This is a genomic window from Pseudomonas sp. LBUM1662, assembly GCF_059695915.1.
The window spans coordinates 1,664,544-1,779,886 of the sequence record NZ_CP166793.1 but is presented as its reverse complement, the minus strand read 5'-3'; the positions used below and the strand labels follow the sequence as shown (position 1 = coordinate 1,779,886).

The 115,343-nt window shown below is 59.7% G+C and carries 88 protein-coding genes (1 of these 88 only partly in view); 47 read left to right on the top strand and 41 right to left on the bottom strand.

Going from position 1 to position 115,343, the window contains the following annotated elements; translation table 11 throughout:
• Window positions 1-57: 57 nt before the first annotated feature.
• From scpB to ACA049_RS07910, 4 genes are read right to left on the bottom strand one after another with little or no spacing between them, the layout of a single operon-like run.
• Window positions 58-1,044, bottom strand: a complete 987-nt coding sequence (gene scpB / locus ACA049_RS07925) for an SMC-Scp complex subunit ScpB (RefSeq protein WP_497334476.1) — start codon at window positions 1,042-1,044, stop codon at window positions 58-60.
• 11 nt (window positions 1,045-1,055) lie between these two features.
• A complete protein-coding gene (locus ACA049_RS07920) occupies window positions 1,056-1,877 on the bottom strand; it encodes a segregation and condensation protein A (RefSeq protein WP_046032782.1) in 822 nt (273 codons plus the stop codon).
• Complete coding sequence (locus ACA049_RS07915; protein ID WP_497334474.1) at window positions 1,878-2,507, bottom strand: L-threonylcarbamoyladenylate synthase; 630 nt, start codon at window positions 2,505-2,507, stop codon at window positions 1,878-1,880.
• Window positions 2,508-2,520: 13 nt separating this feature from the next.
• Entirely contained in the window at window positions 2,521-3,384 is an 864-nt protein-coding gene (locus ACA049_RS07910) for a PHP domain-containing protein (RefSeq protein WP_033053481.1), read from the bottom strand.
• An 87-nt stretch (window positions 3,385-3,471) separates the two neighbouring features.
• On the opposite strand from ACA049_RS07910, the gene ACA049_RS07905 reads away from it, so the two are divergent.
• The 6 genes from ACA049_RS07905 to ACA049_RS07880 all read left to right on the top strand — a co-directional run bounded on the left by ACA049_RS07905 (window position 3,472) and on the right by ACA049_RS07880 (window position 7,924).
• A complete protein-coding gene (locus ACA049_RS07905; protein ID WP_497334472.1) occupies window positions 3,472-4,068 on the top strand; it encodes a septation protein A in 597 nt (198 codons plus the stop codon).
• Window position 4,069: 1 nt separating this feature from the next.
• Entirely contained in the window at window positions 4,070-4,369 is a 300-nt protein-coding gene (locus tag ACA049_RS07900) for a YciI family protein (RefSeq protein ID WP_008156126.1), read from the top strand.
• A 109-nt stretch (window positions 4,370-4,478) separates the two neighbouring features.
• Window positions 4,479-4,892: an SH3 domain-containing protein gene (locus tag ACA049_RS07895; RefSeq protein WP_497334470.1), complete on the top strand. Its 414-nt coding sequence runs from the start codon at window positions 4,479-4,481 to the stop codon at window positions 4,890-4,892.
• A gap of 7 nt (window positions 4,893-4,899) precedes the next feature.
• A complete protein-coding gene (locus ACA049_RS07890) occupies window positions 4,900-5,577 on the top strand; it encodes a response regulator transcription factor (protein ID WP_027922300.1) in 678 nt (225 codons plus the stop codon).
• A gap of 357 nt (window positions 5,578-5,934) precedes the next feature.
• Entirely contained in the window at window positions 5,935-6,384 is a 450-nt protein-coding gene (locus ACA049_RS07885; RefSeq protein ID WP_497334468.1) for a Spy/CpxP family protein refolding chaperone, read from the top strand.
• Between the two features lie 199 nt (window positions 6,385-6,583).
• Window positions 6,584-7,924, top strand: a complete 1,341-nt coding sequence (locus ACA049_RS07880) for a sensor histidine kinase (protein WP_497334466.1) — start codon at window positions 6,584-6,586, stop codon at window positions 7,922-7,924.
• A gap of 112 nt (window positions 7,925-8,036) precedes the next feature.
• Here ACA049_RS07880 and ACA049_RS07875 read toward each other — a convergent pair whose 3' ends face one another.
• Window positions 8,037-8,600 carry an NAD(P)H nitroreductase gene (locus ACA049_RS07875; protein WP_497334464.1) on the bottom strand — a complete coding sequence of 188 codons (564 nt, stop codon included), beginning with the start codon at window positions 8,598-8,600 and terminating at the stop codon, window positions 8,037-8,039.
• Window positions 8,601-8,722: 122 nt separating this feature from the next.
• Between ACA049_RS07875 and ACA049_RS07870 the strand changes: the two genes are divergently transcribed.
• Window positions 8,723-10,177, top strand: a complete 1,455-nt coding sequence (locus ACA049_RS07870) for a TrkH family potassium uptake protein (RefSeq protein WP_497334462.1) — start codon at window positions 8,723-8,725, stop codon at window positions 10,175-10,177.
• Here the strand turns inward: ACA049_RS07870 and ACA049_RS07865 are convergent.
• The gene (locus tag ACA049_RS07865) at window positions 10,134-11,195 is read right to left on the bottom strand and encodes an AraC family transcriptional regulator (protein WP_497334460.1); all 1,062 of its coding nucleotides are present in this window, start codon (window positions 11,193-11,195) and stop codon (window positions 10,134-10,136) included. The genes ACA049_RS07870 and ACA049_RS07865 overlap by 44 nt on opposite strands.
• 163 nt (window positions 11,196-11,358) lie before the next feature.
• Between ACA049_RS07865 and ACA049_RS07860 the strand changes: the two genes are divergently transcribed.
• Window positions 11,359-11,670 (top strand): Mpo1-like protein, encoded by a 312-nt coding sequence (locus ACA049_RS07860; RefSeq protein WP_497334458.1) that lies wholly within the window; start codon window positions 11,359-11,361, stop codon window positions 11,668-11,670.
• A 98-nt stretch (window positions 11,671-11,768) separates the two neighbouring features.
• Window positions 11,769-12,359: an HD domain-containing protein gene (locus ACA049_RS07855; protein ID WP_497334456.1), complete on the top strand. Its 591-nt coding sequence runs from the start codon at window positions 11,769-11,771 to the stop codon at window positions 12,357-12,359.
• A 109-nt stretch (window positions 12,360-12,468) separates the two neighbouring features.
• On the opposite strand, the gene ACA049_RS07850 is transcribed toward ACA049_RS07855, so the two are convergent.
• On the bottom strand, window positions 12,469-13,284 hold the full coding sequence (locus tag ACA049_RS07850; RefSeq protein ID WP_010461962.1) for a UDP-2,3-diacylglucosamine diphosphatase: 816 nt from the start codon (window positions 13,282-13,284) through the stop codon (window positions 12,469-12,471).
• A gap of 129 nt (window positions 13,285-13,413) precedes the next feature.
• Between ACA049_RS07850 and ACA049_RS07845 the strand changes: the two genes are divergently transcribed.
• Together ACA049_RS07845 and ACA049_RS07840 are read left to right on the top strand one after the other, a co-directional pair.
• Window positions 13,414-14,178: a helix-turn-helix transcriptional regulator gene (locus tag ACA049_RS07845; RefSeq protein WP_497334453.1), complete on the top strand. Its 765-nt coding sequence runs from the start codon at window positions 13,414-13,416 to the stop codon at window positions 14,176-14,178.
• A 269-nt stretch (window positions 14,179-14,447) separates the two neighbouring features.
• The gene (locus tag ACA049_RS07840) at window positions 14,448-15,341 is read left to right on the top strand and encodes a DMT family transporter (protein WP_497334451.1); all 894 of its coding nucleotides are present in this window, start codon (window positions 14,448-14,450) and stop codon (window positions 15,339-15,341) included.
• Here the strand turns inward: ACA049_RS07840 and ACA049_RS07835 are convergent.
• The 4 genes from ACA049_RS07835 to recQ form a co-directional block, all read right to left on the bottom strand.
• Complete coding sequence (locus tag ACA049_RS07835) at window positions 15,335-15,622, bottom strand: Rdx family protein (protein WP_497334449.1); 288 nt, start codon at window positions 15,620-15,622, stop codon at window positions 15,335-15,337. The two genes, ACA049_RS07840 and ACA049_RS07835, sit on opposite strands and share 7 nt — an antisense overlap.
• A gap of 45 nt (window positions 15,623-15,667) precedes the next feature.
• Window positions 15,668-17,428, bottom strand: a complete 1,761-nt coding sequence (locus tag ACA049_RS07830) for a motility hub landmark protein FimV (RefSeq protein ID WP_497334447.1) — start codon at window positions 17,426-17,428, stop codon at window positions 15,668-15,670.
• Window positions 17,429-17,556: 128 nt separating this feature from the next.
• The gene (locus tag ACA049_RS07825; protein ID WP_497334445.1) at window positions 17,557-17,991 is read right to left on the bottom strand and encodes a MarR family transcriptional regulator; all 435 of its coding nucleotides are present in this window, start codon (window positions 17,989-17,991) and stop codon (window positions 17,557-17,559) included.
• 119 nt (window positions 17,992-18,110) lie between these two features.
• Entirely contained in the window at window positions 18,111-20,237 is a 2,127-nt protein-coding gene (gene recQ, locus ACA049_RS07820) for a DNA helicase RecQ (protein WP_497334443.1), read from the bottom strand.
• Between the two features lie 883 nt (window positions 20,238-21,120).
• Between recQ and ACA049_RS07815 the strand changes: the two genes are divergently transcribed.
• The 9 genes from ACA049_RS07815 to ACA049_RS07775 all read left to right on the top strand — a co-directional run bounded on the left by ACA049_RS07815 (window position 21,121) and on the right by ACA049_RS07775 (window position 34,242).
• Window positions 21,121-21,708: a UPF0149 family protein gene (locus ACA049_RS07815; protein ID WP_010461974.1), complete on the top strand. Its 588-nt coding sequence runs from the start codon at window positions 21,121-21,123 to the stop codon at window positions 21,706-21,708.
• Between the two features lie 10 nt (window positions 21,709-21,718).
• A complete protein-coding gene (locus ACA049_RS07810; protein WP_497334441.1) occupies window positions 21,719-22,114 on the top strand; it encodes a YbaN family protein in 396 nt (131 codons plus the stop codon).
• Window positions 22,115-22,250: 136 nt separating this feature from the next.
• Window positions 22,251-22,958 carry a cysteine protease LapG gene (lapG, locus tag ACA049_RS07805; protein ID WP_497334439.1) on the top strand — a complete coding sequence of 236 codons (708 nt, stop codon included), beginning with the start codon at window positions 22,251-22,253 and terminating at the stop codon, window positions 22,956-22,958.
• A gap of 22 nt (window positions 22,959-22,980) precedes the next feature.
• Entirely contained in the window at window positions 22,981-24,921 is a 1,941-nt protein-coding gene (gene lapD / locus ACA049_RS07800; protein ID WP_497334437.1) for a cyclic di-GMP receptor LapD, read from the top strand.
• A gap of 675 nt (window positions 24,922-25,596) precedes the next feature.
• Complete coding sequence (locus tag ACA049_RS07795) at window positions 25,597-25,956, top strand: DUF6124 family protein (protein ID WP_497334435.1); 360 nt, start codon at window positions 25,597-25,599, stop codon at window positions 25,954-25,956.
• A 323-nt stretch (window positions 25,957-26,279) separates the two neighbouring features.
• On the top strand, window positions 26,280-28,142 hold the full coding sequence (locus tag ACA049_RS07790; protein WP_497334433.1) for a hypothetical protein: 1,863 nt from the start codon (window positions 26,280-26,282) through the stop codon (window positions 28,140-28,142).
• Between the two features lie 28 nt (window positions 28,143-28,170).
• Window positions 28,171-30,144 carry an Ig-like domain-containing protein gene (locus ACA049_RS07785; protein WP_497334431.1) on the top strand — a complete coding sequence of 658 codons (1,974 nt, stop codon included), beginning with the start codon at window positions 28,171-28,173 and terminating at the stop codon, window positions 30,142-30,144.
• A 196-nt stretch (window positions 30,145-30,340) separates the two neighbouring features.
• The gene (locus ACA049_RS07780; RefSeq protein WP_497334429.1) at window positions 30,341-33,382 is read left to right on the top strand and encodes a hypothetical protein; all 3,042 of its coding nucleotides are present in this window, start codon (window positions 30,341-30,343) and stop codon (window positions 33,380-33,382) included.
• A gap of 503 nt (window positions 33,383-33,885) precedes the next feature.
• Complete coding sequence (locus ACA049_RS07775; protein ID WP_497334427.1) at window positions 33,886-34,242, top strand: DUF6124 family protein; 357 nt, start codon at window positions 33,886-33,888, stop codon at window positions 34,240-34,242.
• A gap of 158 nt (window positions 34,243-34,400) precedes the next feature.
• Here the strand turns inward: ACA049_RS07775 and ACA049_RS07770 are convergent, their stop codons facing one another.
• Window positions 34,401-42,317: a retention module-containing protein gene (locus ACA049_RS07770; RefSeq protein WP_497334425.1), complete on the bottom strand. Its 7,917-nt coding sequence runs from the start codon at window positions 42,315-42,317 to the stop codon at window positions 34,401-34,403.
• Between the two features lie 590 nt (window positions 42,318-42,907).
• On the opposite strand from ACA049_RS07770, the gene ACA049_RS07765 reads away from it, so the two are divergent.
• Genes ACA049_RS07765 through ACA049_RS07755 form a run of 3 tightly spaced genes read left to right on the top strand, consistent with a single transcriptional unit; the run spans window position 42,908 to window position 47,821 of the window.
• Complete coding sequence (locus ACA049_RS07765; protein WP_497334423.1) at window positions 42,908-44,266, top strand: TolC family outer membrane protein; 1,359 nt, start codon at window positions 42,908-42,910, stop codon at window positions 44,264-44,266.
• Window positions 44,267-44,284: 18 nt separating this feature from the next.
• Window positions 44,285-46,444, top strand: coding sequence for a type I secretion system permease/ATPase (locus tag ACA049_RS07760; RefSeq protein WP_497334421.1), 2,160 nt, complete (start codon window positions 44,285-44,287; stop codon window positions 46,442-46,444).
• A gap of 9 nt (window positions 46,445-46,453) precedes the next feature.
• Complete coding sequence (locus ACA049_RS07755; protein WP_497334419.1) at window positions 46,454-47,821, top strand: HlyD family type I secretion periplasmic adaptor subunit; 1,368 nt, start codon at window positions 46,454-46,456, stop codon at window positions 47,819-47,821.
• A 140-nt stretch (window positions 47,822-47,961) separates the two neighbouring features.
• On the opposite strand, the gene ACA049_RS07750 is transcribed toward ACA049_RS07755, so the two are convergent.
• Together ACA049_RS07750 and ACA049_RS07745 are read right to left on the bottom strand one after the other, a co-directional pair.
• Complete coding sequence (locus ACA049_RS07750; protein WP_497334417.1) at window positions 47,962-48,558, bottom strand: tRNA-uridine aminocarboxypropyltransferase; 597 nt, start codon at window positions 48,556-48,558, stop codon at window positions 47,962-47,964.
• A gap of 4 nt (window positions 48,559-48,562) precedes the next feature.
• Window positions 48,563-49,456, bottom strand: coding sequence for a LysR family transcriptional regulator (locus ACA049_RS07745; RefSeq protein WP_007945995.1), 894 nt, complete (start codon window positions 49,454-49,456; stop codon window positions 48,563-48,565).
• A gap of 339 nt (window positions 49,457-49,795) precedes the next feature.
• On the opposite strand from ACA049_RS07745, the gene speB reads away from it, so the two are divergent.
• The 6 genes from speB (at window position 49,796) to ACA049_RS07715 (ending at window position 55,449) form a co-directional block, all read left to right on the top strand.
• A complete protein-coding gene (gene speB / locus ACA049_RS07740; protein ID WP_010462004.1) occupies window positions 49,796-50,746 on the top strand; it encodes an agmatinase in 951 nt (316 codons plus the stop codon).
• A gap of 9 nt (window positions 50,747-50,755) precedes the next feature.
• Window positions 50,756-51,163, top strand: a complete 408-nt coding sequence (locus tag ACA049_RS07735; protein ID WP_497334415.1) for a YybH family protein — start codon at window positions 50,756-50,758, stop codon at window positions 51,161-51,163.
• A 54-nt stretch (window positions 51,164-51,217) separates the two neighbouring features.
• Window positions 51,218-52,729, top strand: coding sequence for a purine-cytosine permease family protein (locus tag ACA049_RS07730; RefSeq protein WP_497334413.1), 1,512 nt, complete (start codon window positions 51,218-51,220; stop codon window positions 52,727-52,729).
• Between the two features lie 221 nt (window positions 52,730-52,950).
• Window positions 52,951-54,330, top strand: coding sequence for a sodium:solute symporter family protein (locus tag ACA049_RS07725; RefSeq protein ID WP_497334411.1), 1,380 nt, complete (start codon window positions 52,951-52,953; stop codon window positions 54,328-54,330).
• A gap of 86 nt (window positions 54,331-54,416) precedes the next feature.
• Complete coding sequence (locus ACA049_RS07720) at window positions 54,417-55,142, top strand: MBL fold metallo-hydrolase (RefSeq protein ID WP_497334409.1); 726 nt, start codon at window positions 54,417-54,419, stop codon at window positions 55,140-55,142.
• A 55-nt stretch (window positions 55,143-55,197) separates the two neighbouring features.
• Window positions 55,198-55,449: an acyl carrier protein gene (locus ACA049_RS07715; protein ID WP_497334407.1), complete on the top strand. Its 252-nt coding sequence runs from the start codon at window positions 55,198-55,200 to the stop codon at window positions 55,447-55,449.
• 200 nt (window positions 55,450-55,649) lie between these two features.
• On the opposite strand, the gene ACA049_RS07710 is transcribed toward ACA049_RS07715, so the two are convergent.
• Both ACA049_RS07710 and ptrR read right to left on the bottom strand, forming a co-directional pair.
• The gene (locus ACA049_RS07710; protein WP_007914492.1) at window positions 55,650-55,778 is read right to left on the bottom strand and encodes a PA1414 family protein; all 129 of its coding nucleotides are present in this window, start codon (window positions 55,776-55,778) and stop codon (window positions 55,650-55,652) included.
• 139 nt (window positions 55,779-55,917) lie between these two features.
• On the bottom strand, window positions 55,918-56,811 hold the full coding sequence (gene ptrR / locus ACA049_RS07705) for a putrescine utilization regulator PtrR (protein ID WP_497334405.1): 894 nt from the start codon (window positions 56,809-56,811) through the stop codon (window positions 55,918-55,920).
• Between the two features lie 103 nt (window positions 56,812-56,914).
• Here ptrR and ACA049_RS07700 point away from each other — a divergent pair, with 103 nt between their 5' ends.
• A complete protein-coding gene (locus ACA049_RS07700; RefSeq protein ID WP_497334403.1) occupies window positions 56,915-58,096 on the top strand; it encodes an MFS transporter in 1,182 nt (393 codons plus the stop codon).
• Here ACA049_RS07700 and ACA049_RS07695 read toward each other — a convergent pair.
• The 4 genes from ACA049_RS07695 to ACA049_RS07680 form a co-directional block, all read right to left on the bottom strand.
• On the bottom strand, window positions 58,041-58,973 hold the full coding sequence (locus ACA049_RS07695) for a DMT family transporter (protein WP_438657585.1): 933 nt from the start codon (window positions 58,971-58,973) through the stop codon (window positions 58,041-58,043). The genes ACA049_RS07700 and ACA049_RS07695 overlap by 56 nt on opposite strands.
• A gap of 162 nt (window positions 58,974-59,135) precedes the next feature.
• Window positions 59,136-60,581, bottom strand: coding sequence for an NCS1 family nucleobase:cation symporter-1 (locus ACA049_RS07690; protein WP_497334401.1), 1,446 nt, complete (start codon window positions 60,579-60,581; stop codon window positions 59,136-59,138).
• Window positions 60,582-60,865: 284 nt separating this feature from the next.
• On the bottom strand, window positions 60,866-61,258 hold the full coding sequence (locus ACA049_RS07685) for a DUF2177 family protein (RefSeq protein WP_497334399.1): 393 nt from the start codon (window positions 61,256-61,258) through the stop codon (window positions 60,866-60,868).
• Window positions 61,259-61,300: 42 nt separating this feature from the next.
• Window positions 61,301-62,137 (bottom strand): CvfB family protein, encoded by an 837-nt coding sequence (locus tag ACA049_RS07680; protein ID WP_497334397.1) that lies wholly within the window; start codon window positions 62,135-62,137, stop codon window positions 61,301-61,303.
• Window positions 62,138-62,489: 352 nt separating this feature from the next.
• Here ACA049_RS07680 and ACA049_RS07675 point away from each other — a divergent pair, with 352 nt between their 5' ends.
• The 3 genes from ACA049_RS07675 to ACA049_RS07665 all read left to right on the top strand — a co-directional run bounded on the left by ACA049_RS07675 (window position 62,490) and on the right by ACA049_RS07665 (window position 64,562).
• On the top strand, window positions 62,490-62,678 hold the full coding sequence (locus tag ACA049_RS07675) for a PFL_1563 family small protein (protein WP_017337097.1): 189 nt from the start codon (window positions 62,490-62,492) through the stop codon (window positions 62,676-62,678).
• A gap of 219 nt (window positions 62,679-62,897) precedes the next feature.
• Window positions 62,898-63,614: a TorF family putative porin gene (locus ACA049_RS07670; protein ID WP_497334395.1), complete on the top strand. Its 717-nt coding sequence runs from the start codon at window positions 62,898-62,900 to the stop codon at window positions 63,612-63,614.
• 78 nt (window positions 63,615-63,692) lie between these two features.
• Window positions 63,693-64,562 (top strand): DUF6279 family lipoprotein, encoded by an 870-nt coding sequence (locus ACA049_RS07665; protein ID WP_497334393.1) that lies wholly within the window; start codon window positions 63,693-63,695, stop codon window positions 64,560-64,562.
• 125 nt (window positions 64,563-64,687) lie between these two features.
• On the opposite strand, the gene ACA049_RS07660 is transcribed toward ACA049_RS07665, so the two are convergent.
• Window positions 64,688-65,077 (bottom strand): transcriptional regulator, encoded by a 390-nt coding sequence (locus ACA049_RS07660; RefSeq protein WP_497334391.1) that lies wholly within the window; start codon window positions 65,075-65,077, stop codon window positions 64,688-64,690.
• 178 nt (window positions 65,078-65,255) lie between these two features.
• Between ACA049_RS07660 and ACA049_RS07655 the strand changes: the two genes are divergently transcribed.
• Entirely contained in the window at window positions 65,256-65,990 is a 735-nt protein-coding gene (locus ACA049_RS07655; protein WP_497334389.1) for a DUF899 domain-containing protein, read from the top strand.
• Window positions 65,991-65,996: 6 nt separating this feature from the next.
• Here ACA049_RS07655 and ACA049_RS07650 read toward each other — a convergent pair whose 3' ends face one another.
• Window positions 65,997-66,188, bottom strand: coding sequence for a hypothetical protein (locus tag ACA049_RS07650; RefSeq protein ID WP_497334387.1), 192 nt, complete (start codon window positions 66,186-66,188; stop codon window positions 65,997-65,999).
• Between the two features lie 78 nt (window positions 66,189-66,266).
• On the opposite strand from ACA049_RS07650, the gene ACA049_RS07645 reads away from it, so the two are divergent.
• Window positions 66,267-67,280 carry an IS110 family RNA-guided transposase gene (locus ACA049_RS07645; RefSeq protein ID WP_497334385.1) on the top strand — a complete coding sequence of 338 codons (1,014 nt, stop codon included), beginning with the start codon at window positions 66,267-66,269 and terminating at the stop codon, window positions 67,278-67,280.
• Between the two features lie 549 nt (window positions 67,281-67,829).
• Here the strand turns inward: ACA049_RS07645 and cdiI are convergent.
• From cdiI to ACA049_RS07630, 3 genes are read right to left on the bottom strand one after another with little or no spacing between them, the layout of a single operon-like run.
• Window positions 67,830-68,189, bottom strand: a complete 360-nt coding sequence (gene cdiI, locus ACA049_RS07640; protein WP_497334383.1) for a ribonuclease toxin immunity protein CdiI — start codon at window positions 68,187-68,189, stop codon at window positions 67,830-67,832.
• Window positions 68,190-68,205: 16 nt separating this feature from the next.
• A complete protein-coding gene (locus tag ACA049_RS07635) occupies window positions 68,206-79,998 on the bottom strand; it encodes a two-partner secretion domain-containing protein (protein ID WP_497334381.1) in 11,793 nt (3,930 codons plus the stop codon).
• 24 nt (window positions 79,999-80,022) lie between these two features.
• Entirely contained in the window at window positions 80,023-81,729 is a 1,707-nt protein-coding gene (locus tag ACA049_RS07630; protein ID WP_497334379.1) for a ShlB/FhaC/HecB family hemolysin secretion/activation protein, read from the bottom strand.
• A gap of 201 nt (window positions 81,730-81,930) precedes the next feature.
• Here ACA049_RS07630 and ACA049_RS07625 point away from each other — a divergent pair, with 201 nt between their 5' ends.
• From ACA049_RS07625 to ACA049_RS07615, 3 genes are all read left to right on the top strand, one after another.
• A complete protein-coding gene (locus ACA049_RS07625) occupies window positions 81,931-82,206 on the top strand; it encodes a hypothetical protein (RefSeq protein ID WP_497334377.1) in 276 nt (91 codons plus the stop codon).
• Between the two features lie 247 nt (window positions 82,207-82,453).
• On the top strand, window positions 82,454-83,038 hold the full coding sequence (locus ACA049_RS07620) for a papain-like cysteine protease family protein (RefSeq protein WP_497334375.1): 585 nt from the start codon (window positions 82,454-82,456) through the stop codon (window positions 83,036-83,038).
• Window positions 83,039-83,050: 12 nt separating this feature from the next.
• A complete protein-coding gene (locus tag ACA049_RS07615) occupies window positions 83,051-83,650 on the top strand; it encodes a hypothetical protein (RefSeq protein ID WP_497334373.1) in 600 nt (199 codons plus the stop codon).
• A gap of 63 nt (window positions 83,651-83,713) precedes the next feature.
• On the opposite strand, the gene ACA049_RS07610 is transcribed toward ACA049_RS07615, so the two are convergent.
• Window positions 83,714-85,060: a DEAD/DEAH box helicase gene (locus ACA049_RS07610; RefSeq protein WP_008153197.1), complete on the bottom strand. Its 1,347-nt coding sequence runs from the start codon at window positions 85,058-85,060 to the stop codon at window positions 83,714-83,716.
• A gap of 193 nt (window positions 85,061-85,253) precedes the next feature.
• On the opposite strand from ACA049_RS07610, the gene ACA049_RS07605 reads away from it, so the two are divergent.
• The gene (locus ACA049_RS07605) at window positions 85,254-86,552 is read left to right on the top strand and encodes a mechanosensitive ion channel family protein (RefSeq protein ID WP_497334371.1); all 1,299 of its coding nucleotides are present in this window, start codon (window positions 85,254-85,256) and stop codon (window positions 86,550-86,552) included.
• A 109-nt stretch (window positions 86,553-86,661) separates the two neighbouring features.
• Here ACA049_RS07605 and ACA049_RS07600 read toward each other — a convergent pair whose 3' ends face one another.
• From ACA049_RS07600 to ACA049_RS07590, 3 genes are all read right to left on the bottom strand, one after another.
• Complete coding sequence (locus tag ACA049_RS07600) at window positions 86,662-87,528, bottom strand: carboxylate/amino acid/amine transporter (protein WP_497334369.1); 867 nt, start codon at window positions 87,526-87,528, stop codon at window positions 86,662-86,664.
• Between the two features lie 348 nt (window positions 87,529-87,876).
• Window positions 87,877-88,476, bottom strand: a complete 600-nt coding sequence (locus tag ACA049_RS07595; RefSeq protein WP_102594234.1) for an FMN-dependent NADH-azoreductase — start codon at window positions 88,474-88,476, stop codon at window positions 87,877-87,879.
• 236 nt (window positions 88,477-88,712) lie between these two features.
• On the bottom strand, window positions 88,713-89,027 hold the full coding sequence (locus tag ACA049_RS07590) for a 3-phosphoglycerate kinase (RefSeq protein WP_497334367.1): 315 nt from the start codon (window positions 89,025-89,027) through the stop codon (window positions 88,713-88,715).
• Window positions 89,028-89,076: 49 nt separating this feature from the next.
• Here ACA049_RS07590 and ACA049_RS07585 point away from each other — a divergent pair, with 49 nt between their 5' ends.
• From ACA049_RS07585 to aqpZ, 5 genes are all read left to right on the top strand, one after another.
• A complete protein-coding gene (locus ACA049_RS07585; protein ID WP_497334365.1) occupies window positions 89,077-90,000 on the top strand; it encodes a PA3225 family LysR-type transcriptional regulator in 924 nt (307 codons plus the stop codon).
• Between the two features lie 14 nt (window positions 90,001-90,014).
• A complete protein-coding gene (locus ACA049_RS07580; RefSeq protein ID WP_497334363.1) occupies window positions 90,015-90,830 on the top strand; it encodes an alpha/beta fold hydrolase in 816 nt (271 codons plus the stop codon).
• Entirely contained in the window at window positions 90,824-91,384 is a 561-nt protein-coding gene (locus ACA049_RS07575; RefSeq protein ID WP_497334361.1) for a peptidylprolyl isomerase, read from the top strand. Before ACA049_RS07580 ends, ACA049_RS07575 begins: the two co-directional genes overlap by 7 nt.
• A gap of 85 nt (window positions 91,385-91,469) precedes the next feature.
• A complete protein-coding gene (locus tag ACA049_RS07570; RefSeq protein ID WP_497334359.1) occupies window positions 91,470-93,302 on the top strand; it encodes an ABC transporter ATP-binding protein in 1,833 nt (610 codons plus the stop codon).
• A 302-nt stretch (window positions 93,303-93,604) separates the two neighbouring features.
• Window positions 93,605-94,300, top strand: a complete 696-nt coding sequence (aqpZ, locus tag ACA049_RS07565) for an aquaporin Z (RefSeq protein WP_497334357.1) — start codon at window positions 93,605-93,607, stop codon at window positions 94,298-94,300.
• A gap of 15 nt (window positions 94,301-94,315) precedes the next feature.
• On the opposite strand, the gene ACA049_RS07560 is transcribed toward aqpZ, so the two are convergent.
• Window positions 94,316-95,440 carry a GNAT family N-acetyltransferase gene (locus tag ACA049_RS07560; RefSeq protein WP_497334355.1) on the bottom strand — a complete coding sequence of 375 codons (1,125 nt, stop codon included), beginning with the start codon at window positions 95,438-95,440 and terminating at the stop codon, window positions 94,316-94,318.
• 283 nt (window positions 95,441-95,723) lie between these two features.
• Here ACA049_RS07560 and ACA049_RS07555 point away from each other — a divergent pair, with 283 nt between their 5' ends.
• Window positions 95,724-97,040, top strand: a complete 1,317-nt coding sequence (locus tag ACA049_RS07555) for a putative porin (RefSeq protein ID WP_497297918.1) — start codon at window positions 95,724-95,726, stop codon at window positions 97,038-97,040.
• Between the two features lie 126 nt (window positions 97,041-97,166).
• On the opposite strand, the gene ACA049_RS07550 is transcribed toward ACA049_RS07555, so the two are convergent.
• The 5 genes from ACA049_RS07550 to aceK form a co-directional block, all read right to left on the bottom strand.
• On the bottom strand, window positions 97,167-97,403 hold the full coding sequence (locus ACA049_RS07550; RefSeq protein WP_094468599.1) for an anti-sigma factor family protein: 237 nt from the start codon (window positions 97,401-97,403) through the stop codon (window positions 97,167-97,169).
• On the bottom strand, window positions 97,397-98,008 hold the full coding sequence (locus tag ACA049_RS07545) for an RNA polymerase sigma factor (protein ID WP_497334353.1): 612 nt from the start codon (window positions 98,006-98,008) through the stop codon (window positions 97,397-97,399). The genes ACA049_RS07550 and ACA049_RS07545 overlap by 7 nt, the downstream gene beginning before the upstream one ends.
• A 153-nt stretch (window positions 98,009-98,161) precedes the next feature.
• On the bottom strand, window positions 98,162-99,283 hold the full coding sequence (locus tag ACA049_RS07540; protein ID WP_497334351.1) for a beta-ketoacyl-ACP synthase III: 1,122 nt from the start codon (window positions 99,281-99,283) through the stop codon (window positions 98,162-98,164).
• 369 nt (window positions 99,284-99,652) lie between these two features.
• Window positions 99,653-103,564, bottom strand: a complete 3,912-nt coding sequence (gene hrpA, locus ACA049_RS07535; RefSeq protein WP_497334349.1) for an ATP-dependent RNA helicase HrpA — start codon at window positions 103,562-103,564, stop codon at window positions 99,653-99,655.
• A 215-nt stretch (window positions 103,565-103,779) separates the two neighbouring features.
• The gene (gene aceK, locus ACA049_RS07530; protein WP_497334347.1) at window positions 103,780-105,498 is read right to left on the bottom strand and encodes a bifunctional isocitrate dehydrogenase kinase/phosphatase; all 1,719 of its coding nucleotides are present in this window, start codon (window positions 105,496-105,498) and stop codon (window positions 103,780-103,782) included.
• A gap of 157 nt (window positions 105,499-105,655) precedes the next feature.
• Here aceK and ACA049_RS07525 point away from each other — a divergent pair, with 157 nt between their 5' ends.
• Window positions 105,656-106,564 (top strand): DMT family transporter, encoded by a 909-nt coding sequence (locus tag ACA049_RS07525; protein ID WP_497334345.1) that lies wholly within the window; start codon window positions 105,656-105,658, stop codon window positions 106,562-106,564.
• Window positions 106,565-106,680: 116 nt separating this feature from the next.
• On the opposite strand, the gene ACA049_RS07520 is transcribed toward ACA049_RS07525, so the two are convergent.
• The 6 genes from ACA049_RS07520 to ACA049_RS07495 form a co-directional block, all read right to left on the bottom strand.
• Window positions 106,681-108,261, bottom strand: a complete 1,581-nt coding sequence (locus ACA049_RS07520) for an aldehyde dehydrogenase (NADP(+)) (protein WP_497334343.1) — start codon at window positions 108,259-108,261, stop codon at window positions 106,681-106,683.
• A gap of 42 nt (window positions 108,262-108,303) precedes the next feature.
• A complete protein-coding gene (araD1, locus tag ACA049_RS07515) occupies window positions 108,304-109,299 on the bottom strand; it encodes an AraD1 family protein (RefSeq protein ID WP_497334341.1) in 996 nt (331 codons plus the stop codon).
• Between the two features lie 29 nt (window positions 109,300-109,328).
• Window positions 109,329-110,504, bottom strand: a complete 1,176-nt coding sequence (locus ACA049_RS07510) for an L-rhamnonate dehydratase (RefSeq protein WP_497334339.1) — start codon at window positions 110,502-110,504, stop codon at window positions 109,329-109,331.
• 986 nt (window positions 110,505-111,490) lie between these two features.
• Window positions 111,491-112,495 (bottom strand): 4-hydroxythreonine-4-phosphate dehydrogenase PdxA, encoded by a 1,005-nt coding sequence (locus ACA049_RS07505; protein ID WP_497334337.1) that lies wholly within the window; start codon window positions 112,493-112,495, stop codon window positions 111,491-111,493.
• Entirely contained in the window at window positions 112,492-113,463 is a 972-nt protein-coding gene (locus ACA049_RS07500; protein ID WP_497334335.1) for an amidohydrolase family protein, read from the bottom strand. Before ACA049_RS07500 ends, ACA049_RS07505 begins: the two co-directional genes overlap by 4 nt.
• On the bottom strand, window positions 113,456-114,790 hold the full coding sequence (locus ACA049_RS07495; protein WP_497334333.1) for an MFS transporter: 1,335 nt from the start codon (window positions 114,788-114,790) through the stop codon (window positions 113,456-113,458). Before ACA049_RS07495 ends, ACA049_RS07500 begins: the two co-directional genes overlap by 8 nt.
• Before the next feature lie 379 nt (window positions 114,791-115,169).
• Between ACA049_RS07495 and ACA049_RS07490 the strand changes: the two genes are divergently transcribed.
• Window positions 115,170-115,343, top strand: partial view of a Bug family tripartite tricarboxylate transporter substrate binding protein gene (locus tag ACA049_RS07490; RefSeq protein WP_497334331.1) — the 5' portion only. Its footprint extends 843 nt past the window's final position; the window shows 174 of its 1,017 coding nt (coding positions 1-174); the start codon lies at window positions 115,170-115,172; its stop codon lies beyond the right edge, outside the window.

Below are 115,343 nucleotides of genomic sequence, written 5' to 3'. Positions count from 1 at the left end.
CCGCATTCGCGAGCAAGCCCGCTCCCACAGGGATTTCTATTGTTCTCAGGGTTGGGGTCAGTCGTCGAATTCGCGGCGTTCGGCTTCGATGGCTTCGGCCAGTGCCCGGGCTTCGGCTTCTTCGTCGCTCAATTCGGGCTCGGGTTTCGATTGTTCGAGCGCGGCGACGGCAGCCAGGAGTTTTTCGCGCGCTTCGGCGACGCCAAGCACGTCATCCTCAAGCTCCTCTTCCGGCTCGTCTTCGACTGCGGGTTCGGGCTCGACCTGATGTTCAACTTCGATTTCCGGCTCCGGCAGCTCCAGCACCGTTTCGGACTCCGTCACCGCGCTATCGCGCAGAATGTCGTCAAAGTCGGTCTTGAGCCCTTCCTCCATGGTGTCCAGCTCCAACAGCAACGTATGGAAACTGGTTTCCTCCTTGGGCTCTTCCGGCTCGGCGCTGGCATCCGCCAGTTCCTGCAAGCTGGCCGGGACTGGCGCGTCGTCGAAATCGAGTACCGGATCAGGCTCCAGCTCCCGCAACTCGGCCAGCGGCGGCAAATCGTCGAGGTTCTTCAGGTTGAAGTGATCGAGAAACGCCTTGGTGGTAGCGAACATCGCCGGTTTGCCGGGCACGTCGCGGTAACCGACGATGCGGATCCACTCGCGTTCCAGCAGGGTCTTGACGATGTGACTGTTGACCGCCACGCCCCGCACGTCTTCGATCTCGCCCCGGGTGATCGGCTGTCGGTAAGCGATCAGAGCGATGGTTTCGAGCATGGCGCGCGAATAACGCTGCGGGCGTTCTTCCCACAGCCGTCCCACCCACGGCGAGAACTTTTCGCGGATCTGCAGGCGATACCCGGAAGCCACTTCCTTCAACTCGAAGGCGCGACCGTCGCAGGACTTGGCCAGAATCGTCAGGGCTTTCTTGAAGACCGGCGGCTCCGGCCGCTCGCCCTCTTCGAAGAGTTCGAAAAGGCGTTCAAGCGATTGCGGTTTTCCCGAGGCCAACAGAAAGGCTTCAAGCAGTGGCGCCAGCTCGCGGGGTTCAGTCAGGTTCATGATTCAACTCGTTATTCGGCTCGGGCTCGCACATGTATCGCCGCGAACGGCTCATTCTGCACCAGCTCGACCAAAGATTCCTTGACCAGTTCGAGGATCGCCATAAAGGTCACCACCACCCCCAGACGTCCTTCTTCAGCGGTGAACAGCTCGACAAAGGGCACGAAACCGCCGCCCTTGAGCCGGTCCAGCACATCGCTCATGCGTTCGCGGGTGGACAGCGCCTCGCGGCTGACCTGGTGGCTTTCGAACATGTCGCCACGGCGCAGGACCTCGGCCATGGACAGCAGCAGCTCTGACAAACGCACATCCGGCAACAGCTTGCGCGCCCGGGCTTCCGGGGCATCCAGCTTCGGCACCACCACGTCACGGCCAACACGGCTCAGGCCATCGATGCCTTCCGCCGCTGCCTTGAAGCGTTCGTACTCCTGCAAGCGACGGATCAGCTCGGCGCGCGGGTCGTCTTCTTCGTCTTCGATGGTTTCGGCACGCGGCAACAGCATCCGCGACTTGATTTCGGCCAGCATCGCGGCCATCACCAGGTACTCGGCGGCCAGTTCCAGGCGTACCGACTGCATCAACTCGACATACCCCATGTACTGGCGGGTGATTTCCGCCACGGGGATGTCGAGGATGTTGATGTTCTGTTTGCGGATCAGGTACAGCAGCAGGTCGAGGGGGCCTTCGAAGGCTTCAAGGAAAACCTCTAGCGCATCCGGCGGGATGTACAGGTCCAGCGGCATTTCCAGGACCGCCTGGCCATAGACCATGGCGAAGGGCAGCTCTTGCTGGGCGCCGGCCTGACTGTCGACAACGGGTTCTACTGCAGACATCTACGCCTCGGCCATGAACGGCGTCGGGTCGCCGCAACCGACACGGATCACTTCCGGCTCGCCGTCGGCGAGGTTGATCACGGTGGACGCTTTGATCCCGCCGAAACCGCCATCGATGATCAGGTCGACCTGATGCTCGAGTATCTGGCGCATTTCGTACGGATCGCTCATCGGATCGGTTTCGCCGGGCAGGATCAGGGTCACGCTCATCAATGGCTCGCCCAATTCTTCCAGCAGCGCCAGGGCTATCGGATGGCTTGGCACCCGCAGGCCGATGGTGCGTTTTTTCGGGTGCAGCAACAGCCGCGGGACTTCGCGGGTGGCGTTGAGAATGAAGGTGTAAGGCCCCGGCAGGTGCGCCTTGAGCAGGCGGAAGGTGCCGGTATCGATCTTCGCGAACAGCCCCAGCTGCGACAGGTCGCTGCAAATCAGCGCAAAATTGTGTTTGTCATCCAGCCCGCGCAAACGGCGTACGCGCTCCACGGCAACCTTGTCGCCGATCTGGCAACCAATGGCGTAGGACGAGTCTGTGGGATAAATCACCACCCCGCCGCTGCGGATGATCTCGACAGCCTGTTTGATCAGGCGCGCTTGCGGGTTTTCCGGATGAATCTGGAAAAATTGACTCACATTCTCTACCTGTTCAGACGGCGGCAATAATTGGGTCATGTTTGAATCGACACCACAGTGGTGGCAGATCCTCCGGAAGCGGGCGGTATTCGCCGATCTCGGACCAGCCTCCAGGGCCATGAAAATCACTGCCGGCGCTGACCAGCAGACCGAACTCGCGGGCCAGAATGGCCAGGCTGCCCACTTGCTCGGCGGGCTGATGGCCATTGACCACTTCAATTGCGTGGCCCCCGGCTTGAATATAGTCAGAAATCAGGCGGCGACGCTTGCTGCGAGTGAAATCGTAGTGCCACGGATGCGCCAGGCTGACCCAGGCCTTCGCGGCCCGCAGGGTTTCGACCGTGTCTTCCAAGGTCGGCCAGTGCTGCTTGACGTCGCCCAGTTTGCCGGCGCCCAGCCATTTGCGGAACGCTTCGGCGCGATCCTTTACAAAACCTTCACGCACCATCCAGTCGGCGAAGTGCGGGCGGGCGGGCGCATTGCCGCTGTCGCCCAGTTCCTGCTGGATGGCCCGTGCACCTTCCAGCGCGCCGGGCATGCCTTTCAACGCCAGCTTGCGGCTTATTTCTTCGGACCGCAGCCAGCGGCCATCGTGCAATTTGGCGATCGCCTCGACCAACGGTACGGCATTGACATCAAATCCGTAGCCGAGCACATGAATGGTCGCGCCGCCCCAGGTGCAGGACAATTCGACGCCGTTCACCAGTTGCATCCCCAGCGCTGTTGCCGCGCTGCGGGCCTCATCGAGGCCTTCAAGGGTGTCGTGATCGGTCAAGGCCAGGACTCGCACGCCTTTCTCGAACGCACGCGCCACCAGGACAGCAGGCGCGAGAGCGCCATCGGAGGCGGTGCTATGGCAGTGCAAATCGACATTCACGGGGATGTGTTACCTCAAATCAGCTGGCGCTATCGCGCGCCCATATGTTTGTTATTATGCCGCCACATCCTGCTTCTGGCTGCCACTGTGAAACAATTCATCGATTTCATCCCGCTCCTGCTGTTTTTCATCGTTTTCAAAATTGATCCACGGGTCGTCGACATCGGCGGTTATCAATTGACTGTAGGCGGTATTTACAGCGCCACCGCGATGCTGATCATCAGCTCCCTGGTGGTGTACGGCGCGCTGTTCATCAAGCAGCGCAAGCTGGAGAAGAGCCAGTGGCTGACCCTCATCGCCTGCCTGGTCTTCGGCAGCCTGACCCTGGCGTTCCACAGCGAAACCTTCCTGAAGTGGAAAGCGCCGGTGGTCAACTGGCTGTTCGCCCTCGCGTTCATTGGCAGCCACTTCATCGGCGACCAACTGCTGATCAAGCGCATCATGGGCCACGCACTGACCCTGCCGGACCCGGTCTGGACGCGCCTGAACATCGCCTGGATCGGCTTTTTCCTGTTTTGCGGTGCCGCCAACCTGTTCGTCGCGTTCACGTTCCAGAGCTACTGGGTCGACTTCAAAGTCTTCGGCAGCCTGGGCATGACGTTGCTGTTCCTGGTCGCCCAGGGCATTTACCTGTCCCGCCACCTGCACGACGCCGATACCACCACGCCAAAAACCGAGGACTGACATGCTTTACGCAATCATTGCCACAGACGTCGCCAACTCCCTGGAAGCCCGCCTGGCCGCACGGCCTGCCCACCTCGAGCGCCTGCAAGTGCTCAAGGGCGAAGGTCGTATCGTATTGGCCGGTCCGCATCCGGCGGTCGACAGCAATGATCCGGGCGCTGCGGGTTTCACCGGCAGCCTGATCGTCGCCGAATTCGATTCCCTGAGCGCCGCCCAGGCCTGGGCCGATGCCGATCCGTACATCGCCGCCGGCGTCTACGCCAACGTTTCGGTCAAGCCGTTCAAGCAAGTCCTGCCATAAAGTCCTGCCTCGCGGTGAACCTTGTCGGTTCATCGCGCTCTCAACGCTCATTATTCTCGTTTAACGGCCGACAACCTGCCCAATACTCGTATTGGAATCAGGAGTGGCGATGCGCAAAGGTCCGTTGTGTCTGATGTTGGTGACGTTGTCGATCGTGGCCCCTGCCCACGGTGAAGAAAACGCCGAGGGTCATAGCTCGACGCCGCTGTCGTTGAGTGCCGGCAGCCAGATCACTGAGTTGCAGCAGCGCTTGAAGGTCAGCGAACAGCAACGAGAAGAACTGAGCAAGCAATTGCAGAATACCGACGCGGAACGCGAAAGCGCTCAGCTGAGCCGTTTGCGCCAGGAGAATCAGCGCCTCAAGCTGCAACTCAAGGAAGCCCAGGCCAGCAATCCGCTGCCACGTCTGCTGACTGATCAGCAGCAATGGTTCGTAATCGGAGGTGGGGTTGCACTATTGGCCCTGCTCTGCGGTATCTTCGCCAGCGGTGCCACCAGAAAACGTCGGCAATGGCTAAATTGAGTGAGTGATGAGCGAGCTGTTATTAATTGATGATGACCAGGAGCTGTGCGAGCTCCTGAGCAGTTGGCTGAGCCAGGAAGGCTTTCAGGTCCGTGCCTGTCACGACGGCCAGAGTGCCCGCCGTGCGCTGGCTGAAACCTCCCCCGCCGCCGTGGTGCTGGACGTGATGCTGCCAGACGGCAGCGGTCTGGAACTGCTCAAGCAATTGCGCAGCGATCACCCGGACTTGCCGGTGCTGATGCTGTCTGCGCGTGGCGAGCCACTGGATCGTATCCTCGGCCTGGAACTCGGCGCCGACGATTACCTGGCCAAGCCGTGCGACCCACGGGAACTGACAGCCCGTTTGCGCGCGGTACTGCGCCGCAGTCATCCGGCGGCGGTGTCCAGCCAGCTCGAACTCGGCGACCTGTGCTTCAGCCCGGTGCGTGGCGTGGTCAGCATCGACGAACAGGAATTCACCCTCACCGTCTCCGAAAGTCGTCTGCTTGAAGCCCTGCTCAAGCAACCCGGCGAGCCGCTGGACAAACAGGAACTGGCGCAAATCGCCCTCGGCCGCAAGCTGACCCTGTATGACCGCAGCCTGGACATGCACGTCAGCAACCTGCGCAAAAAGATCGGCCCGCACCCCGACGGCCGCCCGCGCATCGTCGCCCTGCGTAGCCGCGGCTATTACTACAGCCTCTGAACCCGACTCGACCCCTGTAGGAGCTGTGTAGGAGCTGTGTAGGAGCTGTGTAGGAGCTGTGTAGGAGCTGTGTAGGAGCTGTGTAGGAGCTGTGTAGGAGCTGTGTAGGAGCTGTCGAGTGAAACGAGGCTGCGATCTTTTGATCTTGTTTTTAAAGAATCAAAGTCAAAAGATCGCAGCCTCGTTTCACTCGACAGCTCCTACAGGGGTTGGGTATGTCAGCAATGAGGTGGATTTGTCAGGAAGGTCGAAACCCGTCTTTACCCAAGCTTTACGCTCCGCTGACCGCCGCTGACCTTGATCTCCGTAATCTGAACTCATCCGGAACGTACCGGGAACGAGACAAGGAGATTCACCATGCGCAAGACTCTTATCGCTCTGATGTTCGCTGCCGCCCTGCCGACCGTAGCCATGGCCATGCCTGAAGGTGCCGGCCCGATGGGTGGCCCGCTGGACGGCCCGCGCCACGGCGGTCAGATGCACGGCATGCACGGTAAAGGCCCGTACAGCCAGCTGGACCTGAGCCGCGAACAGCGCGAGCAGATCCGCAAAATCATGGGCGAGCAGATGCACGAGCGTAAGCAAGTGGTCGACAAGTACCTGGAGAAACTCTCGCCAGCCGACCAGAAAGCCATGAAAGATGAAATGGCCGCCAACCACAAAAAAGCTGAAGCCGATGTCCGTGGCCTGCTGAAACCGGATCAACAGAAGAAATTCGACGAGATCCAGAAGAAAAAGGCTGAGCGCCGCGCCGAATGGGCCGAGTTCAAGGCGTGGAAGGCGCAACAACCGCAAAAAGCGCAATAATGCGTTAACCCGGACCCGACGGCTAACCCCGTCGGGTTTTTTGCCATTGTAGGAGCGAGCGGTGCGGCGATCCGACTTGCCCGCGAAAGCGATTTCATGATCAACAGCGGTGTTGAATGTTAAATCGCTTTCGCGGGCAAGCCTCGCTCCTACAGGTCGGCCCGCTCCCACATTGGTTTTCATTGTCTGAGGATTTTCTGTGCGCTCATTGTTCTGGCGTATCCTGGCCAGCTTCTGGCTGGCCATCGCTCTGGTTGCAGGGCTGTCCATTCTGCTGGGGCACATGCTTAACCAGGACGCGTGGATTCTCAGCCGCCACCCGGGCCTCAACACCCTCGCCGAACAATGGACACAAACCTACGAAGCCCAGGGCGAAGAAGCGGCCCAGGACATTCTGGAGCAGCGCAAACGCCAGTATCACATCGACGTTCAGGTGCTCAACGAGAGCGGCGACCCGGTGGTGCGCGGCACCTTCCCCCGCCGTGCAGCGGCTTTCGAAGCACGGCAGAACAACGACGATCGCCGCCTGCCGTGGCGACGTCTGACCGACGAATACACCAGCGCAAAAACCGGCGACACCTACCTGCTGATCTACCGTATTCCACACCCGGAACTGGACTCATGGCACCGCGAAAGCCTGCTCTGGCCGTTGAGCGCGCTGGGTATTGCGCTGGTGGTGCTGACCCTCTTCAGCCTGTTCGTGACCTTGTCCATCACCCGACCGCTCAACCGCTTGCGCGGCGCGGTGCATGACCTTGGGCAAACCACCTATCAGCAGAACAGCCTGGTGAAACTCGCCAACCGTCGCGACGAGTTTGGTGTGTTGGCCAACGACTTCAACCGCATGGGCGCGCGCCTGCAAAGCCTGATCGGCAGCCAGCGGCAATTGCTGCGCGATGTGTCCCATGAACTGCGTTCACCGCTGGCGCGACTGCGCATTGCCTTGGCGCTGGCCGAACGGGCCACTCCCGAAGAACGGGAAAAACTCGCGCCACGCTTGACCCGTGAGTGCGATCGACTCGAAGCGCTGATCAGCGAAATCCTCGTGCTGGCGCGGGTCGATGCCGACAACGCCAGTGCTGAAGACGTGGACCTGAATGCGTTGCTCAACACGCTGCAGAAGGACGCGCAATTGGGTTCGCCGGAGCAGACCGTGCGCCTCGACGCCGAACCGCAGCTGAACCTCAAAGGCTGGCCGACGATGATCGAGCGTGCCCTCGACAACTTGCTGCGCAACGCCCAGCGCTTCAATCCCGTGGGGCAGTCAATTGAAATGCAGGCGGTGCGTCAGGGTGAGCGGATTGTGGTCAGCGTCAGGGACCATGGGCCCGGTGTCGATGCCGAGCATTTGAATCTGCTGGGTGAGCCGTTCTATCGGGCACCGGGGCAGAGCGCGGCCGGGCATGGCTTGGGATTGGCCATTGCGCGTCGCGCGGCAGAGCGGCATGGCGGGAGCCTGGTGCTGGCCAATCATCCGCAAGGCGGATTCATTGCCAGCCTGGAATTGCCGTTGGTGCCAGGCGCAGTAATTCAACCGTAACGCAGTGGTGACTTGAAAGATCGCAGCCTCGTTTTACTCGACAGCTCCTACAAGGTTTACGCGTGCCCCTGTAGGAGCTGTCGAGTGAAACGAGGCTGCGATCTCTTGATCTTCAGCCCTTAGGCCAGGCGCTGACAAACTCAGTCAAATCCACCTTCTCCGCCACGCGCGGTTCTTTCTGCGGCGTGCCCAGGTAAAGAAACGCGATGACCTCTTCTCCCTCCGCCAACCCCAAACCCTTGGCCACATGCGCCGAATAGGCCAGATCCCCTGTGCGCCACACCGCACCAATACCTTGCGCATAAGCCGCCAGCAGAATCCCGTGAGCCGCACATCCCGCCGCCAGCAATTGCTCGGATTTCGGGTATTTGACGTGATCCTGTATCCGCGCAATCACCACGACCACCAGCGGCGCACGCAATGGGCCGTTACGTGCCTTGTCCAACGCCGCTTCGGACACGTCGCTGTCTTGCAGCTTCGCCGCTTCGGCCAGCAACTCGCCCATCTGCTCGCGCGCTGCACCTTCCACTGTCAAAAATCGCCAAGGCTGCAAATGGCCGTGGTCCGGCGCGCGCATTGCGGCGGCAAACAGCACTTCACGCTGTTCTGCAGTGGGGGCCGGTTCGAGCAGTCGTGGAACGGAAACACGGTTGAGCAAAGCGTCGAGAGCCTGCATCGGCCACCTCCTGAAAAATATGTGCGGCTATTCTAGCTGCAAGTGCGTTGGCGGTGCCGGTTTACATGCCCTGCCCCGCAGGTAGAATGGCGGCCTTCCCTTCTTCAGCCCGAGCGGACTTCATGGCGTTGCCGACCTTACGGACTATTGGTTTTATCATCGGCATCTTCCTGATCACGCTGGCCATCGCCATGGTCGTGCCCATGGCCACGCTGGTGATTTTCGAACGCACCGGCGATCTGCCGTCGTTCCTCTGGGCGAGCATGATCACCTTTGTCGCAGGCCTCGCGCTGGTCATCCCCGGTCGCCCGGAACACGTGCACCTGCGGCCGCGCGACATGTACCTGCTGACCGTCAGCAGCTGGCTTGTGGTGTGCATCTTCGCCGCGTTGCCGTTTCTGCTGACCCAGCACATCAGCTACACCGACTCGTTCTTTGAAAGCATGTCCGGCATCACCGCCACTGGTTCGACGGTGCTCACGGGCCTGGACAACATGTCCCCCGGCATCTTGATGTGGCGCTCGTTGCTGCACTGGATTGGCGGCATCGGCTTTATCGGCATGGCGGTAGCGATTCTGCCGCTGCTGCGCATCGGTGGCATGCGGCTGTTCCAGACAGAATCGTCCGACCGCTCCGAAAAGGTCATGCCCCGCTCGCACATGGTGGCGCGCTTGATCGTTGCCGCGTATGTGGGCATCACCATTCTCGGCAGCCTGGCGTTCTGGTGGGCCGGAATGAGCCCGTTCGATGCGATCAACCATGCGATGTCGGCGATCTCCACAGGCGGGTTCTCCACCTCGGACCAGTCCCTGGCCAAGTGGACGCAGCCTGCCGTGCATTGGGTGGCGATCGTCATCATGATTCTCGGCAGCCTGCCGTTCACCCTGTACGTGGCGACCTTGCGCGGCAACCGTCGGGCACTGATCAAGGATCAGCAGGTTCAAGGCTTGCTCGGCATGTTGCTGGTGACCTGGCTGGTGCTCGGCACCTGGTACTGGTGGACCACCAAACTGCATTGGCTGGAGGCGCTACGGCATGTGGCGCTGAACGTGACCTCGGTGGTCACGACGACAGGATTTGCACTGGGGGACTACAGCCTGTGGGGCAATTTCTCGCTGATGCTGTTCTTCTACCTGGGTTTTGTCGGCGGTTGCTCGGGCTCGACGGCGGGCGGGATCAAGATTTTCCGTTTCCAGGTCGCCTACATCCTGCTCAAGGCCAACCTTAACCAATTGATTCACCCGCGCGCGGTGATCAAGCAGAAGTACAACGGCCACCGTCTCGACGAAGAGATCGTGCGGTCGATCCTGACCTTTTCATTCTTCTTCGCCATCACCATCTGCGTGATTGCATTGCTGCTGTCGCTGCTCGGTGTCGACTGGATGACCGCCCTGACTGGTGCGGCCAGCACCGTGTCCGGCGTCGGTCCGGGACTGGGCGAGACCATCGGCCCGGCGGGTAACTTCGCCACCCTGCCGGACGCCGCCAAGTGGATTCTCTCGTTCGGCATGCTGCTGGGCCGACTGGAGATCATTACGGTGTTTGTTCTGTGTATTCCTGCGTTCTGGCGCCACTGACAACCGCCGGCGTGCCCGTCAGCCGCGCCCGGTACTCGCCGGGCGTTGCGTCGAACCAGCGCCTGAAGGCGCGGAAGAAGTTGCTCGGGTCGGCGAACCCCAACAGGTAGGCAATTTCCAGCAAGGTCATGCTGGGCTGCGCCAGGTATTGCTCGGCCAGTTCACGTCGAGTGTCGTCCAGCAACGTTTGAAAACTGGTGCCTTCTTCCTGCAAGCGGCGCTGCAACGTGCGCTGCGACAAGTGCAGCGTCTGTGCCACCGTATCGCGCTTGGGTTCGCCCTGGGGCAGCAAACGGCACAGCACCTGCCGCGCCTTGTGGGTGACGCGGCTCTCGGAAAACCGCGCCAGGTATTCGCCGGCAAACCGGTCATGCAACAACGCCATCGCCTCGTTCGCGGTCGGCAGTGGCGCCTCCATGTCGGCGCGTTCGAAGATCAAGGCGTCATAAGGCGCGTTGAACACCAGCGGCGCATGGAAAGCGAGTTTATAGGGTTCGAGATCGACGGGCTGATTGCCCTGGATCAGCACCTTGCGCGGTTGCAACGTGCGCCCGGTCAACCAGCCGCACAGCGCCAGCGCGCAGGCCAGCGACGCTTCGGCGCTCTGGCGGGTCGGTGGCAAGTGATCGCCGTGCACCGTCAGAATCAGCGCATACCCTTCATCCAGCAGGCGGAAACTCAGGTCAGCACTTTCGGCAATGATCCGCTGATAGCGCACCAGCCGCTGAAAGCCTTCGGCCAGGGTCTGGCTGGACATCAGCGCGTAGCCGGCCACATGAAAAGAGGCCGGTCGCACCACCTTGCCCATGTTCAGGCCAATCGCCGGGTTGCCCGACAGCTCGACCGCGCGCTGCCACAGCCGTGTCATGGAGTCTTGCGGGAAGCGCGCATCCGGATCATCCAGCGATGCGTAGTCAAGCCCCAGCTGCTTGAACAGTGCCCGGCAATCCAGGCCGTCCATTTCCAGTGCTTTGACAATCCCCATCGCCCAGCTTGCAGAAGTCGTTCGTTCGCTCATGGCGTTTACTTACTGTTTTGTGAGCCGTCTACCGCGGCAAATTTGCGAAGGATACTAAAGTGGCGCCCATTGTCACTGGCTGATGCCAATGATCACTCTAGACTCAAATAAGCTACCCGCAGAACAACTTGCAATCAGAACAATAACCACAGAGATCGCAGTCGTGGAAAACATCAGACGTTTCAACAGCTTCGCTGAGTTCTACCCGTATTACCTCAGCGAACATAGCAACAGCACCTGTCGACGATTGCATTTTGTCGGTACCAGCCTGGTCATCTTCATTCTGGCGCTGACCATCGGCAAAGGCGCCTGGTTGATGCTGCTGGCCTTGCCGCTGGCGGGTTACAGCTTCGCCTGGGTCGGGCATTTCTTCTTCGAGAAGAACCGCCCCGCCACGTTCCAGCATCCTCTTTATAGTCTGCTCGGCGACTTTGTCATGTACCGCGACATGCTTCTGGGTCGCGTGCCGTTCTAGGCTCCATTGGCCAGCAAAGCGTCCTGCGTAGCCAGTGCGATATTGGATCCAAGTCCTACACTCAAGACATCCCTTTCGATAGAACAAGAGGATAGCTGATGAACGCCAACGCCCGATTCACCCACATGCAGGACGGCACGCAGGAAGACTGGGCAATCATCGCCGCCGACTTCAGTGCCTACGCCAAGCAATTGCCGTCACGAATTGTGGCGCACCTGAAATTGCTGGAGGGTGATTTTGGCGGCTTCCCGGTGGATCGTCTGACCCACTCCTTGCAAACCGCCAGCCGTGCCTGGCGCGATGGCCGCGATGAAGAATATGTGGTCTGCGCGCTGCTTCACGACATCGGCGACACGCTGGGTTCCTACAACCATCCGGACATCGCTGCTGCAATCCTCAAGCCGTTCGTCAGTGCCGAGAACCTGTGGATGGTGGAGAAGCACGGAATATTCCAGGGGTATTACTTCTTTCATCACCTGGGGATGGATCGGCATTTACGCGAGCAATTCAACGGGCATCCGCAGTATCAGGCGACCATTGAATTTTGTGCCAAGTACGATGCGGCGGCGTTTGATCCGGCTTATGAGACATTACCGCTGAGCTTCTTTGAACCGATGATGGAGCGGTTGTTTGCGCAGCCGAAGAATTCGATTTACAAAGCGGCGATGGAGGAACATTCGCCGGCTTGAGATCAAAAGATCGCAGCCTCGTTTTACTCGACAGCTCCTACAGGTGTACGCATGGCCCTTGTAGGAGCTGTCGAGTGAAACGAGGCTGCGATCTTTTTGATATTGCTGTTCACGCCGGCTCTGCAATCTTCAAGGCTTTCAACTCCGCTTCCCGCGCCTGCGCATCCGCCAACCGATACAACTCGATCGACCCGTCCCAATGCTCGATCAACGCCGTGCACGACTCCACCCAGTCCCCGCAATTGAGGTAATCCACCCCGCCGACCTTGCGAATCTCGGCATGGTGAATGTGCCCGCACACCACCCCATGCAACTCGCGTTTCACGCACTCGTGGGCGATGGCTTCTTCGAAATCGCTGATGAAACTGACTGCGGTTTTCACCTTGTGCTTTAGGTACGCCGACAACGACCAGTAGCCGTAGCCATATCGGGCGCGCCAGTGATTGAGCCAGCGGTTGAGGGTCAGGGTGAACTCGTAGGCCGAATCGCCCAGAAACGCCAGCCAGCGGTGATAACGGGTGATCACGTCGAACTGGTCGCCATGGATCACCAACAGATGGCGACCATCGGCGGTCACGTGCACCGCTTCGTCCACCAGCTGGATATTGCCCAGAATCAGCTTCGAGTAGCGGCGCAGGAATTCGTCGTGGTTGCCGGTGACGTAGATCACCTCGGTGCCGCGCTTGCTCATGGTCAGCAAGCGGCGGATCACGTTGGTGTGCGCCTGAGGCCAGTACATGCCGCCGCGCAGTTTCCAGCCGTCGATGATGTCGCCGACCAGGTAGATCTTGTCCGCGTGATAGCCCTTGAGAAACTGCGACAGGTGTTCGGCCTGGCAGTCCCGGGTGCCCAAATGCACATCGGAAATCCACAAGGTCCGCACACGTTGCTTACGGCTGGGTTTGGCGAGCTCGGCGCTGGTCATGGGCAACCCTCTGGGCAAGTTTTGGCAAGCTTGCGCCGGTCCGGTTAATTGCCCATGACAACCGCGAGTCAATCCTGTGACAACGCCCGGCCGGTGTAGACTGGCCGCATCTAGACTTGGAGACCTGCGATGAGACCGATCCTCACGCTTCGCCAATACACCAAAGACCTGATCGTCCACAGCCACGACCACGCGCAACTGGTGTTCGGGCTGTCGGGTGCGCTGGATTTCGAGGTCGACGGGCATGGCAGTCAGGTGGTTCAGCAAAGTTTCGTGGTGGTGCCGTCGGGTTTCCATCATGCCTGCGGCAGCAGCAATGGCAGCCGCTGCCTGGTGCTGGATATACCGAGCGATCAATGGGTTTCGCAGTCCCTTGGCGATCACGCCGACGCCAGCCGCCGGTTGCTCGACAACGCCGGTCGCCTGCCGCTGGATGCCGGGCAAAGCCAATTGGTGAGTTGGTTGGCGGGCAGTCAGGTCAGTGACCCGCTGATTGCCCAGCAAGGTGCGGTGCTGCTGTTGGCCAGCCTCAACAACGCCAGGCCTGAAATCGTGGGCGGTCGACGCCTGCCGTATGCGGCGCTGAATGTGCACATCGATCAGTACGCGGCGTATCCGCTGCAAGTCGCCGATCTGGCAGGCATCGCCGGGTTGTCCAGTGCTCGGTTGCATGCGCGGTTTATCGCTGAATGCGGGCAGACGCCCATGGATTACATCCGCAGTCGGCGGCTGCATATTGCGGTGGGGCTGTTGCGGGATTCGCCATTGCCCATCGGCGAGATTGCCAGTCGGGTCGGTTACAGTTCTCAAAGTGCGTTTGCGGCGGCGGTGTTGCGCGAGTTTGGGGCGACCCCGGGCAAACTGCGGCGCGAGGCTGGCGACAAAAGTCGATAGTTTGCCGACAGACACAACCGGCGCCACACGGTTCAATGTAGGACCGTTGGACTGCTGAACTGTAGGACTGTAGGAGCTGTCGAGTGAAACGAGGCTGCGATCTTTTGATCTTGTTTTTTAAAATCAAAGTCAAAAGATCGCAGCCTCGTTTCACTCGACAGCTCCTACAGTCCCACGTAGTCCCACGTAGTCCCATGTAGTCCCATGTAGTCCCACGGCCATACTGGGTCGGCGGCGTTTGTTGGCCCGGTTCAATATCAAGGAATGCAATGACTCCCCGTACCGCCCTTGGCGCCCTGCATATCGGCGCATTGATGTTCGGCCTGACCGGTGTGTTCGGCAAACTCGCTACCGCCTCGCCCGCCGTCATCGTGTTTGGCCGTGCAGCATTTGCCGTGCTCGCCCTGGCGGTGTTCGCGCGGTTCGCCAGCAACACGCGCTGGTACAAACTCGAAGCGCAGGACTGGCGCCGTCTGCTGCTCAGCGGTTTGCTGCTGGCCGGGCATTGGGTGAGTTTCTTCATTGCGGTGAAAGTCGCCGGCGTGGCGATCGCGACCCTAGGTTTCGCCAGCTTCCCGGCGTTCACCGTGATCCTCGAAGGGCTGATATTCCGCGAGCGGATCCGCGCCAATGAAATTCTGCTAGTGGTGCTGGTGAGTATTGGTCTGGTGCTGGTCACGCCTGACTTCGATCTGGCGAGCGGCGCCACCACCGGTTTGCTCTGGGCCGTCGGTTCGGGCTTGCTGTTCGCCCTGCTGTCGCTGACCAACCGCGCCAGCTCCGGAAGAATCCCGCCGGTGCAGGCGGCGCTGTGTCAGAACGTGGTGGTCGCGCTGTGTTTGCTGCCGGTGGCGGCACCGCAGTTGAGCGAAGTCCGCGCCATCGACTGGCTCTGGATCGGTTTGCTCGGGGTGTTCTGCACCGGTGTCGCCCACAGCTTGTTCGTCGCCAGCCTGGCGGTGATCAAGGCGCGCACCGCCGCGGTGGTGTTCGCCCTGGAGCCGGTCTACGGGATCACCATGGCCTGGCTGTTGTTCAATGAAAACCCGACGCTGCGCATGCTGATCGGCGGCGCATTGATCATCGTCGCGATCGTGGTCTCCAGCAGACTGTCCGGCGGCTCAAGCAAAAAAACCGTGGCCGCCGAAGCCGCGTCTCACTGAGTGCGGTCGTTGTGGCCGAGGTCGCGGTCAGGGTCGATCTGATCGCGGACCCGCTGCTTGAGCACCTTGGCCTCCGGAAAACCACCGTCGGCCTTGCGCTCCCAGAGCTGCACATCGTCACAAAAAATATGGAATACGCCACCAGTGCCGGGCACCAGCGACACTTTGCCCAGGTCATCGCCGAAGGTGCTGAGCAGCTCCTGGGCCAGCCAGGCCGCACGCAACAGCCATTGGCATTGCGTGCAATAGGTGATGATGATTTCCGGTTTATGCGTGGTCATGATGGGCAGGACTCCTGAGCCAGAGGGCGCCGCTATAGTAGTGGCTCAGCGGATTCCGGCCAACAGGCTCCGGGCGGTCTGCTTGAGCGGCTCATCGCCTTCCTTCAGCAACTCGTTGAGCAATTCGATGGCGCTGTCCAGATCGCCGTCATCGATACAGGTCTGGGCTTGTTCCAGCTTGTCGGCGCTGGTCGGCTCGGCTGGCAGCAAATTTAACGGCTCAAGTTCCAGTGACGGGCCGGCATCGCTGAATTCGTCAAGAAAATCGTCGTCCAGCGCTTGTGAGTCCGTTTCGGCGTCCCACTCAAGCTCGGGCTCATCCAGCGTTGGTTCTTCAGGCATCTCGAACACATCGGGCAACACGTGCAAATTCGAATTGAATGCAGGTTCTGTTGCGAGAGACGGTGCATTCGAAGGTTTGGCGGTGGATGCATTGTCGAAAGGGCTGATCAGGTCCCAGCTGGAATCCATGGACAGGTCATCCAGGTTCAACTGGAACTCATCGGCAGGTGCCGCTGACGCGGGAGTGATAACTGCCGCTGCGGCCACCGGTGGCGCATTGCCGAGTTTCGGAGAGCGGGCGCGGATCGCTTGAAGCTTGTCTTCGTCAAACCCGTGGTCACGCAGGTTTTTTTCCTGTGCGTCATAGGCGGGAGCATCACCTTGTTTGCCGAGGACTTCCAGCAGTTGCACACCCAGGTCCGTGCGCTGTGGTTCCTTGACCAATGCTTCTCGCAACAAACCGACCGCTTCGGAAAAACGACCATAGGCCAGGTAGATACCAACGCCTTCCAACACATCGCCGGTTGGGGTTTCTTCACGATGTTCGGAAGCGGGTTTCAGCATCGGCTGCACCGCAGATTGCGCCGCACGCTCAAGCACAGGCTCAGGTTGCGAGGGTGAAACGGGCGAAGACTCGGGCAACGCCTGAAGCTGCTGGCGTCGACGTCGAACAAACAGCCCCAGCAACACCAGGGCGATCAGCACCAGCAAGCCGATAATCAGCGGCCAATGGCTAGCCTCGGGTTCTTCAACGACGACGGGCGCAGGCGCCACCGCTGCCGGCGTCACCGGCGGCGCCTGATTGACCTCAGCCAGGTGGGTTTGCAGTTCGCTCACCTGTTTTTTCTGACCCGCAATCTGCTCGTCCTGAGCTTGAAGCTTCGCATTCAGCTCATCGATGGTTTTTTGCAGCTGCTGGTTTTGCAGCACGCTGGCAGCCAGTTGTTCGGCAACAGGATCGGGCACGGGTGCGGAAGGTTGAATGACGGCCGGCGCCGGCGCAGGTTTCTTCGCCGCCGGAGCAGGCGCAGTGGCCGGTTTGACGCTTGGGAATGGAGAGTTTTGCGGGCTGGCAACGGGTTCGTCGTCGGCCGGCACGATCCCCGGCGAACCCGGTGGATCGATCAGCACCGTGTACTCGCGCAGCAAACGGCCGTTGGGCTGATTGAGCTGCACCAGAAAATTCAGGAAAGGTTCGTTGACCGGTTTGTTGGAGGTTACCCGGATCAGGCTGCGGTTGCCGCGCAGGATCGGCGTGAACTTCAGGTCGTTGAGGAAGAACACCCGATCGACGCCGGCACGGGTGAATTCCTCTGCTGTAGCCAGGCTGACCGAGAGCTCGCCCTCCTCCAGCCCACCCACATCCACCAGGCCGATGTCGGCGCGCAACGGCTGATTCAACGCGGAATGAAGGGTAATGTCGCCCAATCCCAGCGCAGGGGCCAATGCCGAGTAAGTGACAGCACCACCGACCAGAAGCAGCCTGGCGCAACACCGCAGTACAACGTGCCAACTCTCGAGCATGAGCATCCCTTAGATAACCAGAACCAACCTGTACGCGTTCGCACATCCGGTACGAACACGATATTGCCTAGTAGTTCTTTATAGTCTGCCCAACGGGGTATCTCAAAAAGCTGACGCGCGGTTATGCCTCAAGATTTTTCCAGGTTGGCCAGAATGTGACCATGGACCCGCATGCACACCTTCAGGTCCGCCTCATCGACGCCATCGAACAATTCGCGGCGCAGTTGCGTGGCAATGGTTTCAATTTGTTCGATCAGAGGACGGGCCGGAGCACAGAGAACGATTTTTTTCGCCCGACGGTCTTCCAGCACCGATTGACGCTGAACCAGGCCCTGGCTTTCCAGGCTGTCGAGCAACCGCGCCAGGGTCGGGCCTTCGACGCCGACGCTTTGCGCCAGTTCACGCTGGGTCGGTGCTTCGTCGAAACGCGCCAGGTGCAGCAGCACCAGCCAGCGCGCCTGGGACAGACCCAGGCCCGCCAGACGGCGATCCAGTTCGGCACGCCAGCCGCGAGACATCTGGGCCAGTTGCATGCCAAAACGGTGTTGATCGGTTAACGGCATAAAACACTCATGATTAGACTGAAATAGAGAAAAACTAATTATTAGTCAGCTAAGCATGACCGTTGGCTTGAGGCAAGGTCTGGTCTGTAGTGAATCGTTACATCACTGTAACAGGTCAGTTAAACCTCGAATTCCGATTGCAGTGCCGCCCGAACGCAGTACAAAACACCTTCCGGCACCCTCCCGGCGAACAGCGCGGCAATTTCCGACACCGGTGGCAACTCACCCTCGCCATCGAGGAAGGCATCCTGTACCTCGCCCATCAACTCTTCGGGCAGGTCCAGCGCTTGCTCGAGCGACAACTGCTGCTTGCCGATCGCTTCGGCGAGCATGGTGTAGACATTCTTTTCCGAACATTGCAGCTGACTGGCGATCTGCAGCGGCGTCATGCCGGCGCGAGCGAGGGTAATCAGTTCGTGGCGCACGTCGGCGACGACTTTCGGCGCCTCGACCTGGCCGCCCAGCACTTCGAGGAAGGCCTCGCCGTAGCGTTCGAGCTTGCGCGCGCCGACGCCGCTGACCGTGGCCATTTCCGCCAGCGAGGTCGGCTGGCTGCGGAGCATTTCCAGCAGTGTCGAGTCGGGGAAGATGACATACGGCGGCACCCCGTGTTCCTCGGCGAGTTTGCGACGCAAGGCGCGCAAGGCCTCCCACTGTTCGCGTTCTTCGCCGCGAACCAGCTGGCTCGCCTGGCTCTTGCTGCTTTTGGCGGTCGTTTGCGGCTTGAGGTCGCGGCGCAGTTCCAGGGTCACTTCGCCCTTGAGCAACGGCCGGCAGGTGTCACTCAGGCGCAGGCCGCCGTAGCCTTCAAGGTCAATGTCGGCCAGACCACGGGCCACCAGCTGGCGGAACAGGGAGCGCCATTCACTCTCGCCCATGGCCTTGCCTACGCCGTACACCGACAGATGTTGATGACCGAAGCTGCGGATCTTTTCGTTATCCTTGCCCAGCAATACATCCACCAGATGCCCGACGCCATAACGCTGACCGGTGCGGTAGATCGCCGAGAGCGCCTGACGGGCCGGCTCGGTGGCGTCCCAGGTTTGCACGCCATCGACGCAGTTGTCGCAATGGCCGCACGGCTCGGGCATGTCTTCGTCGAAGTAGGCCAGCAAGGTTTGGCGACGGCAGCGGGTTTCTTCGCAAAGCGAGAGCATGGCGTCGAGCTTGTGCTGCTCCAGACGCTTGTGGCGCTCGTCGCCTTCGGAGTTTTGCAGCATCTGCTTGAGCATCACCACGTCTTGCAGGCCGTAGGCCATCCAGGCATCCGCCGGCAGGCCATCACGACCGCCGCGACCGGTTTCCTGGTAGTACGCCTCAAGGGATTTCGGCAAATCGAGGTGAGCGACAAAGCGCACGTTCGGCTTGTCGATGCCCATGCCGAACGCCACGGTGGCGACCATGATCAGCCCTTCTTCGTTGAGGAAGCGCTTCTGGTGATGGGCCCGGGTGTCGTTGGGCAGACCGGCGTGGTACGGCAGCGCGGGGAAGCCCTGTTCGCTGAGGAACACCGCGACTTCGTCGACTTTCTTGCGCGACAGGCAATAGACGATGCCGGCGTCACTGCGGCGCTCGGCGAGGAACGCCAGCAACTGCTTGCGCGGCTGCTCCTTGGGCACGATGCGGTAGAAAATGTTCGGACGGTCAAAGCTCGAGAGAAAGCGCTCGGCGTTCTGCAGATGCAAACGGTCGACGATTTCTTCGCGGGTGCGCTTGTCGGCCGTGGCCGTCAGGGCAATACGCGGAACGTTGGGGAACAGCTCCGCCAACTGGCCCAATTGCAGGTATTCACGACGGAAGTCATGGCCCCACTGGGACACGCAGTGCGCTTCGTCAATGGCGAACAGGGCGATTTCAAGGCTTTGCAGGAAGGCCAGCATGCGTGGCTGGACCAGACGCTCGGGCGCCAGATAGAGCATCTTCACTTCGCCGCGCTTGATCCGCGCCGCCAGATCACGCTGCTGCTCGGCGCTCAGCGTGGAGTTCAATGCAGCGGCGGCGACGCCGAGCTCTTCGAGGGTCGCGACCTGATCGTCCATCAGTGCGATCAACGGCGATACCACCACCGCCAGGCCTTCGCGCAGCAGCGCCGGCACCTGGAAGCACAAGGATTTGCCGCCACCGGTAGGCATCAGCACCAGGGCGTCGCCGCCACTGGCCACGCGCTCAATGATTGCACCCTGGCGGCCACGGAAACTGTCGTAGCCGAAGATGTCCTTGAGGACGCGTTGAGCCTGTTCGAGCATAAAAACTCCAAAAATCACAAAAACATCCCTGCAAGGCTGGTTCAGAACCACCAAGGCTGCACCGACAAATCGTAAGTGCGCATTGCATGACGCTTCACATCACAGCCGCGACGCCAGCAGGGCATCACAAAACGCGCGAGTATACCCGACGCCTGCCCGGCAAAGGGTGCCGCTGAGAAGACACACGAATGCCGATGCAACACAAAACCTGTGGGAGCAGGCTCCCACATTTGATTTGTGTACATCTGAAAGAGATTGGTCGGCTGTCAGGCCGCCAAGGTCAAGGGCAAGATCAAAAGATCGCAGCCTCGTTGCACTCGACAGCTCCTACAGGGGCGGTGTACACCCGAAGCTTCTCACCACTCAACAGGCCGAGCGTTAGCTCGCCTGCAGCTCTTGATCTTGATCCACCCGCCCCTTCGGGAGGCTGAGTGCAGGTGTTCATCCGGGGAGTGGCGCGCAGCGCCGTTCGACGCAGTCGAACACGCTGCATGTAGGTGCAGCGAAGCCAACCGTAGGGCAGTGTCCCCGGATGGATACCGGAGCGAAGGAACGCCGAGCCTTAGCGAGGGGCCGGACGCTTGGGGCGAGACCTTTTGGTTCCTTTTGGGGCGTTTGCCAAAAGGGACTCGCCGTAAGGGCGAAACCGCCAGCCGCCGTTACCGCAGAAATGGATATGTACACCATCAACAAGAGCCTGGTCGGCTTTCAGGCCGCCAAGGTCAAGGGCGAGATCAAAAGAGCGCAGCCTCGTTGCACTCGACAGCTCCTACAGGGCGGTGTTTGCGGGGTACCCAGGGTGCAAATATCCCGCGCGGCTGGCCTGGGCGCTCAAGAAGGCCTAGAATTCCCGCATCTGTTAATTCCCCAAGGTAGCCCTTTAATGTCCTTCGCTGAGCAACTAACCCGTTTGCAAGTCTTCCTCGACGCCGACGAACTGCATGACGAGGCGCTGGACTACGTGGCCGCCCACGGCTACCTCACTGCGCTTTCGATCTGTTCCGAAGAGGTTCCGGATCGTGAATGGATCGACGCCCTCTTCGCTGAAGAACCGCATTACGCCGACGACACCGAGCGTGAAGCAATCGAATCCACCCTGCTGGCCCTCAAGGCTCACATCGCGCGCCAACTGGCGTCCGATGAAGAGTTCGAGCTGCCATGCGACCTGGACCTGGGCGAGGAGCCGGACGATTCCGACCTGCGCGGCTGGTGCATCGGTTTCATGGAAGGCGTGTTCCTGCGCGAAGCGGCCTGGTTCGAAACCGCCGAAGACGAAGTCAGCGAAATGCTGTTGCCGATCATGGTCGGTTCGGGCCTGTTCGACGAACAGCCTGAGTTCGAAGACATCGCCAAAGACGCCAACCTGATGGACGACATGATCGTGCAGATCCCGGAAGCCCTGACCGCGCTGTACCTCCTGTGCCAGGCGCCAGACGAAAAACCGGCGATCCTCAAGCCACGTCACCACTAAGGTTTTGCCTATGGACAACCCCATAGGCAACCGCTCCCTGATGTTGCGCTACGTGCTGCTGGCCATCGGCTGGCTGAGCGTAGCGCTGGGGGTGATCGGGATTTTCCTGCCGGTATTGCCCACTACACCTTTCCTGCTGCTGGCCGCTGCCTGCTTCGCCCGCAGTTCGCCACGGTTTTATCAGTGGCTGGTTCAGCATCCTCGGCTTGGCCCGTGGATTCGCGACTACCTCGACGGCAACGGCATCCCGCTCAAGGGCAAGGTCTACGCCATCGGCCTGATGTGGGTAAGCATCCTCTTCTCCTGCTACCTGGTGCCCCTGCCGTGGGCGCGCGGGTTCATGCTGACCAGCGCTGTGCTGGTGACGATCTACATCCTCAGACAGAAAACCCTGCGCAAACCCTGAAACCTCCACGGTCCCTGTAGCAGCCGAACGCAGGCTTCGCCAGCTGCTACAAATCCGTGTGCAAACCGACAATTTTTGTCCTTCCTCGCTGAAAACACCGCCTAGACTTCTCTCATCTGCACCCGAGCAGCCAGACATGTCCCGTCGCCGGCGTAGTCCAGGATGGCAAACGCTCCGACTTCGGCTCGGCGGATGGCTGCTGCTGGCCAGTTTTCTACTGACGGGGCTGGGCAGTGTCTGGGCCGACTGGGACTTTGCGCAGATCCTGCAAATCGCCGAAAAGCGCTACGGCCCGCTCGGCCCCGCCCAAGGACGAATCGAGGCCTGGAGTCGAATGCTCAAAAGCGAACTCAACCAACCCGAGCGCGAGCAACTGGACGCGGTCAATCGCTTCTTCAATCAACAGTTGAGCTTTCAGGACGACACGCGCATCTGGCGTCAGACCGATTACTGGGCGACGCCGGAAGAATCGCTGATCAAGGGCGCCGCCGACTGCGAAGACTACGCCCTGGCGAAATATTTCAGCCTGCGCCAACTCGGGATTCCCAGCGAGAAACTGCGCATCACCTACGTCAAGGCCCTGAACCAGAACCAGGCGCACATGGTGCTGACCTTCTACAGCAGCCCCACGGCCGAGCCGCTGGTGCTCGACAACCTGATCGGCGAGATCCGCCCCGCCTCCCAACGTAAAGACCTGTTGCCGGTGTACGCCTTCAACGCCGAAGGCCTGTATTTGCCGGGGGCCAATGGCGGCAAACGCAGCAGCGACTCGAAGAAATTGTCGCGCTGGCAGGACGTGCTGAAAAAAATGCAAGCCGAAGGGTTCGCCGTCGGCGAAGGCTAACCGCCATCGCAAGGAGCGTTTTATGTCATTGCGCAAACAGTTGTTTCTCGCCATTTGCCTGTTCCTGCTGGTGGCCTTCAGTGGCAGTTTTTTTGTCAGCCTGGAAAGCTCTCGCGAACAGATGCTCGGCCAGTTGCGCTCCCACGCACAGGACGCCGCCACCGCGCTGGGCCTGTCGCTGACCGCGCAGATCGACGATCCGGCAATGACTGAATTGATGGTCAGCTCGATTTTCGACAGCGGCTATTTCCGCAGCATCCGCGTCGTCACTATCGTTGATGAAAAGGTGTTGGTGGAGCGCATCGCACCGGCGCAGATCGAAGGCGTGCCAGGCTGGTTTGTGAGCCTGGTCAACCTGCGCCCGGAAGGTGGCGACGCGCTGATCATGCGCGGCTGGGAACAGGTGGCGCGGGTCGAAGTGCTGAGCAATCCGCAGTTCGCCCTGGCCAAACTCTGGGACAGCACACTCGGCAGCCTGATCTGGCTATTGATCTGCGGACTGCTCAGCGCCGTGTTCGGTGGGTGGTTGTTACGCCGGCAATTACGCCCGCTCGACAAAATGGTCAGGCAAGCCGAAGCAATCAGCAAACGCGAGTTTCTCAGCCTGCCAAAACTGCCGCGCACACCTGAACTGAGACGCGTGGTGCTGGCCATGAATCAGATGGTCGAAAAGCTCAAGGCGCTGTTCTCCGAAGAGGCCACGCGCAGCGAAAAACTGCGCGCCGAATCCTATCAGGACAGCCTCACGGGTCTGGCCAATCGACGCTTGCTGGATGAGCAACTGGCCGATCATTTACTGGTCTCGGAGCAAAGCAGCGACGGCCATTTGCTGATGCTGCGGATCAACGATTTGATCGGTCTCAACCAACGCCTGGGCGGTCTGCGCACCGATGGGCTGATCAGCGCCGTCGGCGAGTTGCTGAAGCGCCTGACTCATCTGCCGGAACGACGCACCTGGCTGGCGGCGCGCAACCGTGGCGGCGAATTCAGCTTGCTGACACCGGGCCTGGACAGCACCGAAGCGGCCCGCCTCGCCTCCGAAATCAGCGCCACCCTGGAAAATCTGCGGCTGACCGGCGCCAGCGATTGCATGCCCGTGGCGCACTTGGGCGTGGTTGCCTATCAGCCTGGCGAGCCGGCCAGCGACGTGCTGCTGCGCCTCGATCAAGCGCTGGCCCAGGCGCAGCAACATCCCGAACGGCCGTGGGTGCATCTGGCCCGATCCGATACCGCGACGAACCACACCCAACACGACTGGCGCACCTGGATCGACGACGCCCTCACCGAGGGCAAAATGCAGCTGTATTTCCAACCCGTGGTGCAATGCGCCGACACCAGCCAGGTGCTGCACCACAAAGTCCTCGCGCGCCTGCTCGACCCGCAGGGCGAGGCCATTGCCGCCGGGCATTTTTTGCCATGGATCGAGCGTCTCGGTTGGTCGGCACGCTTCGATCTGGCGATGCTCGAAGCCACGCTCGACTACCTCGTCGTCAATCGTTGGCCGCTGGCGTTAAGCCTGTCCGGCAGCACCTTGCGCGACCCGGCGCAACTGCGACAAATCATCGACATGCTCGAATCACTGCCCGAGCTGGCCCATCTGTTGATACTTGAAATCGACGAACGCCAACTGCCGCCTCCCGACGAATTACAACGCCTGAGCCACAGCCTGCTCGACACCGGTTACCGCATGGGCTTGCAGCACTTTGGCGGCAGCTTCAGTCAGATCGGCAACTTGACGCAGCTGGGGTTGGCTTACTTGAAAATCGATGGGGCGTACATCCGGCGCATTGATGAGCAGAGTGACAAGCGGCTGTTTATCGATGCGATTTACCGGGCGACGAACAGCATTGATTTGCCGTTGATTGCGGAGATGGTGGAGACCAAAGGGGAACTGGAGGTGATTCGGGAGTTGGGGTTGTTTGGAGTGATGGGGCGGTTGATCGGGCCGCCGGAGCCGATGTGAGGGGGATGAACGTGGTTGAAAGTTGGCATCCGCTGTCAGAGGTGCCAGGCAGGCGGTGAATCGGATGCTGGATCATTTCGCGAATCCTGCGACGAACACTTTCCTGCGGCGTTTCAGGCTGCGGGTTTTATGGGGGGCTTTTGGGCCTCTTCGCGGGCAAGCCCGCTCCCACAGTGATCTGGGTTGTTCGCCTGTTTTGTGTTCACTGAAGATCAAAATGTGGGAGTGAGCCTGCTCGCGATGGCGATTCCAGAGGGTAAAAGGGGCGGATCTGTTTATCCATTCGGTGCGTGGTCACCGGACCTTGAGCAAGTATTAAACGTCGATGTTTAACACACATCTCCAGACACTCTCTCAGGCTACACATCCTTGCGCCGTTGCCTACGACTGCGCCAGAATCCGCCGGCTTGTGCGCCTTGGGCCCGGCCTCTATCGTTTCCCGGTCGCTGAACATCAGCGATCGGGTTTAGCAGCTCGGTGAACATCAAGGCACGTCGGTGCCGCCTCGGATCAGTCGACCGTGTTTTCGTCAGATGATCTGCAATATGGCGGCTATGCGTGGGGCACTTCGGTGCGCCGGGTTCCTTGATGCCTGGTCTGCTAACCCGCGTACAGCCGCCACCCACTTCGTTTAGCAGCGACGGATGACGGCTCCCCTCATCAAGGAGTTTCACCATGTTCAAGATCACACCCAACCCACCCGAATCCGACGACGTTTCCCCCTACGAAACCCCCGATTCCAAAAAACTCAACGAAGCCGCCGACCGCGCCCTCGACTACTACCTCAAACCGGTCATCCCCGCAGACACTCCGCGTAAACCGAGCACGATTTATTCCATCGCTCCCGACACCAATGACGAAACCTTGCTGGTCAACGCCTGTGAAACCCTGGCGTCAGCGAGTGTGATGCTGAGTAATTTTGCGGGGTTGATGGAGGGGTCGCATCGCAACACGGTGCTGGGGATTCAGCAGGTGGTGATGCTGGGGGAATTGGCGGTGAACCGGATGCTGGATAATTTCGTTCCGCAGCAGTAACGGTAGATCAAAAAATCGCAGCCTCGTTTCACTCGACAGCTCCTACAGGTGTACGCCAAACCCTGTAGGAGCTGTCGAGTGAAACGAGGCTGCGATCTTTTGACGTTAAAAAACCCGCCATTCCTTCAACCGGAATGGCGGGTTTCGTCGTTTCAGCCCGGTTGGCCGCCCCCCCCCCAGAAACCAATGTGAACGACATGACCGTTCGTCTTAAACCTAGCTTCCCCTGTCAGATATGACAGTAGCCGCCAGGCGATTATCTGATCTAAAAGAGGAGCAGTCCGCAGCTGTTTTGCGAAACTTTTCTCCAGATGGAGCTGATCATGACCTCTTTCCGCCGGTTCCTGTTTACTCCCCGAGAAGAACTTGCCTCCCTCATATCGCCATTACAATCGTGGCCACTCTTCATCGCCGGCATGGTCCGTCCTCTGGAGGATGCTGACGGCGGTATCAACATTGCGGTGGTCGAAGAGCATGAGAAAGGCATGTTCTGCGTGATCGACCCTTACCCGGCCATGGCAACCAACGATGCGCTAAAGATCTTCTGGAACGAAAAATTAATCCATGAGCTGAAAGTAAAGCCTGAAGAAGTTGACGAACGATTGTTCTTTTTTCTGCCGACAAACGACGTCGTGTCAGGCTGGGCCGAGTGCTATTACCAATTGACCCGCGCAGGAGAATCCATTCCCGACGACCCTTCTGCCAAGTTAACGCTATTCATCAAACTGGATAGACCCGCCAAGGAAGATAAGGAACCCCATAAACCCTGGCATTCGGCGCTCGATATGGTTCTGTTACCTCTGGATGTCATCAACAACGGCGTCTCTAAAGAGTGGGCAGCCAAAGGGGTTCCGATGACCATCAAGGTTTACCCGGGTATCGCTCGGGGCGATGTCGTCCAGGTGCGGTGGGGCAGCGTGTTTCTCCTGCCATTTGAGTTATCACAGGCCCATGTGGATGGCACCGACGACATTGTCATCACCGCCCTGCCCGCCGACATCCTGAGCGCCGGTGATGCCGGCGCATTGAAAATACATTACGAGATCCATGATGGGCTGTGGAACTACAGCGAAAAATGGTCCAAAGAAACGACTGTTTTAGTCGAAGCCGGCGAGGCTCGTCTCGAAGCGGCTATTTTCAAGGAAGCGATCGACGGACAAATCCACCTTAAAGACCTGGATCATCAACCCGTCACACTGCTAATCAATATCAAGAGTGGCGATGAGTTTGTTGAGGGCGATACGCTCAAGATCAGAGTGATTGGCACACCGCTTCCGGGCAGCGCACCCCGAACGTTCACAGCAGAAGTCACTGTCGGCAAACCTCCTTACATTCTCGAAGAATTTATACCTTATGCGTTTGTAAGCCTCTTCGCCCAGGGAACCCTTGATGCTTCGTATGAGCTGCACAAGATGGACGGCAGCGAAACCCTCTCTTCCAAACGCGCCTTTACCGATGTGATAGGCAATCCCTCGCAGCTGCCGGCACCGACAATCAACGAGGTGATCGGGGCAACTCTGCCCGGCGATGTCATGATGGCAACCGTGGTAATCCGCTACCCGGCCATTGCCAATGGGGACTCAGTCCATCTGATTTGGGAAGGCTTGAAATCAGACAGCACCCCGTACGTTCACGAGGAAGATCACGATGTCAGCGACAACGAACAGAAAGAAGGCGTTGTCATTATTCATGTGACGCCCGAACACATTCAGGCGTTGATCAATGGCAGTCTCAAGCTGTATTACCGGGTATACAACGATTCGACGGACAACTACGGCGTCAGCGAATCCGACTTCCTGAGGGTGGAGGTGGGATCGCTGAAGGCCACGTTGCCGGCACCTGAAGTTGAGGAAGCCAAGGACGGGATTATCGACCCGTCTCAGGTTTACACCCAGGCCCATGTGCTGATCAAACCGGTCAATTGGGTCAAGGGCGACACGCTGGCTTATCACTGGATTGGCATCAATCCCATAGGGACCACTTCGGGCAGCGTACCTATCACCATGGTGACTGTCAGCCAACCGGTGCGCTTTCGGGTAGACGCCAAGTATGTCTCGGCGAATATCGGTTACAACGTCACCGTCTGGTACACCCTCCTTCATGGCGCAACCGGCAAATACAGCTACCGCGCCACTGGAAGTATTGGTCGGAGAACCGGTAGGCCGGTTGCTGCCGCCCACGGTTGACCAAGCCCCGACTGGCAAGCTGAATCCAATGGATGCGCTCAACGGTGTTGATATCAAGTGCAGCTACGCGTCAATGGACGAAATACTGGACACACTCGGACTGAAATGGCGGGGAACGCCCGGGGATGGCACTTCGGAAGATCTCGAAAAACCTGCCGACGCCTCTGGTACGGTCACGTTTCACCTGCCCGCCAAAGTGGTCGGTGCCAATATCCGTCGCGAGGTATCCGTTGCCTACGCAGTGAAGCGCTATAACTTGTGGACTCCGTCCGAAGAACTGCTGCTGAACATTTTGGGCTTCCAGAACCCTGACAAAGACCTACCTAAGCCTGAAGTTCCGCTCGCCAAAGACGGAGTGCTGGATCTGATGGAGTTTAAGATTGACGCCAGCGTTCTGGTGAACCCTTGGCCTTTTATCGCTGCCGGGCAACGTGTCTGGCTTAGCGTTGAAGGCCGCACTGCCGCTGGCGCCTACACCATCGATTTGCTCAAGGGGCATCCGCTCAACGACACGCAAGCCTCCAAGGGACTTGACGAAACACTGCTCAGAACGGAGCTGCTTAAACTGGTTCATCGTTCGGACGTCACGGTGAAGTGCAAGGTGATCTTCGATCGCAGTACGGAAGAAGCCAGCGCGATCGACTTTCCGAGCCTGCCACTGAACATCCGCACACGCTATGACTATCTGAAACCCGTTATCACCCTCGTGAAAAATGCGCAAAACATCGGCATTCCCGAAGGCGAGTTGACGTACGACAAGCGCCTGACGATCGAGGGCACTGCGACACGAGGTGAAAAAGTCGACGTCCAGATAAACGGAGTTTCAAAAGGCACGCCTCCCGTCAATGAGAGCGGAATATGGACAGTGCAGGTGACATTGGACGAGGGTTCGCAACGTGTCATAGCCATTGCCCAATACGACGCCGATGAGAAGAACAGTGAGCCGAGAACGTTCACCATCGGCGTCGCCACCCAACCAGCCATTACCGCACTCTCCGACTCCAAGGGTGCCGTCGCCCAGAATGGAACGACCTACGACGAAGAGGTCACGGTGACCGTCGAGGCGGATCCGAACCAGATTGTGCAGCTCTACGATGGCGGCACGGCCATCGGTGCGCTTATTCCCCTCGATGGCAAGGGTGAGGGAACCACGAAGCTGGCCAATTTGAGCCAGAAGACTTACTCCATCAAGGCCAGGGCGCTTTATGGGGAGCAGTTGGAGTCTCCCGCCCATGTCTTCACTGCAAAACTCCATGTAACAGCGACGTTAGATTCAGTCAGGCATTCAGGAGGGGAGCTGCTAAACGGAGGCCATACCGCCAGTGCCTCTGTCGCACTGGAGGGTCGGGTGACGCCCTTTTATAGCGTGCAGATCTATCACAACAACAGTGCCAAACATATCGTGCAAGGCAACGGAAGTGGTTTCTGGTCTACCACTCTGCCTACCATCCTGGGTTCGAACTCGGTATCCGCCAAGGCGGTGGCCACCGGGCAGGATTCCGAGACGCGCAACTTCACCAAAATAGTGCCTATAACTTCTGAAAAATTCGATCAATACTCAACGAGACACGTATCGCCGGGCCTGAATATCCCGCTAACCAGCATGACCATTTACCATTTAGTGGGCGGCACTGGCTTTATCGGGATATGTCCACTGTCTGAAACTTTCACTGGCCCCTATCCTCCGCTACCCGGTCGAAGTTCTGGACAGACTCTGGAGATGCATTGGAAAGGCCTCGGCACGTCGCAACATATGCGTATTCGATTCAATTGGGGCTATTCCAGCGTCAGTTTTTATCTCCGGTTCTCACAAACTCATAATCTATGGATTAGATTTTTGGACAAAAATGACCGTCCAATCCATCAATACACTCTGCCACTTAATTTCGACGCACAACTTGTTAGTTACAGCCACCAAAGTATCGATATTTGGGGTATAGAAGTCCAAACATCTGAGATGGATCTAGTTTCTTTGGATTGTTTCACCATGACTTACAGATAATGTGACAAGCAGAAAAATCGCACCAACAAAACGGCCTTTGCAGGCCGTTTTTTTTGGTAGTACTCAACCCGCCACCACACACTCGCCGACCGCTCGTCTGGAAACTTCACCTACCTGTTATTTCTGACAGTAGCCAACCCTCCCGCTTCCGGCCTTAAATCACTCCATCGCCCTACCCCGGCCGGAGTGCCCTCCCATGCTCGTTCAAGCCCTGAAAAACCTCAGTCCCCTGTTCTTGCTCCCCCCGGAAATCACCGGCGGCATTGCGTTAGCGTCCGGCAAGTGGGGCATCAACCTGGCGGCCGCCCGGCTCAACTTTCCCGACAAGGGCCTGAAAGTCCAGATTCCGGTCTGGTCGAACAAGAGCCTGGGCGACAAGGTCGAGCTGCTGCTCAATAACGGCAGGGTGGATCAACACACCGTCACCGACTCCGTCGAGCTGTCCGAACGCACGACCCTGTTTGTCCCGGCGGATCGCTTGCAGAGCGGTCCAGCACTGCTGGCCTACCGGGTGACGCGGCTGAATCAGCAGGCCGAACCGTTCACTCCGCCGCTTGAGCTCGACGTCAAACTCGAGATTCCCGCAGGTCAGGACACCGACCCGGAATATGGGCATTCCGGGTTGTACATGGCGTTCGACCCGAAGGAGATCGTCCAGGATGGCGTGGACAAGGACAGCGCCAAAAACGGTGTCGACATCCTCATCCAGGCCAAACCCGGCAGCGGCACTGACCGCCCCTATGAAAACATCGCCGTGGACGATGTGATCCCGGTGAGCTGGGGCGGTCAGTTGGTGCTGTCCGATCCCGTCACCCAGGCGCAGATCGATGACCCGCTGACCAACCCGATCAAGGTCCACATCGACGAAGCCACCATCCTCAAAGCCGGCGACTCCGGCCTCGAAGGCCTGGCCGTCAGCTTCATGGTCCGCGACCGGGTGCACAACCAGTCCGAAGACTGGTGCAAGGAAACGCGCATCGTCGTCGACACCGGCAACTCACGGCTGGAGGCGCCCATCCTCAAGCAGGCCGACGGCGACATCCTCGACCTCGAGAAGCTGGGTAGAGATGAACCGCTGCTTCTGCAGGTCTGGGCAGCATCGGCCGAGTTCAAAAAGGACGACGTCATCATCATGAACCTCACGGGCACCACCCTGGACGGTGACGCCATCGACCTCAAGGTGCGCCAATCCATCGATAAGAACCCGCCCACGTTGGTCGAAGTGCTCCTGTCCAACCCCGGTGCCCGTGCCCTGGCAAAAACCCAGGCAAGGTTTTCCTACGAACTGGAGCGCGACGGCGAGATCATCCAGAACTCCAAAGGCCGCTTCATCCACTTCATCGGTGAACTCCAACGCCTGGCGGTGCCCATTGCCGAGGATGCGCAGGACGGCGCGCTCGACCCTGACCTGCAGAGCGTGCGCATTCGCATTCCGTTTGATCCGCTTATCCAGGAAGGCATGGCGATCGAGCTGAAATGGTTCGGCAAACGACCGGATGGCACCATCTATGACCCGTTCCTGGACTGGCTCTTGCCAAGTAAAGAGGAAGCCGATGATCCCAAAGGCTTCGTCATCACCGTCGAGGGCAAACACCTCAAGACCCTCGAGGGTGGCACCCTGGAGCTGTGGTACAACCTGCTCTGGGACGATGACGGCGAAATCAGGGGGCGGGAGTCCCTGCACGCCGCCCTGCTGAACGTCGGCGAGCCACGGTTCGAACTGGTCGAAGCCATCGTTCTCGGCGAAGAAAACGGCGCGCTGGAGCCGAAAGAGCTGCCCGGCGGCGTCAGCAAGATCACCTGTCTCCACTCTGACGCCAACCCGACCAAGCCCAGGGATAAGGTCTTCTGGAAACTATGGGATGCCGACGGTGTACTGCTTGCCACAGACTTCAAGGAACTCAACTCAGTGAGCGCCGGCAGGAATGTGGACTTCCCCCTCAATGCTGCGTTTGTGCAGCAATATTTCGAAGCGAATCGCGAGAAGACACTAAGCGTGAGTTACGAGATCTGGCGGGTCGAGAGCAATACCACCAGTTATTCGAATCCGTTGGTGTTTGTGATTGGCGTCGCACCGGAACTGAAACTGGATCCGCCGACGCTGGATGCTCCAACCGAGAACCCCCTCGATGCTTTGAGTCACCCGCAAGGCGTCAGCGTGCGGGTCGACTTCGCGGCGGCGCAGCCCGGCGATAAAGCGCAACTGGTTCTGCTCAATCCACTGCCGGACTCACCTGCATTTAGCGATCAAGCGCTCGACCAGGCATTCGCCCTGTTCACCCTGGATGCGGTGTTTCTTGGTATGTGGCACGGCAAGGTGCCGCAGTTGCGTTGGGACCTGATTCGGGGTGGGCAAGTGATCGCCCAGTCGTTGCCGTTGGTGTTGACGGTGAATCGGATTGCCGATGAGGATCCGCGGTTGCCTACGCCGGTCATTGTCGATCAGACCGGGCAACACCTGGATGTCAACGAACTGGTGGCCGCCGACAAAGTAAACATCGGGCCATGGGCGCTGTACGCGTCGGGACAATTTATCTGGCTACGGTATGACGGGTTTGACAGCAGCGGGGCAGCGATTCATTTCGATGACTTGGAGGGTTTCCCGCATAGCGGAACGCCGGGGGTGACCCGGCCAGCATTGGTGGACTGGTTGAAAGCGCTCAAGGATGGGACGACGGTTACGATCACGTTCAGGGTCAACTTTGGCAAGGTGGATGACCTGGGTGCGGCGGTGACCTTCCCTACCAGGACCTATACCGTAAAGATCATCCCTAGGGATTCAGAGAATTTCGACTCCACTCCAGACCGTATAATAAATAAAGTTGGAGAATCGTTTCTTACTGAAAAACTAAAAGTAACGATAATCGAGCTAATACTCGCCATCGCATACATAAGGATTACTGCTGTTAGTCAAGCGGATAACCCCCTAAAGGGAAAATATCTGTACCCTTTCGGTGTCAGGTCTTATAGCATCGAGTTAATTTATGGAACTGCAAATCGAATAACATTCTGGCTCCAGCCTTTCAACGTCATCGGGGGGGGTGAGATCAGATATGATTTTTTGAACGGCACGGGAGCTATAATTGGGTCTAAAACAGTACGAGTCGAGCCATCTGGCCCCCCACAAGAGGTCGATTCGGGCATACTCAACGGTATAAAATCTATTGTCGTAACAAGCAAATCATTGAGCAGCGGCGCGCAAGTGCGCCTTGATGAATTTAAATTTTTTAGAACTTGATAATTACCGGAGTTACCCAGCTGGCGTCGTAAACTCGCCGCCAGCTGCCGCCCGGAAAGAATAAACAGGGAAAATAAAAGGGGACGCATTTATTTATCGGTCTTTATTTATCGATCCCATTTTTCGCCCTAAGTAACTGAGCGAGAAATTAAACGGCGATGTTTAAAAAAACATCTCCAGACACTCATTCAGGCTACACATTCTTGCGTCGATGCCTACAGCTGCGCCAGAATCCGCCGGCTTGTGTGCCTTGGGGCTGGGCTCTATCGTTTGCTCGTCGCTGAAAAACAGCGATCGGGTTTGGTAGCCTGGGATTTACGTAAGGTTCGCAGCATCACTATTTCGTGGCGTTTGTTCGTCTCGACTTTATGGTGGTCATGCACAGGGCGTCTTCAGGCGCGCCGGTCTCCTTGCGTCCCGGTCTACCAACCTGCGTATGGCCACCACCTCTTCGTTTGGTAGCGAAAGTGATGGCTCCTTATTCGACGCAAGGAGTTACATCTATGTTCAAGATCACACCCAACCCACCCGAACCCGACGACGTTTCCCCCTACGAAACCCCCGATTCCAAAAAACTCAACGAAGCCGCCGACCGCGCCCTCGATTACTACCTCAAACCGGTCATTCCCGCAGACACTCCGCGTAAACCGAGCACCATCTATTCCATCGCCCCGGACGCCGATGACGAAACGCTGCTGGTCAACGCCTGTGAATCCATGGCGTCGGCGAGTGTAATGTTGAGTAATTTTGCGGGGTTGATGGAGGGGGAACAGCGCAATACGTTGCTGGGGATTCAGCAGGTGGTGATGTTGGGGGAGTTGGCGGTGAATCGGATGCTGGACAGGGTTGATCCGCAGTAATCGCGGCCATTGAAAGATCAAAAGATCGCAGCCTCGTTGCACTCGACAGCTCCTACAGAGTTTTGCGTACACCTGTAGGAGCTTTGCGATCTTTTGACGTTAAAAAACCCGCCATCCCCTAAGCAGGAATGGCGGGTTTTGTCGTTTCAGCCTTCAGGTCACACGGTATCCACCTTCAGCGAATGGTCATTCAACATGCCGTTGATGATGGTCGCCGTGTCATGCCCACCTGCAACCACCCCGCCCGCCCCCGGTGTGACGCCGTAGTGGCTGGCCAGGTTGACGCCGGCGAGGTCGATGGTCTGGTTCGGTGCCGCGCCGGCCATGGCGCTGACGTCGATGCTGGTGAGGACCGAGGCGCCGCTGCCGATGACTTTGAAGTGCAGGTAGTCATCCAGCGAGGCTGCCGTGCCGTTTTCGCCTTGCAGCAGTTGCGACAAGTCGAGTTTGTCGGTGCCAGGGGTGAAGTCGGTGACCACGTCGTGGCCGCTGTTGCCTTTGAGCCACTGGAAGGTGTCGGCCCCTGCCCCGCCGGTGAGGGTGTTGTTGCCCAGGCCGCCAATCAGGAAGTCGTCGCCGCCGCCACCCTTGAGAATGTCGTCGCCCAAACCGCCAGTGATGACGTTACTCAGGTTGTCGCCGGTGAGCGAGTCGTTGAAGTTGGAGCCTGTGAGGTTTTCGATGGCGGTCAAGGTGTCGGTGCCGGCGCCGCCGGTGTTTTGCGCGGTGGCCACGCTCAGGTCGACCGTAACCCCGGCGGTGGCGTGGGCGTAACTCACGGTGTCGATGCCGGTGCCGCCGTCGAGCAGGTCGTTGCCGGTGCCGCTGAACAGCAAGTCATTGCCAGCGCCGCCATGCAGCTCGTTGTTGCCGGAGCCGGCGGTGAGCACGTCGTTGCCGTCGCCGGCATTGAGGACGTTGTTGCCGGTGCCCGCCACCAACACATCGTCGCCGGCCGTGCCGGTGAGGGTGTGGCCATCCTGATAGCTGATGGTCACTGCCGCGCCGTCGCTGCCACCGTGGTTGTCGTTGGCGGTGTAGGTGCCGTGGGCATCCGGGGCGATGTCGTGGCCCCCGGCGTAATCGAGGGTCATGGTCAGCTGGTAGTATTCCGCGTTGTTCACGCCGCTGCCGCTGGTGTTGGTGATGTTGGTGACGTGGATCTGATAGGTCCCGTCCGCCGCCGCGGTGAGGGTTTGCCCGTCCGCGAGAGCGATCCAGGCACCGCCGTTGAGCGAGTACTCCATGGCGATGTGACCACCCGCCAGGTTGTGGCCCAGGTTGAGGGTTTCGCCCTGTTTGAGGTTGACGGTAATCCGGTCCTCATCGTTGGCATTGCCGGTGGTCACCCCGCCCAGGTAACCACTGACCACCAGCACCGCCGTCATGGTCGCCGCGTTCGCCGTAAAGGCATTGCGCACATTCGCCAGGACCTGGTTAGAGGTGTTGTTGCCGGTCGAGGAGAAGCTGATCGCCCCGGTGCCGGTGAAGTCGGCGCCTTTTGAAATCCAGCCGGTGTTGAAGTTGGTGGGTGACGCCGTCAGCGGATCGCCATTGGCATCAGTGTCGTTGGCCAGCAGCAATTCACCCGGTACCACGATGTTGCCCGAGAGCACGTTGGTGATGATGTGGTCATCGACCGCCACCGGCGCCGCGTTCGGAATGACTTTGACCGTCAGCGTGGAGCTGGCCAGGTCGCCATCGTTGTCGCTGGCGGTGAAGCCGATGTTTTCGGTGATCACCACTGCCGTGGTTTTTTGCGAGGTGTAGGTGTATTCGCCGGTGTCGAGATTGACCACCAGCGTGCCGCCATTGTTGGTGGCGATACTGATGCTGTTGTTCACCGTGTTGAACGTGCCGTGGTTGACGCCGCCACTGAAGTTCAGCGAACCCTGGTTGCTGTTGGCTTTAGGGTCGTAGGTGTACGTGGTGCCGTCGACCACGAGGGTTTTGATGAAGCCGCCATCGGCGCCGAACGTACCGCCTTCCAGCAACGTGCCCGTAACCGGCGCGCCGACCACCGTGCCCGAGAGTACCGAGCTGAGTTGGTTGAGATCGGTCACCACCACCGCGTTGGTGTTGGTGTGCGTGCTGCCGTCATAGGCCAGCGGATCGAGGTTGGCGTTGCTCACGCCGCTGCCCAGGCCGATCGCGTAGTTCTTGATGCTGTTGGCATCGAGGAAGGCTTTGAGCGCGGTTTCGTCTGCGGTGCCAATGTTGCCTTCGTTGGGTTTGCCGTCGGAGAAGAAGTAACCGATATTCTGCGCCCCGGTCAGTTTGCCCGAGGTGTTGAACGCGGTTTGCATCGTCGCGACAGCCGCATCGTAGTTGGTGCCACCGCCGGCAGTCAGGCCGGAGATAATCGACTTGGCCGTCGCCACATCAACCCAGATCGAAGTCTTGTCGGTAGCATTGCTGCTGAAGGTGACGATCTGCACTTTCACATCGCCCAGGTCGTCGTATTTGTCGAGCAAGGCACTGATCGCCTGCTTGGCCAGCGCCAGTCGCGACAGGCCGGGTACACCGGATGCGTCGGCCATACTGCCGGAGACGTCGATCACCAACAGCAGGTTGGAATCGATCTCGACCGCGGCCACCGAACGATCGGCGGCAACCGCTTTGGGCACGTCATCGACGATGTTCACCACGATGGTGCTGGTGGTGCTGTTGCCAGACGCATCCGTGGCTTTGTAGGTGAAGCTTTCGCTCAGGGTGTTCGGCCCGTCGTTGGCATTTGGCGAGGTTTTCGGTGCCGAGGTCAGGGTGTAGGTGTACGTGCCGTTGGGGTTGAGCAGCATTTGCCCGTACGTCCCGGTGGCGCTGCCGACCAGGGTGTAGGTGATCGCGCCACTGCCGCCGGTGACCGAACCGACCAGCGTACCGGTGGACGTTTCGCCGGTGTTGCCCGGGTCGCTGCCGGTGACGGTGCCGGCCGCCAGGTCTTGACCATCCTGGTTCAGGTCGAGGGCTTTTTCGTAGACCGTGACGTCCTGATCGACCACCGCTTTGAGGCCGCTGTCGGTGACGTTGATGGTGATGGTGGTGGTGCTTTCATCGCCATCGGAATCACGGATGGTGTAGGTGAACGTATCGGTGGCGCCCGCGATGCCAACCGAGTTCGGGTTGCTGTGGTACACGGCGTTGCCCGCCGCATCCAGGGTCAGGTAACCGTAGGTGCCGTTGATGTTGGTGCCCAGTCCACCGACCGCCGAAGTGGCGGTGTTGCTGCCGGCCCGCACGCCGATCACTGCCCCGCCGGCCGCCGCTCCGTCGGCGCCGAGTACGTCGTTGCCAAGCACGCTGATGTTGACCGTGGCGCCTTCGATCGCGCTGGCGGTGTTCGGCGCAGCGGTGGGCAAATCATCGACGATGTTGACGTTGATCTGACCCGTCGCGGTGCTGCCGTCGGTGTCCGTCGCCACCACGTTGAAGTTTTCGGTGAGGCTGTTGGCGCCGTTGGCGGTTGGATGGGTTTCATTGTCCGCCAGGGTGTAGCTGTAGCTGACCACGCCGGTCGCCGGGTTGTAACCCGTGATGGTCAACGTGCTGCCGAGCGGTGTCACCACCGATTGCGGGAAACCTGCCGCCACGCCGCCGGTGACCAGCGCAATGCCGCCCACGGTCAGGGTTTGCAGACCGTCCAGTGCGGTCACGGTGAAGGTGCCGCTCTGGGTCAGGGCTGGCGTGTTCGGGTTGGTGCCGTCACTGAGGTTTTTCTCGTAGACGGTCAGCTCACCGCCGTACACATCGAGGCCGTTGAGGGTGACCGGGTCGTTGTTGTTCTGGATGTTCAGCACCAGGTTGGCGGTGCTGGTATCGCCGTCGGCATCGGTGAGGGTGTAGGCGAAGGTTTCGGTGCCTGTGCCGCCGCCGTGCAGGTTTTTGAAGTCGGCATCGCTGGTGTTCAGCGTGTAGGTGTATGTGCCGTTGGCGTTGAGCACCAGGGTGCCGTAAGTCCCGGTGAAGGTGCCTGGGGTCACAGGTCCGGCGTTCGGCCCGGTGGCAACATGGTCCGCGCCCTGGACATCGTTAGTCAGGACGTTGCCGTTGAGGGTCAGAGCGGTTTCCGACGCCTTGGCGGCGTTGCTGTCGTCGAAGGCTTTTGGCACGTCATCGACGATCTTCACCACGATGGTGCTGGTGGTGCTGTTGCCCAGGGAATCGGTGGCCTGATAGGTAAAGCTTTCGGTCAGGGTATTCGCGCCGTCATTGACATGCGGCGTGGTGGTCGCAGGCGACGTCAGTGTGTAGGTATACGTGCCGTTGGGGTTGAGCTGGAGCTGGCCATAGTTGCCCGTGGCGCTGCCCACCAAGGTGTAAGTGATCGCGCCGATCGCACCGGTGACCGAGCCGACCAATGTGCCCTTGGCGGTTTCGCCGGTGCTGGTCGGGTCGCTGCCGATGACCGTGCCGGCCGCCAGGTCTTGCCCGTCCCTGGTCAGGTCGAGGGCTTTTTCGTAGACCGTCACGTCGGCATCGGTGGACGCGACGATGCAGCTGTTGGACACGTCGATGGTGATGGTGGTGGTGCTTTCGTCACCATCGGCATCGCGCACGGTGTAGGTGAACACGTCGATCGCGCCCGGGCCGTTCACCGCGTTGGGATTGCTGTGGTAGGTCGCGTTGCCGTTGGCGTCCAGCGTCAGGTAACCGTAGGTGCCATTGATGTTGGTGCCCAGGCCACCGATGGCTGAGGTCGAGGTGTCACTGCCGGCGCGCACGCCCACCACGGCGCCGCTGAGCGCCGGGCCGTCGGCACCGCCGATGTCGTTATCCAGCACGTTGCCCGAGACGGTCGCGCCTTCCGCGACCGAGGCGGAGTCCGCGTGTGCGGTGGGCAGGTCGTCGACGATGTTGACGTTAATCTGGCCCGACGCGGTGCTGCCGTCGGTGTCCGTCGCCACCACATTGAAGTTCTCGGTGATGCTGTTGGCACCGTTGGCGGTCGGGTGGGTTTCGTTATCGGCCAGGGTGTAGCTGTAGCTGATCACGCCAGTGGCCGGGTTGTAGCCGGTGATGGTCAGCGTGCTGCCCAACGGGGTGACGATCGATTGCGGGAAGCCTGCGGCAACACCACCGGTCACCACGTTGATCCCGCCCACGGTCAGGGTTTGCAGGCCATCGAGCGCCGTCACGGTGAAGGTGCCGCTCTGGGTCAGGGCCGGCGCGTTCGGGCTGGTGCCGTCGCTGAGGTTTTTCTCGTAGACGGTCAGTTCACCGCCGTAGACGTCGAGGCCGTTGAGGGTCACCGGGTCGTCGTTGTTGTGGATGTTCAGCACCAGGTTCGCGGTGCTGGTGTCGCCGTCGGCATCGGTGATGACGTAGGTAAAGGTTTCAGCGCCGCTGCCATTGCCGTGCAACGCTTTGAAGTCGGCGTCGCTGGTGTTCAGGGTGTAGGTGTACGTGCCGTTGGCGTTCAGAACGAGTGTGCCGTAGGTCCCGGTGAAGGTGCCGGGGGTGATCGGCCCGGCGCTTGGGCCCGTCGGAACTCGGTCGGCGCCTTGCACGTCATTGGTCAGGACGTTGCCGTTGAGTGTCAGCAGGGTTTCCGAAGCGGTGCCGGCGTTGCTGTCATTCACGGCTTGCGGCAGGTCGTCGACGATGTTCACGTCGAGGTTGCCGTTGGCGGTGGTGCCGTTGTCGTCGACCACGGTGACGGCGAACTGCTCGGAGATGCCGTTGGCGCCATTGGCCGTCGGATGCGCTTCGTTATCGGCCAGGGTGTAGCTGTAACTGACCACGCCGGTCGCGCTGTTGAAGCCGGTGATGGTCAGTGTGCTGCCGAGCGGCGTGACGATCGATTGCGGGAAGCCTGCGGAAACGCCGCCGACCACCACGTTGATGCCGCCAACGCTGAGGGTTTGCACGCCGTCGAGGGCGGTGATGGTGAAGGTGCCGCTTTGGGTCAGCGCTGGCGCGTCGGGGCTGCTGCCGTCGCTGAGGTTTTTCTCGTAGACGGTGAGTTCGCCGCCGTTGACGTTGAGGCCGTCAATGGTCACCGGGTCATCGTTGTTGTGGATCTCCAGCACCAGGTTGGCGGTGCTGGTGTCGCCGTCGGCATCGGTGAGGGTGTAGGTGAAATTCTCGGTGCCGTTGCCACCGCCGTGCAGCGCTTTGAAATCGGCGTCGCTGGTGTTGAGGGTGTAGGTGTACGTGCCGTTGGCGTTCAGCACCAACGTGCCATAAGTCCCGACGAAGGTGCCGGGCGTGATCGGGCCGGCGTTTTCGCCAGTGGTCACGCGGTCGGCGCCTTGCGAATCATTGGTCAGCACGTTGCCGTTGAGCGTCAGCAGGGTTTCCGAGGCGGTGCCGGCGTTGCTGTCATTCACGGCTTGGGGCAGGTCGTCGACGATGTTGACGTCGAGGTTGCCATTGGCGGTGGTGCCGTTGTCATCCACCACGGTGACGGCGAATTGTTCGGAAATACCATTGGCGCCGTTGGCGGTTGGATGCGCTTCGTTATCGGCCAGGGTGTAGCTGTAACTGACCACGCCGGTCGCGCTGTTGAAGCCGGTGATGGTCAGCGTGCTGCCGAGCGGCGTGGTGATGGATTGCGGGAAGCCTGCGGAAACGCCGCCGACCACCACGTTGATCCCGCCGACGCTGAGGGTTTGCACGCCGTCGAGGGCGGTGATGGTGAAGGTGCCGCTTTGGGTCAGCGCCGGTGCATCGGGGCTGCTACCGTCAGCGAGGTTTTTCTCGTAGACGACGAGTTCGCCGCCTTCGACGTTGAGGCCGCCAAGGGTGACCGGGTCATCGTTGTTGTGGATCTCCAACACCAGGTTGGCGGTGCTGGTGTCGCCATCGGCATCCGTCAGGGTGTAGGTGAAGGTTTCGGTGCCGCTGCCACCACCGTGCAACGCCTTGAAATCGGCATCGCTGATGTTCAGCGTGTAGGTGTAACTGCCGTTGGGATTGAGCACCAAGGTGCCGTAAGTCCCGGTGAAGGTGCCACCGATGATCGGCCCGCTGTTGGGGCCGGTGGGAATGCGGTCAGCGCCTTGCGAGTCGTTGGGCAGCACGCTGCCGGTCAGGGTCAGCAGGGTTTCCGAAGCGGTGCTGGCGTTGGTGTCATCGACCGCTTTGGGCACGTCGTCGGTGATGTTGACGTCCAGCGTGCCGGTGGCGGTATCGCCGTTGGAATCACCGGCGACCACGGTGAATTGTTCGCTGAGGTTGTTGGCACCCTCGCCGGCCGAATGGGTGTCGTTGCCGACCAGGGTGTAGCTGTAACTGACCACGCCAGTGGCCGGGTTGTAACCGGTGATCGTCAGGGTGTTGCCCAGTTGCGTGGTGATCGACTGCGGGAAGCCGATAGCCACCCCGCCCGAGATCACGTTGATCCCGCCGATGCTCAGGCTGCTCAGCCCGTCGGGCGCAGACACGGTGAAGGTGCCGTTCTGGATCAACGCGCCCGGATTGCTGGCAGAACCGTCGGCAAGGTTGGCTTCGTTGAGGGTCAGTTCGCCCCCCGCTACCGACAGGCCCGCGAGGGTGACCGGGTTGTTCGGCAAGACGCCTGTACCTCCTGAACCGGCACCGCCGTCGCCGTTGTCACCGTTGTCCGGATCACCGGCCAGACGCTCCAGCGGAAATTCGGGAATGCCGTTGAAGCCTGCGGTGGGGAAGCCAATGGTGGGATCGACCCGCCCGCCCACTTCTTCGAGCATGACGAAACTGTGGCCGCCGCCCGCCGCTCCACCGGGTGCACCGGTCGAAGTCGGGCCCGCCGCCGTGGCCTCAGCCGTTTGAGTCGGGTCATCGCCGGCTGCGATGGCTTTTTGCAGTTGCTCGACATCGGTCAGTTGCGCCTGAGTCGGCGTCACCGCTTCAGCGGTATCCACATGGGGCGCCTGGTGCGCGAGTAGCTGGGAGGTCATTTGCAGGCTGCTACCCCGCCCGAGGGTCAGTTCCTGGCCATTTTGCAGATGCACGGCCACCGCGCCTTCGGCCCCGGTGATCAACTGGTCGCCGGCGAACAATCGATCGCCCTCGACCAGCGCACGTCGGGTGCCACCGCTTTCCGCGAACACCTGACCAATGACTTTACTGACGATACCGATGAGCGTTGCCATGTGCATTTCCTCCGCTGCCAACCGCTGTCGGCACCCTGTTTGTGCGAAGAACGTGCTCATGGTTGAAGCAGGTTGCCTGGCGGATCGTCTGCGGAGCGCGTTTACCTGAGTAAGCCGCTGCCCCGGCGATCGTCTCACCAAGCGTGCCGCTCGTGGCCAATGTGTCCGTTTTTGGCAAAACCCCAATGTAATCAACAACCTTGGGGATCCAATCGCAAACACATTGCCCTTCGAGCGATGCGTAACGATTTTGAACCTGTTGAGTGACAAAAAAATGTCGCCTCAAAACCGTTTCGCTTCCCTCCCCTCCAGCACTTCTCCGCCCTATGTCGATAAGTGGATGGAACTTTCCTTAAACCCTCGAATGGTCCCTAGAGCTCCTGAATCAAGGGCTTTCAGAGTGAACAATGTGCTGGATTTTGCAGAGCGCATAAGTTTTTTTTGGAATAACTCCTATGAAAAAAATTTCTTAGCTACGCTCTAGAATGTTCTTAGCTACGTTGTTACAAGCATGAAACGGTTTTGCCTATAAATGTCGTCAAATATTTGGCGACTGATAAAGAACCATCAGGAATCAGGGAGATGTATCCATGCGCGTTTTAACCCCTCTTTGCAGCGCGGTTCTGCTGGCCATGGCCTGCACTTCCCACGCCCAAGCCATGTCGTTGACCGAGGCGATCCAAAGCACGATTGCGACCCATCCGGAGCTGGCCTCGCGTGTGGATTCGCGCCTGTCCGCGGATGAGCAGGTGAAAGTCGCCAAAGGGGGCTTTTATCCATCGGTGGACCTGAACGCCGCCTACGGGCGCGGGTACAGCGATAACACCAACACCCGGGCGTTCGGCAATCACCACACCGAAATCCTCACCTACACCCAATCCGAGCTGCGCCTGCGGCAGATGCTGTTCGACGGTTTCAACACCGCGAACGAAGTCGAACGCACCAAAGGCGTGGTCAACTCCCGGGCCTATTACGCCCAAGGCACCGCCCAGGACCTGGCGTTACGCACCATCGAGGTCTACCTCGAAGTGCTCAAGCGCCGCGAACTGGTGACCCTGGCCACCAACAACCTGCAGGCGCACTTGCGGGTCAACGACCAGATCGGCCTGCGCACCCAGCGTGGCGTCGGCAGCAACGCCGACTCCGACCAGTCCACTGCTCGCCGGGCACTGGCGCAGAACAACCTCGATACTGCCGAAGTCGACCTGGCGGATGCCGAGTCGAACTTCTACGCCGTTACCGGGCGCCTTCCCGATGAACTCGAAGCGCCGCCGTCGATCCGTGGCGAACTGCCCACCACCCTGCCGGAAGCCCAGCAAAGCATGGTGGAAAACAACCCGTACCTGAAATCCGCCCAGGCGGACGTGCAATCGGCCGAGAGCCAGTACGAAGTCGCCAAGTCGCCGTTCTACCCACGTTTCGACGCTGAAGCGGCGGTGGGCGCGAACAACAACGTGCAAGGCGATGAAGGCCACGACAACGAATGGCGCGTGGGCGTGGTGATGAACTACAACCTGTTCCGCGGCGGCAGCGACAAGGCTCGCCTGGCCTCCGATGCGCATCAGATCAACCAGGCGATGGACATCCGCAACAACGCCCTGCGCCAACTCAACGAGAACATCCACCTGGCCTGGAACGCCATGGTCAATGCCAAGAAACAGACCCCGACTGCCCGCGAATACGCGGATACCAGCCGACGTGTGCGCCTGGCGTATCAGGATCAGTTCGGCCTCGGCCAACGCACCCTGCTCGACTTGCTCGACAGTGAAAACGAGCTCTACAACGCCAATCGCCGCTACACCGAAGTGCGCTACACCGAGGAATATTCGATGTACCGCGTGCTGGCGAACATGGGCCAGTTGCTGAGCAAACAACGGGTGGTATTGCCCGCCGATGCGATCGCCTCCACCGAAGTGAAAAACGAAGCCCGTTTGCCTGAACTGAAATAGGCCTGTGGAGAGATCAATTTGACCAGCATGGAACCCGGCAACACCGGTGTCGATCCGCGCCTGAGCTTCGATGACCCGCTTCTGGACGGTCTGTTGATCCTCTGCAAACTCCATGGCGCGACAGTCAGTCGCGCCAGCCTGAGTGCCGGGCTGCCCCTGAACAAGCAGCGCTTGAGCCTGGACCTGTTGCCGCGGGCAGCCGCCCGGGCCAGCTTGCAGGCGCGGGTGCTGCGCCGCGAACTGGCGGACATTTCCGCGCTCAACCTGCCCGTGATGCTGATCCTCAACAATGGCCGCACCGCCATCCTGCGACGCTACGGCGAGGACGGTCGGTTGCTGATTCTGCCCAGTGAAGCGGACGGCGGTGAACAATGGGTCAGCCGTGAAGAGCTGGCCGAAAACTACAGTGGCCAGGCCTTGTTCGCCCGGCCACGCCATGAACTCGAAGACCTGCGCTCGCCGCTGGTGCCGCGCGTGGAAGCGTGGTTTCGCGACACCTTGAAGCTGTCGAAATGGCTGTACAGCGATGCGATCCTGGCGAGTTTCCTGATCAACCTTTTGGGGTTGATGGTGCCGCTGTTCGTGATGCAAACCTACGACCGTGTGGTGCCGAACCAGGCCACGTCGACCTTGTGGGTGCTGTCGATCGGCTTGCTGATCGGCACCGGTTTCGAACTGGTGCTGCGGGTGGTGCGCGCACATTTGCTGGACACCGCCGGGAAGAAAACCGATGTGATTCTTTCCGCGACGTTGTTCGAACGCATCACCGGCATGGCGATGAAAGCGCGGCCGGCAACCATCGGCGGTTTCGCCCAGAGCATCCATGACTTCCAGGGCCTGCGCGAATTCCTCACCGCCGTCACGCTGACCAGCCTGATCGACCTGCCCTTTGCCGTGCTGATGCTGGTGGTGATCGGCTTGCTCGGTGGCTGGCTGGTGGTCATTCCATTGTTGGCGTTTCCGATCACGATCATTTTTGCGATGGTGATTCAGGTACGTCTGCGCGACACCGTGCAGAAAAGCCTGAGCCTCGGTGCCGAACGCCAGGCCCTGCTGATCGAAACCCTCGGCGGCCTGGAAACCCTGAAAGCGTGCAGCGCCGAAAGCGAACGCCAGCACAAATGGGAAAGCACCCACGGCGCCCTCACCCGCCTCGACAGCCACGCGCGCAACCTCTCGGCGCTGGCCACCAACGGCACGCTGTTCATCCAGCAATTCTCCGGCATGGCGACCATCGTCGCCGGGGTCTACAGCATCATCGCCGGCAACCTCAGCGTCGGTGCGCTGGTGGCAACCTACATGCTCGGCAGCCGCGTACTCGCGCCGTTGGGACAGATTGCCGGGCTGATCACCCGCTACCAGCAAGCGCAGCTGACCATGAAAAGCACTGATGCGCTGATGTCCTTGCCGCAAGAGCGCGATGCCAACCAGCGGCCGCTGGAGCGCACGCAGCTGCAAGGTGCGATGGACGTCAGCGGCGTGACCTTCCACTACAACGGCCAGAACGCCCCGGCCCTGTCCAACGTCAGTTTCAGCGTCAAACCCGGCGAACGGATCGGCATCATCGGTCGTAGCGGCTCGGGCAAAAGCACCCTGGCACGCCTGGTGATGGGATTTTATGCGCCGGAAGAAGGCCAGTTGCTGATCGATGGGCTGGACCTGCGGCAACTCGATGTCGCCGACCTGCGCCAGCAAATCGGTTACGTCGCCCATGACCTGCCACTGCTCGCTGGCAGTCTGCGCGACAACTTGACCCTCGGCGCCCGCTATATCAGCGATTCACGGATGCTCGAAGTCGCCGAACTGACCGGTGTCACCGAACTGGCGCGTCAGCATCCGCAAGGTTTTGACCGGCCCGTGGGCGAACGCGGGCAGTTGCTGTCCGGCGGTCAGCGTCAAGCCGTGCTGCTGGCCCGGGCCTTGTTGCTGGACCCGCCGATCATGCTGCTCGACGAACCCACCAGCGCCATGGACAACAGCAGCGAAGATGTTTTGCGGCAGAAACTCCACGGCTGGGTGCAGGGCAAAACCTTGCTGCTGGTGACTCACCGCACCTCGATGCTCAGCCTGGTGGATCGGCTGCTGGTGCTGGATAACGGGCGGATCGTTGCCGACGGTCCGAAAGAAGCGGTCATCGATGCACTGCGCAAGGGCCGTGTCGGCTCTGCGGCTGTCTAGGAGCTACCCATGGCCCGTTCATCTTCCGACACGCCACAAGACCGGGGCTACTTCGGCAGTTTCGGCAAAACCGCCGAAAGCGAATTCATGCCGGAAACCGCCGGCGCTTCGCTGCAGGATTCACCGCGCTGGTCGCGGATCACCGTGTGGCTGGCCGCAGCGCTGCTGATTACCGCGCTGGTCTGGGCCAAGTTTGCGGTGCTGCAAGAAGTCACCATGGGCGAAGGCAAGGCGATCCCGTCGAGCAAGGTCCAGGTGATCCAGAACCTTGAAGGTGGCATCGTCACCGAGATCTTCGTGCGCGAAGGGCAAATGGTGAACAAGGGCGACACTTTGCTGCGCCTCGATGACACGCGGTTCCTGTCAAATAAGGGCGAGAGCGAGGCGGATCGTTATGCGCTGACGGCACAGGTCGAACGACTGTCAGCCGAAGCGGAAGGTCGGCCGTTCAAGCTGTCGCCGGAGGTGATCGCCAAGGCCCCGCAAGTGGCCGAGGACGAGCGCTCGCTGTACGAACAACGCCAGCGTCGACTGGCCAGTGAGCAACGGACGCTGAGTGAACAACTGCGGCAGAAAACCCAGGAACTGGCGGAATTCCGCTCCAAGCAAGGTCAGTTCAGTTCGAGCCTGGCGCTGCTGCAACAAGAGATGAACATGTCCGCGCCGCTGGTGGGCACCGGGGCGGTTTCACCAGTGGAAATCCTGCGACTCAAACGCAGCGCGGTGGAGATTCGCGGCTCGCTGAATGCGACGACGCTGGCAATTCCCCGGGCGGAATCGGCGATCAACGAGATCAGAAGCAAGATTGATGAATCGGAACAATCCTTCCGCTCGGACGCGGCGAAAGAGCTGAATGAAAAACGCACCGACCTGTCGAAAATCACAGCCTCGAGCATCGCCATCGATGACCGCGTGACCCGCACCACCGTGGTGTCGCCGGTGCACGGGATTATCAAGGTGCTGAAGGTGAATACCATCGGCGGTGTGGTTCAACCCGGCAGCGACATGGTGGAAATCGTCCCGATTGAAGACAACTTGCTGATCGAAGCCAAGGTGCGGCCGCAGGACGTGGCGTTCCTGCACCCGGGGCAGAAAGCGATGGTGAAATTCAGCGCGTACGACTACACGATTTATGGCGGGTTGACGGCCAAGCTGGAGTTGATTGGTGCGGACACGATTACTGATGACAAGGGCAACAGCTTTTATCTGATTCAGGTGCGGACCGACAAGAATCACCTGGGCGGGGATGTGAAACCGTTGTTGATTATTCCGGGGATGGTGGCGACGGTGGATATCATCACTGGCGAGAAAAGCGTGTTGGATTACTTGTTGAAACCGGTGCTGAAAGCACGGACGGAGGCGATGCGGGAGCGGTAGTCTCTGGCTGGAATTTGCTGCGATTGTTCTGCCGTCTTCGCGAGCAAGCCCGCTCCCACAGGTGACCGAGTTCCTTCAGGGGAAAATGCGATCAACTGTGGGAGCGGGCTTGCTCGCGAAGAGGCCATCACTAACACCGACTATTTCGGCCCATGGTTACGCAAAAAGGTCTCCTCCCCCATCGCCGCAATCTGCCCCTCGATCAACGCTTCGAACGGTCTTAACAAGGGTTCAAAAGAGGTCGGTGCTTCCAGCGTCTGCAACGCCTGAACAATCGCTTCCACCGTCGACAACGCCCCCGGCCCCGGGGCTTTGCGCAGTCGATACCGAGACACCCCGCCGTCCGCCAATGTCACTCTCGGCAACGCCGCCAACAACGGATTGAGGTGCAACATCTTGCGCGCCTTGCGCCAGGTGCCATCCGGTACGACCAGCAATAGCGGCTGGTCATTCGCGGTGTACGCCTGCAACGGTTGCGCATCGTCGGCAGGAAACAACAACCGCGCCTGATACCCCGGCGGGTTCAGCAGCGCCGGCAAGTCCTCGAACACCTCACCGACAATCAACTCGGCATTCTTCAAACCCAACGCGGCCAGTCGCGCGGTGTTCAGCGCATGGTTCACTTCGCTCGGATGCTGCAACAGCAACACCCGGGTGCGGCTGTCGAGGCTCGGGATCAACGGGCACAGGCAATGGGTTTGCGGGCGCAGGCAGCGCGGGCACTGGATTCTGGACATGTTCTCAGGCCTGGTTCAGTTGTGCTTTGAGCAGATCGCGGAAGGTCTGGATCAGCGGCTCGCGACTGCGGCCACGGCGCACGATCATCGAGAACGGCGCCTGATAACCGAAGGTCGCCGGCAACAATACGCGCAAATCGCCCTTGTCCGCCCAGGCTTGGGCGTAGTGCTCCGGCAGGTAGCCGATGTAGGCGCCAGACAGCACCAGAATCAGCTGCGCCTCCATACTTTCCACGGTCGCGGCGCTGTGCTTGAAACCGTGACGGGCCAGTTCGGCCTGGCTCCAGTAACCCCGGCCGACCATGCGCTGCTGGGTGATGACTTGCTCGGGAATACGCCGTTCGGTGAACAGCGGATGACGGCTGCTGCAATACAACCAGTGTTGTTCGCGATAGAGCGGCATATAGACCAGACCGCTCATGCGCGTGGAAAACGCACCGATGGCCAGGTCGAGACGGTTGTCCTGGACGCCGAGCTGCAATTCGTAGGGGCTCATGACCGACAGGTGCAAATGCACGGCCGGGTGTTCCTGGCTGTAGGCGCCGATGGCTTCGGCGAACGGCAAGGCCTTGTCGCTGACGGTGGAGTCGATCACGCCCAGGTTCAGCGTGCCGCGCAATTCGCCCTTCAACGCCGCCGCGTATTGTTCGAAACCTTCGAGTTCGCCCAATAGACGCAGGGTTTCCTGATGGAACAACTCGCCCTTGCTGGTCAGGCTGAAACCACCGCGACCGCGATGGCAGAGCACCAGGCCGAGGGCGGCTTCGAGCTGGCTCATGTAGGTGCTGATGGCCGAAGTCGAGAGGTTGAGCTCTTGCTGGGCGTTGGCGAACCCCTGATGACGCACCACGCTGACAAAGATGCGTAACAATTTCAGGTCGGGTAAAGCGTTGGCCATGGGGTTCTCCAAACACCAGCGAAATCGTTTCGTTTCCTACGAGCCCTGTAGGAGCTGTCGAGTGAAACGAGGCTGCGATCTTTTGATCTTGCTTTTAAAAAGATCAAGATCAAAAGATCGCAGCCTCGTTTCACTCGACAGCTCCTACAGACAATCTGTCTCAGGCGGGGAAGTCTATCGCCCCCTCGTCCATTAGTTTAGAAAAATCTGAACTAAGTATTTGCCCGTAGCGATTCTTCCCGGCCACTACATTTCGCAGAATCGGCCCCCAACGGTGCCCGTACCTCCCCGGAGCGGAGCAACCGACATAAATAAAACAACGACGATGAGGCCTTACCCGTGGACAAGATTCTTCACCAACCACTGGGCGGCAATGAAATGCCGCGCTTCGGCGGCATCGCCACCATGATGCGACTCCCCCATTTGCCTACCGCTGCCGGTCTGGATGCTGCCTTTGTTGGCGTTCCGCTGGACATCGGCACCTCGCTGCGCCCCGGCACCCGTTTCGGACCTCGCGAAATCCGCGCTGAATCGGTGATGATCCGCCCGTACAACATGGCGACCGGCGCTGCACCGTTCGACTCGCTGTCGGTGGCCGACATCGGCGACGTGGCGATCAACACGTTCAACCTGCTGGACGCCGTGCGGATCATCGAAGAATCCTACGACGCCATCCTCGAACACAACGTGATCCCGCTGACCCTGGGCGGCGACCACACCATCACCCTGCCGATCCTGCGTGCGATTCACAAGAAGCACGGCAAGGTCGGCCTGGTGCACATCGACGCTCACGCCGATGTGAACGATCACATGTTTGGCGAGAAAGTCGCCCACGGCACCACCTTCCGTCGCGCCGCCGAAGAAGGCCTGATCGACTGCGATCGCGTGGTGCAAATCGGCTTGCGCGCTCAGGGCTACACCTCCGAAGACTTCAACTGGAGCCGTAAACAAGGCTTCCGTGTGGTTCAGGCTGAAGAGTGCTGGCACAAATCCCTGGCCCCGCTGATGGCTGAAGTCCGCGAGAAAGTCGGCGGCGGCCCGGTGTACCTGACGTTTGACATCGACGGCATCGACCCGGCCTGGGCCCCAGGCACCGGCACCCCGGAAATCGGTGGTCTGACGACCATTCAGGCGATCGAGATCATTCGCGGCTGCCAAGGCCTCGACCTGATCGGCTGCGATCTGGTAGAAGTCTCGCCCGCCTACGACACCACCGGCAACACCTCGCTGCTGGCCGCCAACTTGCTGTACGAAATGCTCTGCGTACTGCCGGGCGTGGCCCACCGCTGAGGATTGGTCATGAACGAACGTGATCAGGTGTTGAAAGCCGCCGCCGATCTGGTGTCCGCCTTCGCCTGTAATGATCGCGAAGCCTACTTCGGCGCGTTCAGCGCCGACGCCAGCTTCGTGTTCTACACCCTCGAGCAGCCCTTGCTGTCGCGCGATGCCTATCAGGCGTTGTGGGACACCTGGCGCGCCGAGGATGGCTTCGAGGTGCTTGCGTGCACGTCGAGCAACGCTTTCGTCAGCCTGCAGGGTGACGTGGCGATTTTCATCCATGACGTGGCCACCGAGCTGCGCATGCAAGGGGAGCAACACTTCAGCCAGGAGCGCGAGACGATTGTGTTTCGCCGACAACAACAAGGCCTATGGCTGGCCTGCCACGAACATTTGTCCGCGATGCCGGAAGGGCTGCCACCCCCTTAGCCAAACAGGTGACGCTCACACACGATGAGCGCGCCTTTATGATCGGAGCTGATCATGAATAACAACAACAACGACCAAAGCCTTACGCAGATTGAAACCCACGGGGTCGAACAGATCCCGGACAACGAACGCACCGCAGGCCCGACGGACTTGTTCCGGATGATCTTCGGTGGTTCCAACACCTTTGCCACCGCCGTGCTCGGCAGTTTCCCGGTGCTGTTCGGCCTGTCTTTTCAGGCCGGCGTCTGGGCAATTGTGCTGGGCGTGCTGCTGGGCTCGCTGATCCTCGCGCCGATGGGCCTGTTCGGCCCGATCAATGGCACCAACAACGCCGTGTCGTCCGGTGCGCACTTCGGCGTGCACGGGCGGATCGTCGGTTCGTTCCTGTCGCTGTTGACCGCCATCGCCTTCTTCTCGCTCTCGGTGTGGAGTTCGGGTGATGCGCTGATCGGTGGTGCAAAACGCCTGATCGGCCTGCCCGAAACCGACCTGAGCCTGGGCCTGGCCTACGGTCTGTTCGCGATCCTGGTGCTGACAGTCTGCATCTACGGCTTCCGCTTCCTGTTGTGGGTCAACAAGATCGCGGTGTGGAGCGCCAGTCTGCTGTTCCTGCTGGGCATCTTCGCCTTCGCCGGGCCTTTCGATGTGAACTACGCCGGCACCGTGAGCATGGGGCAACCGGGTTTCTGGGCAGCCTTCATTGGCGCTGCGCTGGTAGCGATGAGCAACCCGATTTCCTTCGGGGCGTTCCTCGGTGACTGGTCGCGTTACATCCCGCGTGACACCTCCAAGCGCCGGATCATGGCCGCCGTGGTGATCTCGCAGATCGCAACCTTCATCCCGTTCCTGTTCGGCCTCGCCACCGCCACCATCGTGGCGATCAAGGCGCCGGACTATATCGCGGCCAACAACTACGTCGGCGGCCTGCTGGCGGTCTCGCCGAGCTGGTTCTTCCTGCCGGTGTGCCTGATCGCAGTGATCGGCGGCATGTCCACCGGCACCACTTCGCTGTATGGCACAGGGCTGGACATGTCCAGCGTGTTCCCGCGAGTGCTGTCGCGGGTCAAGGCGACGTTGCTGATCGGTGTGATGTCGATTGCCTTCATCTTCATAGGGCGCTTTGCGGCGAACCTGGTGCAGAGCGTGTCGACTTTCGCTGTGCTGATCATCACCTGCACCACCCCGTGGATGGTGATCATGATCATCGGTCTGCTGGTGCGTCGCGGCTTCTATTGCCCGGATGACCTGCAAGTGTTCACCCGCGGCGAGAAAGGTGGCCGCTACTGGTTCACCCACGGCTGGAACTGGCGTGGGCTGGGTGCCTGGATCCCGAGTGCTGCGGTCGGTCTGTGCTTTGTAAACCTGCCGGGGCAATTCGTTGGCCCGCTGGGTGAACTGGCGGGCGGCATCGACATCAGCCTGCCGGTGACCCTCGGCCTGGCCTCGCTGGTGTACCTGACGCTGCTGAGTCTGTTCCCGGAACCGGCTGCGGTGTTCGGCCCGAATGATGCACGCAGCAAGTGCACGGATTCGCTCGGTAAACCGGCGATGCGACAAGCCGCCTGATTCAACGCATTACCTGTGATCAACGCATTACCTGTAGGAGCGAGCGGTGCGGCGATCCGACTTGCCCGCGAAGGCGGCGGCACATTCAACATCAATGTTGACTGACACACCGCTTTCGCGGGCTAGTCGGATCGCCGCACCGCTCGCTCCTACAGGAATTGATGTTCCACAGGGATTGATTTTCGCCTCACCATAAAAAAGACAATCGGAGACACGCCATCATGGCTTTGGATTTATTCGTCGTACTCATCTACGCCGCCGCGATGCTGATACTCGGCTACTACGGCATGCGCAAGGCCAAGACCAACGAAGACTTTTTGGTTGCCGGTCGTAACCTCGGCCCGAGCCTGTACATGGGCACCATGGCCGCCACCGTTCTGGGCGGCGCGTCCACCGTCGGCACCGTGCGCCTGGGCTACGTCCATGGCATCTCCGGTTTCTGGCTGTGCGCCGCACTGGGTTGCGGGATCGTCGCGCTGAACCTGTTCCTCGCCAAACCGCTGCTGAAACTGAAGATCTACACCGTTACCCAGGTGCTGGAAAAACGCTACAACCCGATGGCCCGCACCGCGAGCGCGGTGATCATGCTGGCGTACGCGCTGATGATCGGCGTGGTCTCGATCCTGGCCATTGGCACCGTGCTGCAAGTGCTGTTCGACCTGCCGTTCTGGATGTCGGTATTGGTCGGCGGTGGCGTGGTGGTGATTTATTCGGCGATCGGCGGCATGTGGTCCCTGACCCTGACCGACATCGTCCAGTTCGTCATCAAGACCGTGGGCCTGATGTTCATCCTGTTGCCAATCTGCCTGTACCGCGTCGGTGGTTGGGATGAGTTGGTGTTGAAACTGCCGGCAACCGCCTTCAGCTTCACCACGATTGGCTGGGACACCATCATCACCTACTTCATGATCTACTTCTTCGGGATCCTGATCGGCCAGGACATCTGGCAGCGTGTGTTCACCGTCAAGAGCGCCAAGGTTGCTCAAGTCGCCGGTACATTCGCAGGCTTCTACTGCATCCTCTACGGACTGGCCTGCGCCCTGATCGGCATGGCCGCTCATGTGCTGATCCCGGACCTGGACAACGTCAACAACGCCTTCGCCGCCATCGTCAAACTGTCCCTGCCGGACGGTATCCGTGGCCTGGTGATCGCTGCTGCCCTGGCGGCCATGATGTCCACCGCCAGCGCCGGCCTGCTCGCCGCCGCCACCACCCTGACCGAAGACCTGCTGCCGAAACTGCGCGGCGGTAAACAGTCGAGCCTGGGTATCAACCGCCTGTTCACCCTGCTGACCGGCATCGTCGTGCTGGGTATCGCGCTGGTAGTCAACGACGTGATCAGCGCGCTGACCCTGGCCTACAACCTGTTGGTGGGCGGCATGCTGATCCCGCTGATCGGTGCAATCTTCTGGAAACGCGCAACCACCGCCGGCGCCATCGCCAGCATGGGCATGGGCTTTGCCACCGCGCTGCTGTTCATGATCAAGGACGGTATGGACGCCAACACCCCGATCTACTACAGCCTCGCTGTAGGTCTGGTGAGTTTCGTGGTGGTCAGCTTGCTGTCCCCTCGTCCGGCAACGGTGGCCAGCGCCGCCTAAGCTGAACATAACGACTTGATGCTTTCTTCGACGGGTGTGGCGTCGGTTGCCACACCCGTTTTTTTTTCGTCTGGAGAAAACCTTTGATGAAGATTGTTTCTCGCGATCAGTGGTTCGAGGTCAAACAGCTCAGTGACGGTATTCGGCTGATTCACGAGCCTTACATCCGGCCCTTCTATCGCTGCAACCTCTGGCACATCCAGGGTCGCGACAAAGACTTGCTGCTCGACAGCGGTTCCGGGCTGGTGAGCCTGCGCGAGCAACTGCCGTGGATCACCGAACGGCCCTTGGTGGCGGTGGCCAGTCATTGCCATTTCGATCACATCGCCGGTCATCACGAGTTTGCCGAACGGCTGGTGCATCCGGCCGAGGCCGACATCCTGGCAGCACCTGACGGCGAAAACGATTTGAGTCGGGCGTTTGTCGGTGACGAGATGTTCGAGGCGCACCCGGACTGTCCGCTGTGCTACGCCGAATACCGGGTCAAAGCCGCGCCGGCCACGGGGATGATTGAAGAAGGCGACGTGCTAGACCTGGGCAATCGCGTGCTGCAAGTGCTGCACACGCCGGGGCATTCGCCGGGTGGCATCAGCCTGTACGAAGCCGCGACCGAGACCCTGTTCAGCGGCGACATCATCTACGACGGGCCGCTGATCGAAGACGCCTACCATTCCAATCTCGACGACTACGCCCACAGCTTGCAGCGCTTGCGCGCGTTGCCGATCCGCACGGTGCACGGCGGGCATTTTGGGAGTTTTTCCGGGGAGCATTTGCGCACGATGATTGACGAGTGGCAGCGCTCACACGCCTGAAGCCTGCTGTACTCAAGCCCAGGGAAAACAACAATAACGCCCTCGAAGAACCACCATGAAAAGAGCTGCCGTTCGCGCCGCCGCGCACCGTTTCATCAGCCGCCTGCTGGAGAGTCAGGATGATTTCGACGACAACGCCAGCCTGGCGCAGTTGGGACTGGATAAACAGGACATTGAAGAGCTGATCTTCCATCTGGAGGATGAGCTGGGGTTGACGGCGTTTACGGCGGAAGAAGACCGGATGCTCAAGGACGCCAGGACGGCGAATGATTTGAGTCGGTTTTTGGTGGAGATTGGGCGGGATTGAATCCTCCCACTATCTTGAATTCACCTGTTTTTCTGTAAGAACTGCCGAACACCACGAGGCTGCGTTCGGCCGCGCTGCAATCGCCAACCCTGCGCGCTGGCTGTTTCTGACACACCGCATCGTCTGATTTCACGACGACTTCGTCGCCGAACGCAGCCTCGCGCTGCTCGACAGCTGCTACAGCAACAGCTGCGTCGCTTTTACCGGCGGCGCTGCTGGCGTCGACGCTGTTCGTCGTCAGTGCGAATAGGCACAGGTTGCAGAGGCGGTTCAATCAAACCGAGTGCAACACCCAGATCGTGCAGCCAGTTTTGGATTTTCTCTTTCATGGTGCCCCCTTCAGGGTAGTGCCGAGCGACCGGAATTCTGTAGCCGCTTCGCACTGATAATAGTCCGAAGTCCTACGTATTGCTCGGCCAAATCCGCAATGATCTGTTACTGAATGGATCAAAATACCTGACCGATAGTTCAAGCAATCGCCGAAACCTGCATCGGCGCCGACGGATAGACCGCCTGTTGCTGCTCAATCCACGCGTTCAGGTTGGCGCCGACCATGCCCTTGCGCCACATCAGCCAGGTCGTCGCATGAGCAAACGGTTCCGCCAACGGGTGCACCGCCACGCTCTCGCGGCCCGGCAGGCTGGCGAGCATCGACTCCGACATCAACGCCACACCCGAGCCGGCAATCACACACGCCAGCATCCCCGGATAGGACTCGATCTCCATTGCCCGGCCCATCGCCGCGTGGTCATGGGCGAACCAGGCTTCCAGGCGCATCCGGTAGGAACAGCCCTGACGAAAGGTAAACACCGAGCGCCCTTCCACATCCAGCGCGCTACGGACCGGCGGGTGATCGGCCTCGCTGATCAGCACCAGCCGCTCGTCGCATAACGGCACACCGTCCAGGCCGGCCAGCTCCAGCGGGCCGTCCACCAGTGCCGCGTCGAGACGACCGGTGAGCAAACCTTCAAGCAATTCGCCGCTGGGCCCGGACTGCACTTGCAGGTTCACTGCCGGGTACGTGCGGTGATAACGCGCCAATAACCCCGGCAGATGAATCGCCGCCGTGCTGTACATGGTGCCCAGCACGAAGTCCCCGGCTGGTTGCCCGCCCTGCACCGCCGCCTGGGCTTCGTCGTGCAAATTGAACAGCTTGGCGGTGTAGTCCAGCAAGACTTTTCCCGCAGGCGACAACTGCAAACGCTGACGCTCGCGGACGAAGAGTTCTACACCCAGCTGCTCTTCAAGTTGCTTAAGCCGCGTCGACAGGTTCGACGGCACTCGATGCAAACGTTCGGCAGCCCGGGTGATCGAGCCTTCCTGCGCCACCGCCTGGAAGATCCTCAACTGGCTGAATTCCACGATCTTCTCCAAATCAGAACAAGTTACTCACTATTATTCATTTTTAAAGAAAGTCAATCAGCCCTAGCCTGACGGTCATTGATCCTTTGCCGGAACCCAGACCATGTCTCCACTGATCCGCTTACTCGCCAGTTTTATTGCCCTGATGATGGCCATGGGCATCGGCCGTTTCGCCCTCACGCCGCAAATGCCGCACCTGCTCAGCGAAGGTCAGATCGACCTGACCGCCGCCGGTCTGATTGCCGCCGCCAACTACCTCGGCTACTTCGTCGGCGCGCTGGACGCTATGTTCTCTCGCCGTCCTGCACAGGTCCGCAGCCGACTGCTCGGTGGGTTGTGGCTGTGTGTGCTGCTGACGCTTGCATCGTTCTGGGCCAACGGATTCTGGTCGCACCTGGTGCTGCGCTTCGGTACCGGGGTCGCCAGCGCCTGGGTGTTGGTGATGATCACGGCGTTGAGCCAGCCACTGGCAGCGGCAGCGGGTCGTCCACGACTGGGCGCCCTGGTATTCGCCGGACCGGGCTTGGGGATTTTTCTGACAGGGTTGTTGGCCTTGGGCTCGAATCTGCTGGGGCAGACGTCAGCCACCTTGTGGCTGGTGTATGCCGTTGTCGCCCTGGTGATGCTATTGGGAATTCTGCCGTTTTTGCCGCAATCGACCGGCGCTGTGGTTGCTGCACCGAGCTCAGGCACCTCCAGCCATCAAGGCATCGGCCGTTTAGGTGTGATCTACGGTTTGTACGGTTTGGGCTACATCATCCCCGCCACGTTCCTTTCGCAAATGGCCAGCGCCCAGTTCCATGGCCAATGGCAGGCCGACCTGTTCTGGCCGTGCTTCGGCCTCGCGTCGGCCATCGGCGTGCTGCTGGTCAGTCTGCGTCGACAAACCCCGAATGGCACTCGCCAGTGGCTGATGGCAACGCTGTGGCTGCAAGCCGCCGGCGTCTTCGCCTGCCTGCTGGGCACCGGGTCGGGCCTGGCGCTGGGGGTGATTCTTTGCGGCACGCCGTTCCTGGCCTGCATGCAATTGGTGATGCAACGCTCCCGGGAACTGGCACCCCACGCCACTCAACGCAACGCCGGGATGCTAACGGCGTGCTTTGCCGTGGGTCAGCTCGCCGGACCGTTGCTGGCGGCGCTGAGCAGCCATTTCAGTGGCGGCTTACAGCCAGCGCTGGTGGTCGCCGGCAGCGGTTTGCTTGTCGCTGGTGGTCTGCTGTTGCGTCCGGTCACTGCTGCCCAAGGGCTTTGCGCAAACGACGGCGCACCCACTGCTCAGCGCTGACAAAGGTGATGCCTAGCAGCACCAGCACGGCACCGATGACGAAGTTCAGGCTCAGCTCTTCACCCAGCAACACCACGCCGAACGTGACGCCGAAAAGCGGCGTCATGAACGAAAACACCGCCAGGTTCGCCGCCAGATAACGGCGCAACAACCAGAACCACGTCAGGTAGCTGAAGAACGACACGACCAGTCCCTGGAACAGCACGCTGGCCACCGCGACGGTGGTCAGGCTGACATGGGTCACCTGGCCACTGAGGATCGCGATCAGCAGCAGGCCGACGAAGCCGACGATCAGTTGATAGAACAGCGTCAGCGTGACCGGGGCTTCCGACAGTCGCGAAGCGCGCACCACCACCGTGGTCGCGCCCCAGGATGCGCCGGCCAGCACGCCCAACGCATCGCCCATCAACATGCGGTGATCGAGGTTGTCCCAGGACACGCCACCGGCAAACGCGATGGCGATCCCGACGAAGGCGAGGAATATCCCCAGCCATTGCACGGGTCTCAATCGTTCACTCGGCAACAGCCAGTGCACGCCCAACGCGGTAAAAATCGGCGCGGTGTAAAGGAACACCGACATGTGCGCGGCCGTGGTCAGTTGCAAGCCTTCGGAAATGAAGAAGAACTCCAGGCCGAACAGCGCACCCGCCAGCAAGCCACCGCGCCAGGTGCTGCCGACCTGGTCCCAGCCGCCCTTCCAGCAGATCAACAATCCTACGAGCAACGCGGAAATACCCGACCGCCCCGCCGCTTGCATGACCGGCGCGATGTCGGGCGCCGCCCATTTGATCATCACCTGCTGCACGCCCCAGATCAGGCACAGCCCGATCATCACTTGCAGGGCAAACCCATCGGCGCTTCGCCGGGTGGCGCTCACCGGAAGACCTCGACAACACAAAACATGGCAGTGACTCGACAGTAAAAACAAAGCCCCGGCCTGCTTGCTGAACAAGTGCCGGGGCGAAAAATGATGCTGTCGATTATTAACCAAACGGCCAGAAAATGCCGCCTGGACGGGACCTTTAAATTCCCGATTGCGTCATCCGGGTGTAGCCACTGCCACGGTTGCATGTGTTTGCTCGCGCCAGGCCAAAACGAGGTAAATGGCGCCCCCCAGGAAACAACCGGTGAACCAGGCGAAGTTCGCCATCGGTTGCAACACAGGGGTAAAGGCAATGGCCACGCCCATGAGGGTTGCAGGAATCAGCGCTTTCACCGCGGTCCAATTGACCCCGCCGCTGTAGTAATACTGACCGTTGGGGCCATCATCAAACAGCGCATCGACATTGATCTGCTGCTTTTTGATCAGGTAGTAATCCACTAACAGAATCCCGAACAGCGGGCCGATGAAGGCCGCCAATACGTCGAGGGTGTAGTGAATCACTTCCGGGTTGTTGAACAGGTTCCATGGGGTGATGAAGATCGAGGCCACCGCCGCAATCATCCCACCCGCACGCCAGCTGATTTTGCTCGGGGCCACGTTGGCGAAATCGAAAGCAGGGGACACGAAGTTGGCGACGATGTTGATGCCGATGGTCGCGGTGACAAAGGCGAAGGCACCGAGCAGCACGGCAACGCTGTTGTCTATGCGTGCCACGGTGGCGATCGGGTCATGCAGCATTTCACCGAACACCGGCAATGTGCCGGAAACAATGACCACGGTGACCAGGGAAAAGGCGAGAAAATTCACCGGCAAGCCCCAGAAATTTCCACGCCGCACGTCCTTCATGCTGCGGCAATAGCGACTGAAGTCACCGAAATTCAGGGTAGGGCCGGAAAAGTACGACACCACCAGCGCCGTGGCGACAATCACTTGTCCGAACGCTTCCCAGCCGGACAGGGATTTTTCCGCAAGGGTGAAACTGATGTTGCTCCAGCCGGCCTGCCAGACGATCCAACCGGCGAGCATGAACATCACGCCGTAAACCACCGGCCCTGCCCAATCGATGAAACGTCGGATCGACTCCATGCCGGCCCAGAACACCATCGCCTGCAAGCACCACAGGCTGAGGAAACCGAACCAGCCCAGGTAGGACAAACCGGCGAAATGCGGTTCGGCGTAGACCGCCATTGCAGGAAAGAATCGCAACACCACAATGATCAAGGCGCTGGAAGCCAGGTACGTCTGAATCCCGTACCAAGCCACGGCGATCAGGCCGCGGATGACTGCAGGAATATTCGCTCCGAACACGCCGAAGGCCAGGCGGCAGATCACCGGGTACGGCACCGCCGCTTGCTGACTCGGCCTGGCCACCAGGTTGGCAATCAACTGCACGATGCAAATCCCGCCGAGCAAGGCGATCAACACCTGCCAACTCGCCAGCCCGAGGGCAAACAGACTGGCGGCGAACACATAACCACCGACGCTGTGCACATCGCTCATCCAGAAAGCGAAGATGTTGTACCAATTCCATTTCTGCGGCACCGGCCCCAAGTCCTGGTTATACAGGCGGGGGCTGTAGCCGTTGGGCAATTGCTCGGTCATCGCGGGGCTCCTTGAAGCAGCCCCCGGAATTGATGCGGCGACCACACTGCGCACGGGAGCTGGCGTGGTTTGTATACGAGTTGCTAGGCAGAATGCGTGCCATAGACATTGGATGTGTGACAAGTCGTGGCTTTCACACGAGGCAGAGCGGGGTCTCAGACAGATTTCGGCGTAGAGAACGCCCATCAACAGGGCATGAATGCCTGCATTCAGTGCACATTTATCTGTATACAACTTGGATGAATGATTGCCGCCCGCGAAGGCGTCATTGAAAGCAACTGGAATCACTGCACCTTTCGCGCAACCCAATACCCAACCGTACAGGCAACGCAGGTGGCCAACGTGCCCCAGGCCATGTCCATCAACGCCAACTGCGCCGACCATCCGTTCAGCGTCGCCCAATTACTCAAGTCATAGGTGCCGTAAGCCACCAGTCCCAACAACGCGCCCAGCGCCGAGGCTCGTCGCCAGGTCTTCGCCGGCAACACCACGAACACCACACAACCGAATACATAGAGAAGATAGAACACCGCTGCCGGGGCCAGCAGCGGTTGGTCGAGCATCAGCGGACCGAGCAGCGCCCGATAAGTCGGCGCCATCAGCACGCCGAGCCAGAGGCCGTCGAGCACGAGAAACGCGAGCAAGGTGCCCGCGTAGGCAAACAGCCCTTTTTTCATAACCACCCCCATGTAATCGTTCTACATGGGGCCGGAGCGAGGTCAGCTTAGTTCAATGCGATCCGCATGAATGACGATCTGGCCATTCTTGTACAACGCACCGATGGCCTTCTTGAAGTTGCCTTTGCTGACACCAAACATGCTGGTGATCACCGTCGGATCGCTCTTGTCGCTGACCGGCAGGGAGCCGTTGTTTTCACGCAACTTGGCGAGGATCTTCGAGTTGAGGCTAGTGGCAGCTTCTTCGCCCACCGGTTGCAGGCTCAGGCTGATCTTGCCATCAGCACGGACTTCTTTGATAAAGCCCTTCTCTTCCATGCCGGCGCGCATGAACTTGAAGATTTCATTCTTGTGAATCAGGCCCCAGTGCTTGTTGTTGATGATCGCCTTGAAGCCCATGTCGGTCGCTTCGGCCACCAGCAAATCAACTTCCTGGCCCGGGGTGTAACTGGCCGGGGTCTTGTCGAGGTAACGATCCAGGCGCGCCGTCGCGGTGATGCGGCGGGTGTGCTTGTCGAGGTAGACGTGCACCACGACATACTCGCCGGCAGTCATCTGGCGCTTTTCTTCGGAGTACGGCAGCAGCAGGTCCTTCGGCAGGCCCCAATCCAGAAAAACACCGATGCTGTTGACTTCAACGACTTTCAAACTGGCGAATTCACCGACCTGAACTTTCGGCTTTTCGGTAGTTGCGATGAGTTTGTCATCGCTGTCCAGATAAACAAAAACGTTGAGCCAATCTTCATCTTCGCTGGGAATATCTTTGGGAATATAACGATTAGGCAGGAGGATTTCGCCATCCGCGCCACCGTCAAGATATAAACCGAAGTTAGTGTGTTTAACCACTTGCAAACTGTTGTAGCGCCCGACTAAAGCCATTTCCAATACCCTCATTGCGTGGGCGGCATTCTACCCGGTTTTGCTGGCTGCGTTCCCGTGGCCAGCCCGGTGACAGCAGAAATTCTTCTGAAGGCCTTCATTTTCCTGGGTTTTGCCTCAGGCGTTTGGCCGCTCGTCAGGCCGAATGGGAGAACATCCCCCCTGTCGGCCTCTCAAAAAATCGTAGTTTTCGACCGACGTTCTTAGTTAAAACAGCGGCTTAGGGGCGTGTTTCGAACAATAACTTGTGATTAATTACGCCCCTACGATGTGTATTTTGAGGGGATATTTGCCAAGCAATTGTCAAGTATTTCCTGTACGATGCCTGGCCAAGTTAATTTTCTACAGGTTAATGGCCGCCATGCGTGTAAAAGCATCCAACAGCAAAGCAAAGCCAGCTCCAGCCGTTGAAACCAGCGAATCGATCAACAACCAGATTGCTGCGTTCCTCAAGTCCGGCGGCGAGATCCAGCAAATTGCCAAAGGCGTCAGCGGCCAGACGTTCGGCCCGTCCAAGCAGATCACTTTGGGTAAGAAGTAACTCCCCCCAAAGATCCGCCGCGTCACCTGGTCCGTAAGCGCTTTGAGCTTCGAAGCGCTTGGACTGGAACCTCCCCGCAACACCCCGCCAAACACACCAATATTTCAAAAATCGACGAACGGCCATCAATGCCGAGTATTCGCCGGTATGCTTGCACACGTCTAGATCAAGCGTTTCAGTAGGTTTTTGTTCCTGCTCCTCGCGGTCATGGAGTGACGCATGCTCAAACCCTCCCATTTACTGCTCGGCACCCTGCTGTCGTGTTCGGTCGCCAACGCGCAAATCTTCCAGCGCGAATTGGGCGACTTCGATCTCAAACTCGGCACCACCCCCAGCCGCAGCATGGCCCAGGGGCTGGTCAAGCCTTCCAGCACCGGCTCGTTCCACGGCGGCCTCGACCTGAGCCATGACAGTGGTTTTTACGTGGGGCAATGGGCGCCGAGCATGGGTTTGACGCCAGGAGCCAACCTGGAAGTCGACTCCTACATGGGCTTCAAACAGCCCTTCGATAATACCCTCGGCTACGAAGTCGGCATGATCCGCTACAGCTATCCGAAAGTGGACACCCTCGACAGTCAGGAGCTGTTCGGTGGCCTGACCTTTCTCGGCAGCCGTTTCGGCGCTGCGTTCAGCAACGACCCGGACAAACAGAACAGCACCGTGTTCGCCGACCTGGGCGGCAATCAGCCGTTCGGCATCGGGATCAGCATGAAATACACCACCCACCAGCTCAACACGCCGGCGTCCGTCGACGGTGGGTACATTGGCAGTTTCACCGATTGGTCGGTGCAACTTTCCCGCCCCTTCATGGGCGTCGACCTCAACCTGATCTACAGCGACTCAAACCTCAGCGGCAGCGATTGCTCCGCCTATTCCGGGCACAACAGCCAATGCGACGGGCTGGTCACCCTCAAGGCTGAACGCGCCTTCTATTGATCGGCTGAACTGCCGGGCCCATTCTGCGTTCACATAAGAATCCCCCTCAAGAAGCCAGGCTTTCGCAAGGATTCGCCCATGTCGCGCTGGTTGAAGTATCTCGCCGTCATCATCACCCTTAGCCTCGCCCTTGGCGCGTGCAGCCGCGTGGGCCTGGCCTACCGCAACCTCGACGTGATCATTCCGTGGACGCTCAGCGACTACCTGGACATGAACGGCGAACAGAAAGGCTGGTTCAACGAGCGCCTGAGGGAACACTTGAGCTGGCACTGCACCACGCAACTGCCGGGTTATCTCGACTGGTTGGACCGCTTGCAGACCATGGTCGAGACCAATCAGGTCACCGACGCCGCGCTGCAGACCCGCACCCAGGAAGCCAAAGCCGCCATCGCCCAGACCGCCCGGGAAATCACACCCTCGGCCATCGAGCTGTTGCAGGGGCTGGATGACAAACAAGTCGCGGAAATGAACGACGCCTTCGCCAAGGATCAGCGCAAACGCCAGGAGGATTACGTTAAACCGTCTCTCGATCAGCAGATCAAGCAGCGCGCTGAGCGCATGGAAAAACGCCTGAATGACTGGCTGGGTCCGCTGAGCCCGACCCAGCAACAACGGGTAGTGACTTGGTCAAACGCCTTGGGTGACCAGAACACACAATGGATTGCCAACCGGGTCCATTGGCAGAAGCAGTTCAGTGCGGCCGTTGCGCAGCGCCAGAGTCCGGAATTCCCACAGCGCATCGAGACGCTTCTGGTGAATCGCGAGAGTTTATGGACACCGGCGTACCGTCAGGCCTACGCCAATACCGAAGCGCAGGCACGAAGCTTGTTTGTGGATTTGATGGCTGAGAGTACGCCGGTACAGCGCCAGCGCTTATTGAAGAAAATTGAAGGGGTTCGCAAGGATTTCAACGATCTGAAATGCCTGAAAGCCGCGCAACAGGGCTAGCCACAACCCAAATCAAACTGTGGGAGCGGGCTTGCTCGCGAAGGCGCAGTGTCAGTCAACATCATAATTGCCTGACACTGCGCCTTCGCGAGCAAGCCCGCTCCCACATTGGTAACCGGTGGTCTTCAGGCGATCTGAGCCTTCGACGCCACCTCATCAAACGTCACCTCATCCAGCGCATCTTCCTGCTCATCCAATACCTGCCGCGGATGATCATTACCCGGAATGCTGCTGTCGATCAGGCTCAACAAACTCGAGCCCCGCGGCGTCAAAATGTAATTGGAGCCGGTTCCGCCCTGCTCTTCTGGCCGAGACTCGATATAACCGCGCGCCAGCAGTAACTTTTCGTACTCGCCGGCCACCGCTTTGAGGTGATCGAGGTTTTCAGTCTCTTCGCCTTCCGACGCTTTCTCCGCAGCGTACTGCTCGGCATACGGGCGCGGCGTGAAACTGGCCTCACCGTGTTGCACTTCGTGCAGCAAGCGTTCAATCAAATCCCAGTTGTAAGTTGTCATCCTGATTCAACCTCCAAAGCCTGTGAGTGAGATGGCCTTCTTAAGTTGTGACCGGCACCGCGCGCAGCCGTTCAGCCGAGTTTTTTGCGGCTGCCGACCGACGGCATGTCGAATTGGGCGCAGGTCAAACGACTAGGCTGTGTAAGTCACCTCCCAGCCTTGCGAAGGAGAAAACCTGATGAACGTTCAGAATCATCCCGTCGTGTCCCGCGAAGAATGGCTCGCCGCCCGCAAACAACACCTGGCCCACGAAAAAGCCTTCACCAAGGAACGCGACAAGCTCAGCGCCGAACGCCGCGCCCTGCCTTGGGTAAAAATCGACAAGGACTACCACTTCCAGGGCCCGAACGGCGAACTGAAACTCGCCGACCTGTTCGGTGGCCGCAGCCAATTGGTCATCTACCACTTCATGTTCGCTGCCGGCTGGGACGAAGGCTGCCCGGGCTGCTCGTTCCTGTCCGACCACATCGACGGCGCCAACCAGCATCTGGCCCATCACGACGTGGCAGTGGTCGCGGTTTCCCACGCACCGTTCGCCGAATTCCAGGCCTTCAAACGGCGTATGGGCTGGAAATTTGACTGGGTGTCGTCAGAAGGCTGCGATTTCAACTACGACTTCGGCGTCTCCGCCCGAGCCGAAGACGTCGCGGCCGGCAAAGCCACCTACAACTACGAAAAGTCCGACGGCGCCGAAGAAGAACTCCCCGGCCTCAGCGTGTTTTATCGCAATGAAGCCGGCGAAATCTTTCACACCTACTCCACTTATGCCCGTGGTCTCGACCTGCTGGTCGGCGCCTACAACTACCTCGACCTGACGCCCAAGGGCAGGAATGAAGAGGAGATCATGGAGTGGGTGCAGCACCACGACAAATACGACGACAAGACGTCATCCAGCTGCTGCCATGGGGGATAGTGAGCGCTAGAACACATAACAACTTTCAGGCCGCGATGTCTCGAACCGCCACGACCGGATCACACCATCGGCCGTGGTGTACACCGAGTAGCGGCAATCGAACAGCCAGTTGAAGTAGTAGCGACTGCCGTCGCCCTCGACCACTCGCTCGAAGTGGTGTTCGTGATTGTTCGCCAAACAAATAAATCTGAGAATCATCTGGCCGGCCTCCCCACCTCACGGAGGTGGCGCAAAATTCAAGGTGCGAACTTAGACTTTTGCTGTGAGGAGGCCGTGATGAAATTCTGTGGCATAGACCTGCATTCGAACAACAGCGTTGTTGTGGTTACCGACGAAACGGACCGAGTTTTGATCAGCCGACGTTGCCCCAATGAGTTGACGCAAATCCTCCCGCTACTCGAACCACACCGTGGAGAATTGCTCGGCGTCGTGGTCGAGTCTACGTACAACTGGTATTGGCTGGTCGACGGCCTGAAGGCGGCAGGCTTCGAGGTAAAACTGGCCAACCCGGTGGCGATGCAACGCTACAACGGCTTAAAGCATTCCGACGATAAGGATGATGCAGCGTTCCTGGCGCATTTGCTGAGGCTAGGGATATTACCCACTGGCTATATTCATCCGCCACAAGAGCGAGCGCTGCGCGATCTGGCACGTAAACGGATTCAATTGGTACGCAAAAGGACACAGCACATTCTGGCCGCTGAAAACATCATGGCGCGTCAGTCTGGCCACCGCCTGACCTGTAATGAAGTCAAAAGCCTGTCAGCCACCTCCGTGGACAGGCTGGGCCTGTCCACGGAGGTGGCTTTGGCGATGAAAGCCAATATCGCCATTGTCCAGGCATTACAGACTCAAATTGATGTTATCGAGGAGCGATTGCTGCATGAAGTCAGCCTGCGCCCCGAGTTCTGTTTATTGAAAACGATGCCTGGAGTTGGCGAAGTCTTGGCCACGGTCATCATGTTGGAAACCGGCGATATAGAGCGCTTTGCCGATGTCGGCAACTTCGCCTCTTATGCCCGCTGCGTAAAGAGTGCGCATTACTCCAACGGCAAGAAAAAGGGCGAAGGTAACACCAAGAACGGCAACGCTTACTTGATCTGGGCCTTTATCGAAGCGGCCAATTTTGCGCGACGCTTCAGTGCGGACGCCAAACGTTTTTTTGAGAAAAAGAAAGCCAAGACCAACGCCGTGGTCGCTACCAAAGCACTGGCGCACAAACTGGCGCGGGCGAGTTACCACATTTTGAAGGAGAAACAGCCATTTGATGCCAAGCGCTGTTTCGCCTGAAGGGCGAGTTAAGGTGATGGCCGATCAACCAAAAAGGGACTGGCGTAAGCCATAAAATCTGAGTGGCGGCCGGCTGTCACCGCCTGAGTGTGTTGTAATCGGGTCGTCTGCCAAGTGAGCCCGTCGAGACTGGACGTGCTTTTGCACGAACCACAGATCTGTGACACGTTTTGGACATTTGGCGGCACCAACGTTTCTCTGGGGCAGTTGACTGCCAGGGCGGTGCTAGGTGTATCGCTACCGCTTGATCCACATGGGTGTCAGGCACGACTTGGTCTTAGCCAACGATGAGGAAACGGATACGACGGGTTCAACCAGTCGGGTTTAGTTATAGGAGAAACCCTGCAGCAAGAGCTGCAGGGCAAGTTGGCTTTTAGCCTTGACTCGAGACCGGCTAATGGGTGTCCCCTTACCCCATGTTCGACCCCTCGAAATGGAGACTGATGGCACAATAGTGCGCGCGGTACTAAAGTGCCAGATACGGGGACGAATAGGCTCAAAGTGAAAAGGGCAACACTTTGGCCACCCAAAGGACTAGAGCGTTCCTCCTTAGTTCGAGGAACCCAACAGCTCACTTATTTTCCATGTCTCTCCTGGGTGACGTTTTAAGTACTTATCACAAGCAAGTCTTAGAAACTCACTAAACTTCTCGTCACTTACAACTACTGTTATATCCTCCTCCAAAAGATACCCACTGGAAAATCTGACACCTTCAAAATGGTCTTCCTCAAAATAACTGTTCATATCGGGAAAACTGCAATACGCGCCATCCGTACTAAAACCACACCGCTTGACAATATGTTCCAAAGCCTCAACGAATCTTCCATCGTCGTACATCCGATCGAAATAGGCTTCAACGACCCAATGTAAATCCCGACGATCGTAGGGCTGACCAAATAATTCGCTCACCGCTTTACCCCTCAATTTATCTCGGGTGGAAGTTACGTACCGTACCGGTAGTCGGGTCCAGATAAATCCTGAACTTGATACCGCCTGCCTCACCATTATAGGCATTCATGCCTCTGGTCATGGCGTTAACGTAACCATCAGCGGCTGCCTGCTGCCCAAGTTCAAGCATTTTTTGCTCGGTGATGATTTTCGGATCGTACACAGTCTTGGTAAACACTCCGTCTTTGTAGCCCGTCACTTTACCCGCACTATCCTTGGACGGAATCTGATATTTAATCGTAGAGATCCCATTCGTAAATGACGCTTCCTGACCAACGATCTTCACACCATTGTCAGTGGCTGCTTTCGAGAAATCGTCCAGGCTGTGGGCTCCGCCGATACCTTTTTTCTGTGAAAAACCATCAAACTCGCTCAAGTGATATTTGATATTCGGATTGACACTCATGCCGTCCGGAAAAGTTGCGACACCTTTCCCGCCATAAGACGCGATCGCTTTACCTGCGATAAATGTAGCAATGGTACCGACCATGACTTTTACTTTTGCATCAGTGATATCCAGCCCCAGCGATTGAGCAAAGGCTTCCGCACTTGGCATGGCGATCGCCACTGTCGGAACCACTTTTGAATCAATATTAAATTGGTGAAAGGAATCAAAAATGCGCTGGAGGTCGGGAGGTAGTTCAACATCATAGTCACCTTGCTGATAACCCAACACGGTGTTGTAGATATCGAGCGCGGCTTTCTGGCAGCTCTTCATATCTACCGCACACACCTCTTTCAGAACCTGCTCGTTCGCCAGATGCTTCTCGAAGTATTTAGTGGCAACTCCGTCACACGAATTGGTCGCTTTGCAGGTTTTCAGCGCTTTGGCGAGCTCCTGCATTTCGGCATGATTCAGATAGTTGTACTGCGTTGCATTTGACGTCACCGTTGACGCGACAGAGGCATCCCCTCCCGTAAATGCTGCCGTCAGCACACCTACCAATTGCGAGGCGGCCAGCAAATTGCTGACCCCGTTGCGGTATTCAAGACTGTTGGTGTCCATACCCTTGGGAAGTAGATTGTCCGCAAGGAAATCAACCAGCGCCTCATTCGCCCCAGCGGCAATCGCCCCGGTACGGAAGTCCCCGCCCATTGCCTCCGCCATCAACCCGCCCAGCGCAGCGTGCATGACAACTTTGGAAAGCTTGCCGTCTTCGAAAACGGTAATGTCACCAATTTTGTTGGCTGTCACCGCCCCTGCAATGCTGACGACCGAACCCAGTGCCGACGCCACCAGGTTGTCTTTCAGACTCCCGCCCATGATCGCCGTTTTTACAAAAGCGTCGGCCGTGGCCTTGATGGCAACGGTCTGAGCACTTGGCAGGTCGAAGCTCAGTTCAGTGGGTGTAAAACCAAACTTGGCAGCGATGCCTGCTGTAACACCGGCAAGCACATAACCTTTCAGATTTTCCGACGAGAACACGTCCTTGAACGTATCTCCCAGATTGCCTTTGTTATTGATGGTACTGACGGCGGTGGTACTGGCCATGGAAGTCAGCACCGCCGTAGCGATGATATTGCCCAGGCCCGCAGCCGTTGTCGCAGTAGCCGCGACCGTTGTCGTTGCCAGAGTTCCGCCAGCGGCCCCCATTGCACTGCCGGCAGATGCTACCGCAGCGCTGGCAGCGCCCGCGGTCAGGACGCTGACGATGATAATCACCGCCAACATCGCCCCTGCCCCCATTCCCGAACTGCTGTACTTGAAGGCGTCGTGGGTTTCCTTCACCAGGCGCCAGTCAACATCGCCACGTTTCTCGGCGTCCTTGAGCCAGGCCAGCCCCGGATCAGCCTTGACCATTGCATCGATAGTCTGGCTGACGGTGTTCTGATTGATGTCCTTAATATCGATGTTTAAGCCTTCGACGGCATGAATCACCAGATTGCCATTGGCGATCATTTGCGTCTGGAGCAGTGTCTCGTCGGTATTGCCTCGACCTTTGGCCGAGTTCCAGGCCAGGTTGGAATTACTCTTCTCGTGGCTCTCTTGATGCAGGTCCTTCACGCCCTCAAAGGTGATGGCCCCACCGCTGTTGATGGTCAAGTCATTACCGCTGTCGAGCTTGGCGGCCTGATAATGTTGATCACCGCCGCTGACGAGTACCATGTTGCCGCCAGAGCTGATTTCACTGCCGATGTTTTTCACATCGGTGACTTCATCACGCTTGGTATTTTTCGAGCCGAAAGAGCCTTTTTTCTTTTTGTCATACAACGAGTAGTCAGTGTCCTGCGCGGCGAGGATGTCGAGTCTGTCGCCCGCCACCAGGTACGCTTCGTCGCCAGCTGTAATACGGCTCGATACCACGGCCATATTGTCACCAGCGCTCAGCGCCACGTCGCCGCCTGCGGTAATACCCGACATGACCTGTCTGATGTGGTCTTCCTGTACGGTGAGCTTTTTATTTTTGGACAGTGAGTGTTCTTCATCCGCCGCCGAGCTGATGATCAGGTTTTCCGTCGCCGTCATTGCGATGTCGCGCTTGGCATCGACCTGGCTGGCGATCACGCTGATATCGCGTCCTGCCTGGGCAGATAGATCGCGACCGGCGTTGATGCTGGCACCCAACTGAGTGATGTCGCTGCTGTTATGTTTGCTGTCGTGCACCACGCTGTTGGTGACCTGCACCGAGGACACGTTGAGGTCTCGGCCGGCATTCAGGTCCATGTCCCGGCCGCTTTGCAACACGCCACCGAAATTGTTGATGTCCTGTCCCGCCGAGACGCTGAGGTCATTGGCGGCTTCGATGCGTGCGGCACTGTCAGCGAAGTCGTGATTTTGCGTACCAAAACGCGTGTTGCTGTCTTGCGAAGTAATGGTGCGCTCGTTAAGCACGTCACCAAGAATCGCTTTTATGGTGACATCACGACCTGCAATGATCCCGCCCGATTTGTTAATGACGTCGTTGCCTGCCAACAGGTCCAGACGATTACCCGCCTGAATCAGCCCACTATTGACTAGATCCTTGCCCGCCGTCGCCGACAGGTTATTGGTCGCTTTCAACGTCCCGACGTTATCGAGGTTCTGCCCCGCAATCAGCGTGACGTCGTTACCCGCAATCAATGCCCCGGTAGGCCCGAGACGACCGTCGGCCTGCGCCAGATACAGCACCGGCACCAGGACTTTTTCGCCGTTCACTTCGTGCTCTTCGAGCCAGACGATGTCGTGGGTCAGGGCCGCAACTTGCTGGGACGTGAGGGTCACGCCCATCGACAGATTCAATGCGTCCTTGCTGGCGATGGCGTTGTTCATCAGGTACTTGAACATGGCCTCGTTGGAGGTCTGGCCATCGATGAAGGCCTGGCCGGTGCGGGCGACTACCGCTTGTTGAATCAGGCGTTGTTCGTACAAGCCGTCGCCCAGGCGCTTGGCGCTGTTGTCAGGGTCGTAGCCAAGGTTGGCCAGCAGGTAGTCCGAGCTCATGAATTGCTTGAGGTCGGTGAGTACCGGGTTGGTTTCGATCAGATATTTATGACCGTTGGCTGACGGTTTGACGTCTGGCAGGCCGGTGACGCGGGTCACAGGACGGGTGTCAACCGAGTCCTTCATGTCATTACCCAGTCCACCCGTGCGCGGACGGCTTGACGTCACGGAAACGTCGAGCGTGCTGGCGACGCCCGCCGTCACGCTCGGAGGGCGTCTGACCGGGTCGACGGCGCGATCGCTGGTGGAGACAAACGTCCGGCTATCGACCAGCAAATTGCGCGGTCCAGCGATGGTGCCTTGCGTCAGATGATCCTGGGTGTTGACGTTTTCACCACCGACGGACCAACCCGAAGAGGGCTGCATGTCGGCAACCACAACGTCACTCGCCCCCTCTTTGCTGAGTCGGAACAGACCATTGTCCCCGCTCGGCAAGGAGAAGCCGGGCAGGCTCAGCGGGTTGACTTGCTGCTGGGCGAGGTCGGGAGGCAACTGGTTGTTGAGCCTGATGACGGTGGTGCCGGTGCCGCTGGCCTTGGTGTCAGCGACTTTGTTGGCGCCACCGGTGGAGCCGTAGTCTTCGTGGATGACGCTGTTTTGCAGGTCCTTGGTGGCGGTTATCGATACGTTGCCGCCCGCCTGGATGACCGCGTTGCGACTCGATGCGGGGCTGCTGCCGTCACGGGCGATTTCTACATCAGACGTCAGCGCAAATCCCTGCAACCGGGTCGGCATTTGTACAAGGTTGTTGGGATCGTATAGAGATTGCGGGCTGGTGTTGCCCCACGCATACCCGGACAGGGTGAGGTCGCTGACAGACTTGTTCGTTACAGAGTCCTTGATCGCAACCACCCTGATCGTGCCGCCATCATGGCCCTTCTCACGATCGGTGGCGGATGAAACGACACCTTGGGCAAAATTCCCGGTGCCGTCGATGTAATAGACATTCGGAAAATCAGGGTTATTGCGCTGGTTGTACGCCACCACCTCCGGCATGAAAACGTTGAACGAGCCAGAGTCGATCCCGCCGGTGCGGAAGATACGAGTACGCTCGATGCTGCCGCTGACCGCGCCGACGTTCCTCATGTTGTTGGCATTGATGGTGATGTTGCCGGACGCGGCCAGGGTACTTTTGCTGTTGAGGAATTCGCCGCCATTGAAAATGAAATCACCGCCAGCCGTCAGCAAGGAAGACGCCGTGGTGTCATTGTCCTGGCCGCCCTCGAAGACCTCACGGGCAATGAGATTAACGTCATAGGTGCCACCCGAACAATCGCCACACTGAACGGCGATAAAGCCGGAGACCAGCGTGCGGTTCAGGGCAAAGTTCTGTGTGCCGTCGTCGCCCGAGGTGCGGTTGGCGAATGAACCGGCATCAAGCGTGAATGACCCGCCGCTCTCCATCGAGCCAGAGATGTTTGACACCTGTGTGGCCTGGGCCGCTCCGCCATACCCTCTCACCACAACATCACGCAGACCGTAAATATCGCCGTTCTGATTGGTGAACGTGCCGACGTTCAGCGTCATGTCGGCGCCACTGAAAATCAGCCCTCTATCATTGAGCAGTGACACGGTATTGATATCCAGGTACTCAGCCGACCCCAATGTCCCGTAGTTGGCTACACTCCCGGCATTGACCAGCAAACCGTCCCCCGACGTGATGCGCCCCGAGTTGTTGAGTTGCCCGCCCACTTTGATCACCGAGTCCGAGCCACCGGCAATGCTGCCCGCTGCGCTCAGGTTCACTTGCGCTGCGGTCAGGGAAAGAGCCCCGAGACTCGACATCCGCCCATTGCCGCTGTAACTCCCGCCCAACTGCATGTCCACGACACCGTCGCTTGCGATCAGACCTTCATTGGTCCAGTTACCGCCGCGCGCTTGCAGGTATTCCGAAGCCAGCATCTTGCCACTGGTCGTCTGACTGAAGTTGTTGACGTTGACGTTCAGTCGTCCAGCCTGGATGACACTGGAGTTGCTCCAGGTATCGACGTTGAGGTCCAGCGTGCCGCCGGTGGTGATGCCACCGCCAGCATTGATGACGTTGGCGGTGGAGATATCAAACCGGCCACGACCGACGTGATTGAGTTGGCCACCGGCGTTCAGAAAGCTGCCCACTGCAACGGTCAGATCCTTGTTGGCCGTCTCCAGCATGCCGTTGCGGTTGTCCAGCAGGCCACCGATCTGGAAGCTGGTTGTACCCGTATTACCGAGGGAACGAAGCCGACCGTTCTGATTGTCGACACTGGCCGCTTTGACGGTCAACGTGGTGTCGCTTTCGACAATACCGGTGCCGTTGTTCAAGGCGCCGCTGAGGTTGAGATCAATGCTGTTACCGGCGATCTGACCGGCGCTGTTGTCCAGGTTGGTACCAATGACGCCGACCAGCCCCTTGGCGTAGAGCACGCCGTTGCGGTTGTCAAAACCTGCCGTGGTGATGTTGGCGTCAGAGCCTTGCGCCGAGATCCGTCCGCCGTTGTTGTCCATACCGGCCAGTGCCGACAGGGTCAGGCGTTGACCTTGAATGATCCCGCCCTGGCGATTGTTATTGAGGTCATAACCGTTGCGCAGCACGCCGACGGTTCGCGCTTCAAGGGCACCTTTGATGCTCGACAGCACGCCACCGCGGTTATCGATGTTGGCCGCCTTAACGCTGACGTCGCCATTTTCGGCGATGACTTTGCCACTCTGGTTATCGAGGTCGCCGCTGACGTCAAGGGTCAGTCCGTTCTGGCTCTGGACTACACCTTTACCGTTGGCCAGGCTGGCCGCTTGTACTTGCAGACTGGCGTTCTTGCTGTAGATCAGACCGTTGGCGTTGTTCTGCACCGCGCCACTGGCGGTGATCGACAAAGTGTCGTTGGCAGCCAGGGTGCCGTTGTTGCTGTTATCCAGGGAGCCGGTCAACAGGGTCAGCGTGCTTTGGCTGGCGACCTGGCCATTCTGATTGGTGAGATCTGTGACGCCCTTGATCAGCATCGGACCGGTGCCGGCCAGTTTGCCGCCGTCGTTGCTCAAGCGACCGAGCAGATTCAGGGTGATCGCGGCATTGCCGGCAACCTGTCCACCCCGGTTATCGAAGGCGGTGGCGGAGGCGGTAATGGCCTGCTTCGCATTGATCGTGCCGCCAGCGTTGTTAAATGCGGCGCTAGTTATATCAAGAGCGGCGCCACTGTCGATCAGGCCACCCAGGTTGTTATTCAGTGAATTCTTGACGATGAGGGTCTGCCCCGCCGCACTGCTCAGGATGCCTTTGTCGCTGTTATCCAGGCTGCCCGCTTTGACGCTCAGGCTGCCTTGGCTCACCAGTGCGCCGGCATTGCTGTTGAGCAACACACCATCGAGTTCCACGGCAACGTTGCCACTGCGGCTCGACAGAGTGCCGTTGTCACGGTTGTCGAGGCTGTCGCCCTTGACGGTCAAACCCTGCCAACCGGAGATCAGCCCTTTCTGGTTGACCAGGGTGGAGCCGCTGACCGTCAGATTCTGGCTGCTGACCAGCCTGCCGGCGCTGTTGTCCATCGCACGAGCGATGACATTGAAGCCGAGGTCGCTGGAGATTTCGCCTTTCTGGTTGTTGAGGTCGCGCAGGCGATTGAGGCTCAGCGGTCCCTTGGCTGTGATCAAACCATTGCGGTTGTCGAGGTCGCCGTTGGCCAGGTCAACGGATACCGCTTTATCGCCCAGCACGCGTCCGCCGTTCTGGGTCAAGGACGTGAGCTTCAGGTCGATATCGCCCTTGGCCGAGACTTCACCGTTGCTGCTCGAATCCAGCGTCGTGGCGGTCAGGGTCAGGTTGCCCTGACTGTTGATCAAGCCGCCATCGCGGTTGTTCAGGGCCATGGCATTTAGAATGACTGCCGCACCACCGAGAAGGCTACCGCTCTGATTGTTCAGGTCGGCGCTGTTCAGTTTCAGCGTTTGTACGGCGTTGATCAGGCCTTTGTCATCGTTGCGCACCAGGCCGGTCACCGTCAGATCCAGATCGGCGCGACTGCTCAAAGTACCGCCACCGTTGTTCAGCGTGCCCGCGCGGGCGTCGAGCGTTGCACCGCCGACAAGGCCCTTGACGTTGTCCAGCGCGTTGGCGATGCGCAGGGTCAGGCCCTGATTGCTCAGCAGTTTGCCGTTGTTGCTGTTGTCCAGGCTTTGTGCGGCGAGCGTGAACGCTTCGGCGCTGGAGATTTCCCCGCCCTGGTTGTTCACGCCGCTGAGTTGTTTGAGCAGCAATGCGCCGGGGGCGTTGATCAGTCCGTTCCGGTTGTTCAGTTGACCGTTGTTCAAGTCGAGGCTGAGGCTGCTGTTACTGAACAGTTTGCCGCCCTGTTGATCCAGCCCTGTGACACTCGCCGTCAACGCGCCTTGGCTGCCGATGCGCCCGCCATCCTGGTTGGTGACCTGGCCGGCGACCAGATCGAGAGTGCTGGCGCTAGTGAGTTGTCCGCCCTGACTGTTATCGAACGCGCCGGTGGTGACGGAAACGGCACCCTTGCCGCTGATGCTGCCCTGCTGGCGGTTGTCGAGGCTGGCGCTGGTGAGGGTGAGTGCGCCGTCGGTCACGACCGCACCGCCCTGGTTGGCGATGCTGCCGTCACTGGTGAGCATCAGGTCAGCTGCGCTGGACAGGCTGCCGTTGGTGTTGGTCAGTTGTGCAGTGTTGACGGTAAGCGCCGACTCGCTGCTGACACGCCCGTCGATGTTGTCGAAAGCGCCCGTCAGTTTCAGGCTCATACTCTGCAGGGTGACAAGGTTGCCACCGCTGTTATCCAGTAAACGCCCCTGCAAATTCAATGCGCCAGTGGCGTCGATCATGCCTTTGTTGCGGTTGAGCAACTGATCGACCGTCAACGTCAACGCCTTGCCGACAGTCACATTACCGCCATCACTGTTATCGAGTTTTTTGCCGGTGATCGTCAGATCGGCGTTGGTGGTCAGTTCGCCCCCGCGATTGTCGAGATCATCGACCGTCAGGGTTACGTCTTTGGTGGCGCCCAACAGACCGTTCTGGCGGTTATCGAGTGTGTCGGCAGTGACCTGCAACGTGCCGGTAGTGATCAGCTTGCCTTGCTGGTTATCCAGGTGTTTGACCTTGACCGTCGCTTCGCCTTTACCGGCAATCTCGCCGTTACGGTTGTCAACGGTGCTGGCCGTCAGGAGCAATTCGCCGTCGGCAACGACAGTGCCTTTCGGGTTGTTCAGGAGGTTATTGGCTTCCAATGCCAACCGATCCCGGCTGCTGATCAAACCTTCCGTGTTGTCGAGGCTGTCGCTTTGACTATCGATCGACGCGGCGGAAATCGCGCCTTTGACGTTGTTCAGCGCCTGGGCAATGCGCAGGGTCAGGCCCTGATTGCTCAGCAGTTTGCCCTTGTTGCTGTTGTCGAGGTTCTGCGCGGCCAGCGTGAAGGCTTCCGCGCTGGAAATTTCACCGCCCTGGTTGTTCACACCGTTCAGTTGTTTGAGCAGTAACGCACCGGGCGCGTTGATCAATCCCTTCTGGTTGTTCAGCTGACCATTGTTCAAGTCCAGGCTCAGGCTGGTTTTGCTGAACAGTTCGCCACCCTGCTGATCAAGACCGGTCACGGACGCGGTCAACGCTTGCTGACTGGCGATCCGCCCGGCGGCGTTGTTGACCTGGTTGGCTGTCAGGTCCAGCGTCGAACCACTGGTGAGGTGCCCACCTTGGCTGTTATCGAAATGGCCGGTGACAACGTGCACGGCGTCTTTGCCGTAAATCAGACCTTTTTGACTGTTGTCGAGGCTGGCGCTATTGAGCTTAAAGGTACTGTCGGTGCTGATCGAACCACCCAGATTGCGCAGTGCGCCACGGCTGGTCACGGACAACGCACCGGCACTGCTCAGGCTTCCGGCGCTGTTGTCGACGCTGCCCGCATTGATGGTCAACGTCCCTTCGCTGCTGATCAGACCGTCGAGATTGAGCAAGGCGTCGTCGAGGGTGATCACCAGACCGTTGAGGCTGTTGAGCGTACCGCCACTGTTGTCCAGCGAAGTGCCGGTCAACGTCGTGGTGCCTTTGCCGACGATCAAGCCTTTGTTCTGGTTGATCAGGTTGGCAACGGTCAATGCCAGGTCCGTGGCGGCAAACACCTTGCCGCCATCGCTGTTGTCCAGACGCTGGCCGTTGATGGTTAACAGCAGGCTGCTGGAGATTTCGCCTGCGCGGTTGTCGATGTCACCGACATTGAGTGTCAGCGCTTTAGTGGTGCCGACCAGACCGCCATTTCGGTTATCGAGAGAAGTGCCGGTCAGGCTCAGGTTGCCTTGGGCGACCAATGCACCGCCCTGTTGTTGCAGCAGGCCGATGACGGCGGTGAGATCGCCCTGACTTGAGAGGCGCCCAGCGGCGTTTTGCACTTCGCTGGCGTTGAGTGTCACCGGACCGGCAGCGCTGAGCAGGCCGCCGCTGTTGTCCAGGCGTGTGCCGACATAGCCGATGCCGGCCTTGCTGCTGATCAAGCCTTTGTCGCGGTTGTCCAATTGGCCAATCTGCAGGTTCATCTGCGCATCAGACTGGATCACCCCGCCGCGGTTATCGGCGGAAGCGCTGTCGACAGCCAGCGTGTTTTTGCCGATGACTTTGCCACCGCGGTTGTCGAGACTGCCGGTGCGCACATCGACGGCGCCCTTGGCGGTGATTTCACCGGTGTTGCGGTTGTCCAGCAAACCGGTGATGTGTGCATTGAGGCTGCCATCGCTGACCACGACGCCTGCGTCACGGTTGTCGAGGCTGGCGGCTGTGATCGTTACGGCGGTGCCGGAGCCCAGCACGCCATCGCGGTTATCCAACGCGCCGCTGAGGTCGATGTTCAGACCCAGGTCCCCCAGGATCTGGCCGCTGCGGTTGTGTACGGTTGTTGCGATGAGCCGGGTAAGACCGTTGCTGGAAATTTCACCGTCGTTGTTGTTTAGCTGACCGATGTTGGCGGTCAAGTCGCCCGAACTGTTGATCAAGCCTTGCGAGTTGAACACCTGATTGGCATTGAGGCTCAACGTGCTGTTACTCAGCACACGCCCGGTGCGCTGATTGTCGAGCGTTGCGGCGGTGACGCGGGTGGTTTGTCCGCTCAGCGTGCCGCCCTGGTTGCTCAAGGTCTGTGCGGTGTTGACGGTGAGGTTGCGGCTGGCAACTACGCTTTTGCCGCTGTTGTTAAGGTTCTGCGCCGCCAGGCTGACATCGCCATTGGCATTGCGGCCGCTGTCGGCGTTGACCCCGGCCTCGATGACGCCGCTGTTGGTCAACTGACCGCCAGCGCTGAGCGCGATGCTGTCGCGGGCGGCGAGGGTTTGCTGGTTGGTGAGGTTGCCTTGGGTTTGCACGTTTAGCGCCGTGCCCGCATAGACCGGTCCCTGGGCGTCGAGGCTGGCGGCTTTGACGTTTACCGCGCCGGCAGCAGAGGTCTGCGCCAGGCTCAGATGACCATTGGCATCGATCTGGATATCACCGCCACTGGCGGCCAGGTTGCCGGCCAGTTTCACCCCGACTCCGGCCTCGGTGCCGACCAGTTTGATCGCCCCGGCGTACATCCCGCCCAAAGCGGAGGAGTCGATGGCCAGTTGCGGTTTCGCGCTGCCGTCATCGGCTCGGGCGGTGGCGTTGAGGCTCTGTGCATTGACGTCGTTGCGACCGGCCACAATGGTCAGGTTCTTCGCCTGGATTTCGGCATTGATCTTCGCGCTGCGGGTGATGATTTCGAAGCTGTCGACGTTGTTGGCGTTGAGCCCGGCGCCGTCGATGGAGACGCTGCCCTGATCGACCTGGAAGCGATCCAGACGTCCGTTGTCGAGTACCGGTTTGCCTGTGGTCAACGTCACACGCGGGGTATTGATGAAACCGCACCCGTTGCAGCTGATGCCATAAGGGTTCGCCACGATGACGCGCGCCGACTGCCCCGCCACTTCCGTGTAACCGCGCAACTGGCTCGGGCTGCCGCCGACCACTTCGTTGAGGATGGTTTGCGCGGCGACCCGGTTGGTGAGGTTGGGGTTGCCGACGATGATGCCGCCCAATTGCGTCGCGCCGGTCTGGTTGGCGACGTTGTTGAGGATGACGCCTTGGGTGCCGACGTTGTAATCGTGAAACTGGTTATGCGACAGGCCGGTGCCATTGGGCGTGGCGATGTTGACGATCGGCACGCCATTGCCCGCCTGGCCGAGGCTGGTACCCGGCGAGGCCACGACGATCCCTTCCGCCTGCGCCCACATCGGTTGCCAGAACATCACGTTCGCCAACAGGAACGCCAGTCCGCGCTTGGGCATGCCCCAAAAGTGCTCGCGGGTTTTCACGGCAGAAGAAGGCTGACGGCTCAGGAAGGCGAATTGACGGGCGTCCATGTCGAAGGTCTCGATGCAGCGAAATTAGAGGAAGAAATCCAGGCGGAAATAGATCGGCGCTTCGCGCTCGGTCAAGGTGTCTGGACGTTCGAGGGAATGAGCAAAGGTCACGCTGGCGGCCAGGTGCTGACCGCGAGCGAACACCTCTACCGAGTTGCTGGACAGGCGTCCGTGCTGATCGCCGTTGTAGCGATCGCCACGAATCACACCCTGGTCGTAACCGAGGCTGGTGCCGTATTCGGCGAACACCGGGCGCAGCCATTCCAGGGTCACCGGCCGGCTCCAGCGCAGGTCGTTGCGCCAGTAACCGCCGCTGTCGCCGGACAAGGATTGATCCTTGTAGCCTCGGATCGACGACTGCCCGCCGAGGCTGGTGCGCTGCGGGCTGAACAGCACGTCTTCACTGCGCTGGCCGGTCATCAGGCTGCTGAAACTGAACGACTCGCCCCACACCTTGAACGGTTGCAGGTAGCTCGCGGTGGCGGTGTATTTACGGTAGCGCGCGTCCGGTTCGCCGGGGCCCGGATGACCGTTGCCCTGCGCATCGAACGCGCCGATGCCTTGCTGCATGCCGAGGTCAAGGTTGACGAACGCACTGCCGACTCGCCGACCGTGATTGATGCCGAACTGCGCTTCGCTGATGCGGTTGCTGCTCAGCTTGAGCTTGCTGTCTTCGATGAAGTTGTTGGTGCGCAGGTACGACAGGCCAGTGTTGAGGGAGGTCTTGCTCACGGCGTCGCGATGGATCACCCGCTCGGCGCGCAGTTGATGGTTTTCGCTGTCGCCGGTCTGCTTGAAGTTGAAACCGTTGGCCTGCGCCTGCGAGCGGTATTCACTCTGGCTGTAGGTGTAATTGAAGTTCCACCAGCCCCACGGCAGGTTGTAATTGAGCAGCGCGTTGTTGGAGGTGTGCTGGTGGTCGGTCATCGCATCGTGACCGCCGCGCAGATTCAACTGATCCGCCAGGCCCAACGGGCTGTCCCAATCGAATGTCGTGCCCCACTGCTGCTCGCCGGTGCTGCGCTGGCCATCGTTGCTGCGGGACAACCCGGCACGCCAGGGCTTTTGTGGGGTGTTCTTGACCAACACTTCACTGCCGCCGACGTTCTTGCCCGGCGCCAATTCCATCTGCGACTGATTCGACGGCAAACGGTTGAGCTGATCGACCAGTTGCTCGATTTCCCGCAGGTTGACCAGCTCACCGGTCTTGCCGGGAAAAGCCATGCCCAACTCGCGATCCGACAGCTTGCTGCCCTCCGCGCCTTTCAACCCTTCGAGCTTGCCTTCGACCACCAGCACCTTCAAATGCCCACCGGACAAATCCTGCTGCGGCAAATAGGCACGGCTGGTGACCAGGCCTTTTTCGATGTAGTGATCGGTGATGACTTTCAGCAGTTCGTTGAGCTGCGTGACGCCCAGGCATTGGCCGATGTAAGGCTTGAGCAGACGGTTTTTCTCGCGCTCGGAAAGGCTGTCGGCGCCTTTGAGTTCGATGTCCTTGATGGGGAAGCAACGGGTGTCGGCGGGCGCAGTCGGTGCGGTGGGTTTGACTTCCTTGCCGGGTAATTCCTTGAGTTCTTCGAGACGCCGACGTTGCTCTTCGAGCAGGCGATCCTGGCGTTCGCGGATGAGGTCGGTCTCCCCGGGAGTCGGGGCGGCATGAGCAAGATTCAGGGGAGAAAGGCACAGCAAAGCCAGGCACAACCTCGCCGCGAGGGCGGGTGGGTACATGTTCGATCCCTCGAAATAGAGACTGATAGCACAATAGTGGCGCGATACTAGAATGCCATCATTCTGGCGTCAATTCTTGGATCCAGAGGAAATGAAAAGACGACGAACGGTAATGTCAACCCGACTAAGGGATGATGAGTGAACTTTCATAATCCTGCGGCCTCAACCGATTGACCGCCTGAAACGGAACCGAGGCTCACGATGAAAACCCTGCTGAAACTCACTCTCGCCACCACCCTCGCCTGCGCTCTCCCGGCCTGGGCCTGCACCCCCGAAGAAGCCACGACCAAGCGAGAACAACTGGCCAAGGAAGTGACCAGGCTCACCGAGCAAAATCCGGCCAAGGCCAAAGAGATCAACGCCGAGTTGCAGAAGATGGATCTGGGGACCGCCAGCGCCGATCTGCCCGATAAGTGCCAGCTGATTGATCAGCGATTGAAAGAGCTGAAGACGGCAGACAAAAAGGCCGAGAGCTGAAACCAGGGCCTTCGGATAGCTCCTAAGCAAGAATCCTCCGGCGCTGCCAAAGGCGCCGTTCTTTCGACTTGGAGTTTGCACTAGTGCATTTTATTATTTGCACAAACGCATATACCTGCCTAAGGTTACCTCGAGCCCGGATCGGAGCCGGCCATCAACCATGGCAAACCGCACACGCCGATCGCTCAGCAACACCGCCACAGACCCACTAGCTGGACGCTAGTTTTCACTCATGGAGGATTGAAAAATGTTAACCACTGAAGCCACGTCATTCACCGGCGAAACCCTGCCAAGGTGCCTGACCGGTCATCTGCTCAACCCGCAACTGTCCGATGTCGAGTCGGCTGCCCCCCTCAGCGCACTGGCTGCTGCCAGCCTCAACTTCACGATGCAGAAGCAAACCCAGACCAACTGGTGCTGGGCGGCGGTTTTCGCCTCGGTCGGCAACTATTACGGCACCGGGTCCTGGACCCAATGCGGAGTAGCCACCACTGCGCTGGACCGCAATTGCTGCAATCAACCCGGGCCGTGCAACGTGTATGGCTATCTGGATACAGCCCTGAGGATCACCCGCAGTTTCAACGGCATGAACCAGGGTTCGCTGCAGATGACGGCCATCCAGAACCAGATCAACATGGGCAGACCGATTGGTTTGCGTTGTGCCTGGTACGGTGGCGGTGCGCACTTCCTGACGATCTATGGCACCAACGGCAATTACGTGCTGGTTGCGGACTCGATCTACGGCTACTCAACCCGCGCGTTGAACTCGTTCCCCGGTTCTTACAACGGCGGCGGCAGCTGGACCAACACTTACTTCACCGTTAAAAACTAGGAGGGCGACATCATGCAACTGACTTATCCAAAGGCGCCTTCCAACGGCGTGCAGACATTGCGTCCGGCGCTTCAAGCCGCTCTGCAAACCCAAGGCTTCGGCGTCAATCGCCAGTTTGCCGCCGCCACGCCCGGCAAGATCAGCCTCAGCGAGGCCTACCGTGGTTACTCGCTCAGTCTGGAGGACGTGAGCCAGGGCAAAGGCCTGAAAGACGCCAAGGTTGGCGATTGGCATTACCTGGTGTTTTCCGATGGCGTGACGATTGCCGATGCGCAATTGGCTGATGTCCGTGGCCATATCGAGTTCTCTTCGCTAAACCACGGGGCCATGGCGGTCGCCACGGTCGGTGCGTTGAAACTGGCGGAGCAGTCGCCGCAACTGCAAGGTAAAACCGTTGAACTGCGGGTGCTGTTTGTTTCGGCGCTGCACCTTGTGGCGATCTGGCTGCATGCCGACACTGAAGACGTGCTGATCCCGATTGAGCCGACGCCAAAGGAACTGGCGGTCACTCAGTTGTACAGCGAGGCCGCGCTGCTCGCTTTACTCAAACCGAAGGCTGACCAAGCCAAGCAACGCTTTGATGCGGACACCAGTGGGCTGTTGGGGAGCTGACAAACGCTGGACGTAAAAAAACCCGGACACTGTCCGGGTTTTTTATTGGCTCGCTACGGCGCTTTATTCAGCAGCCGGCGCTTCCGGCTTGCGGCGCTTGAGCGGCGCCATGCCGTCCTTGCTGACCAGCGACAAAGCGTCGGTCTTCGGGCGGTTGGCAATCTTGCGCTTGGTCGGTGCCTTGGCGCCGGTTTTCTTCTTGTCGCCTTTGGCGTCGACCTTTTTCTTCTTCACGCCAACGGCTTTGCCCGAGGCCTTGACCTTTTTCGGTCCGCCGTAGGTGCCTTTGACTTCCTTGATGGTACGGCGCTCGAAGCTCTGCTTGAGGTAGCGCTCGACACTCGACATCAGGTTCCAGTCGCCGTGGCAGATCAGCGAGATGGCCAGGCCATCATTGCCGGCGCGGCCGGTGCGACCGATGCGGTGAACGTATTCGTCGCCGCTGCGCGGCATGTCGAAGTTGATCACCAGGTCCAGGCCTTCCACGTCGAGACCGCGGGCGGCGACGTCGGTGGCGACGAGGATTTTCACGCCGCCCTGCTTCAGGCGATCGATCGCCAGTTTGCGGTCTTTCTGGTCTTTGTCACCGTGCAGCACGAACGCTTTGTATTCCTGCGCCACCAGGCGGCCGTAGATACGGTCGGCCATGGCCCGGGTGTTGGTGAACACGATGGCCTTCTGATAGGTCTCGTTGGCCAGCAGCCAGTTCACGATCTGTTCTTTGTGCTGGTTGTGGTCAGCGGTGATGATCTGCTGACGGGTGGTCGCGTTCAGATCGCTGACGTTGTTCAGCTGCAAGTGTTCCGGGTTGTTCAGGACCTTGGCGACCATCTCGCGCAAGCCCGAACCACCGGTGGTGGCCGAGAACAGCATGGTCTGCTGACGGTTGGTGCATTCTTCCACCAGACGCTGTACGTCTTCGGCAAAGCCCATGTCGAGCATGCGGTCGGCTTCGTCGAGCACCAGCACTTCAACTTCTTTCAAGTCGAGGTTGCCGGCGTTCAGTTGCTCGATCATCCGGCCCGGCGTACCGATCAGGATGTCCGGCACCTTGCGCAGCATGGCGGCCTGGACCTTGAAGTCTTCACCGCCGGTGATCAGGCCGGACTTGATGAAGGTGAACTGAGCGAAACGCTCAACTTCCTTGATGGTCTGCTGGGCCAGCTCGCGGGTCGGCAGCAGGATCAGGGTCTTGATGCTGACGCGGACTTTGGCCGGGCCAATCAGACGGTTGAGGATCGGCAAAACGAATGCAGCGGTTTTGCCGCTACCGGTTTGCGCTGTCACCCGCAGGTCACGCCCTTGGAGCGCCAGCGGAATAGCCGCTGCTTGCACAGGCGTTGGCTCGACAAATTTAAGCTCGGCCACGGCTTTGAGCAGGCGTTCGTGCAGGGCGAATTGGGAAAACACGGGTGCTACCTCGAAGAAATACAAAAAAACAGCTGCATAGGGTAACGGTTTCGAGCGCCGAGGCCGAGTTTCTTTATGCAAACGGCGGTAAACAGTGGCTTTTTTGTTGCCTGATTTGTCTCCAAACGTCATGCAAAGCGTCTTAAATGCTCTAATCGCCCCGTCGCGTCCTACAGAAGAACCGTTTTCGCCCATGGATATCAAACAGCTCTGGCTCAACGTCCAAGACCTCTGGGGTGCGCTCGATCAGCACCCGCTCCTGCATTCCAGCCTGGCGCTGATCCTGCTGCTGGTGGTGGCACTGGTCCTCGGACGAGTGGCGCGCTACCTCATTATTCACGCGACCAAAATGCTTGGCCGGCAACCGGCCCTGCACTGGGTCAACGATTTTCGGCATAACAAGGTCTTTCATCGCCTGGCGCAAATGACGCCATCGCTGGTGATTCAGTTCGGCCTGTACCTGGTGCCGGAACTGAGCAAAACCAGCCGGATTTTCCTCGGCAACGTCGCACTGGCGTTCACCATTCTGTTCCTGGTGCTGTCGATCAGCGCCCTGCTCAGTGCCCTGCTGGACATCTATGCCCGCACCGAACATGCCCGCACCCGCTCGATCAAAGGCTACGTGCAGCTGACGAAAATGGTCCTGTACGTGTTTGGCGCGATCATCATCGTCGCGACATTGATCGACCGCTCGCCGCTGTTGCTGCTGTCGGGTCTGGGTGCCATGTCGGCGGTGATCCTGTTGGTTTACAAGGACACGCTGCTCTCGTTTGTCGCCAGCGTGCAGCTGACCAGCAACGACATGCTGCGGGTCGGCGACTGGATCGAGATGCCGCAAGTCGGTGCCGACGGTGACGTGGTCGATATCACCCTGCACACGGTGAAGGTGCAGAATTTCGACAAGACCATCGTTTCAATCCCGACCTGGCGCCTGATGTCCGAGTCGTTCAAGAACTGGCGCGGCATGCAGCAGTCCGGCGGTCGGCGGATCAAGCGCAGTCTGTTCATCGATGCCAGCGGCGTGCGGTTTATCCGCGATGACGAAGAGCAAAAGCTGTCCCAGGTGCATCTGCTCACCGATTACATCAGCCGCAAACAGGCCGAACTCAAGGCCTGGAACGAAGCCCAGGGCAATGTCGCGGCGATGTCGGCCAACCGGCGGCGGATGACCAACATCGGGACGTTCCGCGCCTACGCACTGGCGTATCTGAAGAGTCACCCCGAGGTCCAGCCGAACATGACCTGCATGGTCCGCCAGATGCAAACCACGGCGCAGGGTATTCCGCTGGAAATCTACTGCTTTACCCGCACCACGGCATGGGCGGACTACGAGCGGATTCAGGGGGATATTTTCGATTACCTGCTGGCGGTGCTGCCGGAGTTTGGCTTGAGTCTGTATCAGCAGCCGAGTGGCGGGGATCTAAGGGCCGGGTTGCTGCCGGCCATGTTAGGCGCGAGCCACATTCCCGAACCTGAAAAACACATCATGTAGCACCACATATCCCCTTGTGGGAGCGGGCTTGCTCGCGAATGCGGAGTGTCATTCAACATTAATGTCGACTGATACACCGTATTCGCGAGCAAGCCCGCTCCCACAGGGTTTAGTGGACGGTCAGAGGTTTGCGTATACCCAACCGACTGATCCACACCGCCATCAAAATCACCGATCCACCCAAGAACAACCGCCCCAGCTCTTCATGCTGATTCCAGATCAACAAATTGATCAGCAACCCCACCGGCACATGCAGGTTGTTCATCACTGCCAGCGTCCCGCCATTCACCAGGCACGCGCCCTTGTTCCACCAGTACAACCCCAACGCGGTCGAGACCAGGCCGAGGAACAGCAGCACGCCCCATTGCAGCGGCGCTTCAGGCAGGAAATTCTGTTTGCCGAACATCAGGAACGCCGGCAATGCCACCGCCAGTGCGCCCAGGTAGAAGTAGCCGAAGCGTCGGTAATGCGGCAGATCGCTCGGATGACGCGCCACCAGATGCTTATAAAGCACTTGCCCGGCGGCGTAGGTGAAGTTGGCCAGTTGCAGCAGCAGGAAGCCCATGAAGAAGTCCGGGTTGATCCGGTCAAAACGAATCACCGCCGCGCCGAGTACCGCCACCAGTGCCGCCACCAGCGCCCACGGATTGAAGCGCCGGTTCAGGGCATCTTCGATCAGGGTCACGTGCAGTGGCGTGAGGATGGTAAACAGCAACACTTCCGGCACCGTCAGCACCCGGAAGCTCAGGTACAGGCAGACGTAGGTCACGCCAAACTGCAACGCGCCGATCAGCAGCATGCCGCGCATGAACGCCGGTTCTACCGAACGCCAGCGCGTCAGCGGAATAAACACCAGCCCCGCCAGCAGCACCCGCACCAGCACCGCAAAGTAACTGTCGACATGACCGGCCAGGTATTCGCCGATCAGACTGAAGGAAAACGCCTGGATCAGCGTGACAAAAAGTAGATAGCCCATGCTCGCCTCGTTTCGAATGGCGGCGACGATAGCGGGTTTTTCCCGTTATCGCGAACCGTCAGGCAACACACAAATCCATTGTGGGAGCGGGCTTGCTCGCGAATGCGGTGTGTCATTCAACAATTATGGCGACTGGCACACCGCATTCGCGAGCAAGCCCGCTCCCACAGGGGATGTGTGTTGATTCATTAAATCCCAGGCAAAAAAAAGCCCGATCTCGCTAAAGCGTTCAATCGGGCGACAGCACTCAGGAGCAACAAGTGCAAAGGGAGGTTCGATGCGCGTAAAGCCTTGAAGGGGTTGCGCCAGGCCACTTGAACATCAAGGGATTATCTGGCGATTAAAGCCTCAAGCCACTTGGGAAAGCTTGGCGTTAGCCTGGTTCAAGCCTTTCTCCTGGAAGTCACCGCCCAGGTTCATGCCTTCGGCGTGGATGAAGGTCACGTCGTGGATCCCGATGAAACCCATGACCTGACGCAGGTACGGTTCCTGGTGATCGGCGGTGCTGCCGGCGTAGATCCCGCCGCGAGCGGTCAGCACGTAGGCACGCTTGCCGCTGAGCAAACCTTGCGGGCCGGTCTCGGTGTACTTGAAGGTCACGCCGGCACGCAGCACATGGTCGAGCCAGGCTTTGAGGGTGCTGGGGATGGCGAAGTTGTACATCGGCGCGGCCATGACCAGTACATCGGCGGCCAGCAGTTCGTCGGTCAACTGGTTGGAGCGTTCCAGCGAGACCTGTTCGATGTCGCTGCGTTGCTCGGCAGGTTTCATCCAGCCGCCCAGCAGATTGATGTCCAGGTGCGGCACCGGGTTGACGGCGAGGTCACGCACGGTGATCTGGTCGTTCGGGTGAGCAGCTTTCCACTGGCTGATGAAGGTCTGGGTCAACTGGCGGGAAACCGAGTCTTGCTGACGGGCGCTGCTTTCGATGATCAGAACGCGTGACATGGGATGTAGGCTCCATCTGAGAATGCTGTAAGGCGATGGAGTGAAGGTTAAACAGAGCCATATCGATGAAAAAGCGCAAATAACTGCTATAACCCATCAATAAATTCGTTTATAAGCTGAGCATGCCCTGCACCTGTAGGAGCGAGGCTTGCCCGCGAAGGGGCCGTGACATTCAACATCTTTGTCGACTGACACACCGCCTTCGCGGGCAAGCCTCGCGCCTACAGGGTTTTATGTTATTTGGGGGTGCAGGTCAGCTCGATACGCAGCTTGATAATGCTGCGGGTGAACTTGGCAGTGGCGTTTTTATGCTTGCCCGCGGGCACGTCAATCTTGCGGGTCCGGGGCGCTTCCGGGCCATTGATGAAAACGGCCTTGCAACTGGCATCGACGTCGCCGTAGTTAGCGACCTGGATGGAGCCGATGTCGTTATCCGTATCGAAGGTTTCGTAGTCGATTTTCATACCATTGAGGTCTTTCTTGACATCGATCGGATACGCAAACGCAGTCAGCGGTATCAGCGCGAGCACCACATAACAAAACTTTTTCATTCAGCAGTCTCCAATAAGGACTGCCAGCTTAGGACAAGAGGAGCTATTCATGAAAGCGCCCCGCGTGACCCTTGATCAATGGCGAACCTTGCAAGCCGTGGTCGACCACGGCGGTTTCGCCCAGGCCGCCGAAGCGCTGCACCGCTCGCAATCCTCGGTGAGCTACACCGTGGCGCGTATGCAGGACCAGCTCGGCGTGCCGCTGTTGCGCATCGACGGCCGCAAAGCGGTGCTGACCGAAGCCGGCGGCGTGTTGTTACGCCGCTCGCGGCAACTGGTGAAACAGGCCAGCCAGCTGGAAGACCTGGCCCACCACATGGAGCAAGGCTGGGAAGCGGAAGTGCGGCTGGTGGTCGACGCCGCTTACCCGAGCGCCCGCCTCGTCCGCGCATTGACCGCGTTCATGCCGCAAAGCCGTGGCTGCCGGGTGCGTCTGCGCGAAGAAGTGTTGTCGGGTGTCGAAGAAGTGTTACTGGAAGGCGTGGCCGACCTGGCGATCACAGGGTTCAGCATTCCCGGCTATCTCGGCGCGGAACTGAGCGATGTTGAATTCGTCGCCGTCGCCCATCCCGAACACTCACTGCATCGCCTGAACCGTGAACTGAACTTCCAGGATCTGGAAACCCAGATGCAAGTGGTGATCCGCGACTCGGGTCGCCAGCAACCACGAGACGTCGGCTGGCTTGGCGCCGAACAACGCTGGACCGTCGGCAGCCTGGCCACCGCGGCGACATTTGTCAGCAGCGGCCTGGGTTTCGCCTGGCTGCCCCGGCACATGATCGAACGCGAACTCAGAGAAGGCACGCTCAAGCTGCTACCGTTGGACCAGGGTGGCAGCCGCAACCCGAGCTTCTATCTGTATTCGAACAAGGACAAACCCCTGGGCCCGGCGACGCAAATTCTGATCGAACTGCTGCGCACCTTCGACACCGCGCCGCTGGATGCGCCGTTCGCCGCCCCTGAACAAGCCTGATACGGAGTATCTGCATGGCCTATTTCGAACATGAAGGTTGCAACCTGCACTATGAGGAATACGGTCACGGCACGCCGTTGCTGCTGGTCCATGGGCTGGGTTCCAGCACCCTGGACTGGGAAAAGCAGATTCCGGCGCTGTCAGCCCATTACCGCGTGATCGTCCCGGACGTACGCGGTCACGGTCGATCCGATAAACCTCGCGAACGCTACAGCATTGCCGGATTCAGCGCCGACCTGGTCGCCCTGATCGAGCACCTGAACCTCGGCCCCACCCATTACGTGGGACTGTCCATGGGCGGCATGATCGGTTTTCAACTGGCCGTGGATCAGCCGCAAATGCTCAAGAGCCTGTGCATCGTCAACAGCGCGCCCGAGGTCAAACTGCGCAGCCGCGACGATTACTGGCAGTGGTTCAAGCGCTGGAGCCTGATGCGCGTCCTCAGTCTGGGCACCATCGGCAAGGCCTTGGGCGCCAAGCTGTTTCCCAAACCGGAACAAGCTGATTTGCGCCAGAAGATGGCCGAGCGCTGGGCAAAAAACGACAAACATGCTTATCTCGCCAGCTTCGATGCCATCGTTGGCTGGGGTGTTCAGGAACGACTTTCCAGAGTGTCCTGTCCAACCCTCATCGTCAGCGCCGACCGCGATTACACGCCGGTCGCGCTGAAGGAAACCTACGTAAAACTGCTGCCCGATGCGCGGCTGGTGGTGATCGCCGATTCGCGCCACGCCACCCCGCTGGATCAACCCGAACGCTTCAACCAAACCCTGCTCGAGTTTCTCACCGCAGTCGACACCACCTCACTCAGGATCACTGACCCATGCTGAAAAAAATCGCCCTCGTCGCCGGCTCCGTTCTGTTTGCCGCCAACCTGATGGCCGCAACGCCCGTCGCCAAGGCGCCGCACGTGTTGCTGGAAACCACCAACGGCCCGATCGAAATCGAACTGGACCCGGTCAAGGCCCCCATCAGTACCAAGAACTTCCTTGAGTACGTCAACAGCGGCTTCTACAACAACACGATTTTCCACCGTGTGATTCCTGGCTTCATGGTCCAGGGCGGTGGTTTCACGCAACAGATGCAGCAAAAAGAAACCAAGGCGCCGATCAAGAACGAGTCCAAGAACGGCTTGCATAACGTGCGTGGCACGCTGTCCATGGCCCGCACCTCGAACCCTGATTCGGCCACCAGCCAGTTCTTCATCAACGTCAAGGACAATGATTTCCTCGACAGCGGTGATGGTTATGCCGTGTTCGGTAAAGTCGTCAAAGGCATGGATGTGGTCGATGTCATCGTCAACTCCCAGACCACCTCCAAAAGCGGCATGAAAGACGTGCCGGCCGACCCTGTGTTCATCAAGTCTGCCAAAGTCATCGACTAATCTGCACAGGAGTGCTTGAGCGGCGGCCGGTATCCGGCGCCGCTCATACCGTTTAAAGGAGAGCCCGTGCGCGGGCGGAGAACTGATGCTTTATCGCCGTTTCGAAAAACTGATCGACATATTCCGCGACGCTCCGACGGCGGCTCCGCCAGATCGGGTTCTCCCCTTCTATACCTATTACTTGAAGCAGGTCTGGCCGAGTTTCGCCGCCCTGCTGATTGTCGGCCTGTTCGCCTCCTTGATCGAAGTTGCGCTGTTCAACTACCTGAGCCGCATCATCGACCTGGCCCAAGGCACGCCGAACCCGAACTTCTTCCAGGAGCACGCGCTTGAACTGACCTGGATGGTGGTGGTGACCCTGGTGCTGCGACCGATTTTCTTCGGCCTGCACGACCTGCTGGTGCACCAGACGCTGAACCCCGGCATGACCAGCCTGATTCTCTGGCAGAACCACCGCTACGTGCTCAAACAGAGCCTGAATTTCTTCCAGAACGACTTCGCCGGGCGCATCGCCCAGCGCATCATGCAGACCGGCAACGCCCTGCGCGATTCCGCCGTCCAGGCAGTGGACGCCTTGTGGCATGTGCTGATCTACGCCATCAGCGCGCTGGTGCTGTTTGCCGAAGCCGACTGGCGCCTGATGATTCCGCTGACGACCTGGATCGCCGGGTTCATCGGCGCGCTTTATTACTTCGTGCCTCGGGTCAAGGACCGCTCGGTGCAATCCTCCGATGCGCGCTCCAAACTCATGGGACGGATTGTCGACGGCTACACCAACATCACCACTTTGAAGTTGTTCGCCCACACCAACCATGAACAGCAATACGCCAAGGAAGCCATCAAGGAGCAAACCGAAAAAGCCCAACTGGCCGGGCGCGTGGTCACCAGCATGGACGTGGCCATCACCAGCATGAACGGCCTGCTGATCGTCACCACCACCGGCCTGGCCCTGTGGTTGTGGACGCAGTCGCTGATCTCGGTAGGTGCGATTGCCCTGGCGACAGGCCTGGTGATTCGTATCGTCAACATGTCCGGCTGGATCATGTGGGTGGTCACCGGCATCTTCGAAAACATCGGCATGGTCCAGGACGGTTTGCGCACCATCGCCCAACCGGTCAGCATCACCGACCGCGATCAGGCCAAACCGCTGACCGTGCCCCGTGGCGAAGTGCGCTTCGAGCATGTGGATTTTCACTACGGCAAGAAGAGCGGGATCATTGGCGACCTCAACCTGACGATCAAGCCCGGTGAGAAAATCGGCTTGATCGGGCCGTCCGGCGCGGGCAAATCGACCCTGGTCAACCTGCTGTTGCGCCTGTATGACGTGCAGGGCGGGCGAATCCTCATCGATGGGCAGAACATCGCCGAAGTCGGCCAGGAAAGCCTGCGCGAGCGCATCGGCATGATCACCCAGGACACCTCGCTGCTGCACCGTTCGATCCGCGACAATTTGCTCTACGGCCGACCCGATGCTACCGACGCCGAGTTGTGGGAAGCGGTGCACAAGGCGCGCGCCGATGAGTTCATTCCGTTGCTGTCGGACGCCGAAGGCCGCACCGGTTTCGATGCGCATGTGGGTGAGCGCGGGGTGAAACTCTCCGGCGGTCAGCGCCAGCGGATTGCAATCGCTCGTGTGCTGCTCAAGGATGCACCGATCCTGATCATGGACGAGGCGACCTCGGCGCTGGACTCGGAAGTCGAAGCCGCGATCCAGGAAAGTCTCGAAACCCTGATGCAGGGCAAAACCGTGATCGCCATCGCCCACCGACTCTCGACCATCGCCCGGATGGATCGGCTGGTGGTGCTGGAAAAAGGCAAGATCGCCGAAACCGGCACCCACGCCGAACTGCTGGCGCAGGGCGGATTGTATGCGCGGCTGTGGCAGCACCAGACGGGTGGGTTTGTCGGTATCGACTGATATCGCGAGATCAACACTGCCCCCTGTGGGAGCGGGCTTGCTCGCGAAGAGGGAGTGTCAGTCAGAATCAATGTTGCCTGACACACCGCCTTCGCGAGCAAGCCCGCTCCCACAGGGAATATCTACATCCTGAAAAACCGCCACAGCCTGCTAACCACAGGCCCTGGCGGTTTTTTATGGCCGCTGGAAATCCGCAAAATCCCTGCTGTACTCAGCCAAGGTTCTGGAGATGAGCCTGTCGTAAACCTGCAGGATGCATCACGCGGTACAGTCTCGATAGCTCGCCTATCAAGGACGCTCTCATGTCTCTGTTCAAACGTTCAGTCACTGAGTTGTTAGGTACGTTCTGGCTGGTATTGGGGGGTTGCGGCAGTGCGGTACTCGCCGCGTCTTCGCCCCTCGGGATCGGGGTGCTGGGTGTGGCCATCGCGTTTGGTCTCACCGTATTGACCATGGCGTTTGCCATTGGCCATATTTCCGGTTGTCACCTCAACCCGGCCGTCTCCGTCGGCTTGTGCGTTGGCGGCCGGTTTCCGGCCCGGGAGTTGCCTGCGTACATCATCGCCCAGGTGATTGGCGCGATTATCGCCGCCGCGCTGATCTACTACATTGCCAGCGGCAAAGAAGGTTTCGATCTCTCTGCGGGCCTGGCGTCCAACGGCTACGGCGAACACTCCCCCGGCAAGTACTCAATGGCCGCAGGCTTTGTCTGTGAGCTGGTGATGACCGCGATGTTCGTGCTGATCATCCTCGGCGCCACCGACCAACGTGCACCCGCCGGGCTCGCGCCAATTGCCATCGGCCTGGCCTTGACGCTGATTCACTTGATCTCGATTCCCGTCACCAACACCTCGGTCAATCCGGCCCGCAGCACCGGCCCGGCGTTGATGGTCGGTGGCTGGGCCATCGCGCAATTGTGGATGTTCTGGGTGGCGCCGCTGCTCGGCGCGGTGGTTGGCGGCGTGACGTATCGCTGGCTGGGCAAGGAAGGCACTTGAAGCCACGGGCGAGGATCATGCCTGCCGATAAGGCAACGCGGTCCTCGCTTCTTCGGCATAGGCCAACACCCCAAGGCGCTCCTGGTGCAGGAAGTCTTTGACCGCGGCTTTCAGTCCGGGATGACGCAGGTAATGCCAGGAATGGGTGATCACCGGTTCAAAGCCGCGAATCAACTTGTGTTCGCCCTGGGCACCGGCATCAAACCGCTGGAAGCCATTGGCAATCGCGTAGTCCATGCCCTGATAGAAACAGGTCTCGAAATGCAGACGGTCGAACTCCGCCAGGCAGCCCCAGTAACGCCCATAAAAACTGTCGCCGCCCACCAGGCTGAAAGCCATGGCCACGGGGCGTGAACCTTGTTTGGCCAGCACCACCCGAATCGATTCGGGCATGCGCTCGGCCAGCAGACTGAAAAACTCCCGCGTCAGATAGGGCCTTTGCCGACGCACCGCGTAGGTATTGGCATAGCAGGCATAAACGAAATCCCACTGCGCCTGATCCAGTTGCTTGCCTTCCAGCCATTCGAAATCAATCCCCTGCCCCGCCACTTGCTCGCGCTCTTTGCGCATCTGCTTGCGTTTGCGCGAACTGAGAACGTCGAGAAAGTCCTGAAAATCCCGATAGCCACGATTCTGCCAGTGGTACTGACAGCCGATCCGCTGCAACCAGCCGGGTTGTTCGGCCAATGCCGCGTCGGTGAAAGGGTCGGTGAAGTTGATGTGAGCGCTGGAGAGTTCTTCGATCTCAAGGTAGCCCGGCAGGCTTTTCAGCAGCTCGAAACCGTCCTCGACACTCCGCGCCAGCAGTCGCGGCCCGCTGACCGGGCTGAACGGCACGGCGGTCAACAGCTTGGGGTAATAGTCGATACCGGCTCGCTCGCAGGCATCGGCCCAGGCGTGATCGAACACGTACTCGCCGTAGGAATGCCACTTGCGGTAGCTGGGTAGCGCAGCGATCAACTGCCCTTCTTCGATGTGCAACAAATGCTCGGGCTGCCAGCCGGAATGGGGCGCGAGGCTGCCGCTGTCTTCCAGCGCACTGAGGAAGGCATGGCGCAGGAACGGCTGATTATCCGGCACCAGGGCATCCCACGTGCGCGGACCAATATCAGACAGGCTTTCCAGACGTTGCAGCGGCATTGACACCCTCTCTACTTCTTCGCGTAACAGCCCGGCGAGTATCGCCTATCGCCCGCCATTACACATCCGTCAAAACCGCCGACAGGGCTCTGGATCAAAAGTTCAGACAGTCTTTGTATCGTCATCGAGACGCCATCACTTTGCCACTGCGCTGTAATAAACGATCGCGATACTGGCGCCAGTTTTTAGAGCGTCGGGTTCTACCCGGCCACTGTTTCCGTCCATCAATGGTCGGTTGTGTCCCGGATGGCTCAGTCATCCCCTTACATCTTCGGAGATTGATATGCGTCTTGCTTCCACGAAAACTGCGGCGGCCCTGTGTGGCGGTCTGCTGCTGGCCATGAGCGTTCCGGCCAGTGCCGCAGTCGACGCCAAACTGCTCGACATGCTCAAGGCAAACGGCTCGATTACCAACGCGCAATACAGCGAGCTGCAAGCGGAACTGGCCAGGGATCAGAAAGACCAGCAAATCGCCCGTCAGGCTCAGCAAGAAACCAATGAGCAGATCGCCGCGACCGCGAAGAAAACCAATGAACTGAGCACCTTCGACCAGAAACTGGCCTGGGCCGCCAAGACCCAATTCAAGGGTGACGTGCGCTTCCGTCAGGAAACCGTCCACAACGACGGTGTTTCCAACAACAAAGACCAGGATCGCCAGCGCATCCGTGCCCGCCTGGGTGCCTACACCGAAATCAACCCGCAAGTGGACACCGGTATCCGTATCGCCACCGGCAACAACGACGACCCACGCTCCACCAACCAGAGCCTGGACAACTACTTCGACAAGAAGCAGATCTGGCTGGATCAGGGTTACGTCGACTACCACCCCGACTTCGCCAAAAACCTGCACGTCGTGGGCGGCAAAATGCCACAGCAATGGGTGAGCATGGGCGACGTCATCTGGGATAGCGACATCAGCCCGGAAGGTCTGTCCCTGTCTTACAAATACCCACTGGGCGCCAGCACCGAGCTGTTCGGTAGCGCCGGCCACTACACCCTCAAGGACAACGTCGACGGCGACGGTGTGCAGTTCAAACACGACCTGCGCCTGTACGCCGGCCAGTTGGGTGCGCGCTTCGCCCTCACCGACAACCTGAAATTCACCTTGGGCGGCAGCGTCTACGGCTACGACAACGACGATGACATCACCCCGGTCGCGGGCGTTATCCCAGGGCAACTGGCTATCAACGGCAACAGCCCGAACGAACAGTTCAAGCTGTACGAAGGCTTCGGTCAGCTCGACATCGGCGGCCTGCCACTGCCGCTCTCGCTGTACGGTCAGTACGTCAATAACAAAGATGCCAGCAACGATCAGGATTCCGCCTGGCTGGCCGGCATCAAGACCAAGATCTACGGCTTCGCCGTGGACTACAACTATCGCGACGTACAGCGTAACGCCGTGGTCGGCGCCTTCACCGACTCCGACTTCGCCAACGGTTTCACCGGTTCGCGTGGCAGCAAGTTGAAAGTGAGCTACGAGTTGGACAAGAACTTCAACCTCGGCGCGACGTACTTCATGGCCAACTCGGACTACACCAACGCCACGCTCAAGGATTCGGACATCAACACCCTGCAACTGGATGCCGAAGCCAAGTTCTAAACACCGCGCAACACGCCTCGGGCCATGGAATGCCCGAGGCGCTTTCAGCCTGGCGTGGGTGAATCGATCCCCATCATCCGTTCGATTCATCCACGCCAGTCTGCTTCTCTTCCCGGCTTTTACCGGTCAGGGAACATCCTTGAGACGTTCAGCGGCCAGACGCTCGGCGATCTTGTCGACATCCGGCACCGCTTCTTCCGGCATCGCACGCAGCGTCGCCTGCATCAAGCGCATCTGACGAATGAACCGCCGGCAATTGGGGCAGAACATTAAATGATGCCGCACCAGCAATTTCTCCCGAAAGCTCAACTGGCCATCGAGATAGTCACTGGAACGTGCCACTTGCTCCTTACAGGTCAGCATTCACCGGTTTCCTCAAAGTGTTCTACGGTCGCAAAGACCTTCAAACGTGCCCGATGCAGCAGCACGCGAACATTGGAGAGCGAGATTTCCAGAAGATTACAGATCTCCTCCAGCTCCAGGCCCTGACGTTCGCGAAGTAACAGAACACTGCGTTGCAATTCCGGCAAGCTTAGCAAGGTGTGCTCAAGGCATTCGCGCAACTCGTTTTGGGTGAGCAACGCTTCCGGGGTGTCCTGATGCCAGGCGAACGGCGCCACCAGCCAGTGGCCGTCTGCAGCAGAAAAACGATCGTCATCAACGGTGCCATGCGGCGACGGAAGGTCATCGAGCAAGACTTCCCGACGATTCTGTTTATAACGCCCCTTTGCCGAGTTTGCGGTGATCGTCAGCAACCAGGTCTTGAGGCTCGAACGCCCTTCAAACCCTTTGAGGTTACGCACCACCGACAGCCAGGCATCCTGCACCACCTCATCGGCATGCCGATTGCCAACGATGGCGTAGGCCACTGCGCGCATGGCGCTCTGGTAGGTGCTGACCAACTCTTTGAACGCCTGTTGCTCGCCTGCGAGCAATCGCTCCAGCAGTTGCGCGTCGTCGGCTGCCATTCACAAATTCCTTGTCCTGACCTCAAAAACGAATCAGCAGGACTTCACTGTAGGCAAAGTCCTGCTGTCATTAGCGAAAATTACAGCGTTCTGGCTGTTCCGACTGTAGGAAAAGCCACCGCGAATCAGAGGAAAAAACGACAGCCGTCCACCTCAACGCTTGCGCAAAATCACGCTACCAATCGAGTAACCCGCGCCGAACGAGCTGAGCACGGCCAGGGAACCGGCGGCCAGATCATCCTGATGCTTGTGAAACGAGATCACCGAACCGGCGGAGCTGGTGTTGGCGTAGGTGTCGAGAATCACCGGGGCTTCTTCTTCGGTGGCTTCGCGACCCAGCAGTTTCTTGACGATCAGGTGGTTCATGCTGAGGTTGGCCTGGTGCAACCAGAAACGCTTCACGTCACCGACGTTGAGCTTGTTCTCTTCCAGGTGCGTGGCGATCAGCTCGGCGACCATCGGGCAGACGTCGCGGAACACCTTGCGGCCTTCCTGCACGAACAGTTTGTCCTTGGCACCGATGCCCTCTTCCGCCGCGCGGTTGAGGAAGCCGAAGTTGTTGCGGATGTTGTTGGAGAACTTGGTCAGCAGTTTGGTGCTGACCACGTCGAACTGATACTGGGACGTCGCCAGGTCCGCGCGCTCGATGATCACCGCTGTCGCTGCGTCGCCAAAGATGAAGTGGCTGTCACGGTCGCGGAAGTTCAGGTGACCGGTGCAGACCTCCGGGTTGACCATCAGGATCGCCCGGGCCTGGCCCAATTGCACGCTGTTCGCTGCAGCCTGGATGCCGAAGGTCGCCGAGGAGCAGGCCACGTTCATGTCGAAACCGAACCCCTGGATGCCCAGCGCTTCCTGGACTTCGATGGCGATGGCCGGGTAGGCGCGTTGCAGGTTGGAGCAGGCGACAATGACACCGTCGATGTCAGCGGCGGTTTTGCCGGCACGCTGCAAGGCTTGCTCGGCAGCGCCGATGGCCATCTGGCAAAGCACCGACCATTCGTCGTTGGAACGCTCCGGCAGGCGCGGGGCCATGCGTTGCGGGTCGAGGATGCCGTCCTTGTCCATGACAAAGCGGCTTTTGATGCCGGACGCTTTTTCAATAAACGCAGCGCTGGATTCGGTCAACGCTTCGACTTCACCACGGGCAATGGCGTCAGCGTTGTCGGCGTTGAATAGCGCGACGTAAGCGTTGAAAGACTGCACCAGCTCTTCATTGGAGATGCTGTTGGCCGGGGTGTACAGGCCGGTGCCGCTGATGACGACGTTATGCATGGTCGTTTCTCTAATCTGTTCAGGCAGAAAGCATTGGCACCGACGTACCAACACACAAAGGGTCTGTCCCCGTCACGGGAAGCACACCTGGCATCGCTTTATTCCGTACCGCCCGAACCTTGAGAGGCTCAAAACCGCGGGACCGGCGTTTATAGGCGCGAAGTTTGCCATAAACATTGGGTTTTGGCGCCATTTGCAGGATCAAACGCTGTGGGACTGTGGGGCTGTGATCACCGAGATCCCTGTAGGAGCTGTCGAGTGAAACGAGGCTGCGATCTTTTGATTTTGTTTTTTAAAAGCAAGATCAAAAGATCGCAGCCTCGTTTCACTCGACAGCTCCTACAGGGATTGCGGTGACCGGTGATCGGATCAGGGTTCGACCTGGGTCCATTGCTTGTTCAGGCGCTTGTCGGAGATCGGCACTTTAGTCCCCAGTTGCTGGGCGAACAGCGAGACCCGGTATTCCTCCAGCCACCAGCGATAGAGCTCCAGTTGCGGATCGCGTTTTCCTTCCTGGGCGTGCTTGCTGGCGCGGGTCTGATATTGCGTCCACAGGCCAGACAACTCACCACTCCAGACCCGATCCCGCTGCACCTGAGCGCCGATTTTCTCGAAGCGTTGCTCGACGGCCTTCAGGTAACGCGGCAATTCCTTGAGCCACTGCATCGGCGTTTCCCGGACAAACCCCGGATACACCAGGTGGCTGAGCTGCTGCTTGATGTCGTTCAGGGCCACGGCTTGGGCCAGATCAATCTTGCCCTTGAAGCGTTTTTGCAGACCGTGCCAGAGCTTGAGAATCTCCAGGGTCAACTTGGCCAGGCGCTCGGCGTGCTCGGTCCAGCCACCGCGCTTGCGCTCGGCCAACGAGGCCAGCCCGGCGCCATCGCGGGGCAACGGGTCTTCGCCGTCGAGAATGCAGCTGTCGAGGCTGGCCAGCAGAATGTCTTCGACCAAGGCATCGATGCGCCCCAATTCGCGGTACATCAGGCCCAGTTCGGTCAGCCCCGGCAGCTTGCCGCGCAGGAATTTAGCCGGCTCGGCCAGTTGCTGCATCAACAAACGCTGCAAGGCGCGGCGATGCTGGAACTCGGCTTCGGCCGGGGTCGAAAAACGTCCTTCCTTGACCGTGCCGCTCTCTTCCACCAGCGCCGGATACACCGTCATCGATAGCCCGGCGATCTTCTGCTGGGTTTTCTCGGCGACGGCGGCAAACACTTTCGGCTCCACCGGTTGCTGGTTTTTCGCGGTTTGCGGCACGGCCAACGCGGCCTGACTGGCTTCGGCAAAACGCGCGGTCAGTTCGGCCAGGTCTCGCCCTTCGCCCAAGAACTTGCCTTGACCATCGACGATTTCCAGATTCATCCGCAAATGACTGTCGACCTGTTGCGAAGCTTCCGCCCACGCCTCATCACTGACCCGCGCCCCCGTCATCCGCAGCAGTTCGCGGCCCAACGCCTGCGGCAACGAGCCCTCGGCGAAGGTCATGCGCTGCAACGCCGCTTTGACGAAGTCCGGCACCGGCACAAAATTCTTGCGCAGGGCCTTGGGCAGGTTGCGTACCAGCGCAATGCACTTGGCCTCGATCACGCCCGGCACCAGCCATTCCAGACGTTCCGGCGGCAGCATCGGCAACAACGGCGCCGGCACCCGCAGGGTCACGCCGTCGCGCGGGTGATTCGGCTCGAAGTGGTAACTCAGGGCCAGTTCCAGATCGCCGATGTGCAAGGTGTCGGGGTAATGCAGCGCGGTGACTTCGCTGGCCTCGCGGGCCAGCACGTCTTCTTCGCGCATGATCAGCAGTTGTGGGTCTTTCTGGCTGTTGACCTTGTACCAACTGTCGAAAGTCGCGGTCTGGTGGATCTCCGCCGGCAATCGCGCATCGTAGAAGGCGAACAGGGTTTCTTCGTCAGCCAGAATGTCGCGACGCCGGGCCTTGGCTTCCAGTTCGTCGAGCTGTTCCAGCAATTGCGCATTGGCCGACAAGCATTTGGCCTTGGACTGAATCTCACCGCGCACCAGGCCTTCGCGAATGAAAAACTCACGGGACACCACCGGGTCAATCGGCCCGTAATGCACCGGCCGGCGACCGACCACGATCAGCCCGAACAAGGTGATCTGCTCGAAGGCCACGACCTGGCCGCGCTTTTTCTCCCAGTGCGGTTCGAAGTGGTTTTTCTTGATCAGGTGCCCGGCCAGCGGTTCGATCCAGTCGGAATCGATCTTGGCGACCATCCGCGCGTAGAGCTTGGTGGTTTCCACCAGTTCGGCGGTCATCAGCCATTGCGGACGCTTCTTGCCCAGCCCGGAGGACGGATGAATCCAGAAACGCCGCTGACGGGCGCCGAGGTAATCGCCTTCATCGGTTTTCTGGCCGATCTGGCTGAGCAGGCCCGAGAGCACGGCTTTGTGCAGTTTCGGGTAATCCGCCGGCTCTTTGTTGAGGCTGAGCTGCATGTCGCGGCAGATCAGGCTCAGCTGGCGATGGGAGTCGCGCCACTCGCGCAAGCGCAAGTAGTTGAGGAAGTTCTTGCGGCACCAGTTGCGCAACGGACTGGCCGTCAGCGCCTGGCGCTGCTCTTCAAAACCACGCCACAGATTGACCAGCCCGGCGAAGTCCGAGTCCACGTCTTTCCACTGTGCGTGGGCCTGATCCGCCGCTTGCTGACGCTCCGGTGGACGCTCGCGCGGGTCCTGGATCGACATGGCGCTGGCGACGATCAGCACTTCCTGCAAGCTGCCGAGTTTCGCCGCTTCCAGCAGCATGCGGCCCATGCGCGGGTCCACCGGCAGGCGCGCCAACTGGCGACCGAGCGGCGTCAGCTGGCTATTGCGGTCCACCGCCGAGAGTTCTTGCAGCAGGTTGAAACCGTCGCTGATGGCCTTGCCATCCGGCGGCTCGATAAACGGGAAGTCGGTGATCTCGCCGAGGCGCAGATGCAGCATCTGCAAAATCACCGCCGCGAGGTTGGTCCGCAGGATTTCCGGGTCAGTAAATTCCGGACGACCGATGAAGTCTTCTTCGCCATAGAGGCGGATGCAAATGCCCGGTTCGACCCGTCCGCATCGGCCTTTACGCTGGTTGGCGCTGGCCTGGGAAATGGCTTCGATGGGCAGACGCTGGACCTTGGCGCGGTAGCTGTAGCGGCTGATGCGTGCGGTGCCGCTGTCGATCACGTAACGGATGCCCGGCACGGTCAGTGAGGTTTCCGCGACGTTAGTCGCCAGCACCACGCGACGGCCTGGGTGCGACTGGAAAATCCGCTGCTGTTCGGCCGGCGACAACCGCGCGTACAGCGGCAGAATCTCGGTGTGCTTGAGCTGGGCCTTGCGCAGCATGTCGGCGGCGTCGCGAATCTCGCGCTCGCCGGGCAGGAACACCAGCACATCGCCGGGGCTCTTGCGCTCGCTGCGTTCGAACGCGGCGATTTCGTCGAGGGTGGCGAGGATCGCCTGATCCACGGTCAAGTCGTCCTCGACGCGGTTGCCCTCCTCGTCCTGCTCCAGGGTCAGCGGGCGATACCAGGTTTCCACCGGGAAGGTGCGGCCGGAGACTTCGACGATCGGCGCGTCATCGAAGTGCTTCGAGAAGCGCTCCAGGTCGATGGTCGCCGAGGTGATGATGACTTTCAGGTCCGGGCGGCGCGGCAGCAGGGTTTTCAGGTAACCGAGCAGGAAATCGATGTTGAGGCTGCGTTCGTGGGCTTCGTCGACGATGATCGTGTCGTAGCGTTCGAGGTAGCGGTCGTTCTGGGTTTCCGCCAGCAGGATGCCGTCGGTCATCAGTTTGATCAGGGTGTTGGAATCGCTCTGATCCTCGAACCGCACCTGATAGCCGACCAGCGCGCCCAACGGCGTCGCCAATTCTTCGGCCACCCGGCTGGCCACGCTGCGCGCAGCGATTCGACGCGGTTGGGTGTGGCCGATCAGGCCATGCTGGCCTCGGCCGATTTCCAGGCAGATCTTCGGCAACTGGGTGGTTTTACCCGAGCCGGTTTCACCGGCAATGATCAGCACCTGATGCTTGAGCAGCGCTTCCTTGATTTCATCGCGCTTGGCGGCGATCGGCAAACTGTCGTCGTAACGAATCACCGGCAGGCTGGCACGCCGCGCCAATACCTGATCACAGGACGCCTGCATGCGCGTCACCCACTGGGCCAGCTTGGCCTCGTCAGGTTTCTTGCGCAGCTCAAGCAACTGCCGCCGCAGCCGGTGGCGGTCGGCGAGCATGGCGTGATCGAGGTTTTTCAGCAGTTTGTCGATGGAAGGCGATTCGTCAGTCATCAGGTACGCAATTCAGTCGTCTAGTGGCGCAAGGACGCGATTGTCGCAGATTTGGCGGACGAACGAGATCCTTGTGGGGACTGTGTAGGAGCTGTGTAGGAGCTGTCGAGTGAAACGAGGCTGCGATCTTTTGATCTTGATCTTAAAAAACAAGATCAAAAGATCGCAGCCTCGTTTCACTCGACAGCTCCTACAGGCTCCTACCCAGCTCGGGGTTATTCGTTATCGAGGCCTTTGCGGCGATACGGGAACACGTCAATCACTTTGCCCGCACGGATGGCTTCCTGGAGGCTTTTCCAGTAATCGGCGTTGTACAACTCGCCGTGCAGCTGATCGAACAGCTTGCGTTGCCCCGAATCGGCAAACAAAAACGGTGGAAACTCTTCAGGAAACACATCCAGCGGCCCGATCGAGTACCACGGTTCGGACGCCATTTCATCTTCCGGCGTACGCGGTTGCGGGATGTGGCGGAAGTTGGCCTCCGTCAGGAAGCAAATCTCGTCATAGTCATAAAACACCACGCGACCGTGCCGGGTGACACCGAAGTTCTTCAACAGCATGTCGCCGGGAAAGATGTTAGCCGCCGCCAGTTGCTTGATCGCCAGACCGTAATCCTCCAGCGCCTCGCGCACCTGCGCCTCGTTGGCGTTTTCCAGGTACAGGTTCAGCGGCGTCATCCGCCGTTCGGTCCAGCAGTGGCGGATCAGCACCGTGTCGTCTTCGACCGACACCGTGGACGCAGCCACTTCAAGCAATTCTTCCAGGCACGCTGGGTCGAACTTGCTCAACGGGAAGCGAAAATCGGCGAATTCCTGGGTATCGGCCATGCGCCCGACCCGGTCGACGCTTTTCACCAAACGGTATTTTTCAATGACCGTGGCGCGGTCGACGTTTTTCGACGGCGAAAAACGGTCCTTGATGATTTTGAACACGGTGTTGAAACCCGGCAGCGTGAACACGCTCATCACCATGCCGCGCACACCGGGGGCCATGATGAACTGGTCGTCGGTGTTGGCCAGGTGATTGATCAGCGCCCGGTAGAACTCGGACTTGCCGTGCTTGTAAAAGCCGATCGAGGTGTACAGCTCGGCGATGTGCTTGCCCGGCAGGATCCGCCGCAGGAAGCCGATAAACTCCGCCGGCACCGGCACATCCACCATGAAATACGAACGGGTGAACGAGAAGATGATCGACACGTCCGCTTCATCGGTGATCAACGCATCGATCTGAATCCCGCGACCTTCACGGTGCAACAGCGGAATCACCAGCGGCCATTGTTCGTCCCGGGTGTAGATGCGCCCCACCAGGTACGCGCCCTTGTTGCGGTAGAGCACCGAGGAAAACAGCTCGACGCTCAATTCCGGGTCCTTGCACACCCAGTCCGGCAGGTTCTCGCGCAGTTGCGCTTCGAGGCGGTGCAGGTCGCCGGCCAGGTCGGCGTAATCCTCGCTGAAGCTGTAATCGGCAAAAATGCTCGCAAGCATGCCGGACAACTGGCCCTGAGGCTTGTAGGTCCGGGTTTGCGCGGCGCGGGCCCGGCGCAGACTGGGCCGGGTGGTGTGAATGAACATGCAGCCGTCGCTGATCAGGTCATGGCTGAACAGGCCGCAGAAAATCGAGTTGTACCAGGTCTCGGACAGTTCATCGTCGAAACGCAGGTCGATCAGGGTGATGTAAGCGCTTTTGACCAGCGGCCAGCAACTGACGTCCAGCGTGTCGGCGTCAAACGCGATGCGCAACCGCTCCACCGTTTCGCTGACTTTTTCTTCGTACAGATTGATCCGTGCCGCCGAGGCGACCTGCGCCTCCTGCCACTGGGCCTGCTCGAAGCGGGCCCGGGCGCCGTCGGTGATCTGACGGAAATGCTCGCGGTAATCGTCAAAGCCATCGAGGATCATTCGGGCGATGTCGGCGGCTGGCCATTGCTGCGGCATGGTGAGACCTCTGCGGGAATTCGTGAGCCCTGAGCTTAGCCAGTGAACCGGGTGCAGGAGAAGCGTAATTTTCGGCTCGGGTTAAATGCTCGTTTTTCGGTTGCCATGGATCAGGCGCTCGGCAACACTCTCGTCCCCATCAAGGAAGGAGTGCACCGTGAGCCCTGTCGATATTTTCCGTTTGCTGTCGCTGGCAGCGATCTGGGGTGCGAGCTTTCTGTTCATGCGCATCATCGCCCCGGTGATTGGCACAATTCCCACTGCCTTTTTCCGCGTGTCGATCGCCGCAACCGGCTTGCTGGTGATCCTCGGGCTGATGCGCATCAGCTGGGATTTCAAAGGCAAGCTCAAGACGGTGATGCTGCTCGGGGTGATCAACTCCGGGATTCCGGCGACCCTCTATTCCGTGGCCGCCCAAGTGCTGCCGGCGGGTTATTCGGCGATTTTCAATGCCACCACGCCGCTGATGGGCGTGTTGATTGGCGGGCTGTTCTTCCATGAAAAACTCACCGCCGCCAAGCTTGGCGGGGTGTTTCTCGGGTTGTTCGGCGTTGGCGTCCTGACCCGCGCCGGTCCGGTGGCGTTCGACATGGAATTGCTGATGGGCGCCGTCGCCTGCTTGCTTGCCACCACCTGTTACGGCTTTGCCGGGTTCCTCGCGCGTCGCTGGCTCGATCACGCGGGCGGTCTGGACAGTCGTCTTTCGGCGCTGGGCAGCATGCTCGGGGCCACGCTGTTCCTGTTGCCGTTGTTCGGCTACAGCGTGATCAGCCAGCCACCGGCAAGCTGGGGTGGCTGGAATGTCTGGTTGTCGTTGCTGGGGTTGGGGCTGGTGTGTACGGCGCTGGCGTACATCATTTACTTCCGCCTGCTCAGCTCGATCGGGCCAGTGAGGTCGATGACCACGACGTTCCTGATCCCGCCGTTCGGGGTGTTGTGGGGCGCGCTGTTGCTGGATGAGCCGTTGTCGATGGCGCATATCTATGGCGGGGTGTTGATTGGGGCGGCGTTGTGGCTGGTGTTGAAGCCTTCGGTGGTGAAGGCTGCGGCGGTGGCTGCCAAGTAGATTATTGGTGCAGCTGATGACGCCTTCGCGAGCAAGCCCGCTCCCACATTGGATCTTTGTCGTTACGCAAATCCAATGTGGGAGCGGGCTTGCTCGCGAAGGCGATGATTCAGGCACTACAAGGCTGACTGACTCACCTCGCCATCCACCAACCGCCGAATCCCCAGCGGATTGGCGTTCTGCAACGCCTCGGGCAGCAGCGCATCTGGATAATTCTGGAAGCACACCGGCCGCAGGAACCGGTCAATCGCCAACGTCCCCACCGACGTCCCGCGCGAATCCGACGTCGCCGGATACGGCCCGCCATGCACCATCGCCTCACACACCTCGACCCCGGTCGGATAGCCATTGAGCAGAATTCGCCCGACCTTTTCCTGCAGCAACTCCGCCAGCCAGCGGTAATCGAGCAATTCGTCCGCCTCGCCAATCAGCGTCGCCGTCAATTGCCCGCGCAGGCCGTGCAACGCTGCGGTCAACTGCGCTTGGTCTTCAACCTCGATGACGATGGTGGTCGGCCCGAACACTTCTTCCTGAAGCAGTTCATCGCCCTTGAGCAACAAGCTGACGTCCGCCTTGAACACCTGCGGTTGCGCCTGATTGCCTTGTTGCGGCTTGCCCGCCAGGTGCGTCAGCCCCGGATGTTCGTGCAACGCCCCAAGGCCCAGGCCGTAACTGACCAGTGCGCCGGCATTGAGCATCGTCTGCGCCGGTTGCTGGTTCATGCTGGCGCAGAACGTTTCCAGAAACTGGCTGAACTGCGGCGAGCGCACACCGATGACCAAACCGGGATTGGTGCAGAACTGCCCGCAACCCAACGTCACCGACCCGGCGAGCTGCGTTGCGATTTGCTCACCGCGCACCTTGAGCGCTTCGGGCAGCAGGAACACCGGGTTGATGCTCGACATCTCGGCAAACACCGGGATCGGTTGCGGCCGGGTCGCGGCCATGTGGCTCAGGGCATTACCGCCCTTGAGCGAACCGGTGAAGCCCACCGCCTGTATCGCCGGGTGCTTGACCAGCCATTCACCGACACCTGCGCCATAAATCATGTTGAACACGCCGGGCGGCATTTCAGTGCGTTCGGCAGCGCGGATGATCGCGTCTGCGACCCACTCGGCCGTCGCCATGTGACCGCTGTGGGCCTTGAACACCACCGGGCAACCGGCGGCCAGCGCCGAAGCGGTGTCGCCACCCGCCGTCGAAAAGGCGAGCGGAAAGTTACTGGCGCCGAATACCGCAACCGGGCCGATGGCGATGCGGTACTGGCGCAGATCCGGACGCGGTAACGGCTGCCGATCCGGCAATGCGCGATCGATGCGTGCACCGTAGAAATCGCCGCGCCGCAGGACCTTGGCGAACAAACGCATCTGGCCACTGGTGCGTCCGCGCTCACCCTGGATACGCCCGGCCGGCAGTGCGGTTTCGCGGCACACGGTAGCGACGAAGTCATCGCCCAGGGCATCGATTTCATCAGCGATGGCATCGAGGAACAACGCACGTTTTTCCGCGCTGAGGTTGCGGTAGACCGGGTAGGCAGCGGCCGCAGCGTTGGCGGCCGCGTCCACTTCCGCTTCGGTGGCCTGGAAAAAACGGCCCGGCAGCGCTTCGCCCGTCGTGGCATCGAGGCTTTGTAGCTGCTGCGTGCCGTTGGCGCTGCGGCCGCCGCCGATGTAGTTGTGTCCGAGTAGCGTGGTCATGGGTGATTCCTTGACCGGCCGACAGCGCCGGTGATTGAAGACTTAAAGCGCACGCACCTGGCCGATGGCCAACGGCTGGGCGCTTTCGCCGATACCGTTTTCCAGTGGCGCACCGAACTCATCGAGGCTGATCTGGAAGCGATCCCCCGGCTGGGTTTTTACCCCGTCGGCAAACGACAACGTGGCGGTGCCGAAGTAATGCACGTGAACGTCGCCGGGGCGCAAAAACTGCGCGTACTTGAAGTGGTGGAATTCGAGGTTGGCGAGGCTGTGGCACATGTTGTCTTCGCCGCTGAGAAACTCTTTTTCCCAGAGCGTTTCGCCGTTGCGAATGATGCGGCTGGTGCCGGCCAGGTGCCGGGGCAATTCGCCGACGCGCAGCTCCGGACCGTAGGCGCAGAAGCGCAGTTTCGAATGGGCGAGGTACAGGTAGTTGCGGCGCTCCATCACATGGTCGGAGAACTCGTTGCCCAAGGCGTAACCGACGCGGTACGGCTGGCCGTCGTCGCCGATCACGTAGAGGCCGGTCAGCTCCGGTTCTTCGCCAGCGTCTTCGGCAAACGGCGGCACCGGGAAGTCCGCGCCGGGGCGCACGACGATGCTGCCGTCACCTTTGTAGAACCATTCCGGTTGCGCGCCGACCTGCCCGGCCGCCGGTTTGCCACCCTCCAGGCCCCACTTGAAAATGCGCATGGTGTCGGTCATGCCAGCTTCCACCGCGCCTTCCTGCTGGTGCATCTTGTCCCGCGCCGAGGCGCTGCCCAAATGGGTCAGGCCGGTGCCGCTGATCAGGCAATGCGCCGGGTCTTCGTGGTCCAGTGGCGGCAGGACTTTACCCTGCTGCAACAGTTGGGCGTAATCCGGGCCCGGTTCGGTGCCGCGTTGGGCGACTTCTTCTTGCAGGCTGCGTTGGGCGCGGATCGCCGCAAGGGCCAGTTCACGGGTGCTGCGGGTGCCTTTGAGCACCTGGACCTGCGAGCCTTCCACCAAGCCCACCTGGCGTTCACCGGCAGTGTTTTCAAATTGAATCAGGCGCATGACGGCCTCCACAAAGTCAGGGATTTGGGTCACTCGATGATGTTGAAGTCGCTCAAATACTCATCGGAGATTTCCAGGCCCAGGCCCGGTTTGTCGTCATCGAGCTGGATGTAACCGTTCACCGGTTGTGGCTCGCCCTTGAACACGTAGTAGAAGAGTTCGTTGCCGACCTCGACGTCGAACACCGGGAAGAACTCGGCCATCGGCGAGGCGGTGGTGGACATGGTCAGGTGGTAGTTGTGCATTTGCCCGGCGTGCGGGATCACTGGCACCGACCAGGCTTCTGCCAGGGCGTTGATCTTGCGCGCGGCGGTGATGCCGCCGACACGGTTGGTGTCGTACTGGATCACGTCGACGGCGCGGCGTTCCAGCAGGTCTTTGAAGCCGTACGACGTGAATTCATGCTCGCCGCCGGAGATCGGCATGATCCCCATTTTTTTCAGCTCGACGTAACCCTCGATGTCATCGGCGATCACCGGTTCTTCGAGCCAGCGCGGTTCGAACTCGGCGAGTTTGGGCAACATGCGTCGGGCATATTCCAGGGTCCAGCCCATGTAGCATTCGAGCATGATGTCGATGTCGGGACCGGCCAGTTCACGCAGGGCACGCACTTGCTCGATATTCTTGCGCATGCCGGCCGGGCCGTCTTTCGGGCCGTAGCCGAAGCGCATTTTCAGCGCGGTGAAACCCTGGTTCAGGTAGCCCTGGGCTTCTTCGAGAAACAGGTCGAGGTTGTCATTGGCGTAGAGCTTGGAGGCGTAGGTCCAGATCTTTTCTTTGGTGCGCCCGCCGAGCAACTTGAACACCGGCTTGTTCACCGCTTTGCCCATGATGTCCCAGATGGCGATGTCGATCGCCGAGATCGCCGCCATGCCGATGCCTTTGCGGCCCCAGGCGTGGCTCTGGCGGTACATTTTCTGCCAGATGTATTCGTTGTCGAACGGGTCTTCGCCAATCGCAATCGGCGCCAGATAGGTGTCGATGATCTCCTTGGCCACGCGTGGCGCCAGGGCGCAGTTACCGATGCCGACGAGACCGGTGTCGGTCTCGACTTCCACCACCAGCCAGCCGTGGAAACGGAACGAGCCCATGGCGTCGCCACGCTCGAACAGGATGTCACTGGCGTTGGTGCAGAAGTGCGCCTGAGGGGGAACGACTTTGCCTTTCCACTCGAAAACGCGGGTACGGATGGCTTTGATTTTCATGGATACGGATTCCTTGCGCTGCCGGCTTTTTGTAGTTGTTGAGTCGCTGCGCAGAGCCGCTCGGGGTGGCGGATTCCGGCATTCGATGGAGCGACTTTAGCCAGCGCCCGGGGGGTGCGGATAATCACTTATGCGTATCCGGCGATAACCTGGGGTGATCGCATACAGCGGATATTGCGTGAACAAGGTTATGGCTACACACCAAACAACTGTGGGAGCGGGCTTGCTCGCGAAGAGGCCGGGTCAGTCGACATGGATGCCGCCTGATCCACCGCTTTCGCGAGCAGGCTCGCTCCCACAAGGGTTTTGCATTGATCACAACATCGAGCAACACCACCAGTCACTGTGGGGGCGGGCTTGCTCGCGAAGAGGCCGGGTCAGTCGACATGGATGCCGCCTGATACACCGCTTTCGCGAGCAAGCCCGCTCCCACAAGGGTTTTGCATTGATCACAACATCGAGCAACACCACCAGTCACTGTGGGAGCGGGCTTGCTCGCGAAGAGGCCGGGTCAGTCGACATGGATGCCGCCTGATACACCGCTTTCGCGAGCAGGCTCGCTCCCACAAGGGTTTTGCATTGATCACAACATCGAGCAACACCACCAGTCACTGTGGGAGCGGGCTTGCTCGCGAAGAGGCCGGGTCAGTCGACATGGATGCCGCCTGATCCACCGCTTTCGCGAGCAGGCTCGCTCCCACAAGGGTTTTGCATTGATCACAACATCGAGCAACACCACCAGTCACTGTGGGAGCGGGCTTGCTCGCGAAGAGGCCGGGTCAGTCGACATAGATGCCGCCTGATCCACCGCTTTCGCGAGCAGGCTCGCTCCCACAAGGGTTTTGCATTGATCACAACATCGAGCAACACCACCAGTCACTGTGGGAGCGGGCTTGCTCGCGAAGAGGCCGGGTCAGTCGACATGGATGCCGCCTGATCCACCGCTTTCGCGAGCAAGCCCGCTCCCACAGGGGATTGCGTTGTTTTCAGTAGTTGTTGACGCCCATCCGGCAGGCGATTTCGAACGCCTGGCGGATCGCGCCGACGTTGGCCTTGCCCTGCCCGGTGATGTCGAAGGCGGTGCCGTGGGCCGGGGTGGTGATCGGGATTGGCAAGCCGCCCTGCACCGTCACTCCACGGGAGAAGCCCATCAACTTGATCGCGATCTGCCCTTGGTCGTGATACATGGTCACCACCGCGTCAAAGGCACTGGCATCGCCCTGAACCTTGAGGAAAATCGTGTCGGCCGGATACGGTCCTTCGGCCGCAATCCCCAATCCCTGGGCCGAACGAACAGCCGGGCCGATGATGTCCAGTTCTTCGCGCCCGAACGAGCCATTGTCGCCATTGTGCGGGTTCAAGCCGCACACGCCGATGCGCGGTTTTTCCAGGCCGTTGCGCTTGAGCGCGGTGTCGATCAGCTGGATCGCTTCCACCACCCGCGTCTGGGTCAGCATGCCCGGCACTTCGGCCAGTGCCACGTGCGAGGTCACACGCGAAGTCCAGAGGTTGTCGAGCACGTTGAATTCGCAGAACGGCCCATGGAAATCCAGCAGCTCGGCGAACCAGTGCAGTTCATCGCTGTGGGCCATGCCGGCCATGTGCAGCGAGGTCTTGTTCAGCGGCCCGAACAGCACCGCATCGGTGGTCTCGGCCTCGGTCAGGCGCAGGGCCTGTTCCAGGGTGTCAAGGCTGTAGCGCCCGCCGATGACACTGGCTTCACTGCGCGGAAATTCACCGACGGTGTCGCCGCGAAAGTCGTAGAACAGCGGCGTGTCATCGACAAACGACAGCTGATCCAGCGACTCCACGCGACGGTAAGGAAACTCCGTCCCGGCGATGCGCATGCCACGGCGCATTTCGGCCTCGTCGGCGATCAGGATCACATTGGCCTGGCTGCGCACTTGAGGTTCCGCCAGCAGGCGTGCGATCAGTTCCGGACCGATGCCCGCCGGGTCACCCAGCACCATCGCGATGGTTGTCTTGTTCATGCTTCACTCCTCAAGGGTTCAGGCCATTGGCGGTCAATGGCGCAAGGCTCGCAGCGATAAACCCGCTGCGCGTTGCTGTAGAACAGTCGCTCCTGATCGGCAGTTGGCAGATCAGCAACGATGGATTTGAAACCGCTGTAGATGTCGTCGAACGAGCCGCACAGGCTGTCCACCGGAAAGTTGCTGGCGAACATCGCCCGGTCTGTGCCGAACATGGCGATCACTTCACGCACGATCCAGGCGTTGTCCTTGGCGCGCCATGCCTGGCCCTTCTGGCCGAGGCCGGAAATCTTCACCTGCACGTTCGGCCATTGGGCCAGCCGCGCCATCGCCAGACGCCAACCGGCCAGGCCTTCGGCGCTGCGGTCATTGGGCAACCCGGTGTGGTTGAGAATCAGCGTGGTGCCGGGAAAGTCCCGGGCCAGCCGTTCCGCCTCGTGCAGATTCCACCAAGGCGTCTGCAAGTCGAAATGCAACCCCAACCCCTCCAGTGCAGCAAAACTGCGTCGCCAGTGTTCGTCGCTCATCAGGCTGCGCACATGGCCCACCTGCGCAGGCGAAGTCGGTCCGCCCGGTTTGTGGCGCACGCTGCGCACACACTTGAAGCTCGCTTGTTCACTCAGTACCGCGATGGCGTCCGAGTGATCGAGCCAGGCCTGCGCCACGATCGCATTGGGTACGCCGTAGCGGGCCGTCAGGCTTTCGATGAACACGGTTTCGCCAATCGGGTCTTGCGGGTCCCATTCGGTCTCGACGTACACCGTTTGCACGACTTTATGAGGGCCGGCGTCAGCGAAGTAATCCTCTGGAAAATAGCGCCGCTTGATCGCGCTGTAATCGCCATAGCGAAACGGGATATTGGCCTCGGGCGCCAGCCACGGATGGTCGTTGATCGTCGGGTCCCAGAAGTGATGATGGGCATCAATGATCGGGCCGTTCCATGCTCTGTCAGATAAGTGTTCACCCATTACGCACCTCGTCGAGACTGATGAACAACGTCGCCAGCACAAAGACTGCCGAACACACCGCAAAGAACCCCAGCACCGGCGCAAAACCTCCGGTCATCTGCAGAATGATCCCCACCAGGATCGGCACCGCGATACCGCCAGTGCTGCCCGCCATGTTCATCACGCCACCAATCAAGCCGACCCGCGCCGGTGCCGCCAGCAACGCCGGGAAGCTCCAGTAGAGGCTGCCCCACATCAGGAAAAACGCGGTCATGGCCAACAACGCCACGGCCGCAAAAGGATTGCTCAGGGTCGGCAGCAACAGGAAGGCGCCGAGGGCGACCACACCGGAAAACGCCAGCAGGCTCTTGACCGCCACGCCACGGCTCACACCCTTGCGGATCAGCCCGTCGCAGAGGAAACCACCAGTCAGCGAACCCAGTGCGCCGCAGACGAAGATCACGAAAGTGGCCGCGCCGATGCCCTTGATATCAAAGCCGCGAGCCTGCGCCAGATAGCTCGGACCCCAGGTCAGCAAACCGAAATACACCATCGCCCAACTGGCCCGGCCGATCAGCAAACCGCTGAGGGAGCGAGCTGCAATCCCCAGGCCTTTGACCGGCACCCGCGCGGCTTCGGCTGCAGGTGTCGCGCGCCCGGCGTTGATCTTCTGCAGTTCTTCGGCATTCACTTGCGGGTGAGTGGCCGGGTCATCCCGCAGATAACGCCGCGCCAGCCAGGCCAGCACCAGGGTCGCGATGCCGGCGATCACAAAGGCCAGGCGCCACGAATCCAGGGAAGCAATCAGGTAGGCAATAATCAACCCGCCGAGCGCCACGCCCAACGGGCTGCCACTGTCCATCAGCACCGCGCCGCGACTGCGCTCGCTCGGCGCCAGCCACAGGGAAATCAGCTTGCCGCCTGACGGGAACAACGGCGCCTCGGCGGCACCGAGTGCAACCCGGGCGAACAACAATGACAAGCCGCCCGTGGCAAACGCCGCGAGTACTTGAAAGGTGCCCCACAATCCGGTGGACCAACTGATGACCCGATGCGGGCCGAAGCGGTCGATCAGCCAGCCGCCAGGAATCTGCAACAGCGCATACGCCCAGAAGAAACTGCTGAGGATCAGCCCTTGCATGCTCGGCGACAGGGAAAACTCATGGGCGATGGTCGGCATCGCGATCGACAGCGACACCCGGTCGATCAGGTTGACCATGGTCAGCGCGAAGATGATCGCGAAGATCCGCCAGCGTACGCCGCTGGCTTTGGTGGCGCTGGTCAGCGCAGTGGCCGCTGGCTGGACACCTGCGCCGGGCAGATGCAGGGAAGCACTGGGACGAGCCATGGTGCGTACCTCGATTTATTATTTTTGTGAATACCGTGCGCCGCCTGTTTGTGCCGCGCTGATGAGCACTATCGAAGGCTCAGTGATAACCGTCTAATCAATGATTGAGATACGGCGATAGCCTCGGGTTATGGCATACCCTGTTTTCAGGGGGGTTTCACGGTAGGTCGCCTGTATCGACTTTCCTCTCAAAAGGCTCTGGCGCAAAGCCTTCAGCGACAATCGCTGATTTGTCCGCCTCGACCTATAACCGCAGGCTATCGGTGTATGTTTTGTTTTGACTAGACGCCGGGGCGGCCCCTTCCCACACTCAGGCCAGGCTTGCAGCTTTTGAGCACCGACAAGTCATTCATAACAATTACAAAAAACGAGGCCTTCCATGCGAAATGCATTCGTCCGTCGCACATCCCGTCTGTTTCTTGGCTGCACGTTGATCGCCGCTGGCGCCCTCCCCGCGCTTGCCAACGCTGCCTGGCAGCCGGACAAGAACGTCGAAATCGTCGTCGCCGGAGGCCCCGGTGGCGGCACTGACCAACTCGGTCGGCTGATCCAG

Excerpts from the sequence above, each read along its gene's own strand:
- ACA049_RS07770 (WP_497334425.1), bottom strand. The coding sequence starts at position 42,317 with ATGGCAACGCTCATCGGTATCGTCAGTAAAGTCATTGGTCAGGTGTTC.
- ACA049_RS07560 (WP_497334355.1), bottom strand. The coding sequence starts at position 95,440 with ATGCCGCTGCAACGTCTGGAAAGCCTGTCTGATATTGGTCCGCGCACG.
- ACA049_RS07585 (WP_497334365.1), top strand. The coding sequence starts at position 89,077 with ATGAAAGCGCCCCGCGTGACCCTTGATCAATGGCGAACCTTGCAAGCC.
- ACA049_RS07870 (WP_497334462.1), top strand. The coding sequence starts at position 8,723 with ATGGCGTTGCCGACCTTACGGACTATTGGTTTTATCATCGGCATCTTC.
- ACA049_RS07600 (WP_497334369.1), bottom strand. The coding sequence starts at position 87,528 with ATGGGCTATCTACTTTTTGTCACGCTGATCCAGGCGTTTTCCTTCAGT.
- ACA049_RS07670 (WP_497334395.1), top strand. The coding sequence starts at position 62,898 with ATGCTCAAACCCTCCCATTTACTGCTCGGCACCCTGCTGTCGTGTTCG.
- ACA049_RS07715 (WP_497334407.1), top strand. The coding sequence starts at position 55,198 with ATGAAAAGAGCTGCCGTTCGCGCCGCCGCGCACCGTTTCATCAGCCGC.
- ACA049_RS07795 (WP_497334435.1), top strand. The coding sequence starts at position 25,597 with ATGTTCAAGATCACACCCAACCCACCCGAATCCGACGACGTTTCCCCC.
- ACA049_RS07570 (WP_497334359.1), top strand. The coding sequence starts at position 91,470 with ATGCTTTATCGCCGTTTCGAAAAACTGATCGACATATTCCGCGACGCT.
- ACA049_RS07785 (WP_497334431.1), top strand. The coding sequence starts at position 28,171 with ATGGATGCGCTCAACGGTGTTGATATCAAGTGCAGCTACGCGTCAATG.
- ACA049_RS07550 (WP_094468599.1), bottom strand. The coding sequence starts at position 97,403 with ATGCTGACCTGTAAGGAGCAAGTGGCACGTTCCAGTGACTATCTCGAT.
- ACA049_RS07900 (WP_008156126.1), top strand. The coding sequence starts at position 4,070 with ATGCTTTACGCAATCATTGCCACAGACGTCGCCAACTCCCTGGAAGCC.
- lapG (WP_497334439.1), top strand. The coding sequence starts at position 22,251 with ATGTCCCGTCGCCGGCGTAGTCCAGGATGGCAAACGCTCCGACTTCGG.
- ACA049_RS07790 (WP_497334433.1), top strand. The coding sequence starts at position 26,280 with ATGACCTCTTTCCGCCGGTTCCTGTTTACTCCCCGAGAAGAACTTGCC.
- ACA049_RS07665 (WP_497334393.1), top strand. The coding sequence starts at position 63,693 with ATGTCGCGCTGGTTGAAGTATCTCGCCGTCATCATCACCCTTAGCCTC.
- ACA049_RS07545 (WP_497334353.1), bottom strand. The coding sequence starts at position 98,008 with ATGGCAGCCGACGACGCGCAACTGCTGGAGCGATTGCTCGCAGGCGAG.
- ACA049_RS07730 (WP_497334413.1), top strand. The coding sequence starts at position 51,218 with ATGAATAACAACAACAACGACCAAAGCCTTACGCAGATTGAAACCCAC.
- ACA049_RS07895 (WP_497334470.1), top strand. The coding sequence starts at position 4,479 with ATGCGCAAAGGTCCGTTGTGTCTGATGTTGGTGACGTTGTCGATCGTG.
- ACA049_RS07540 (WP_497334351.1), bottom strand. The coding sequence starts at position 99,283 with ATGCATAACGTCGTCATCAGCGGCACCGGCCTGTACACCCCGGCCAAC.
- hrpA (WP_497334349.1), bottom strand. The coding sequence starts at position 103,564 with ATGACTGACGAATCGCCTTCCATCGACAAACTGCTGAAAAACCTCGAT.
- ACA049_RS07685 (WP_497334399.1), bottom strand. The coding sequence starts at position 61,258 with ATGAAAAAAGGGCTGTTTGCCTACGCGGGCACCTTGCTCGCGTTTCTC.
- ACA049_RS07780 (WP_497334429.1), top strand. The coding sequence starts at position 30,341 with ATGCTCGTTCAAGCCCTGAAAAACCTCAGTCCCCTGTTCTTGCTCCCC.
- aqpZ (WP_497334357.1), top strand. The coding sequence starts at position 93,605 with ATGTCTCTGTTCAAACGTTCAGTCACTGAGTTGTTAGGTACGTTCTGG.
- ACA049_RS07575 (WP_497334361.1), top strand. The coding sequence starts at position 90,824 with ATGCTGAAAAAAATCGCCCTCGTCGCCGGCTCCGTTCTGTTTGCCGCC.
- ACA049_RS07645 (WP_497334385.1), top strand. The coding sequence starts at position 66,267 with ATGAAATTCTGTGGCATAGACCTGCATTCGAACAACAGCGTTGTTGTG.
- ACA049_RS07700 (WP_497334403.1), top strand. The coding sequence starts at position 56,915 with ATGTCTCCACTGATCCGCTTACTCGCCAGTTTTATTGCCCTGATGATG.
- ACA049_RS07620 (WP_497334375.1), top strand. The coding sequence starts at position 82,454 with ATGTTAACCACTGAAGCCACGTCATTCACCGGCGAAACCCTGCCAAGG.
- ACA049_RS07580 (WP_497334363.1), top strand. The coding sequence starts at position 90,015 with ATGGCCTATTTCGAACATGAAGGTTGCAACCTGCACTATGAGGAATAC.
- araD1 (WP_497334341.1), bottom strand. The coding sequence starts at position 109,299 with ATGCGCCTGATTCAATTTGAAAACACTGCCGGTGAACGCCAGGTGGGC.
- ACA049_RS07855 (WP_497334456.1), top strand. The coding sequence starts at position 11,769 with ATGAACGCCAACGCCCGATTCACCCACATGCAGGACGGCACGCAGGAA.
- ACA049_RS07845 (WP_497334453.1), top strand. The coding sequence starts at position 13,414 with ATGAGACCGATCCTCACGCTTCGCCAATACACCAAAGACCTGATCGTC.
- ACA049_RS07590 (WP_497334367.1), bottom strand. The coding sequence starts at position 89,027 with ATGAAAAAGTTTTGTTATGTGGTGCTCGCGCTGATACCGCTGACTGCG.
- ACA049_RS07765 (WP_497334423.1), top strand. The coding sequence starts at position 42,908 with ATGCGCGTTTTAACCCCTCTTTGCAGCGCGGTTCTGCTGGCCATGGCC.
- ACA049_RS07825 (WP_497334445.1), bottom strand. The coding sequence starts at position 17,991 with ATGCCGTTAACCGATCAACACCGTTTTGGCATGCAACTGGCCCAGATG.
- ACA049_RS07850 (WP_010461962.1), bottom strand. The coding sequence starts at position 13,284 with ATGACCAGCGCCGAGCTCGCCAAACCCAGCCGTAAGCAACGTGTGCGG.
- ACA049_RS07875 (WP_497334464.1), bottom strand. The coding sequence starts at position 8,600 with ATGCAGGCTCTCGACGCTTTGCTCAACCGTGTTTCCGTTCCACGACTG.
- ACA049_RS07495 (WP_497334333.1), bottom strand. The coding sequence starts at position 114,790 with ATGGCTCGTCCCAGTGCTTCCCTGCATCTGCCCGGCGCAGGTGTCCAG.
- ACA049_RS07725 (WP_497334411.1), top strand. The coding sequence starts at position 52,951 with ATGGCTTTGGATTTATTCGTCGTACTCATCTACGCCGCCGCGATGCTG.
- ACA049_RS07655 (WP_497334389.1), top strand. The coding sequence starts at position 65,256 with ATGAACGTTCAGAATCATCCCGTCGTGTCCCGCGAAGAATGGCTCGCC.
- ACA049_RS07920 (WP_046032782.1), bottom strand. The coding sequence starts at position 1,877 with ATGTCTGCAGTAGAACCCGTTGTCGACAGTCAGGCCGGCGCCCAGCAA.
- lapD (WP_497334437.1), top strand. The coding sequence starts at position 22,981 with ATGTCATTGCGCAAACAGTTGTTTCTCGCCATTTGCCTGTTCCTGCTG.
- ACA049_RS07830 (WP_497334447.1), bottom strand. The coding sequence starts at position 17,428 with ATGCTCGAGAGTTGGCACGTTGTACTGCGGTGTTGCGCCAGGCTGCTT.
- ACA049_RS07890 (WP_027922300.1), top strand. The coding sequence starts at position 4,900 with ATGAGCGAGCTGTTATTAATTGATGATGACCAGGAGCTGTGCGAGCTC.
- ACA049_RS07690 (WP_497334401.1), bottom strand. The coding sequence starts at position 60,581 with ATGACCGAGCAATTGCCCAACGGCTACAGCCCCCGCCTGTATAACCAG.
- recQ (WP_497334443.1), bottom strand. The coding sequence starts at position 20,237 with ATGCTCGAACAGGCTCAACGCGTCCTCAAGGACATCTTCGGCTACGAC.
- ACA049_RS07555 (WP_497297918.1), top strand. The coding sequence starts at position 95,724 with ATGCGTCTTGCTTCCACGAAAACTGCGGCGGCCCTGTGTGGCGGTCTG.
- ACA049_RS07500 (WP_497334335.1), bottom strand. The coding sequence starts at position 113,463 with ATGGGTGAACACTTATCTGACAGAGCATGGAACGGCCCGATCATTGAT.
- ACA049_RS07810 (WP_497334441.1), top strand. The coding sequence starts at position 21,719 with ATGGACAACCCCATAGGCAACCGCTCCCTGATGTTGCGCTACGTGCTG.
- ACA049_RS07835 (WP_497334449.1), bottom strand. The coding sequence starts at position 15,622 with ATGACCACGCATAAACCGGAAATCATCATCACCTATTGCACGCAATGC.
- ACA049_RS07865 (WP_497334460.1), bottom strand. The coding sequence starts at position 11,195 with ATGAGCGAACGAACGACTTCTGCAAGCTGGGCGATGGGGATTGTCAAA.
- ACA049_RS07615 (WP_497334373.1), top strand. The coding sequence starts at position 83,051 with ATGCAACTGACTTATCCAAAGGCGCCTTCCAACGGCGTGCAGACATTG.
- ACA049_RS07595 (WP_102594234.1), bottom strand. The coding sequence starts at position 88,476 with ATGTCACGCGTTCTGATCATCGAAAGCAGCGCCCGTCAGCAAGACTCG.
- ACA049_RS07520 (WP_497334343.1), bottom strand. The coding sequence starts at position 108,261 with ATGACCACGCTACTCGGACACAACTACATCGGCGGCGGCCGCAGCGCC.
- ACA049_RS07750 (WP_497334417.1), bottom strand. The coding sequence starts at position 48,558 with ATGTCCAGAATCCAGTGCCCGCGCTGCCTGCGCCCGCAAACCCATTGC.
- ACA049_RS07815 (WP_010461974.1), top strand. The coding sequence starts at position 21,121 with ATGTCCTTCGCTGAGCAACTAACCCGTTTGCAAGTCTTCCTCGACGCC.
- ACA049_RS07605 (WP_497334371.1), top strand. The coding sequence starts at position 85,254 with ATGGATATCAAACAGCTCTGGCTCAACGTCCAAGACCTCTGGGGTGCG.
- ACA049_RS07675 (WP_017337097.1), top strand. The coding sequence starts at position 62,490 with ATGGCCGCCATGCGTGTAAAAGCATCCAACAGCAAAGCAAAGCCAGCT.
- ACA049_RS07885 (WP_497334468.1), top strand. The coding sequence starts at position 5,935 with ATGCGCAAGACTCTTATCGCTCTGATGTTCGCTGCCGCCCTGCCGACC.
- ACA049_RS07630 (WP_497334379.1), bottom strand. The coding sequence starts at position 81,729 with ATGTACCCACCCGCCCTCGCGGCGAGGTTGTGCCTGGCTTTGCTGTGC.
- ACA049_RS07745 (WP_007945995.1), bottom strand. The coding sequence starts at position 49,456 with ATGGCCAACGCTTTACCCGACCTGAAATTGTTACGCATCTTTGTCAGC.
- ACA049_RS07680 (WP_497334397.1), bottom strand. The coding sequence starts at position 62,137 with ATGGCTTTAGTCGGGCGCTACAACAGTTTGCAAGTGGTTAAACACACT.
- ACA049_RS07710 (WP_007914492.1), bottom strand. The coding sequence starts at position 55,778 with ATGAAAGAGAAAATCCAAAACTGGCTGCACGATCTGGGTGTTGCACTC.
- scpB (WP_497334476.1), bottom strand. The coding sequence starts at position 1,044 with ATGAACCTGACTGAACCCCGCGAGCTGGCGCCACTGCTTGAAGCCTTT.
- ACA049_RS07735 (WP_497334415.1), top strand. The coding sequence starts at position 50,756 with ATGAACGAACGTGATCAGGTGTTGAAAGCCGCCGCCGATCTGGTGTCC.
- ACA049_RS07840 (WP_497334451.1), top strand. The coding sequence starts at position 14,448 with ATGACTCCCCGTACCGCCCTTGGCGCCCTGCATATCGGCGCATTGATG.
- ACA049_RS07635 (WP_497334381.1), bottom strand. The coding sequence starts at position 79,998 with ATGGACGCCCGTCAATTCGCCTTCCTGAGCCGTCAGCCTTCTTCTGCC.
- aceK (WP_497334347.1), bottom strand. The coding sequence starts at position 105,498 with ATGCCGCAGCAATGGCCAGCCGCCGACATCGCCCGAATGATCCTCGAT.
- ACA049_RS07505 (WP_497334337.1), bottom strand. The coding sequence starts at position 112,495 with ATGAACAAGACAACCATCGCGATGGTGCTGGGTGACCCGGCGGGCATC.
- ACA049_RS07660 (WP_497334391.1), bottom strand. The coding sequence starts at position 65,077 with ATGACAACTTACAACTGGGATTTGATTGAACGCTTGCTGCACGAAGTG.
- ACA049_RS07775 (WP_497334427.1), top strand. The coding sequence starts at position 33,886 with ATGTTCAAGATCACACCCAACCCACCCGAACCCGACGACGTTTCCCCC.
- ACA049_RS07510 (WP_497334339.1), bottom strand. The coding sequence starts at position 110,504 with ATGAAAATCAAAGCCATCCGTACCCGCGTTTTCGAGTGGAAAGGCAAA.
- ACA049_RS07625 (WP_497334377.1), top strand. The coding sequence starts at position 81,931 with ATGAAAACCCTGCTGAAACTCACTCTCGCCACCACCCTCGCCTGCGCT.
- ACA049_RS07650 (WP_497334387.1), bottom strand. The coding sequence starts at position 66,188 with ATGATTCTCAGATTTATTTGTTTGGCGAACAATCACGAACACCACTTC.
- ACA049_RS07720 (WP_497334409.1), top strand. The coding sequence starts at position 54,417 with ATGAAGATTGTTTCTCGCGATCAGTGGTTCGAGGTCAAACAGCTCAGT.
- ACA049_RS07755 (WP_497334419.1), top strand. The coding sequence starts at position 46,454 with ATGGCCCGTTCATCTTCCGACACGCCACAAGACCGGGGCTACTTCGGC.